A 115,343-nucleotide genomic window follows, 5' to 3' on the forward strand; every position below is an offset into this window, starting at 1 on the left:
TCAAAATCAAATTTCAAACTTCTGTACTTCAGATGTCCAAATTTATAATCAAAATAGTAATCAACTTGTCCAGTATATATTAAAGTATTATAATTTATATTATTTATCACATCTTTATAATCAGTATTTAAAAGTATATGTATATTGGAATTAATCATATTTGAACATAATTTAGTATATCCATGCTTAGGCATTCCCTGATATTTATCTGTAAAATATCTAGTATCTCTATTATATCTTACAGGTATTCGGGATATAACTGATTTATCTAATTCATTAGGATATACATCCCACTGTTTTTTTGTATAATTTTTAAAAAACTTTTCATAAATCTCTTTTCCTGCTTTACTAAGAACTACGTCCTCTGAATTTTTTATATTTTTAATATCTATAGATCTATCTTTTAAAAATTTTTCTATTTCATTATTTGAAAGATTCAAATTACACAATTGATTTATAGTTTCCGTTGTAATAGGCATTGGAATATAATTCCCATCTATATATGTCAAAACCCTGTGTTGATAGTAATTCCACTTTGTAAATTTGCTTAAATAATCCCATACTTCTTTATGGTTAGTATGAAATATATGAGGACCATATTTATGTATTAGCATTCCATCGTTATTATAGCAATCATAACAATTGCCACCTATATGATCTCTTTTCTCTATTACAAGTACCTTCTCATTTAACTCATTAGATATACGTTCAGCTACTGTAAGGCCCGAAATTCCTGCACCTATAATTACATATCTAAAATTCATGATTAATCACACCTTTTAAAGATATTTAATAAATCTTTCTGAAACTTATTTTTTTCACCTAATATCATTTCTCTGTATTCTTGAAAATCCTTAATTGAATTATCATATTCGTATAAACATAAATTTATCGTATCTATAATTTTATCAATGTTCTTTATATCATCATCAAATTTATATTTGTCATCAATAGGAATATCTTGATAAAATCTAGCAGCTCCTCGTTTTCCCGTTATTATACAACAACCTGATATCGCCGCTTCCCTAGGAAACCTATCTTTTCCAGGATGATTTCCAAAATCAATATAAACTTTACCTTTTCTTAGAAGCTTTTTTATTTCATTAACATTCATATTTTTTAAAGGGATCCAATTTATGGTATTTCTAGTCTTGTCTATTATATGTTTTGTAAATTCGTAGCCTTTTTTAGGATTGTAAAAACAAATGTCACTTCTATCTTTAGATAGGTAAGAAATATTATTACTTATGTAATCATCATTTATATAATCAGACAAAAACTGAATTTTTTTTATTCCTTTATTATTAAGGAAATCATATGCATAATATGATTGAACTAAATGTTTAACTTTATTATCAGGATTTTTTAAAGAATAATATTGCAAAATTCCAAGCAACATTTTTATTTTGGTTTTTATACCTTTTAATCTTCCATAATAATTATCAATACTTAACCACCATATTATTTTCCTTATGTTATTAAATTTTTGTAAAACATTAGTATATACTTCTGGAACTATTAGAACATTTTCTTTATTATCAACTATATCTGTTACATACTCAACATTATACTTTTGAAATCTCTGTGCTATTGGATTAGAAGTGTTATTAGGAAGATAGTACATTTTTACATTATAACCCAATTTAGTTAATCCATTACACAATTGATGTAAAAGTTCAGTACCTCCCGTTGGAGCATTAGCTGTACAAACTATATATACAATAGATTTTTCCTGTAAATTAATCATAAAATTCACCCTCTAGAATAAATACACTATCCTTGAGCATAACTCTAAGGATTTAATTTTTTTAGCCAAATTACGAATATTTTTTCTATTACCAAAATTCACTTACAATATTTTCTCAACTTTTATGAATCCTTAAAATATCTCACGATAAGAGTGCTACATAACAACAAAAAATCCTTATATAGATAAATATTTTTGTCTAAGTCATTAAATAAATCTCCTATTTTAAAACTATATCATATATTTCTTATAAATCTTGCCGGAACTCCTCCAACAACGCTATTACTCGGAATATCTTTATTAACTAAACTGTTAGCACCAATTATCGAATTATTTCCTATTTTTATTCCACTTAAAATTGTAACCTTAGCCCCAATCCATACATTATTGCCTATTATAGTTTTTTTAATTTTAAATCCTTGAGTGTTGTATTTTTTATTTTTTTGTTTAAACTCATGATCATTATCTCTTATAGATACACACTCACCAATCATACAATCATGTCCAATTATTATACATTTCCTACAATGTATAATAGAAAATGGTCCAATAAATGTATTTTTCCCTATATATAGCTTACCATATTTATAACATTTAATATTTACATAATTACTTACAAAAGCATTTTTAAGAATTACAACTTGAGCTTCATGTTCAATATATAAATCCACTTTACTACCGAAATTACCAAAATAAAATAATATCCTTTTACCATATATTAATTTTACTAATATATAAAATATAATTTTTTTAAACATAGAAATTATTTTTAATAAATACATAAATCACCTCTCGACTAAAGATTTCTTATCTTATTAAAAATGAATGCAATCCAGTTAGGTATATATTTTTTTAATTTATTTTTTAAATTTTTATTGCCATATGTTAGATTGATGTTTTTTTTGAATTTTTTATAAAAAAGTTGTTCAATTATATCTTTATCATTCTCTACAATTCTTTTTTTAAAATTATATTCATTTTTTCTTTTCATACAAAAGTCTTTATAATTTATAGTTTTTAAATTGCTATAATTTCCAGAAAGATTATTCGTATGTATTCTATATTTGACAAGAGTTTCATGTATGTATCCTATATTTCCAAACATAGATAAAAATAATGCAATATAAAAATCATGTTGCATTATTTTTATATCTATGGGGAAAATTTTATTTATATAATATTCATTTCTAAAACACATAGTATTAGAAGAAAATCTTGCATTATAATTATTCAAACTTTTAAAAGTTGCAAATGATTTTTTAAAACCTATAAAACTAAATTCCGAATTTAAAAATGTTATATCTTCCTCATTAATGAGACACCTATCTGTAAAACAACATACCATATTAGGATTATGTTTTAAAAATTGAATTTGTTTTTGAATTTTTTTTTCTTCCCATATATCATCATGATCAGCTAATGCAATATATTTTCCATCTGCTAAAGAAACTCCATAATTTATATTATATGTTAATCCTCTATTAGTACGATTTTTAACAAATTTCACTAGTATTTGATTATTTTCCAATTTGTCAATCCAATTTTCTATAATAATTTCAGTATTATCAGTAGAATAATCATCTATAATTATTAATTGTATTGGTTTATAAGACTGCGTACATATAGATTCCAACATTTTTAAAATATATTTTTCACCATTATATGTAGGTAGTATGACAGTAACTAATTCATTATTCACTTAGCTCATTCCTTTTAATTTCCTTATACCAATCAATAAATTTCTTTATTCCATTTTCAAAACTAATATTAGGTTTATATCCTAACATTTGATTTGATTTTTTTATATCTGCACAAGTCCTATTAACATCACCTGGTTGCATTGGTAATATATTTAATTTTGCTTTTTTATTCAACCCATTTTCTATAGTTGAGACCATTTTGCTTAATGATATTGTATGATCCCCTCCAATATTAAATATCTCATAGCAATTATTATTATATATATAATCAATTGATGCCAATATTCCATGTATTATATCACTGATATAAGTGTAATCTCGTTCGGTACTTCCATTGCCATAAAACGGAATCATTTTTTCTTCTAAAATTAACTTTGTAAATTTATGTATAGCCAAATCAGGTCTCTGTCTTGGACCATATACTGTAAAAAACCTTAAACATGCTATATTTATATTATATAAATGATGATATGTATGAAGTAAAAGTTCACAAGACTTCTTAGTAGAAGCATATGGTGATATCGGAAAATCTACATTGTCAGTTTCTGAAAACGGAACTTTCTTGTTATTACCATACACTGATGAACTAGATGCAAAAATAAATTTGTTAATACAATTTTCCTTACATTGTTCTAATAAATTCAATGTACCCATTACATTAACATCATAATATAATTGTGGATTTTTTATTGATGGCCTAACGCCTGCCATTGCAGCCAAATGTACCACTACATCTACATTTTCTTTAAATACATTGTTTAAATCTTCTCTATCTCTTATATCTCCTTGAACTACTTTAAAATTTTTATTTGGTATTTCATTATTGTTAATAAATTTTTGTATTTCTTTTATGTTATTTCGTTTTATTATAGGATCATAGTAATTATTAAAATTATCTATAACTATTACCCTATTTTCTCCACTCAATAATGATTCACATAAGTGTGAACCTATAAAACCTGCCCCGCCTGTTACTAATATATTCTTCATAAATACACCTGCCTAAAATATTTTACCTTCCTATAGATACATATTTAAAACCCAGTTTTTTCATTTTTTCTGAATTGTATATATTCCTAAAATCAAAAAAATACTTATCTTTCATTAAATTCTTTATTTTAGATAAATCTAAATTTCTAAATTGATTCCATTCTGTTAAAATCATAAATGCATCTGATCCCTCTACGGCAGAATATTCATCACTACAATATTGAATTTTATCTTCTATATCCTTAAATCTCCATTTAGCTTCTTTATAGGCTTGAGGATCATAAGCTTTTATGTTTATTCCATATTTTACCAATTCTCTTATAATTACAAGTGATGGAGACTCTCTCATATCATCCGTTTCAGGTTTAAAAGATAATCCTAAAATTGCAATTGTTTTATTATTTATGATCTTCATTGCATCTAAAACTTTATTTACCATTCTCAATTTTTGACTTTCATTTGCTTCTATAGTAGCTTTAACTATCGAACAATTACATCCATAGTGTTCTCCTATTTTAACAAGAGCACGAGTATCTTTTGGAAAACAACTTCCACCATACCCGGGACCTGAATGTAAAAACTTTGGTCCTATTCTCTTATCCATACCCATAGCCTTAGATACATGTTGTATATCCGCTCCAATTTTTTCACAAAGTCCTGTTAGCTCATTTATAAACGATATTTTAGTCGCTAAAAATGCATTAGAAGCATATTTTATAAGTTCTGCAGTTTCTATATTAGTAATCAAGAATGGAGTTTCATTAATATACAAAACTCTATAAACTTCCTTCATAATATTTATAGCCTTTTCAGATTCGGCACCTACAACAACTCTATCTGGATGCGTAAAATCACGTATTGCTGCTCCCTCTCTCAGAAATTCTGGATTGGATACAACATCAAAATCATAATTTTGTCCTCTTTTATTTAGTTCTTTCTTTATAATTTGTTTTACCTTTTGTCCAGTTCCAACAGGTACTGTAGACTTGTCAACTATAATTTTATAGTCATTCATATATTTTGCTATATCTTTTGCAACATCTGATACATAATGCAAATCAGCACTACCGTCCTCTGAAGGCGGAGTTCCTACAGCAATAAATATGACCTCATTTTCTTCAACTGCTTCTTTTATGTCAGTTGTAAACTTTAATCTTTTATAATATGAATTTCTCTCAACAAGTTCAGCCAGGCCAGGTTCATATATAGGAACTTGTCTATTATTTAAATTGTTTATTTTGTTTTTATTATTATCTACACATGTAACTTCCATACCAAAGTCGGCTAAACATGTACCGCTAACTAATCCTACATATCCAGTACCAATTATTGCAATTTTATTCACCTATAATTCCCCTTTCTAATTACTGTTAATCACATTATTAAAACAGCCAATTAGCCTTTCATAATATTTATCAATGTTATTATTATAAATTGCGTACTTCTTAGCATTACTCACAATATTCTTATACTGTATGATATTCATATTATAACTTTTTTCCAAAGCATCAATAATATCTTGAGTGTTTAAAATATCAAATATAATTCCTTTATCATCTTTTAACATATCAGGTATTCCACCTCTATTACTACCTAAGACCAGAGATTCCGTGCACATCGCTTCTAAGACTGTATTAGGATAATTCTCCATCCAAAGTGATGGTACTATTACACTATAAATTTTCTTCAATATTTCAATTATTTTATCATAATTTAAAAATCCCAAGTACTTTATTTTGTTACTACTCTGTAAATATGTATTTAATTTTCTAAAGTTATATTTATCTACACTACCAGCAATAAAAAGCTGTACATTCTTATCTCTTGAAAATATATTAAACGCTTCTAATAATTTAAATATTCCTTTTTCTTCATTTACAGCTCCATAATACATATATGTTTTTATATTATAATTAAGTGTTTTATTAAATCCAATTAATTTTGTAAAATCAAATGGATTATTTATGCATTCAATATTATATTCATGATCTCTACAATATTCTGTCAGCTTTTCACTAGGACATATAAATTTATTAATGTATTTTTTCCTCAACTTGTATGTTGTGTTATACATATATTTTTTCATGAAAATTTTATATTTTTTACATCTTAATATACAATTATTATACTTTACACCATTACAAATATTATAATCTTCATATATACATGTACTTAAGGGACATACAGCTGAATAATCTCTTATAGTTTGTACCGTTTTAAAACCACTTAGAGATTTATACTGAGTAATTGGAGCTAAATAAAAATTATTTATATGTATAATGTCTGGATTAATTTTATTTAAAATACTTGTTACTTTATAAAATAAATCCTTATCCAAAAATAGTTTTCTTTTAATTTTTTTAACTCCTCTATTAATAATAGGTATATTAATAAAACCATTATCTTCATTATAAAAAGAATCTCCTATGGGAAAATTATTATCAAATGTTAATAAATAAACCTTATGTCCCTGGGATTCCAATATCATCTTTTCTCGTCTACTTTGAATTTCCGCTCCACCACATATTAACAAATCATTAATTATTAAAATTTTCATAATATACTCCCTAATATTACAATTAATTATTAGCATAACAACAATCAGATATATACCCACACATAGCTAAAATCAAAGCAAAATAAGTTCCTGAAATCGCCTCAAATATTACATGTCCACCTAATGTCGATATAATAAATCCAATAATCGATGATAGTAATAAAGTACTTTTTAATAATGTTAATATCTTTGTATTATTAAATAATAATTTAATAATATTTTTTAATAATACATATAAAATCATAATTGTACTAATTATACCGGAATAATATATTAGCCCATATATATCCATTTCTATCGTTTCAAAAAAACTATTACTTTTGAGTAGCAAATCGTTACCGTATGAATAACCAAATCCAAATAATATAATAAAAATTTTACTATACTTAGAGTTACTTATAGTCTTTTTCGCATAATCTATTTCTTGATTTCTATTACTTAATATATAACTCCATATATTTTCAGACTTGTTAAATAAATATGATTGATCAATATAAAATTTGTTTATAATTTTAGATAAAAGTAATAATAAGCCCGCCATAAAAATTATTATAACAAAATAAAACATTAGTTTTTTATATGTTAATTTAAAAATTTTATTATATATAAATATACAAATAATAGTTATAGCTATTCCCCCTATTAATGCAACCTTGGTCCCAATAATAGCTGATGAAATTAAGTTAAATATAAATATAAACTTATATTTAACTTTCTTGAAATTTATTAAACAATAAAAACATATTGGTAATGTCATAATTATAACAGCTGATATAGCATTCTGTGCAACAAAAAAGCCTTTATTGCCACCTCTTCCTAAAGTTCCATATGTTTGTAATCCTATCTTAAATACATATGAACCTAGAATTGATATACTTATAAATACAGTTGATATTGATATGGTTTTACATATATCATCAATGCTAATTATTCCATTTTTTAAATATTTTATAAAATCAAAGAGTACAACAATTAAAAATTCTATCTTTAATATATATGACAAATTGTCAACCATACTAATACCAAAATTATTTAAATAAAAGTATAGTCCACCAACTAATAGGAAAAATGTTAAGAAAATTATATAAATTATATGATTCAATTCCTTTATATCATTTATAAAATATATAATAAATATTACTCTAATTAATTGATTGATATGTAAATTAGTATCACATATAACATTAGTTAATGTATAAATTATATCTATCAATGGAGTTATAAATATAAAAAACAATAGTATAGTTCTTTTATTAAGAAACGTCATTAATTATCACCTTTTAAATAATTATTATAAACTTCTTCATATACAGATATTGTATTAGTTGCAGTATCAATAAACCTAAACTCTTTAGCTCTAATCTCAGATAAATATCTAATTTTATCATAAAACAATTTATTTTTTTCATATTTAAATATCGCATTTTTAATACTTTCCGCATCATATGGATTAATTAATATACCAATGTGATTAACAACTTCTGGAATTGAAGATACATTGGAAGAAATTATTGGTATTCCTTGAGACATAGCTTCTAAATTTGGTAAACCAAATCCTTCATAATACGAAGGATAAATAAACAAATAGGCATGTTTATACACAGCTGGTAAATCATCATCATCTACATAGCCAGTTAAAACAATATCCTTTTTAAATAGATTTTGATCTATACATTTAAGAATTGGTGAATAGAGCCACTTTTTGCTTCCAACAATAACCAGTTTCTTATTTCCCCCATCTTTTTTATATAATTCATAAGATTTTAATAATGTATTTATATTTTTCCCGGGTTCTAAATTTCCCACATATAACAAGTATTTTTCGTTTGGTAAATCATACTTTTTTATAACATTGTGTTCAGATTCATTGCAAAAAAATTTATCATCAACACCTAAATATATATTTTTAAACTTGCAATTCAATCTAGGCCAATATTTTTTTATATCGTTTTTTGTACTATTTGAAACAGTTATTACATATCTTATATTATATCTAATTCCTACAGGCATTAGATATTTTCTATAAAATACTCTTAATTTATCATACTTCCATTTGATATTATATTCTATTAAATCATGAACCGTTAGAATTAATGGAATATGTGTATACAAAATTAGAGTAGGATCTAAAATATGAATCATATCCAATTTAAATTTATTTGGTTTAAAATATAGTCTATTTTGATAAACTATTCTTTTATAAAATTTATACTTTCCTTTCATATATAGTACCTTTTGAAAATTGTGTTTTTTTATTTTTATTAAGTTATAACTCTCTGAATTCAAGAATACAATATATGTATTCTCTGAATCAACATTTTGTAAATTTTCTATCAAATTAATTGCATATCTTCCTCTTCCATCTAATTTTTTTCTTAAAAATAATAAATCTAAACCTATGATCATATTATCAATCCATTCAAAATTAATCTTTATACTTTTTATACTTTAAAAATAATTTTACAATTTTCATATCATCAATAAAATACCTTTTAAACATCCTTCGTGGCTCTTTTAAAAATCTATAAAACCACTCTAGACCACACCTTTGCATCCAAATAGGAGCTCTTTTTACATTTCCAGCTTCAAAATCAATAGAAGCTCCTATAGCTAAAGATATTGGTACCTTTAAAATATCCTTATATTTATATATAAATTTTTCCTGCTTAGGTGCACCAAATCCTACTGCTAAAATATCAGGCTTGCAACTATTTATTATATTAACTATTTCTTTTATTTGTTGTGGATCTTCCTCAAATCCATAATCTGGTGAAAAAGTTCCCACTATATTTAAACCTTTGTACTTATTGATTAAATTTCTTGACGCTTTATAAGCAACACCCTTGGATGCACCTAATAAAAAAATTGTATACTTCTTTTGGGCCGCTAGATCACAAACTTTAGGGAATAAATCTGATCCTGATACTTTTTCTTTTATCGGTGTCTTTAGCATTTTAGCAATCCAAATAAGTGGTTTTCCATCAGTCAAAATCAAATCTGCATTTTCATATACTTTCTTAAATTCACTATCATGTTCAAGTTTTACTATATGATCAACATTTGGAGTAACAACATAGTGATATCCATCACTATTGATAATCTTGTCTATCTCTTTTAATGCTTCGTCCATAGTAACATTATCTATACTTGTATTAAGAAACTTCATTCTAAATTTATTCATAAGCTAATCCACTCAATCTGTAACATTCTTCTTAATATCTTTTATCTTCTCAATATCTCTCTTTTTTCCCACAAAAATTATATCATCGCTTTCAACAACAAACACATCCTCCATTCCAACAACCACAATTGGTTTTTCCTTGGAATATACAATATTATTGCTGCTTCCAACACTTTTTATATCACCTATGTACACATTATTGTCTTTGTCTTTTTCCCTATATCTCTCAACAGCATACCACGTTCCTATATCATCCCATCCGAAATCCGCCGGAACTACATATATATCCTCCGCTTTTTCCATTATCCCATAATCTACAGAAATGTTGTCCACAGTCTGGTATCTTTTTTCAAGTTCATTTTCAAATGAAGATGTATTAGAATTGAATATATCGTTCAGAATATTGTATGTATTTTCGAGATATTTTTTAGTAAGCTCTATTACACTACTGCACTTCCATATGAATACACCGCAGTTCCACAGATAATTTCCTTTTGAAATATACTCTGCGGCCTTTTTTTTATCAGGCTTCTCAACAAATCTCTCAACCTTATACACATTCAATTCGTCTTTTTTGTTTTCAAGTGAAAGTGCAACTTCACGAAGTCCATTCTCCCACAGGATGGAATCACTGTTGTACTTTATATATCCATAGCCTGTTTCAGGTCTGTCAGGCCTTATTCCAATTGTAACAACAGCATTTTTAAGTGCTTTGTTTACATACTCATATCCAAACTTGACAACATCCCTAAATGTCCCTGGATTTACAACAAGATGATCCGATGGAAGGACAACAATTGATGCATCCTTGTATTTTTTTTCTATGTAAAAAGCAGAAAGTGCAATGCAGGGTGCAGTATTTCTTCCAACAGGTTCAACAATTATATTTTCCTCGGGGAGCCCTGGAAGCTGTTCCTTTATAAGGGAAACATATCTCTTTGCAGTAACGATAAATATCTTCTCTATTTCCAAAAGAGGCAGAAGCCTCTCCACTGTCATCTGTATCATGGTCTTTTTTCCAAGAAGTTTTAAAAATTGCTTTGGTTTTTCATCCGTAGAAAGAGGCCAGAATCTCTCTCCCTTTCCTCCTGCCATTACAAGCGCACACAACATAAATACTCCTCCTATCTCGCACCATCATCACCAAAAAAAACCGATAAAGTTTTGAATATAAGCTTCAAGTCCGTCAAAGTACTTCTCTCCTTTATGTACTTTATGTCAAGTTCCATCCACCTTTCAAAATCAACATTACTCCTGCCCATTACCTGCCAGTAGCATGTCAGCCCAGGCTTCACAAGAAGCTTTCTTCTTTGATTGGAATTGAACTTTGTAACCTCCATCGGAAGATTTGGTCTCGGGCCTACAAGTGACATTTCACCCTTTAAAACATTGAAAAGCTGAGGCAGCTCGTCAATGCTTGTCCTTCTTATAAACTTTCCAACCTTTGTAACCCGTGGATCTTCCTTCATCTTAAACATGGGACCTGTCATTTCATTTTTGTTTTTAAGCTTTTCCAGAAGATCTTCCGCATTTACTATCATTGATCTGAACTTATACATTCTAAATAATTTCCCGTCAAGTCCCACTCTTTCCTGAGAAAATATAACTTTGCCCCGAGAATCAAGCCTTATGGCAATCGAAACTAAAATCATAACCGGAGAAAGAACAACTATCCCAAGAATAGAACATACTATATCCATACTTCTCTTAAAAAAATTATAAAATAATCCTTTTTTGTACTTATACTTGAAATCTTCATAGACATCTTCCTGAAGTTCAATATCCTTTGGATATATTTCTCGCGCATCCAAATACTCTTCGTCTTGAAGTTGGTTGTTTTCCACCTCAGTCAAAATAATTCCCCCTATTTCAACTCTTTTTCCCATTATAATGCTAATTTCCATAATATGCAATGTAATTCATACATAATATTGATGCTTTGTTAACTGAAATGTAACAATATTATTAAATTGTACATACTTTCATAATATTTATTACTTTTTTCTGTGTTTTTTATGCTTGCTTCCACCATCATCATAGTAATAATAATAGCCGTAATACCCTTTTTCCTTTACCTCCAGCTTGTTTAGAACCGTACCTAAAATGTTTGCATTCACCTTTTCAAGCAGCTGCTTTGCCTTCATTGCAGCCTCCCTGTCTACCTGAGATGATGCAAGTACAAGCAGACATCCATCTGCATATCTTGACAAAAGCTGTGCATCTGTAACTGCAATTACAGGCGGAGTATCTATTATTATGTATTCAAATCTTTCCTTGAGTTCTTCTATAAATTTTCCCATCTTCCTTGAAGCCATAAGCTCCGCAGGATTCGGAGGCCTTGTTCCCGATGTAAGGAGAGTTAAATTTGGAACTCCAACATCCTTTACTGCATCTTCAAATTTTTCTTTTCCTGCAAGTACATCTGAAAGGCCTGTCTGGTTTGATGTCAGAAAAACTTTGTGCAGCCTTGGCTTTCTCTGGTCACAATCTATTATTATCGTATTTGCACCTGATTCTGCCATTACAACTGCAAGATTTGATGCCGTAGTTGATTTTCCTTCTCCCGGTCCCGAACTTGTCAGCATTATTGTCTGTATCTTTTTATCGAAAGAAGAAAACTGTATATTAGTCCTAAGTGTTCTATAAGCCTCTGAAATAGGCGCCTTAGGGTCTTTTATAGTAATAAGATCTGCTTTCTGCATTACATTCACTCCATTATCCTATGTTATTTTCTGAAAAAGCTAAATAATTTCTTCTTTGCCTGTATTCTTTCACTGCATGGTTCAATGGTGCCATTTTCAAGAAGTATTCGTCCGTTTTCCTCAAGCCTTTTTGAAACTGAAGCATCTATTTTGGAAACCGCTTCCATGGCTTCTGAAAGTCCTGGCGGCCTCTTTTCAGTCGAATGTGCATCAGAACCTATAAAACTGCACACCCCATTTTTCACAAGAAGCTGCGCAGTCCTTTTTACACTGCTGCCGAATCTTCCCAAAATGCTCCCTGAATTTATCTGCAGAAAACATCCCTCATCGAGAAACCTGTTTGCAAGGTCGGGTTTTTCAATTATGTATCTGTACCTCTCAGGATGAGCCATAATAGGTTTTACACCCTTTATCTTAAGTTCATATATGATTTCAAAACCATCTTTTGGAAGTGTCGTCATTGGAAATTCAACAAGCATGTAGTCCGTACCTGCAAGTGTTCCTATATTTCCACTCTCATACTCCTCAAGTGTTTTGTTGTCTATGAATATCTCCTGTCCCGAATGCAGCTTTATGTGGCTTTTCCTTTTTTTTAAAAGGTTATTGACTTCTTCCACAAGCTTGTCAATTTCGCATCTGGTCTTCTGATAATAACCTCTGTAAAAGTGCGGCGTGGCTATTACATCACGAATGCCATCCTTTTCAATAATGTCAAGCATTCTTTCGGTTTCCTCCATGGACTTTGATCCGTCATCAACTCCCGGAAGAAGATGAATATGCATGTCAATCATGGAAAAGCCTCCTTATCTCTGGCTATCTGTCATCTTAGGTATTACCCCTATTACAGGAAGTCCAAGATATTTTGAAACATCATCTTCGGTCTTTATTGTATTGTCCGAATACTCAAGTAAGAATGCAAATCCCACAGAAACAAGAAGTCCAAGGAAAAATGCAATTGCAACATTAAGCGCTTTTTTTGGTTTTACAGGTTTGTCCGGATACTGTGCCCTGTCTACAATCTGTATATCGCCGCCTGTAGGATAAACCCTTTTGCTCTCATTTATAAAAGATTCAGCCATAGTATCTACGATTTTTACAGCTTGCGCCGGACTTTTGTTGTCGGCTTTTATAGTAAGTATCTGTGTTCCACTTTCAGCTTCAACCGAAACCATTTTTTCAAGTTTGTCCAAGGTTATATCCCCGCCAAGTTTTTTAATTGTGCTCTCAGCAACTGAATTGGACTCTGCAATCTGTGTATATGTTTTTACAAGATTCTGGTACATCATTACATCATTGTTGTCCGTCTTCTGGTTTCCATTTGGCTTTCCAACTATTATTGTAGAGGACGCTTCATAGGTTGGTTTTATCACAAAAAAGCTGACAACTCCTGAAACTATGGTGCATCCAAGTGTTATACAAAGTATAAGTTTCAATCTCTTTTTCAGTATGTAAAAAAAATCTCTTAAATCCAGTGTTGTTTCGTCTTCCATTTGTTACCCCCTGATTTGCTAATTACCGTATTTTTCTTGTATTTGTTTTAATTTTTCAGGACCAATCCCGGAAACTACAGCAGCTTTCACACGGGCTTTTCCCGCCTCGGACAGCTTATTGTACTCAGGCTGAAGAGCCTCAAGTCGAGATTTGTCTTTACTGTTTACAGCAGACACAATTTCAGAGGCTATAGTCTGCTCCGACTGTGAACTGCTGTCCTGACTTCCAGCACTTCCATTATCTTTTGCAGATTCTCCTGTACTTTCCTGACTAGCTGCATCCACTCCGGTGTTTTCTGATTCTCCGCCTGAAATCGAACCATTTATATATTTCTGAATCTTTTCAAAACCTGCCTTGTTAATTTTCACAACAAGTTTTCCCTGACTCACTTCAATATTATCTATATCCACCGGTAAAATACTCTTTGATATTACAAACTTCTCATCTTCAACTTTTACATTGTTCCCTAATTTTCCAGATAACTTTTCAATTACATAACTCTTTGGAAGATTTATCTTTCCAACCTTGAAATACTCAGGTGAATATACTATATTGCTTCCGTCAAGGTAGACCCTTCCAGAGGTGGATGCAAGCATATCAATTCCCTTGAAACTTATTGGAACATAAAAGTCCAGGGATTTCTGACCTATCTTGATATTTTCACCTTTTACAGTGATGCCTTTAAAGTTTCTGCTTTTTTGAAGAAACGGTGACAGAATTCCATTAAGTTCATTTTCATTCAGCTCGACAGTACCCGTACCTTTTTGTGCTTCTACTATTTTATCGAACAATTCGCCAAAAGATTTATACTGTTTAAGGCTATAGGAAGAATTCGAAAATAAAAGTGAACAAAATACCGCTGCTGCGGCTGCAACGAGGATAATTACAACAATCAACACTTTTTTAAATTTCTTTTTAGATTTCGTCATATTCTACTCCTAATCATATGTAATATACATTATTATAACATTTTTTCAATTATTATTAAATCAAAAGGGCTGCAAAAAGCTAAAACATTTTTAACCTCCTGCAGTCCCTGTTTATATATAATTATATTCAAATTCCGTAAAGTCCTTAGGTGTCTTTCAAATCCTGAAGCTCATTCATAAGTTCCGTATCACCCGAGATTTTATTGTAAATATCCACCTGCTCACTGTCTGAGAGATTTTCAAGAAGTTTTCCCATGGAATTCATATCTTCTTCAAAACTTGAATCAAGATTTTCTGATTGAACTGCCTTGTCTATTACAGACGACATTCCAAGAAGAAAATTCTTCTCATTTTCACTATTTACAGATGCTGCAATTGTCTTGAATTTTGAAGATACAGATGTAAGTTCTTCAATTTCTTTGTCTGATGCACTATCTGAGCTATTTGATACAACCTTCTGAACAGAACTCAAAAGTGCATCCGATACGGCCACTCTTCCACCTATCCCGATTACATACGCACTACTAGGTACATTTGCCTTTATAAAACCTTCAGTAACCGATGGCAGGGTATTGTATACAAGCATTACAGGTGATGCAGTTTTTGACGCAAGCGCCGAAGCTGAAAGTGCATCTGCATATTCGTTTCCATCCGGGCCGTTGCCTTTTACCACATAAATTTTATTGAAATTCATGCTTATTTTAAAGTAGGACATTATTTTAACGTTGGTTTCATATCTGTCTTTTCCGCCAAGTCTTACAGGCGACGGCATGGATGAGGCTGCATTTTCCGATATGACACCTTCTCCACCTATGACATATGTACTCTTTATTGAAGTTTTATTGTCATCAACATATTTTTTTACAGGATCCGGCAGAGAATTTTTAGATGTCAGGAGTATTGGTATTCCCTGGCTTGCAGCAGGTGATGCAACTGAAAGAGCGTCTGCATACCCTTCACCGGATGCAAGTACAACCTTTCCGGAATATGTCCCCATCTGTTTTGCAACAGCGATTGAAGTTTCATACCTGTCTTTTCCAGAGACACGGCTTACCGAGATTCCCATGTCTTTTAGAGATTTTTCAACTTTTTCGGAAACTGCTCCTGTTCCACCAACAATTACAGCATTTTTGGCACCCAGTTTCTTTATCTCAGAAGCAATAGAACTGTTCAAGCTTGCACTTTCCGTAAGAAGTATCGGGGCATCATCTTTTTTTGCAAGAGGTGCTGCACAAAGAGCATCTGCATAGCTTTCCCCGCTTGCAATTACAACATAGTCCGAAGTTCCCCAACCTCCTTCCGAAACAGCAGATGAAGTTTCATATCTATTATTGCCGCCGAATCTCACCATGGATGCAGATGCATTTCTTGGCAAAACCGTCATGGAAAAAGACAGAAACAACGCACTTAACACTGCAACCGAAATTGTTCTTCTTCTTTTCATATTTTCACCTCAAATTAAATATCAAACTTTTCCTTCAACTTGATCATCTCGGAAATACTCATTTTAGACGAGTTGACAAGTTTGTCCTTAAGCTGATTCTGCTTATCATTGGAAAGTAAATTATATTCACTTTTTACTTTGTTGACATCATCTTTATAATTATAGCTTGTATCACTGGTATATTTGTCTATAGTTGATGTCATATCTGAAATTATCTGTTTTTGTTTAGCATCAAGTCCAGATAAATCCATGGCTTTGATTTTTGAAGATGCTGATTTAAGGGCATCTATATCACTTGAAGATGAACTTCCGCCACTTGAAGAACCGCCGGATATCTTTCCTTGTGCCGCATTTTGGGCTTCAGTCAAAAGAGAATTCGAAACAGAGGCCGTACCACCAACTGCAACTATTTTGGAATCTGAAGACAAATTTGACTTCATGAATTCAGCAGTATTTTTATTAAGCGTTTTATATGCAAGAAATACTGGAGAAGATGTTTTAGCTGCTATTGAAGAAGATGCAAGGGCATCTGCAAATCCATTTCCATACGCCAGATATACTTTGTCAAATTTCATGTCATTTTTAAAATAGTCAATTACACTTACATTTGTTTCGTACCTGTCACTGCCGTATATTCTCGTACTGGAACCAATGCCAGCTACGGACTTTCCGGATATTACACCTTCACCTCCTATTATATAGGATTTTTCTATGGAAGCCTTGTTTTTGTCTATGTAGTTTTGCACGGATTTCGGTACCGAATTTTTTGAAGTCAGAAGTATTGGATATCCTTTTGCTGCAGCTACCGGTGCAATAGAAAGTGCATCTGCATATCCCTCTCCTGATGCAATTACTACATCCTTTATACTTCCAAGCTTCTCTGCTGCATATATTGAGGTTTGATACCTGTCACTTCCGCCTATTCTTTCAACTTTTACAGACATGCCTTTCAGCTGATTTTCAACTGAGGAGGATATAACCCCTGTTCCACCCATTTCTATAACATCAGTCGCCTTGAGTCTCGCAATTTCCGACTTGACACTGGAATCCAGCGTATTTTTCGGTGTAAGAAGTATCGGTGCATCCAACTTTTTTGCAAGGGGTGCTGCGCAAAGGGCATCTGCATAGCTCTCACCGTTTGCAAGTATTACATATTTAGAACTTGTCCATCCACTTTTGGATACGGCAACGGAAGTTTCATATCTGTTTGCTCCTCCAAGCCTTGCAGTTTCCGCCGAAGCTCTTTCAGGTGCCACGAATATGGAAGACGACGCAAGTACAAGAGCAAGTGCGACATTTGTTATCAATTTTTTTCTGTTCATGTTTTTACCTCCCTGTAAAAATTCTTCTGAAATTAAAATTATACTTATAGAATACTACATAAACTATTTTTAGTCAGTAAAAAACCCGGGAAATAATTCCCGGGTGGGTTTTGTTAAGTTTATTTTACTGTAACAACTACATATTCATCTGATGTTCCATCATATACCTTATAAGATCCACCAATTGTAGAAAGTTCTAACAATCTATCAATATTAGTAAGTCTAGAATCATCGGAATTATATAAATCACCGGTACCTTTACCTATTCTAACTATTGTTGCAATAAGTTTATTACCAGTCTTACTATCAGTATAAGTATACCTTATCTTAGGAGAATTACTCTTTTCTGTAATATTTGCCTTAATACCATCAGTTAAACTTTCTACAAACTTATCATACTCATTATTATCTATAGCCTTGTTAATTATGTCTTCAGCAAGCTTAGTAGTATCTATCTTATATTTGCCATCTTCTGTAGTAATATATTCTTTATACTTATCCTTCAAATCTGTATTGGAAGGATCCTTAAGATCACCTAAAACTTCCTCAAAATTCTTACCGCTTCCAGTAGTTATATCATCAATGTGCTTTTCTGCCAGATTATAAGAATTGTCTAATTTAGTAGTAGCCTTATCAATAGCTACCTGTTTTTCTTTCTCTGTAGAATCTTTACTTAAATTATAGTCGTTAACTATTTCATCAAATACTCCTTTAGGGGTTTCTACATCTTTTTTATTTTTCAAATTAATAGAATCACTATTCACTGATACATCAAAATAATCACCTAAAGCATCTGTCAATTCTTTTTCAATTTTATCTTTTCCTATTTTATTTATAGCTTCCTGAGTTTCATTATTTGGATCAGTTGTATATGATCCACCGCTTGAACTTGATCCGCCGCTTGATCCAGACTTGCTTATCGAATCTTCAAGATTTGACAATATTGAGTCTGAAAGTACTGCTGATCCACCAAGAGCTGTTATCTTCGTATTCTTGTTCAAAAGATTTTTGAATATGCTCTTTGTATACTCGCTTGCAGAACCTGTTGCAGTTATAACAAGAGCACTCTTGTTCTTTGCAGCAAGAGAACCACCTGTAAGAGAATCAGGGAAATCATCTCCACGTGCTACATATACCTTGTCGAAATTCAAGCTTCCCTTGAAAGCCTCTATAACATCTTTATTTGTCTCATATCTGTCCGATCCTCCGTATCTCTCAGCTCCTGGAAGGCTGTTGAATACAGAATCTGTTACAACTCCTGTTCCGCCTACAAGATATGATTTTGTTATCTTTGAATTTCCCTTTATATAACTTGATACAGAATCTGGAAGTGCAGTTGATCTTGTAAGTATTATAGGTTGTCCCTTTATTGCAGCTACTGGTGCTGCTGAAAGAGCATCCGGGAAATTAAGTCCGTTTGCAACAAATACACCTGTTGCAGAACTGAGCTGACTTGCAACCTTTACCGAAGTTTCAAACCTGTCTGCTCCACCATATCTCTCCACATTTGAAGTTACTTTCGATTTTATCGAATTTGCAACTCCTTCTGTAACTGCTCCTGTTCCACCTACTATAATTACATGCTTTGCATTCAATCTTTTAAGTTCTGAAAGCGTAGTGGAATTAAGTGAATTTCCCTGTGTCAAAAGTATAGGAGCATTCTTTGATTTTGCAAGAGGAACAGCACATAGGGAATCTGAATAACTGTCTCCATTTGCAATTACTACATAATCTGAACTAGTCCAACCTGATTTTGAAACGGCAGCTGCTGTCTCATATCTGTCTGAACCGCCTAATCTGTCTACACTTGCAGCCTTTGCAGCCGTTGCTGGAACTACAGTTGAAGCAACCAGTGTTGCAACTCCACATGCTGACAGAAATTTTTTGTTGTTTTTCTTCATGATCATACCTCCAATTATTTTACAAATACGCTAAAAATGGTTTATGTTATTATCGTCAAATACTATAATATCTTTAATTACCGATAACTCCAATTTTAGCCTGTAAATATTACACTTATCTTTATACTTCTACAATAACTATAATTTTCCTTCTAAAAATGTTAACAAATTAATATTTTTTGTCAAAAATACTTCTGAGCCTGGAAAGTGCCTTCTTCTTTATATAACCTGCATTTCTGTAGCTCATGCCTTTCTTCTTAGAATACTCTTTAAGGCTCATTTCATGAAAAAAACATTCCACTATAAGGTCTCTTTCTTTTTCAGGCAGCATTAAAACAGCTTCCTTCAAAAATTCTATTTTCTCCGAATGTACAAAATCTTCTTCAATACAGCAGTTCTTATCCTCTATTTCAAAAGCATCAAAAAAATCCTCTCCATTATCATGGCCTGCATATATGCTGCAGCAGCTTGGTTTGCTCATAGTGCTTCTTATTCTATAATAAAGCTCCCGCCTCATGGCAGATGCTGCATAAGATGGAAAGCTTGTCCCACAATTTTTATACATCTTCACCGCCTTTATAAGTGCCATACTCACAGTCTGCATAAGGTCATTCATTTCCCAGCCCCTTATGTATGTCCTCCTGCACAGTTTTATCGCCAGACACTCAAAACGTCTGCATATCTCCTCCATAGCATCCATATTTTCATCTTTTGCCAGATCAATCAGGTCACAAAGCAAATATTCCCTATACAAATTATCTCCCCCTAACCCTATTTTAATAATCCCTCTCAATCTTTCGTCTGGCCTTTATTCTTATTCTATACAGCATCTGCTTGGCAGCATTGTAGCTAAGTTTGTTCACTTCGCAGCAGTCTCTTATATTTCCGTATATTCTGAAACATTCAAAGAGCTGTCTCTCCTTTCTCGAGAGCTTGAGTTCCTCAATGAACTTTTCAAGATAAATTTTATCCACAAGGGCGTTTTCAATTGTACACGTTTTCTCAAACTTGTTTTCAAGATATTCAATTACATATTCGTCTCCCGAGGTCATAAAATTCAATTTATCAAGTTTTATAAAATTTCTAACATATTCAGATACAACACTGTTTACAATCTTCCTTATATATAGCTTCAGCTGGGCGGGAGTGCTGCCTCTCAGCTTTTCTTCATAGACCATGAATTTTTCAATACATTCAAAGATCACATCTTCTTCATACATGCAGCCGCATCTCTCAAAAATATACTCTCTGTATACGTTTCTTGCTGTATTCAAAATATATTCTTCAATCATGTCACACATATCTTCCCGGCTGTCTATAATCTCTTTTATCAAATTACCCATCTCCAATCTGCACCTCCTTCCTTTTTACTAAAATATATATATACTTACATTTTATTACTTTATCACTATATAAAACCTTCTAGAACGGTTTTTAGTAACGGCTTTTTTGAAAAATCTTTTATTTATTTGGAAAAGTACGCAAAAAGGGTGCACAAAATGTACACCCCCTGTTTCCTATTTGATATTAAGCTCTATGGTTTCAATCTCTTCAATGTGTGCAGAATCAACTGTCTTCATGTCTCCGGACTTGTATTTGAATATGTTGAAGCCCAGTATTGCCTCCATGGAGGCTTTTACCTCATCTTCCTTAAGTCCTTCTTTCACATTGGACACCTTCACTGAAACCTTCTGCCCGCTTTCATTTAAAAAATTCATTACAAGCGATCTTTCCACTTAAAATCATCTCCCCATTCTTAAATTAACCAGTTATGCTGTTCTGGTCTATTTTTACAATTTCGTCCATGTCTTTTCCCGTGAGTTTTTGAACCTCAAGGGCGGTGCCATAAATCTGGTCGTCAGTTGCAGAAGTTTTCACATTGGAAAACTTTTGGGATTTTATAATATCCTTTCCTTCCCCATCTACACCATCCTTGTACTTTAAAACCAGTGCTGTCTGCATTTTTGTTGATTGAGCAGCCACTATATCATCTCCTTTCACATAATACATATGCAGCACCACAGCATATAGGAAAATTTTCGATTATATGATAATATATTTAATAAAAAGATTTTATACTTTGAGGAGGAATAATTAGATGCAATCAGAGCCAGACCCTGAATATGCCAATACACAAAAATTGAAATGGGGTAAAAACATATGAGCATTTTTATAAATACTACCATTGTGTTTTTACTTATTTTCATGAACGGTTTTTTTGTGGCCACAGAATTTGTAATGGTAAAGGTTAGAAAATCCAGGATAGAAACGCTTGCAGCAGAAGGAAACAAAAGCGCAAAGTATGTTTTGACAGTTATAGAAAATTTGAACCTATACTTGTCTGCCTGTCAGCTTGGAATAACACTTGCGTCCCTTGGACTTGGATGGATTGGAGAACCTACAGTCTCACGTATTTTAATACCGCTTTTCAAGTTTATAAACATACCCGAGGCTGTAATATACTCGATTTCATTTATAATAGCATTTTCAATCATAACAGCACTTCATATTGTTCTCGGTGAACTTGCACCAAAGTCTCTTGCAATTATAAGTGCGGAAAAAATAGCCATGCGTACGGCACTGCCGCTTATTACATTTTATAAGCTGACATATCCCGTAATGTGGGTTTTCAACCATAGTACAAATTTAGTATTGAAATTATTTGGTATTTCACAAACTGACGAACATGAAACTGCACATACAGACGAGGAAATAAAATTACTTGCCAAGAACAGTTACAACCAGGGTTTGATTGATAAGACCGAATTGACCTTTGTTGATAATATATTTGATTTTTCAGATAAAGATGTGAAAGAAATAATGATCCCTCGTACTGACATGACCTGTATATTTATAGAGGATTCTTTTGACGACATAATCTCCTTTACCTTGAAAAAGCACCTTACAAGATATCCAGTATGTAAAGACAGCAAGGACAATATTGTAGGATTCATACACATAAAGGATCTCTACAGACAGAAAATTGAAAGTGATGATAAAGATATCAAAAACATTATTCGTGAAATTAAGTTCATTCCGGAATTTACTCCCATAGGTGAACTGCTTAAAATATTCAAAATGGGTAAATCCCAAATGGCAATTGTAATAGATGAATTTGGGGGCACATCCGGTCTTGTAACAATTGAAGATGTCCTAGAAGAAATCGTCGGTGAAATCCAGGATGAATTTGACAAGGACGAATTCGAGATCAGAAAAACTACAGATAATAACTATGTTGTAAACGGCAAAGTTTCCATAGAAGACATAAACAAACTTATAGGCATAGAAATTGATCCTGAAAATATTGAAACAATAGGCGGATGGGTTTATTCCAAATTGAAGTCATACCCAAAGGCGGAGGACTCAGTTGCATATGAGAATTTCAATTTTGTAATACTTGAATGCAGTGAAAAAAGAATTAGCAAGATACTCATCAAGAAAATAAGTTAACCCGATTAATACCATGATTTTTTATGTATAATCATGGTATTAATTATTTATGAAATAGTTCCTATTGAATTTTTGAAAAATATGGTATATGCTAGAAGTATAAACATGTCATATCTGGATTATTAATATACAAAAGTCAATATTTTATTCTTATCTAATGAAAAATATCCATAAGTAAGTACGTTATCTATTCAAAATATTTCTTTTTACAGGTTGAGAATTTAATTAAATTCCTGGCTTAATTACCTTAGAAGGAGGTCTTTTTAATGTTTTCTTACTTAAGCGTTATTTTCCTATCAATATTAATCGCTGTGTGTGTTATAGCTTTTCTAATCAGGTTCATATTTTCACAAGAAAAAGGCTCAAAAGACATGCAGGAAATATCAAATGCAATCAAAGAAGGTGCTATGGCGTTTATAAAAAGGCAGTACAAAACTATATTTTCTCTTGCAATTTTAGCTGTCATTATAATTTTTGCAGCGAACTATTTTGGAAATTTATCTAAAAATTCAGCTTACGCAGGCAGCCGTGCCCTGCACATTTCAATTGCATTTGTCATAGGCGCCCTATGTTCAGGTGCATCCGGATTCATAGGAATGTATATGGCGGTTAACTCCAATATACGTGCTGCCGCCGGTGCAAAAAAAGGACTTAATTCTGCACTTACCATAGCACTTAGAGGCGGTTCAGTTACAGGTCTTGCAGTTACTTCTCTATCTCTTTTAGGTGTAACCATACTTTTCTTGCTTTATGGCGGCCTTTCAAATAATGCAGCTTTAATAAAGGAAGCTCCTTCCTTAATAGTAGGTTTTGGCTTCGGTGCATCTTTTGTCGCCCTTTTTGCACAGCTTGGAGGCGGCATTTACACTAAAGCTGCCGATGTCGGAGCTGATCTTGTTGGAAAAGTTGAAGCTGGAATTCCAGAGGATGATCCAAGGAACCCTGCAGTTGTAGCTGATCTTGTTGGGGACAACGTTGGTGACTGTGCCGGAAGAGGTGCCGATCTCTTTGAATCGACTGCAGCAGAAAATATAGGTGCCATGATACTTGGAGTTGCATTATATCCTGTCTTTGGATGGAAAGGAATTTTATTTCCACTAGTTACAGCAGCTGTTGGAATATTATCTTCAATAGTCGGCATATTCTTTGTAAAAGCCGATGACAACACCGATAATCCAATGACTGCATTATATAGAGGATATATAGTCACAACTATTTTGAATGTAATACTACTCTTCTTTGTCATAAAATCAATGCTGTCCGGTACACTTCCAGATGGTTCGAATATAAGGTACTCCATGCTTTACTTATGTGCCATATGTGGAGTTGCCTTAAGCTACGTGTTTGTACTGATTACGGATTACTATACCTCCTACAAATACAGACCGGTTAAATCAATAGCTGAATCCTCAAAAACAGGTGCTGCAACAAATATAATCACAGGAATATCCGTTGGAATGGAATCAACCGCGCTGCCGGTACTTGCTGTTTCTCTGACTATATTTTTCTCATACAAGCTAGGAGGATTTGCACTTCCCAATATAGCAAACGGCGGATTTTATGGAATTGCAGTAGCTACTGTTGGAATGCTGTCAAGCTGTGCTTATATACTTGCAATGGACACCTTCGGACCTATAACAGACAATGCCGGCGGCATCGTTGAAATGTCCGGTGCTCCAGAGAAAATAAGACTTGTAACAGATAAGCTGGATGCTTGCGGAAATACTACCAAGGCTTTGACTAAGGGATATGCCGTAGGATCTGCCGCTCTTGCCACCTTTCTATTATTCTTTGCATATCTAGAACAGGTCAAAACTATACTTGGCATACCACTCAATTCTGTATTTGCAGTAGATATAGGCAAAAGTACTGTATTTATAGGTGCATTTCTAGGTGCCATGGTTGTTTTCATCTTTTCATCATCAGCTATACGTTCCGTAGGCAAAGCTGCACAATATGTAATAATGGAAGTTAGGAGACAGTTCAAAGAAATAGAAGGGATAATGGAGGGAAAATCAAAACCTGATTATGCTACATGCGTTGATATAGTTACAAAAGGAGCTTTAAAAGAAATGATACTTCCTGGAATTATACCTATATGCGCTCCGATTATAGTAGGTGTACTCCTTGGCAAGGAAGCTGCTGCAGGTTTTCTCATGGTAGTTACTATAACCGGCGTTGTAATGGCACTTTTCCTGAACAATGGCGGCGGTGCCTGGGATAATGCTAAAAAATATATCGAACTTGGAAATTTAGGCGGCAAGAATTCAGAACCACACAAAGGTGCCGTTGTCGGCGACACTGTTGGTGATCCATTTAAAGATACTGCCGGTCCATCAATCCACGTTTTGATCAAGCTTGTAAGTACACTTACCTTGGTATTTGTTTCTTTATTCAGCTAACTTATCCACCATAAAAAAGCAGCAGTTAGGTAGTCCTCAGTAAAAAAGTATTTGAATGAATTAAGGCGCAGCGTAAAAAGCTGCGCCTTAATTCATTCAAAATTGAATATTTTATGCTGAAATACGATAAGGAGAAAATACATTACCATAAAGGCGATTAAGGTTATTTTTTCCTGTGTCATAAAAATGTTGGACGACATCAATGCTATAAACCATGCTATGTTGATACCTAATAGTGTCATAGAGGATCCCATATATCCTGGCATTAACACGAATAACACAAGCGTTAAATATCCAACAAGCTGTGACTTCATTGTGAAAAAGTCCTCCGGGCAAGTATGCGCAAGTTCAACATTCACGGCATAGATATCAATAGCCAGCTTGCGAATAAATGCACTTTTATTTTGGCTGTTTACTTCTATGACCCGGAAGTTGCATCACTTATTATAAATTCTGTAGTAGACGACATTTCTCTTTATAAAAGTTCAATCGACAGAAATCGTATTTTAGATGAAACTGTTAAAGCCCTGTGCAGATATTTGAAAATAAAACCTATAAATAACTAGATGATTTGTCATTGTTCTATTTTAAACACTCTGAGTCTGTAAGCATTCATAGCTGTACTGCACAGCTTTTCCATAAGCCTGTAATTTGCATATGCCCCAACTACCGCACCAAGTCCCGGAACAAGCTGAAGTGTTTTTGCAATGTCTATGTAATCTCTGTATTCCTGCTGAAATGTCCTCCAGTCAAAGCTGTCCTTATCCTCCGGAAGACTTTTGCAATATTCTTCCCAGTTTGAAATTATTTTATAAACTTCATTTCTTCTTTTTTGACTTGAAAAAGCTATTTGAAATACATAAAGTATATAAAGCCTTTCCTTGTAGCTCTTGGCGTCAAATCCATATATACCTGCCGTATCAAATAAAAATTTCATCTTTATAGTTAATAGTATTGGAAAATCCGCCATGCCGATTAACAACCCGGAAGCTCCAGTACCAGCCCCGCTTGCCGATGCAATATTTCTGTGGACCTTCATTTTTTCTACAACAAGCTCTTCTCTTTTTTGCAGATTCATGTTATAAGTGGGCTTAACCGAGGAGCTGTATTTGTATCCGTCAATAACTACTTTTATCATGTTTTCCACAGCTTTTGATATTAAAGACTGAACCTTCTCGGGAATAAAGCTGTTCATTTTGTCCTCTATGTTTTTTGCAAATTTATTTGTGGAACCCGGCTCAGCCTGCATTTCCCTTTTCCATTTTACAAGCTCTTTTAATGCTTTATCTTCATACAAACTCATATAATCTTCTTTCATATCATATATAATATTAGAAATAATTATACCAAAAATATATTTATTAACAAGCTGAATAACGCCTCCAATTTAAAGGCGTTATTTTTACATCCTATATATTTTTCCAACTTTTGAATCGTGAAATATCTTCGCTCTTTGATTCCATATAACCTTCACAAATAAAGCCTGTAACTCTCGACCCGTCTTCAAGTTCCACTTTTCCAAGCCCCAGAGGCTCGGGTATCATCTCTAAAAATTTACCAAGCTGTCTTCTCGGCATATCCCATATTTCAAGTTTTATGCTCTCTCCATTTTTGCAAACTTTTATCAATCCGGGTTTTATTGGATTTGTTGGAAGCTTTATAAGTTTATAATTTTTAGAAGTCTGCCTCTCTTCCCTAAACCTTGCGCCTAAATCCTTCATCTGTTTTTCCAGGCTGAAACCCCTCATATGCAGGCCGCAGACGGCAATCGGGACTATTTTGTCCTTCAAATACATGTTCTGCCACATTTTTGCAAATCCAATATTTACCCCGTCTTCTCCGCTAAGCGCAAAGCTCGTAACCCCAAATGGAACTTTTTCATCCACAAAACCTGTTTGAAACGCCAGAGCGGAAAGTTCAAGCAAATTGCAGTGATTCGTGTAAAGCCCCATATTGCTGTTTGTTTTAACAGGATCCAAGTCCACCTGTTTTCTTGTATACGTACCTCCGCAAGTTGGAAGCAGTAAAATACTTTCCTTCAATATCTCCCTTACCCTGCATTTTATCTCTGCCAGACGGTGCATTGCCTTGAATACGGAATCGGCTTTCAATTCCTCTTTGTTTCCACTTCTCAATATACTCTCTGTAACAGGAACCATGTCGGATCCATCACTTCTCATGACAAACTCTCCAAGATCCGCCCATCTCTCGGCAATCCACGGACCGTCATATAATATGGACGCCGCTTCTGAAAACATTGAATAATCTATATATTCAACAGGAATGTTCATTTGCTCTACAGTTCTTACAAACCTTTCCCATCCCTGTCTGTATTCATCTGCATAGTCACCATAGAATGTAAGCTTTCTATCCGGCAGACATATCTTTCCTGGAAGCTTCTCTTCTATTGAATTAATATCTTTTGACCAGGGACATTTTTCATCGTACTTCCACATGGCCTTCCCTGCAAGGGAGGCATCCTCCAGATTGTTTGCAAAAACTGCAATGCAGTCAAGGGAGGCACAAGCCGGCACAACTCCCCTGGTAGACACTGCGCCAAGGCTTGGCTTGAATCCTACAATATTGTTGAGTGCTGCAGGAACTCTACCAGAACCTGCAGTGTCTGTACCAAGCGAAAAAGATGCCTGTCCAATGGCTACGCTGACTGCTGAACCCGAGCTTGAGCCTCCGCTTATAAGTTCAGGCTTCAGGTAATTTTTAGTTTCACCAAACAAACTTCTTGTTCCAACAAGTCCTGTGGCAAACTGGTCCAGATTGGTTTTGCCAACAGGAACAGCTCCCTGACTTATTAAAAGTTCTACAACAGTAGAATTCTCCTCCGGTACATAGGAGAAACTGCTGCACCCTGCAGTTGTAGGAATATTCTCCATATCAATATTATCTTTAATGGCAAATGGAATTCCCCAAAGCATAGCTTTTTCCCTGTCGAGATGCTTTAAATTCTCCAGATATCCCTGAATAAAATCCATGGAAGGTGGAACTATCCAAATATTCATATTTGAGGTTTCTTCCGCCCTCCTTACAATTTCACGGCATATGTCCTCAGGAGTAAAGTCACCTGTCTTATACCCTTCTCTGAGATATGAAACTGTCAATTCACTGTTTATCATAGAAACTCTCCTCCTTAACCTATAGTAACCAATATTTGTCCACTGGATACATTCTGCGTCTCTTTAACATAAATCTTCTGTATCACTCCGTCACAAGGTGCATCTTGTGGGAACTCCATTTTCATACTTTCTTCTATGACTATAGGATCCCCCTTCTTTACACTGTCTCCTTCATGTACAAGTATTTTCCACACACTTCCAGGCATATTTGAATAAACAGGTACGACTCCTTCAGGTATTTCCTGTTCTTTCACACCGCCTTCGTCATGCTGGGAAATAAATTTGTCAAGACCCTTGTCTTTCCACATTTGTTTTTCCCTGTTGAAATACTCAACTTGATGTTTCTTGAATTGTTTTTCTTCTTCTTCAACGGATTCAAGATATTTCAGGTATTCTCCATAGTCAAAAATTATATCTTCAATTTCCACCTCATACCTGCCTCTTAAAAAATCTTCCCTGATCTTTAAAAGTTCTTCAGGAGATACAGGATAGAATTGTATCTGGTCAAAGAAATTCAAGAGCCACGGTTTTCCTTCCTTAAAACTTTTTGTGGGTCTAAGAGGATTCCATGTCTGTATGGTTCTTCCCACAAGCTGGTATCCTCCAGGCCCTTCCATACCATAGATTCCCATGTATGCACCACCGATTCCAACAGCATTTTCCGGAGTCCATGTTCTTGCAGGATTGTATTTTGTTGTAACTAAGCGCTGTCTTGGATCAAGCGGAATGCAAACCGGAGCGCCGAGATAAACATCTCCAAGTCCCATGACAAGGTATGTTGCATCATATAATATTTCTTTGACTTTTTTTATGGAATCCAATCCGTTTATTCTTCTTATAAATTCAATATTGCTTGGACACCAAGGCGCATCAGGCCTTACATTCTGATAGTACCTGTCAACTGCCTTCTGAGCACCCGGATCATTCCATGAGAGAGGCATCTTTATTTTTCGCGATTTAATTTTAAAGCTGCTAAGGTCTCCAATTTTATCGTCCAGCTTAAAAACTTCTTCCGCCAAATCACGAATGGACATTCTTGTTGAATCAATATGAATCTGAAGTGAACGAATACCCGGCGTTGCATCTATAAGTGGAATATCTTTATTTTGTTTTACAAGTTCCATAAGTGCATGTACCCTTATACGCAGTTTCATTTCAATTTTCATTTCACCATACTCAACCAATACATATTCATCCCCGGCAGCCCTTATGCAAAGCGAAGTTTCACCATCTTTAGAAACTTTCTTCAAAATTGGATAGCTGCAATCAAGAACCTCTGTGCTGTCAAGTTCTGGAAGCCTAAGTTTTCTCCCGAAAGTAATATTCTCCAAATACTGTTCCTGATCTTTCCTAATCTTTTCCGCCCCTTCAATTGAAATAAGGCAAAATCTAACCTTGTTTCCCGGTGCAAGCTGACCTATTTTCCAGAGCTCACCTGAGGGAATTGTTACAGGACACACAAACCCACCAAGACTTGGTCCGTCTGGTCCGAGTATAATGGGCATGTCTCCGGTCAAGTCAATAGTACCAACTGCATATGCAGTATCATGAACATTGGATGGATGGAGCCCCGCCTCGCCTCCATCTTCCCTTGACCACAAAGGAGCAGGTCCAACAAGTCTTACTCCAGTCCTGTCACTATTGAAATGCACTTCCCATTCCGTACTCGTAAGCTGATCCAGGTATTCCTTTTTCAAAAACTCTGTTGTACAGTGAGGCCCTGGAATTACACCTATATCCCAGGTTTTATCGTATCTATACAATTGCGTTTTGTCTATTTTGCAGTACTTTGCTTTATTTTCCCTCTTTACGTGAATCAAGTCACCTGTTTTAAGTGTTCTTCCACCGTGTCCTCCAAAACCTCCAAGTGCAAAAGTGGATGCACTTCCAAGTATTGATGGAACATCAAGTCCGCCCTTTACAAGTATGTAGGTTCTCATACCGTTCAGCACCTTTTCAAGCTTCAGCACCTGACCTGCATTTACTGAAACCGGCTCATACATTGGCACACAGTTTCCATCCAGCGAAGCATTCATATCCGCACCAGTTAGGCAAATAGTCATATCATCCCTGAATTTATAGCCGCCGCCTCTTAAAGTGCATTCAATTCCCGGAGCATTCAACTCGTTTCCAAGTATCCTGTTTCCAATTCTAAAGGAAAAGTTGTCCATGGCTCCGCTTGGAGGAACACCGACATCCCAATAACCAAGCCTTGCAGGATAATCTTGAATTGTGGTCTGTACACCTCCGTCAATGACTTCAATTTTTCTTTCCTTATAGGTAAAACCATCCAGCATGTGGGTGTTCAATTTACCTTTTTTGTAATCTTCCGTGCCTATAAAAGAATCCAGGTAATCTATGTTTGTAGTTACACCGTATATTTTGGTTTCTTTTAAAACCGAGTCCATTTTTTCTATTGCACTTTCACGGCTGCCCGCCTTTACAATAATCTTTGCAAGCATTGGATCATAGTTTGGAGTAACTACAACACTGTCCTGAATCCAGGTCTCGATACGCGCATTTTTAGAAAACTCAACCTTGTCTAGTTTTCCGGCGCTGGGTGTAAAGTTTCTCATGGGATCTTCTGCATAAATTCTGGCTTCAATGCTGAATCCTTCCGGTTCACAAACCATGTTCTCCAAATTTTTGAGCTCCCCTGCGGCTTCTTTTACCATCCATTCTACAAGATCAATACCAAGCGTCTCTTCTGTAACACCATGTTCAACCTGCAGCCTTGTATTCACTTCCAGAAAGTAAAACTTTTCCTCCAGGGAATCATACAGGAATTCAACTGTGCCGGCACTTCTATACCCAACCTGCAGTGCAATATTTTTTGCAGCTTTGTGCATATTCTCTCTTGTGACTTTTGAAATTCCAAAGGCAGGACTCTCCTCAAGCACCTTTTGATTACGTCTCTGCACGGAGCAGTCCCTTTCTGAAAGTGCGGCAACTTCGCCATATTCATTTCCAAATATCTGAACTTCCACATGCCTTGCCTTCTGCAGATATTTTTCCATGAAAAGTCCTGCATTGTTGAAATTTGTTTTTGCAAGGTGGCTGCAGGATTCATATGCAGATTTTAACTCTTCCACGCTAAAACATGTTCTCATGCCTATTCCACCACCGCCGGCAGTGCTTTTCAAGATAACCGGATACCCAAGCTGCTTTGCAGTACCTACTGCTTCCTCCACACTTTTCAAAAGTCCGGTTCCTTCAAGCATTGGTACTCCTGCTTCTTTCGCAATGCGGCGTGCCGAGTGCTTCAGACCAAATAGTTCCATCTGCTGCGGAAGCGGCCCTATAAACTTTATCCCATTTTTTTCACATTCTCGTGCAAAATCACTGTTTTCGCTCAGAAAACCATATCCTGGATGGATTGCTTCGGCGCCTGAGCTCTTCGCAATTTCAATGATTTTGTCCCCTCTCAAGTATGTTTCCGATACTGTTCCATCTCCAAGACAGTACGACTCGTCGGCACAATCCACATGCAAGCTGTCCTGATCCGCTTTTGTGTACACCGCCACAGACTTTATATTCATCTTTTTTAATGTTCTTTCAATTCTGGCTGCTATTGCTCCACGATTGGCAATAAGTACTTTTTTAAACATAAACCATCACTCCAATCCGCATTATACTGTATCCTTGCTTTCACCACTGTGCAAAATCCCAGTAACCTTTTTTCTGAGCTCTATAAACTCCCTTGTATCTTTCAAATCTATATCTCTGTCATATGGAAGATATACAGGAACTTCCGATATAATTCTTCCTGGATTTGTCCCCATGACATATACTCTCGTTGACAAAAACACTGCTTCTTCTATATCGTGGGTAATAAATATAATTGTTGTTTTCTCTTTCTGCCATATCTGTCTCATGAGAAGCTGCATTTTTGATTTGGTTTGAGGGTCCAAAGCTCCGAAAGGCTCATCCATAAGCAGAATTTCAGGACTGTTTGCAAGAGCCCTTGCAATTGCAACCCTCTGTTTCATTCCACCGGACAATTCCTTTGGCAGAGATTTTCTAAACTGAGCAAGTCCGATAAGCTCAAGATACCTGTCTACAATTTCCGAGACTTTGTCTTTTGGAAGCTTTTTAAGCTTTAATCCAAATCTTATATTCTCCTCTACAGTCATCCATGGAAAGAGTGAATAGGACTGGAATACTACTCCCCTGTCGGCTCCGGGGCCTAAAAGTTCCCTGCCGTCCAGGAAAATAGATCCTTCTGATACCTCGTCAAGTCCTGCTATCATTTTAAGTAAAGTGGATTTTCCACATCCTGATGGTCCTACAATGCAAACAAACTCATTTTCCAGTATTTCGAAACTGGTTTTTTCAATAGCCAGTGTATCTTTTTTCTTTCCTTTATATATCTTGGTTACATCTTTTCCCAAAAGTTTGCTGTTTGCAAGAGTCGCCTCGATTCTCCCTCCATCTTGAACCATGCTTTTTTCCTTGATACTTTTTTTGAACAACATTATTGATTGCCTCCTTCCGCCCATGCAAACACATGCTTGCTGACAAATCCAAAAGTTCTATCAATAACAAGTCCCAGAAGTCCTATGATCAGGATATTTGCAAACATTACATCAGTTCTTAGATATCTCTGTGCCTTCAATATGCTGTATCCAAGACCGGAACTTGCCGCAACCAATTCTGCAACAACCAAATATGTCCACGCCCATCCCATCATCATTCTCAAGGTATCCATCATCTTTGGAAGTACAGCAGGAATGATTACTTTCCACAAAACTTCCCATCTTGAAGCGCCAAGAGTATAGGCTGCATTTATAAAATCTTCCGGTACTGCCTTTACGTCATCTGCTACCATTGGTATCAGCTGGAACAGCGTTCCCAAAAATATAACCGCAATTTTGGCCTCTTCCCCTATCCCAAACCACACCATTATAAGTGGCACAAATGCCGGTACAGGTAGATATCTTATAAATTCAGTAAGTGGCTGTATGAATGCTTCAACTCCTGAAAAACATCCAACAAGTATTCCAATTACCACCCCTACAATTACTGCATACAAAAATCCCATAAATATTCTATAGCAGCTTATATAAAGGTCCCCCCATATATTTCCCGATGTAATACTTTCAACAATTGTCTTTACAACTTTTTGGGGTGTTGGTAAAAACACCGGATTTACAATTCCCGAAATACTTGCAAAATTCCACACTAGAATAAGCAGTACAAAGGATATACCCGCAATAAGCATATACAATTTTTTATCGATAGTTTTTCGTATTCTAAACATTTTTCTCATAGTATACCTCCATACACCTGTTATAAACTTGCTCAGAGTTATTTTGTAGTATCCGGAACAGGCTTAGACTCTCTGGTTTTCAATACATCCTTCAGGTAAGTGCTGTTATACATTTTTTTAGTATCATCCGGCATACTGTCAATCATTTTCACTTTTTTCAAAAATTCCGCAATCTTCTGGGTTGTATAAGGTAAATATGCATAACTGTCCTGCTTTTTATCCATTGCATCTATTGAATCCTTCATCGTAAACAATTTAGAGCCGCTCATTGCAACCTTCATCTCATCATTTGAAATTCCTGCTCCCTTTGCCAAGTCCGCTATGGCTTTGTCTTTGTTCTTAGCATAAAATTCCATGGAATCGTAATAGGCATTTATAACTTTTTCAATATCTTCTTTTCCATTTTCGACCATATCCTTGTTGACAACAAGTACATCAGGAATTAATCCCGGAGTATCCTTTGAACTTATAAGAAGCTTGCTGCCTTCCTTTCCAAGTGCTTTGCTGAGAGACGGCTCCCACAGGCATGCTGCATCAACTTTGCCAGACAGGAAAGCAGGAGCTGCATCCGATATGGATAGATTTACAAATTTTACGTCCTTTTCCGTCATACCAGCAGTTTTAAGTGCATTCAGAAGAAAGAAGTGTTCTATTGTCCCATACTCGGTGGCAATGGATTTTCCTTTCAAATCCTTTATGCTGTTTATCCCTTTTCGTGCCACAAGACCATCTGCTCCGTTGGAGTTATCCAAAAGCAGTACTGTCTCAAGTCCAATGCCGTTTACATATGGAGCAATAATATCCGGCACCGCTGCAGAGAGCATATCAACTTTTCCTGTATTGAAAGCCTGCACACTATCGCTGTATACCGGGAAATAAACAAGTTTTACATTTACCCCTCTTGCTTTGAAAAATCCTTCCGCCTGGGTAATATACCATGTGTAAAATGCGGGATATGCTGAAATTCCAAGTTTATACACCTTTTTGCTGTCCGTCTTGCTGCTGCTTTCTTTTTTGCTCTGACATCCGGCAAATGCAAACATAAGTACCATGAGCATAATTGATATGGATATTAATTTTCTCTTTGATTTTTTCATATTTTTGTGCCCCCTTATTTTATCTATCCAGACTTTTTATATAATTACATCAATGAATTCACGCCATTTTCACCGGTTCTTATTCTTGTACCGTCTTCCACGTCAATCACAAATATCTTTCCATCACCGGAATTTCCCGTTTGATTTATATCTTTCACTATTTGAATCAAAGCTTCCACATCCTCATCCCTGCAAAATATCTCCATCATCTTCTTGGCAACGAAGAACTGCTTAGAAACCTTATCTCCGTCTTTTGTAACATAATCCACACCGCTTTTTCCTCTTCCAAGAACATCTTTGCTGCTTAAAGAAAAGAAATTGTTTTTTACAAGTGCTTCTTTCGTTTTGTAGTATCTGTTCGGGCGTAAAATAATATATACTTGTTTCATAAATACCTCTCCTCCTGTCTTGAGATACTGTTTATTCTTCTTTACCTGAACTTATAGTTACAGTTTTTTCAACAGGAATCACAAAAATTTTACCATCGCCAAAAGATCCATCTCTATCCGTTCTTGCACTTTGAATAATGATCTTTTTTATCTCCTCCACAGCTTTGTCCTGGACAACCATCATGATCATTTCCTTTGGAATTTCATCATAGGAAACATCTCCCACCTTAAGTCCTCTCTGTTTTCCTCTTCCAAGTATGCTTATCCTTGTTGCCGATGCGTAACCTTTGTCACAAAGCTCATTTAGAACTTCACCTGCTTTTTCTGGCCTTACTATAGCTTTTATCATCTTCACTTTTTTATCCCCCTTCGTTTTACATTTTATTTTTACCCTTATTTGTCCCAAATATAAACTGCATTTGGAGTTGGTTCATATCCACTACAGGGATTATTTATCTGGGGACAGTTGCTTATCAATATCATGGTATCTGTAAGGGCCTCGAATTCTACATAGGAACCCGGCTTTGAAATGCCATCTAAAAATTCAAATCCTCCGTTTTCCAATTTGAGTATCTGGGCAAACAAATTTACATTCGGTACCAAATCAGCTTTACAATACTTGTCTGCATGCTCTGAAATCTTCATGAGGAATGTATCCCTGCAGGTTTTCATATGAAGTGTATGATGTCCGTATCTTACTGTATTGCTTTCGGTTGCACATGCTCCTCCCATTGTGTCGTGGCACGTACATGTATCTGCTGTCATTTCAAGAAGCCCTTTCCCGGATTCTGTTACAAGTACAGTTCCGGCATTTATATAAAGTTTCTTTTGCCTGACAATTGTCTGTGCCGCACTGTAGTGGTCTTCCGGATTGTGAAGATCATAGCACAAAAAATCAAGTCCCTGGTTTCCCTTCAAATCCACAATTCTTAAAGTCTGACCTTTAAAAAGGGGATGCATCCATCCATCTCCTGCCGGTATAATCTTTTGGTATACTGCATCTTTTATATTCCTGTCACTGAATTTCTTTTCAAATTCAATCATGTGTATCACCTCTTTCCTCTAAATTCCAAGCAGTGTATTGTATTCCCATGTATTTTCAAAAGCGCGTCTTGTATATTTCGAATAATTTACACAATAATCCAATCCATCTGTCGGAGGAGCCTCCATTACTTCAATTTTAACTGGAACTGAAGGGTATTTGCTTCTGCCGTCCAAAGGATTTGGCGTATTTGAAAGAGCAATGTACACATCCATTTCCGTTCGGATTGTTACAGATGATTCCTTTTTACAATAATCATCCATAAATATTAGATTTCCTTTATTGTCTGCATCAACTTTTGAAAAAAAGTTGATTGGCGGCATAAGATCCCTTTTGCTCATACCGTTTTTCGTAAGTTCGTTTATAAAATTTTCCTGACCGGATTTCAAATATTCATTTCCATTTTTCTGATAACTTGTTTCACCATATTTTTTGTCTGTCATAGCTCTTGTGGTATAACCCGTTACCGTATCATGTCCATTTAAATCATCTTCTACAATACTTGCAAGCGCCCTTCCACAATCACTTATAATTGCATGTCCTTTTTTTAGGAAAAATGAATGCTGTGCCTTTATGGAATCGGGAGCGTTGTAATGCTCAGATAAATTTTTGAAATTATACATTAAAACTGCCAGGTTTGCCCCCTCTGATAGGGCAGTAAATTTTATAAGCCTTTGTCTGCAAATATTGCCGGACCAGCGATCCCCCGGCGCAAGGATTTTATTCCATATTATATTCATTTGATTTATCCTCCTTGATTTTCCTAGTCCCATACAATCAGTCTGACCGGTGTAGGATTATATGCATTGCAGGGGTTGTTAAGCTGTGGACAATTGCTTATAAGCACCATAACATCACAAAGAGCTTCCATTTCCACATAGCATCCCGGTGCGGAAACCCCGTCGTCAAATTTGAGTCCACCTTCTTTTGTAACTGGAACATTCATAAAGAAATTCACATTTGGAGCAAGGTCCCTCTTCATATAAAAATCATCTTTCTTGGCAATCTGGAGCATAAAACTGTCACGACAGCTGTGCATATAATCTTTCTCTCTTGCATATCTCACTGTATTGCTCTGTGAGGAACACGCCCCTCCCAAAGTATCATGCCTTCCACAGACATCTGCAACAATCTCAAGTATTGGTTTTCCAGACTCCGTTCTTAAAATACTGCCTGTCGTCAAATATATGTTTTCCTGCCTCGTTATAGTTGCTATTGCTCCATAATGATCCTGAGGGTTGTGAAGATCATAAAAAGTTGTATCCACCGCCTGATTTCCGCCGAGATCCACAATTCTAAATTTCTGCCCCCGTTTAAGTTCATGCATCCATCCATCTCCGGCAAGTACTGTTTCATCATATACTGCATCTTCTATTTTCAAATCACTTTCTTTTCTTATAAAACCGTTCATATTTATCTCCTTTCCTTTAATATCCCATTAAATTGTAATATTCCCATGTATTTTGAAATGCACGGTAATTTTCCGGTCTGTAATTTACACATTCATCATTCAAATCCACAGGAGGTGCATCATATATTTCAACAAACACAGGAACAGCTGGATATTCGCTACGCTTGTCTAATGGATTAGGTGTATTTGACAAAATAAGTATGATGTCCATTTCCGTGCGAAGAGTGACAGTTGAACCTTCCCTGCAGTGTTTCTCATCATAATGCATGCTTCCATCATCCTCACAATAAACCTTTGAAAAAAGATTCACACACGGTACCAGGTCCCTGACATTCATATTGTTTCTCACAAGCTCCACTTCAAAATTTTCCTCTCCAGTCCTGAACCACTCATTTCTGGCATCCTGATACCTGCTTTTGCCATACCTTTCATCCGCCATTTTTCTTGTATTATAGCCTGATATACTGTCATGCCATCCAAGACTGTCCTCGGTTATACTTGCAAGCACCCTGCCATTGTCACTCATTAAAACATTTCCCCTGGTGAGATGAGATGTAAATTGTGCTTTCAAAGTATCCGGCATGTTGTATCTCTCCGAGGTATCCCTCATGTTATACATAAGCATCGATACATTGGCACCTTGTTTCAACGCCTTGAAATGTATGTATCTCCCTCTTCCAATATTCCCCGACCATTTCTCCCCGGGTCTTAAAGTCTTGGACCATATTCTTTGCATATTCCGGTTCCACCTTCCTATATTATTTTTAAAATTATTTATATTTTATTGATAATTTTTATATTTTAAGTGTGTTTTTTTAACACTTTAATATTTATGTTAATAGAATTTTAGCATAAAGAAAATCCAGCATCAATTATCCCAAGTACTGATTTTTATGAAATAAAAATAGAACTTTTAGTACTATAGTTCTACTTACAGTACCAAAGTTCTACTATTTTTTTATCATTTTGACTTTTACATTCATATGTGTTAACATTTAAAACAAATTTATTTGTTCAATTCCATTTCATGGAGGTAAAACAATGTCCAGTATCAGCGAACACGATTGGCATATAATTAACAGCATACTTTTAGAAATATATTCACTGGATAATATAAAAGATATTGCAACTCAATTTTTGAGCTTGATTCGTGCCATCATTCCATACTCCAGGGCATATTTTATTTTATTCAATGAGGACCAGTCCATCGACCGCGACAAATCTTCTTTTTACAATGTAACAGAAGAAAATATAAACAGATACATCAATTATTTTTACAATATAGATTACGTAAGTTATATATTTAATTTTACACAGTCCATTACTTTTAAGGATACGGATATTATTGAAGACAACCTAAGGGAGAAAACTGAATTTTACCAGGGGTTTCTTCTTCCACAAAACATACCCTACGGAGGTGGCATTTTATTTGTAAAGGAAAATAAACTGCTGGGACTTCTAAATCTTTTCCGTTCAAAAGAACTTGGAGATATCACACAGCGTGAACTCAGCATTCTCGAAATACTAAAGGATCATCTAAACAATATTTTATCTTCCACAAGATTAAACAGTAAAACCAATGACGGACGCAAAAGCCTAAAATCAACCGATTTTGAAAAGTATAATTTGTCAAACCGGGAAAAACAGATATTGAAGCTTCTAATAGAAGGTTCAAGCAACAGTGACATAGGCAGAATGTTATGCATCAGTATTTCTACTGTAAAAAAACATGTCTACAACATATTTACCAAAATAGGTGTCAACAGCCGAATGCAGCTGATCAGATTCATTGAAAACAACTACAACTCATAACTTTATGTATACCTGAATAGTTTCTTATATAATCAGCCTTATGAATATGCGGCCATAAATTTTGGGCATCCTTCAACACAGCATACATCCCTGTTTTTTTCAAGGACTCCATCTTGCCATTTTCCCGGCTGTCGCGCTGCCAACTACACCAGCACCTACAATAATTGCATAAACCTCGATATTATGTTACTATATTGATTAAAGTTTTAAATATATTAATTTCCGGTTGAACAAATGAACCATTATTTGATTCGAGATTTTGACTTTTAGGGTGGGAAGTCTTTACAGACTCTCCGCCTTTTTTGGCTTTAAAAAAAACTGCGAATCACAACCATTGGAGGTATATCATGGAAAAAACACTTTTTGACATAGTCCTAATACTCATATTTACAAAACTCGGAGGATCAATAAGCAAAAAATTTAAAATGCCCGAAGTTCTCGGAGCTCTCACAGCCGGGGTAATACTGGGACCTGTAATATTAAATCTTGTTCAGTATGATGAGAATATAAAACTTCTATCAAACCTCGGCGTAATAACTTTGATGTTTTCCGCCGGACTTGAAACAGATCTTGAAAAACTTAAAAAAGCGGGTGCAACCTCATCAATCATCGCAATATGCGGTATAATAATTCCTCTTATCCTTGGAACATTGTGCGCCTACATGTTTTTTGACAATTTAACCGAAAATATATTTATAGGTGTGATATTAACTGCTACAAGCGTCAGTATAACAGTTGAAACTTTAAAGGAAATTGGAAAATTAAACACAAAATCAGGCGTAAACATCCTTGGTGCGGCTATAATAGATGACGTACTTGGTCTTATACTTATTTCCGTAGTTCTAGTAGTTGCCCAGTCATCTGGAACAAATGCCTCCTCTGCAGCTTCCTCTCTCGCGCCGGTATTCATAAAAGCAGCTTCATTTTGTACAGCTTCCCTGCTTGGAATAATTTATTTGCCCAAATATATAAACAAGTTCACAAAAAAAATCAAGGCAGGACGAGGAATACTTACGTTTTCACTGGCTTTTGCCTTTTTTATGTCATTTACAGCTGAAAGCCTCGGAATAGCAGCAATTACAGGAGCATATATAGCAGGACTTATAATATCATCAATTTCATATAAAAAATACCTTGAGAGAAACATGGGCTCAATATCTACGGGATTTCTGTCACCCATATTTTTTGCAAGCGTTGGAATTGAGGCAAACTTAAAAGGACTAAACAGGGAGGTAATATTTATAACCCTGGTCATGTTTGCAGTTGCAGTGATTGGAAAACTTTTAGGCTGCGGCGGAGCTGCAAGGCTTCTTAAAATGAAGAAAAGTGAAGCACTGCAGATTGGTACCGGCATGATTTCAAGAGGTGAAGTTGCAATAATTACTGCAAATATAGGTCTTCAGAAAAATATAATATCCGAGGAAATCTTCCTTCCAACACTGATTGTAGTAATACTTACAACGATTGTAACTCCTGTTCTTTTGAAAATGACATTTTCACACAAAAATGAAGAACTCGTTTAGATTGTTTAAATTTAGTTAATTATTATAACACCATATTGTAACAATGCAATTATATAATAAGTCCATATTAGGAAATGGAGTTTTATTATATGATTATGAAAGCCAGTACACAAAATACACACAGAACCTTTTATTTTGATAATATAAAATTTATTCTGATTACCCTCGTAGTTATAGGCCACAGCATCGAGGGATCAATTGGACTATCTTCAAATATAAAGCTCGTATACAATATTATATACTCATTTCACATGCCCCTTTTTGTTTTTATTTCAGGTTATTTTTCGAAAAACATAAAAAATGACGAAAAACTTTTATCACGTGTAACAAAAACTTTCATATACTATATAGTTTTGCAATTTTTATACTGTATATTCAATATATACATACTCGGAGACAAAAGCTTCCAAATTACTTTTGTAAATCCATATTGGCTTACTTGGTATCTCTTATCATTTGGTACATGGCTTCTCATAATGCCTTATATTCCCAGACCAAAGTACTCAATTCCTGCAGCTTTTATCATATCAATATTAACCGGATATGACAGCAACGTTGGATATTATCTAAGTCTTTCACGTACTATAACATTTTTCCCATATTTTCTTATGGGATACTTCTGTAAAAAAGAGCATATACTGTCAGTTAAAAATAAAATAAAAAAACAACATGCCCTGCTCGGCTTGCTTGTTATATTTTTAATCATATACATAACAAACAACAAAGTAGATTACAGATGGCTGTATGGAAGCTACCCATATTCCCAATTGAGCTCCCCGGGCTATCCAAAGTTTATTATCCGCCTGTTGCTGTACATTGTATCTACAGCAGAATCATTCTTTGTTATGATTTTAGTGCCAAAAAAAAGTTTTATTTTTACAAAAATCGGATCCCAAACCATTTGGATATACGGACTTCATGGCTTTATAATAAAACTTATGGGCAAATATACTTTGCCTGACTATATCAATTCTTTTTGGGGTGAAATACTTATCGCAGTAATCCCAATGAGCATTATACTTTTTCTTTCATCTAAATTAATAAATAAAATTGCTGCGGAAGTACATCAAATAAAATTTAAAAATGAATGGGGAACAAAATGAATAAAAAAAATATCATATGCACCATATCAATACTTCTAAACATATTCTTTATATCATACGGCGCAAAAAACTTATATAAAAAGCATACATTAAAGTCTTTACAAAACATCTCTGTAAATACTCCCTACCATATGTCAAAGCAAAGCCAATTCAAAAATTTAAATATTAAAACAAATGACATAGTTTTTTTGGGAGACAGCATTACAGACAGATGTGAATGGTCCGAACTTTTCCAAAACTCCGGTATAAAAAACAGGGGAATTGACGGAGACACGACTTCCGAAATTCTTGATAGGTTATCTACAATAACCTCGGGACACCCAAAAAAAATATTTCTTATGATAGGAATAAATGATCTTCTGCATGGTAAAAATGCATCATATGTACTTAAAAACTATAAGAAGATCCTTGAAAACATAAGGTCAAACTCTCCGAATACAACAATTTACGTACAAAGCATACTTCCAAACAACAAATTAAAATCCAAAAACGACATAAAAACTATAAACAAGAATCTAAAAAAACTTTCAAATGACAAAAATATTATATATTTAAATCTCTTCGACAGCTTTTCAGATGGCAACGGATTGTCAAAACAATATACCTACGACGGAACACATCTAAATGGCAAAGCATACCTCATCTGGAAAACTGCAATAGAAAAATATGTAAATTGAAAGGAGTTATAATGAAAATAAAAAAATTTGTTATATGTGTCTCCATAATACTTATAATATTTGCAGCAATTTTATATACTGAAAAACACTTCAACATCATAGACAAATTAACCCTTAAACATAATATAAGCATTATAAAAAACAAATCAATGGGTTCAAATATATTGAGTGTGAAAAATAAAAGTGATACTTCAAACTGGAATATAGATTACCAGAAAACCGTAGATGGCAAAATAAAAGATCTTCTTAAGAACAACTATACACTGGATAATCCCCTTTTGATATACAATCCCTTTGGCACAAATACTTGTTCTGTAAATGTATATTTCAATACTGAACAATCAGTAAAAATACAATACACTGTATCTGTCGAGAATAAAAATATCAATGATTTTACGAAAACCCTCTATACAGGTACGAAATACAAAACCACCAAAACCCACGCATATCAGCTTATAGGTCTTGTTCCCGGAAGTGAAAATACAGTAACTTTAAAAGCACTGGACAAAAACAACAAATTCATAGGCACAAAAACTTTTAAAATAAAAGTTGGAAACTTGAAATCAAAGGATGCACCAAAGGTGTCCTCCAAGGCAGGTACAAGCAAGCAGAAATTATCCGATGGACTATATACAATGCTGTGTCACGATTATTTTCTTAATCCATATATTTTTATAATAGACAACCAAGGCACTATAAGATCTGAAATTCCAATTCAGTATTCAGCTTACAGAATAGTATATTCTGGAGACAACATGATTTTCAGTCTTTCAAAAGACAAATTTGTTTCTGTAAACAGGCTTGGACAGGTGGAGAAAATATATAATCTTGGAAATGACTGGTCAACACACCATGACTATTTCTACGATGAGAAAAATAATTGTCTTGATATTCTTGCGACAAAGAACAATACAAAAACAGTGGAAGATTACATAATAAAGCTGGACTTGAAATCTGGAAAAGTAACTGAACTCATGGACTTTAAAAATTATATGGGTGACATAGAGAAACGGGCCTCTCTCTCCACATCAGATAAAGTAAAAAAGGAAACAGATGGTCTGGACTGGATTCATTTCAACACTATAAATGTAGTAGATGGCAAAGATTTGATTCTAAGCTCCCGTGAATTAAGTACCATAATAAGAGTTAATAACATATATACAAAACCCGAGCTTAAATATTTCATAGCAGACAGAACTGTATGGGATGGAACAAAGTATCAAAAACTTAATCTCGAAAAGATAGGAAACTTTACATCAAATGCAGGGCAGCACAGTGTAACCTATATTAAAGATCCATCACTAAGTAAAGGTCAGTATTATCTTATTATGTTCAACAACAACTACAATGGTGCAAAATCACGTCCTGATTTTGACTGGAGTGCCTACAAAGGCACTGGAACCATTACAAAAGGCACAAATTCCATGTTGTATAAATATCTCGTAGATGAAAAATCAGGTACCTACAAGCTTGTACAATCCATTGACCTTCCGTATTCTCCAATTGTAAGCAGTGTTCAAGAATATGGTGGAAACTATGTAGTAAATTCAGGCTATTTAAACCATGTCTACGGTGAATATGACAAGCAGGGAAAACCAATAGTCCAATTTGAGTATTCAGCTAAAAACATGGGTTATCGAGTATACAAATATTCTTATAAAAACTTCTGGTTTCAATAAAAGAAATGTATAGCTTCATGATAAGGAAAGCTGTACATCTCTTTTTATTTAGTGACTTTACTTTGCAAGTTCAAGTATATTTACAACATCCTGTTTTCCAAGTTTCACAAACTGTCCCACCGTAATATTTCCACCAATAGTACACTTGTCTGCCATTTCTTCAAATTTGTCATACCCGATGCCAGCATCTTCAAGTGAAACAGGAAGCCCCATTTCACTGAAGAACTTCTTAAGTCTCTTTATGCCTTCAAGCGCTATTTCATCTTGATTTTCAAATGGAAGATCCACATTCCACACTCTTACTGCAAATTGTACAAACCTCTTCATATCATGTTTATACACATATTTCATCCATGCAGGCATAACTATTGAAAGTCCGGCACCATGTGCTATATCATACATTGCACTTAACTCGTGTTCTATCCTGTGTGAACCCCAGTCCCCTATTCTTCCTGTACTCAAGATGTCATTGTGTGCAATCGTGCCAGCCCACATAATTTCTGCTCTTGCATTGTAGTCATCGGGTTTCTCAAGAACAATTCCTGCATTGTTTATAACAGTTTTCAAAGTTGCCTCGCACAACCTGTCTGTCAAATCCACATGATCAACATTTGTAAAATATCTTTCTATAACATGAGCCATTATATCGGCTGCACCACAGGCAGTCTGATATTTTGGTAGAGTATAGGTGAGTTCAGGATCCATTATTGAAAAAGCAGGCCTTATATACTCGGAATGCATTCCCTTCTTTAACAATCCTTCTTCCTTTGTAATGACAGAACTGTTGCTTGCCTCGCTTCCCGTTGCCGGAATTGTTATTATAACTCCCACTGGAAGAGCCTCTCTTGCTATGGCCTTTCCAATATAAAAGTTCCATACATCCTTTCCATAAGGAACTCCAACAGATATTGCCTTCGCCGTGTCAACTACACTTCCACCACCTACGGCAAGCACAAATTTTATATCATTTTCCCTGCAAAGTTTTATGCCTTCACGTACGTGGGTAAGTCGTGGATTGGGTTTGATCCCTGAAAGTTCTACAAATTTCACACCATTTTTCTCAAGGGAATCTACAACCTTTTCATACAGTCCCGACCTTTTTATGCTTCCACCACCATAACAGAAAAGAACTTTGTCTGCATATTTCCCGACTCTTTCACCTATGGATTCCTCTGTACCTTTTCCAAAAATAATTTCCGTTGGATTTTTAAATACAAAATTGTTCAACTCAATACCTCCCAAAAGTTATTTAACCATGTTTGCAAGTACTCCTATATTTTCAATCTCGCATTCCACCCTGTCACCTTTTTTCAAAAATCTCGGCGGCGTAAAACCCATTCCCACTCCTGAAGGCGTACCTGTTGCTATGACATCTCCCGCCTTTATAGTCATTCCAAGAGAAAGCTCGTGAATTACATCTGCAATACCGAATATAAAATTCCGTGTATTTGAACTCTGCCTTGTTTCACCATTCACCCTACTGCACAAATCAAGTTCCACAGGAAATTTTATTTCATTTTTGTACACTATGCAGGGTCCAAAAGAAGTAAATGTATCCATGCTTTTCCCCATGTACCACTGAACATGTCTCTGCTGCACATCCCTTGCACTCACATCATTCATTATTGTATATCCAAATATATAGTCCTCAGCCTTTTCCCGTGGTATGTTCACTCCATCTTTTCCTATTACGACAGCAAGTTCAACTTCATAGTCAAGCTGATCTGTAACATCACTATGGCTGTCTATAAAGTCTTCATGTCCTATCGGGCATGAGGCTCTCTTTGAAAAGTATACCGGATACTCAGGAATCTTTATGGAACTGTCCTTGAAACTCTTTGACGTCTCCTCCACATGTTCCCTGTAGTTTAAGCCCAGGCATATTATATCATTTTCAAACTTGTTTATTGGCGTACATATCTTTATATTGGATACATCATAATACGCTGCACCTTCAATATTCTCACGACTTCGGCATATGCCATCCAGCCTTCTGGCATCACTTTCTGCGAGGTTCTTTATAAGATCTGTCATATCATTATAATGCCCGTCGAGATTTCTGAGGCTTGAAATTTCAATTACCTTTTTCATATTTTTATCATACATGCCAAGCTTCTTCTCATCATCTAAACTAAAAGTTACAAATTTCACTTTACTGTCCTCCTCCAGATTTTAATCGATTCTATACATAATTACACAATCTGCTTATTGCAATATCATTAAATCCAAACGCTTCAGCTTTTACAACTTTTCCATTTGCAACAGCCATTATCTCCTCCAGCAATTCTTCCCCCATTTTTTCTATGGATTTTGTTCCAGAAATAACCGGACTTGCGTCAAAATCCATATTTTCCTTCATCTTTTTAAAGGTTATTTTATTTGCTGTCATTTTAAAAACAGGTACAAGGGCATTTCCGCTTGGCGTACCCCTTCCGGTAGTAACTACATCCAAGGGATTTTTCTTACTTCAGGCGAAGCTGCCCTGTCTGCAAGAATATGTTCGGCTCCTATAAATTCTGTTGTTTCACAAAGTATCGATGTCGAACCGAGATCAACCAACCTGTCGGATGCATTTCCAAGCACTGGATTTGAGGCAAGACCAGAAGTAGGATCCGAACCTCCACAATTAGTTGCCACAACAAGCTCTGATATTGGAACTTCCTTTTTTTCTGCATCGAAGCTTCCATAAACCTTTAGATTGGCTGCAAGTCCAGAAAGTATGTCCATTGTGATTTTCAAATCACCTTTCACCTGCGCACATCCATTTTGATTTATTACATTAACAGTTCCTAAAACCTGACTTGAAATTATTCTCGCAGTCTCGCTTGAACAGGCACACGTAGGAAGTATCAATACGTGATTTCTAATTCCAGCATTTCCATTCGGCCTTTCATATCCTAAAAAATTCATAATAAATCTCCCTCCTTAAACTTTATATGAATTCACGTATACTTACTAAATTTTGAGAATGTACATGCTGGCCTTTTTTTATATTCTGTATCGCCCTTCCAATTACCTGCCCATATTTATAAATAAGTTCCCCTTTTTTTATATCTTTTATGGAAAACTTATGGTATATGGAAATCTGCCCCAATACATTCAGACTCATAATTTTGATTTATCACAAGCGAATTTATTTTATTCTTCATTTCCTTTAAAATCAATCCTCCTTTCTTTATCAAGAATAGTAATCATCGGTGAAAACATACCTTTCAGCATTTTAGACAACCTCCCAATATAATTTTATTTTGTCGCATATATTTAAAAGCAATCCTTATGCCAAACATTTTAAATACAGTATATTCTGCTATAACCCCTTGTAAACGCTATGGCTTCAGTTATTCTTAAATTTCATCGTTTTTTCATGAATAAAATATACGCAAAATTTTAATTTCATTATTGAAATACTATAAAAATAAATAATTTTACAGTCTGAAGGGAAAAATAAAATTATCCTACTCCTTGAAGGGAATGAAAAATACATGGGAAATATTTTCGCAGTATTTAAAAGAGATATGAAAAATATAGCAACGAACTGGGTTGCACTCATCGTTGTGATAGCACTTTCAATTCTCCCGGCACTTTACGCCTGGTTTAATATAAAAGCAATGTGGGATCCTTATGGAAACACCTCCGGAATACTTGTTGCAGTAGTAAATGAAGACAAGGGTGCACATATCGGAAAAACAGACATAAACATCGGTTCCGAACTTGTAAATAAGCTCAAAGAAAACAGGCAAATAGGCTGGAGATTTGTAAATAAAAAAGATGCAGATAAAGGAATAAAATACGGAGACTACTATGCAGAAATACTAATACCAAATGATTTCTCCACAGACATAACATCTCTCCTTAAATCCAATCCCAAAAGAGCTAGTCTCATATATTCTGTAAATGAAAAACTCAACCCTGTAGCCCCTAAAATAACTGAAGGCGGTGTAAGCAAGGTTCAGCAGGAGATAAATTCAACTTTCGTAAAAATAGTCGATGGAATTATATTCAAACTTTTTAACACGCTTGGAGATGAACTTTCAAAAGGAAAACCCTTTCTGCAGCAATTTGCCGATATGATAATAGACGTAGACAACAAAATACCCGAAATAAACAAAGCAGTAGACTCGGTGTACAGTCAGACTGAAGGTTTGAATAACTTCATAGCAAGCGTAAAAGGACAAATTCCTCTTATGCAAAATACTCTAGATAACGCATCTGAAATTGCAGAAAACAGTTCACAATTTTTATCAAAGGCCAAGACCACCTTGAATGAGCTTTCCCCTTTCATAAAATCCGAGCTTGTATTTCTTGATGAAACAGCAAAAGGATCGGAAGATTTTGTAAACAACATAATATCACTCATAGATAAAAACCCAAAAGAAGCCAGAAATCTTCTTTCAAGTTTGAGAAACCGGCTTTCAGACAGCCGGATGAAGCTTGATACAATAATTGACCTTGTAAACTCATTCAACAAAATAGACAACAAGGCGGTATCTGATTTCTCAGAGCAATTATCTAGCCTCAAAGAAAGAATTCAGTCAGAAACATCATATACAAATTCACTTATAGACTCTATAGACAAAGGGGAAAATATATCCAGAAAATCCCTCGAAAATTTAAGTCAAAATGCTTCCCTTACAACTAAAATACTTGATTCAATTATAAAAATATATGATACCTATACAGCACCTTCCATAAACAGCATCATGCAGAATTCAATAAATGCTGCAAATGACTCGCTTGAGCTTTTAAAAAGCATAGAAAACAGCATGCCTGCAGCACAGGATGTACTTGACAATGCTTCCGGAGATACACAAATTGCGATGGACAGTATAAAAAATATAAAAACCGCCCTTCCAAAAGTGGAGAGTACCATCCACAGCATAGCTTCAAAACTTAAATCACTCGACAATGACGCCCAAATAAATGAACTTATAAGACTCCTTGGATTGAATGCTCAAAAAGAAAGCAACTTTATTGCAAATCCTGTAAACATCAAAGTTAACAAAGTATATCACGTTCCAAACTATGGTTCTGCAATGAACCCATTTTTCACCACACTGTCCCTGTGGGTTGGCGGTCTCATACTGGTATCCCTACTATCTACCGAAGTTCTTCCCATTCATGGCGTTAAACTCAAACTTCATCAGGCATTTTTGGGAAGATACATCACATTCCTGTCAATATCAATACTGCAAGCAATCATAGTAACCATTGGTAACCTGTTCATGCTCCATACGTACGCTTCAAATCCCATAGCATTCATACTTGTATCTATCTTTACAAGTACAGTATTTACTATGATAATATACACATTCGTGTCAGCCTTTGAAAATATAGGCAAGGCGATTTCCATGATACTGCTTGTTCTCCAGATATCAGCATCTGGAGGTACTTTTCCAATACAGGTAACCCCCTTGTTTTTTCAAATTATAAATCCACTACTTCCGTTTACCTACGCTATAGGTGCAATGAGAGAGACTGTAGGAGGAATATTATACCCTGTATTCATAAAAGACATAGCCATACTTTCAGTATACTTTGCAGTATTTCTACTGGCAGGAATATTCCTGAAACGTATTTTCAGAAAACTTATATCGAAATTTTCTGAAAAATTCGGGGAAAGTGGCCTGGAAGGTTAGAAATACCCTCCATACTACTCTTCCTTTTCTTTTTTGACCTTTTTTCCCTTGTAAAATTTTTGAAGTATTCCAGGTACAAGTTCTATAAGTTTGTCAATTCCACCCTCTTTGCCGTTTATGGGAATCATCTGAACCATTTCCCCCCTTATTACAAGAACAGCATCTGGAGTTATCCTGGCTCCCGCACCAAGTCCACCTCCCTGTCCTCCTCTTTTTTCTTTAGAAGACTCTCCATCCTGTCCGAGTCCCGTTCCACATCCAAAAGTAACCGTTATAAATGGTATAATAGTTGTATCCTCTATTTTTATAGGCTTTCCTACAACAGTTTCAGTTTTAAAAAAATTTTCCAATTGTGAAAAAAGTTCTTCAGAGTTTTCTTTTATATTCATGTCAAACCTCCTGGTTTATTTTTTAATATTCATCCGTATTCAACTTTCTGTTCCTTCTATGTTCCCTTTTATTTGAATTTTTATTTCTAACACGTCTGCATAATCCTTTGAATCTGGCATCAAAACCTGTTTTTATAAAAACAACTACCATCTTAAGAATCTCGCCTAGAATAAACACTGGTACTATTCTACCACAAATATCCATTTTGACATATACATCTTCACATAAAAAATCCGGTTTGACAATAATATCAACATTTCTAAAAAATGCCTTTACAACATACAAAAATCCTGAAACAATTCCTGTATTGGAAGGATCACCTGCCGCATATTGAATTGCCACCTCAAGATTTTTTCGGCATAGTTTGTCCAAAATATTTTTAAAATGTGGTTTCATCTTGCCAAACATGTTCTCAGAAGGTTTTTCATTTTTGAAAAAAACCTCACCGAGGTACTCTATTCCAAAACTGCCCAAATTTCTATCAAACTTGAAAAACAAAATTGAAATTCTAAACTTTAAATTTACACTTCCTTCTTTTATAAATACATGGCCTGTATACCTTACCGGCATAATCATTATAACAATCAACAAAATCAGAAATACCGCAGCCACTCCCAAAAATACATAAAAAAACATAAGTTTCCCCCCATATTAATTCAATTATATCCTTTACTATTATTTGTTTCAAAAAATTTTTTCACTTGAATGTACCATTATAACGATTTTTCTGATAAAATTTAAATATTGATAGTAAAAAAATGGAAAAGGAGGAAAATTAAATGCTTTTTTTCTTATATTTGTCCGGTATCGCAGCAGTGCTTATCGGATTACGGCTTTTTCATATACAGTCTGGAAAAGTATCACAAAAAAGGCTTTCTGGAAAAGAATCTGCAAATTATTATGCAAAAGCCATGATAGTAGATATAGTTGTAATGTGCCTTTGCGTGATTTTAGGAGGTATAACAACCCCTTTTTTAATATGGAGTTTTGGCCCTAAAGAATACGGTACAGTTGAAAGAATTATAGAAACAAAATCTCTTGGACAAATTCCCCAAAATAATACAGACAAATATATAAAAAAAATTATCTCTAAAAATTCCAAAAATATATTGATAAATACCGGTACCAAAGGCGAACCAATTATAGAGGCCATAAACTTGAATGCTACAGAAATAACGAAATCAGAAAGCGGAAAAGCACAATATCAGAAGGTTGCAGAATATAAAATGAAAAAACTAAAAGGAAACAATTTTATATCGAATGCAGTGAACGATATCTATGCCAATGGATATATAGCTTATGACCAGGGCATATTTATAAAAAATAAAATAAAATTAACAATACCATGAAGGTAATACATGATAAAATAAGAAATAACTATACTTTTAATTGGAGAAAATATTATTATGAAAGAATATATAACATACTTCCTTCACAGCACATATTACAGGAATATATCACAATTTTGCAATGAGATTCTTCCAACGATCACTGTGAACTCACAAAATACAATAGATGATTTCATGAAATTTATTAAAATTAATTCTACTCAAGAATTACGCAGCAGGCACGAATATGAGTTAGAGTTTCTTATAATAGGTGTACTTTGGAACACATACAAACCTCAGGATGCTGAATGCACTTCAGATTTTTTTAAAAAGCTTCTGATATTTTTGGACAAGTCCAATGAATTTCCCTACGAAGTACAGAGACTGATCACCTGGAAGTTATTTTTCAAAAAAAATGATGAAAATTACAGCTCTTGTGCACTTAAAACAGCTGCCGACCTTGGATTATGGTTTGAGAAAAAAGCAAAACAATCTCTTGGAATATACACCGAAAATGTAAAAAACTTTTTGAATACATCATATCTTGACTATGGATCACGGGATGACAATTTCTTCTGTGGACGCAGGGAAGTTGAATATCACCTCAACATGCTCGGTGCAGAAATTTTGAACAACTGCTTCAAATCCGATTTTAAAAAGGCAGAACATAAAAAAGTTTTTCTTCCTTCCTGCATGTGCCTGAATTCTAAAGATGTCTGCCAGAAAAGAAGAATCAAAAACGGATTTTTATGCACAGGCTGTTCTCCTAGATGTGAAGTAAATAAAATCACAAAGCTTGGAGCGGATTCCGGATTTGAAGTACTTGTAATATCACACAATACAGACGTTTTCTCAGGACAAGAAAATATAAAATACGGAACTGTAGGCATAATAGGCATAGCCTGCATTTTGAATCTTATAGAAGGTGGATTGAAGGCAAGAAGCTTGAATCTTATGCCTCAATGTGTAATACTTGATTACTGCGGATGTAAAAGACACTGGGACCGTCATGGTATACCAACCAGCATAAGTTTCAGTAAATTATTTGAAATTTTACAAATAAAATAAATCCGCCGCCGTGTAAAAAAATACATATTAAATGATATAATAATATTATAATCAATAAGGAGAAGTATTTATATGACAAATTATTATGGAATTATAATGGGAATCTCAACTATAATTCTTACAGGACTGGGCCACATAGTTGTTATAAAAGGTGAATATTACTTTGGAACAAAAATATGGACAGTTTTTCTTGCTGCTGGAATTGCAGCCGCATTAACTTCTCTTTTTGTAAAGAGCAGTATTTTATCGGGATTCCTTGGAATACTTTCTTTTACTCTTTTTTGGAGCATACTTGAAATATTCAAACAGAAAAAAAGAGTTGAGAAAGGATGGTTTCCAAAAAAGAAATAATATATTATAAGGTGTTCACATGAAAAAATATAAGTTTGTAAAAATATTGATTTTAGTTCTTCTACTGATAGGAGTGTATTCAGGATTTAAAATATACTCTGCCAAAAACAACTTCGATACTATAGACAGTTACGACCAAATACAGGTCAACATGAACTCGCAAATTATATGGGACAATACTTCAAAAAACAGTATATCCATAGAAAGCAGCGACAACCAGCCTGTTGAAGCATATGTTTTTTTATCACCGGACAAAAAAAGCATATTTATAAATCCTCCAATACATGGATTTCTAGACAATGATCGATATTACATCACGATTTCAAAAAAAATACATTTGAAAGGTGAACAACTTAAAAAGGATAAGACTGAGAAATTTAAAATAAGTAAAGATGAAACCATGAAAATCCCAAAAAAGGTTAAAAGAGAACCTAAATATGGAGATATAATAGGCACTTCAGATGAATTCATGGGATATAAATATGAGCATTATGCAGTATATATAGGTAACAGCCGAATAATACACTACTGCAGTAAAAACGGAAAAGTTGAGGATACAAAAATACAGGAGACGGATATGTATCCATATTTTAAACCCGGAAAATTTTTTGTACTGGATTTTGGAAACTCTTCAAAATTCAACTCTTTTCAAACTGTAAAAAGAGCTGCTTCGAGACTCGGTGAAAAAAGCTACAACCTTCTTCAAAACAACTGCGAACATTTTGCAGTATGGACAAAAACCGGCGATTCAAGATCTTATCAACTCGAAAAGCTGTCAGATCAGGATATTACCAAAGTTAAGCTTTTCATATCGATGGGAATAAATCTTCAATGAAATAAAGATACGTAATTTTATACATTTGTATAATAAAATTACGTATCTTTAACTCATTTTTTGTTATTGTACGTTATACATGCCTTTGCTCTGCATATATTTGAATATTGACTCACCATGCTTTTGCTCTTCCTTCTGTATATGGTTGAGCATATCCCTTGCAGCAGTATCCTGAAATTCAAAAATACTGGTATCATATGCTCCTGATACAAATTTTTCTGTCATAAGCATATCCGTACAAAGATCCGAATCAGATGCACAATTCATTCCAGCCTGATTTTGCATTTGACTGCCTGCAGTACTCTGTGAAGCCTGCTGTGACGACTGCTGATTCATAGCCGGAACCTGGCCGTTCAACATTGAGTTTATAGTATTCAAATGTTCCTTCTCCTGAGCTGCATTTGTCTGAAAAATTTGTTTGAGCTGTGTATCCTTAGCCTGATTTGAATAATTTGTATATTTTTCTATGCACATCTGCTCATGGGTTTTTTGATCTTCCAAAAGTAATTTTTCCTTATTGCTTAACGTAATTGTTGACATTAAAAGCACCTCCGGAGTTATTATTTACCGAAAAATCATAATTTATTCAAATCAAAATGCTCCAAACAAAAAATGTCTGGAGCATCTCAACCATTTCAATCGTATAATATATATAAGAAAGATTTATGCAAACTCCCATTTCAAAAGTATATAATTGGAGGGTACACAAATTATATATGTCATAGGGGAGTTTACATAAATTCAACCGCAAATATTAAAATTCACTAATTAATACGTTGATATAATTATACCATTAAATGAACATATATTAAACCCTAATAAAAAATTTACATTAACATTTCACCAAGGCATGAATATATTATGAATGTAAACAACTATTAGAGGTGAAAACATTGTATCCAAAATTCATTCCTTATATGGGAGCCGGCATGAGAAAAAATCATCGCGCAAATGCCATGCCAAACATGATGCCTGGCATGATGCCAAATAACATGCCTCCTAAAAACATGCCTCATATGTTTCCCAAACTCCAGCTTGCAAGAGCCTATATAGTACCCCAGCCGTATATAGGCCTTCTGCCCATAAACGAGGCTCTTAAACAGGGAAGTATATTCCCCAATCTCATAATGCCATACAAAAACAAAAAAAAATAATTCAGGAGGGGGAAACATGAAAAACAACAATATGAATTCAAACAATACAAAGGGCAGCACACAAGGAAGTAGCAAAGGAAAAAATCAGAGCAAACGTGCCCTTCTAAACAGAATTAGGCAACTTGAATTTGCAGCAATAGACCTTAACTTGTATCTGGACAACTTTCCAAACAATAGTGAGGCATTAAACGCCTACAATAATTTCTCAAGACAGCTTATCTCCTCCATACAGGAATATGAAAAATATTATGGCCCGCTTGTAAACTTCGGTTTCAGTCAGGGAAGCAGTCCATGGAACTGGATAGATGAGCCCTGGCCCTGGGAACCCGAGAAATAATAGGAGGATAAATTATGTGGTTGTATGAAAAAAAGCTGGAGTATCCAGTAAATTTAAAAAATAAAAATCCTAAATTCGCAAAGGTACTAATTACTCAATTCGGCGGACCCGATGGAGAACTTGGCGCTTCCATGAGATATCTTACACAACGCTACACCATGCCTACAGGGGGTACAAAGGGACTTCTTACAGACATAGGCACCGAAGAACTTGCACATATTGAAATAATAAGTGCAATGTTTTACCAGCTAATACGCGGAGTAAGTCCAAAAGAACTTGAAGCTGCCGGCCTTGGAGGCCAATATGCACAACACGGTTATTCGCCTTTTCTTGTAGATGCAAACGGCGTACCGTGGTCGGCTTCCTATATCCAGTCAACCAGTGACCCTGTAACATGTCTTCATGAAGACCTTGCAGCAGAAGAAAAAGCAAGGACAACTTACGAACATCTTATGAATCTTACAGATGACGTAGACATACTGGATATATTAAAATTTTTAAGACAGAGAGAAGTTACCCACTTTCAGCGTTTTGGAGAAGCTTTGATGAATGTTCAGGGTGGATTTGGAATGAAGAAAAATTTCCATATGAATCCGAACATGATGAATCCAAATATGTCAAAGTCTAAGATGATGCCAGGCATGATGCCTGACATGATGAACAAAAAAATGATGGACTGTGACGACTATGACGACGATTGTGACTGTGACTGACAAATAAAACTGCAAAGGTTGTTATATAAAGAGATGCTAAAAATCAAACGATTTTTAGCATCTCTTATTTATTTCAAACTTCTAAATTTACTATTAAATTTTAAACCTTGATATTTTTTGTTCAAGTTCGTTTACAACCTTCTTTAAATCACCGGAGAATTCCGCAACATTTTCAGAAGATGAAAGCATCTCCTCCGATGATGCAGCTATTTCCTCGGATGATGCAGATGTTTCCTCGGATACTGCGGTCACCGATTCGATTTTTTCAGAAACGGCATCTTTTGATTCATTAGTCACTTTTATAGATCTATATGCATCGTCAACAAGAGGTCCTATCTTATCTACGTGCTCTGACATTTCCTCAAAAGATTTCATTGTACTGTCAACTATTGACGACTGTCCCTTAACTACACCTTTAACCTTATTTGAAGTTGAAATTACATCTTTAGTCTCGTTGCTTATAGATTGAATAAGCTCTTGTATCTGTGATGTAGACTGCTTAGACTGTTCTGCCAAAGTTCTAACCTCTTCAGCTACAACCGAAAAGCCTCTTCCGGCTTCTCCTGCCCTCGATGCCTCTATAGCAGCATTTAATGCAAGGAGATTTGTTTGCTCCGATATATCATTTATTACCTCGGTAATTCCTCCGACTTTTGAAACACTTCGATCAAGATTATTTATCCTCTTGACCATTTCCTCAAACGAGTCCTTAACATCAGTGATTGATTTTAACAAAACATTTATCTCTTTCTTGCCGTTATCCGCTTTATCCTTTGTCATCTTAGATGTTTTTTCTACATATGAAAGTTTATCAAATATATTTTGAATTTCCCCTCCAAGTTTCTCCATACTTTCTGATATTGAAACCAAATCTTCAGACTGACTCGTAGTTCCCTTTGCAACTTCCTGTACTGCCCCTGAAACTTCATTTGCAGCACTTGTCATATGCTCCGCATTGATGTTCAAATCATTTGACATAGCCTGGACCCTTACGGAATTATCCTTTATAGAAGCTATGGTATCCTTTAAGCCATTGCTCATGCTCTTAAAACTGCGTGCCAGAACACCAATTTCGTCTTCACTTTTTATCTCTATTTCATTATTTAAATCTCCATCCTCTATTTTCCTAGCTTCAATAACTAATTTTCTTAGAGGAGAAGTTATACTTTTTGACACCTTTATGAGTATGAATACAGCTATAATAAATGCTATAAGTGCTAAAACAATGATAGTTATAATAATCGTACGTATTGTCTTCTTGACATTTTCCATAGACATACCAATATCAACTGCACCTATAGTTTTGCCATTTTTATTGACAGGAATTAAAATATCATACACTGATATCTTATTTTTATATTCATATTCAGAAGAATACTGCTTTCCCTCGACAGCCGCAGTTTTACTGCCAGTATCATTAACGGAAATTCCAACTCTGCTTTTATCACTGTGAGCTTTTACTTTTAAATCATTGCCTATAAACAATGCATATACAATGTTTTTATCCTTAACCAAAGACTGCATCAACTTTTGAGTTTCTAAACTAGACGTCAACTTTTGTACAGAATTTGCTAGAATTCCTATTTGAACTGCACCACCATTATCAAGCCGCATGCTTCCATATTTATAATAATTTTTTGACTCTTTACTTTTTCTTATTTCCTCCATGGAGAAACTCTTTTCTCCCTTTAGAACTTTAGACACATCCATTTTACTATCATACACAAATCCAATATTCTTCGGCAAATTTGACTTTATAATTTTTCCAGATTTATCAACAATATTTATTTCATCCACTTCAAATTGTTTTGAAAGTGTGGTCAAATAATCATCATTTACCTTATCCAAATTAGCATTTAAAAATTTACTTAAAGTCTTTACCCTAGTGTCTATAGACCCATTTAATTCATCTATAGACGTATTATTTCTCTCTATTTCATTTGATATTTGCTCTGCTATAAACAGTCCATCTGTCTTCATCTGAATCAATATTTTACTTTTTGCTTCATATTCAGATATACAAGCTATTAATACCACTACAACAAAAATTATAACTATTGGCACTCCTAAAATTTTAAACTTCACAGACTTCTTTAATGGTGCATTGTTTTTCACATAAACTCCTCCTCAAGTTAGCTAATAAATTTGTGCTGTTTTATTATAAAATTTCGATTAAATACTACAATAAAGACTAAGATAATACAATTCAGTTATCGTAATTAACACCTCCTCTATATAGCTACTATAGCCTTGAGCCTAACTCTAAAGCATTGATTTCTATAGCCGGATTAGTACTATTTTTTCTATCACTAAAATTTATATCTTAGGATTTGCTCAAATTACTGATCTTAAGTGTTTTTTATAAAATACTTTAATTATTTCTCATCTCTATAATTAATATATCTATAAATCTAATGCATGTAAAAACTAGACAAAATATTTATTTTGTCCAATTATAAATCCTGCAGCAATGTAAATTATACCCGACACTTTCAAAATACCGGGTACACATAAATCGAGGCTGACCCTCAAACTTTCGAGTCAGCCTTTTATACTATTCTATATTCGCATCTTTTACATCGTTAACCTTCAGAATATCTATCATTAACTTGTTTATATCGTTTTGATTCCTGCTGTACAGCCTAAAAGTAAGTCCCACTTCAGAGTCACCCTCTGATTTGCTGCGGCGCCTGTTTATCTGAATCCTTGATATTTTCATTTTGGAATCCCTTAAAACATCCAGTACAGGATTGACCGCATCCGGATACATTGTAGCCTTGCCTATAAAATACATGGCACTCATTTGAAGTTTGTTGAATATCTCAAGCCCTATGAGTATCAATACAGTGCTGCTTACTGCAGGTATATACATGCCGGCTCCAGCGGCTATTCCTATACCTGCAGTAGCCCAAAGCCCTGCAGCTGTGGTAAGTCCCCTGACATTCTGGTGTTCTACAATTATAGTACCTGCGCCAAGAAATCCTATTCCACTTACAACCTGCGCCGCAACACGGCTTGGATCAAGTGATACATATTTCATTCCCATAAGATCATAAAATCCATACTTAGAAACCATCATTATGAGGGCACTTCCAAGTGCCACTACAAAATGAGTTCTCATTCCTGCCTCTTTAAAGTGGCTTCTTCTCTCAAAGCCTATCATGGCACCAAGTACACCTGCAAGAACAAGTCTTAATATCATTTCCCACTGTGTCACTTACACTCCCCCTTATTTATTTTTCAAAACACTCTGTTTTATATCCTTCCATATATCCTCTGTACTCTTTTTTTCAAATACATTATACTGACTGCCTTCTATAAGATTATCAAACTGGCATATCGAGGAGTAGCTGCAAAAATCACACCCGCTCTTATCATTTTCCTTGTATGGTGAAATTTCTATATCGCCCTCAAGTATTCTCTCGCACAAACCCGACATTGTAATCTTTACATACCTTCTAAGGAGATCAAACTGCTCCTTTTTTGCAACAGATGAACGTGAAGAAATACTCTTATCCTTTTTCAATGAAACCGGAACTATATCCGACGCGCCTTGCATTTCAGCATCCATTCCATTTATGACGTCCATATTGTCCAATATGAGTCCGTTCATTTTCAAGCTCTTGTTGATTCTTTTCTCTATTTCATCAAGACTCATTCCTTCTTCTCCCTTTATTATGGGATCATCAAGCTTGAAATACAGTATCCCTCCCGGAAGCACTTCTCCATCCGATCTTTTTTCCAGTTCTTCAAGCATAGCATCCAAATATACAAGAAGTTGAAGTTGAAGTCCATGATACAATTTTGATATGTCGAATTCTTTTGTTCCAGACTTGTAATCCACTACCCTTACATAACTTATACCGTCTTTTTCCATGAGATCCACCCTGTCTACTCTTCCTGAAAGACTTGCTTCCTCACCCGAATGCAAACTTACCGATATAGGCGGATAGTCTCCCTGCTTTTCAAAAGATACTTCGAATCCTCCCGGAGTAAAGCTTCCCCTTTTTATGTGCTCACTTATGAGGAAAGATGCTCTTGAAAGAATTTTTTCGATTCTTGAAGCCGCGTGCCTGTATCTTTTCGACCTGTTCAATATGGAATTCGGCTTCTTTTCAAGTGCCTCCCTTACTGCTATATTCACATTTTCACTGCACCAGTTCTTATCTACATCCCTAAAGGTACGCCCTTCCTCCGAAAGTTTATCTGAAATTCTCTTAAGTATATCGTGCATAAATGTTCCAATATCAGGAGGAGTCAAATTGTATATTTTTCTCTCTTCTGCCATAAGACCATATTTTACAAAGTATGAGAAAGGACATCTCGTGAAATTTTCCAGTTTGGATACACTTACATTAAGGTGTCTTCCATACAGCTTTCGCACCTTTTTTGTATCTGCAATTTCCACGTTGTTTGTATATCTTAACCCTTCCGCCGATTTATTTAATTTTTCACTCCAGTTTTCACTGTTTGCATACCATCTGTACACATCAAGCCACATGGCACTTTCACTTGTAAAATTTTCGCTGGAAATATTTTTCAGGTTCGTTACAAGCTTATTGAATGTAGCTCCCGGAACACTTATGTCTTCAATTTCTCTCCTTGAAGCTGACGCTGAAGTGTCACTGTATTCCACAAATTTCGGAAAAATTTTTTTGATCCTTGATACTACAATTGATGGTCTCATAGTTTTTCCATTTTCGTCTCCCATAGGATAACTTATCATAAGATAGGTATCTGCAAGCGTCAATGTTGTATATATTAAAAACTGCTCTTCAAAAGCCCTGTATCTTGTACCCTCTCTGAGTTCCACACCATGCTCCATGAGCTCTTCCCTGTCTCCGTCTGTAAATATTCCGTCATAACTCTCGCATGGAGGAAATACCCCGTCACTTGCACCTACAATATAAAGCGCCTTTACATCATGGCTCCTTATCCTCGAAATATCACCTACAGTAACCTGATCCAGAGATGCCGGTATAACTCCTATTTCATATTCACTAAAACCCGATACCAGTACTTTTCCAAAGGTACTGACGCTAAATACTTCGTCTCCTACGGTATTGACTATCTGATCCATTATATAGACTACAAGATCCCATATCTTGGTGTATTCATTTGCCTTGTCTATTCTGGATTCTTCCTTGAAACTTTTTATGATGTTTTCTACTTTTTGTGGTATTTCTATACTGCAGAGAAAATTGTACAATCCAAGGCACTTTTCTCTTCCATTCCTGCGTCCTTTTATATCCGACAACAGTTTCAATATAGGCCCTCGCACCTTGTCCCTTGTATGATTTATTCTGTCAAGAAGTTCAGATCTTTCTTTCTCCTGATCCTCATTCATGTTTTTCAAGTCATCTCTCGGGCTATAACTTGTACTTAAATCCCATCTCTCATCCAGGACCCACTGCTTTCCCTTTATTCCATTTTCAAGTACGTAGTTTTCAAGAAGATCTATATCTTCAGTTTCAATATCCAGAAGCCCCGTTTTCAAATATCTGAATACAGACTCATAGGACCAGTTTTTGGCGATTATTTCAATCACTGAAACAATAAGAACTATTATCGGATTGTCATAAATCGACCTTTTCTTGTCAATAAAATACGGTATCTCATACTGATCAAATATGGATCTCACTATGTTCTCATAGTTATCCAAACTTCCGCTTACAACTGCAATATCTTTAAACCTGAACCCCTTGTCCCTACAAAGTTTTATTATATCCGATGCCGTATTTTCAACTTCAGTGTACCGGTTCAATGATTTGAATACATTTATATTATGCACTTCACCACTGTATTGACAGTAAGGATATGAAAAGATATTTCTCTCGAGATGCTGCATTTCAGGATTGCTTTTAAACTTGAAACATGGATTATCTTTTAGAAATAATGGCTTCTCATAGGATATTCCAATATTTTGTGCAATCTCAAGCAATTTTTTTTCTGTAATCTTTGTCGGGAAAAAAAGGTCTGTGCTTTCCCCCCCTCTATTCTTGTCTTCAGGAGACATACAGAGGTTAATGTTCATCCTATCGGCCCTGTTCATTATTTTTTGAAGGATTCTGTATTCCTGAGGTGTAAATGATGAAAATTCATCTACCCATACCTCTGCAGAGTTGAATACAGAAGATGCATCAATTTTGTCAATAAGTATGCCAAGCACATCCTCATCATCAATATAGTTTTTACAGAGTTCTTCCTGAAACTTTGAAAATACAAGTATGACATCCTGAAGTTTGCTTCTAAAAGTAACATTTTCTATATTTTCCACGCTCTCCTTAAGGCTTTCCATATCCACATCATATTTTTTAAATTCTTTTATAGTATTTAACATGTTGGATATGAGCCCCTGTTTTATGGCTCCCTTTCCAAATACTTTGAGCTCTTTTCTATTCTCATCAATTATCTTGTATAAAAGCACATTTTTACCAGGATCATCTATATGTTCATTAACAGCGCCTCCTACCTCTTCTATTACATAGTTTGCAAGTCTCTTGAAACTAAACACTTTCGCGTACAGAAGTGCCTGATGTCCCACTTTTTCTATTATGTTTTTTTCCATCTGAAAAGAAAATTGCTCTGGTACTATAATTATATAGGGACCTGTGCCACCCTTTTCAATCTTCTTTTTTATACTGTCCAGACAATGGAAGCTCTTTCCACTTCCGGATCTGCCGTATACGAACTTTATACTCAAAAGTGAACACCTCCAAATGTAAAAAGAATATATATGTCTTATATAATAATTAAAGCCCTGCATATTTGCAAGGCTTATTTATCTAATTTTTAAAATTTTACCAAATTCTGCGGAGTTCCATCTATCCACTTGGTTATATTCTCAAAAGTAATATGTGCTCTTCTTACCATAGCTTCTTTTGTAGCAAATCCTATGTGTGGCGTAAGTACGGTATTCGGTGCCTTTAAAAGTGAATATGCTTCAGGAAGCGGTGGTTCACCATCAAATACATCCACGCCGGCTCCAGCAAGCTTGCCTTCATAAAGCGCTTCTGCAAGAGCCTTATTGTCCACAATAGGTCCCCTTGCTGCATTCACCAAAATCGCGGTACTCTTCATGAGAGCAATTTTTTCCCTGCTCATGAGTCCTATGGTGCTCTCATTCTGTGGAAGATGAATTGAAACAACATCAGACTTTTGAAGAAGAGTATCAAGATCAACATATTTGACGCCTATTTTCTCAAGGTCTTCTTTCTCGCTTCTGTTGTACGCAAGTACATTGCATCCAAATGCCGAAGCAAGACGACATACCTCTGATCCTATTTCTCCCGTTCCTACAACTCCGAAAGTTTTGCCACTCAAATCCTGCTGACTGAAGCCATCTTTCGTTCCACCCTGCCTAACCTTTGTGTCAAGTGGAATTACATTTCTCAAAAGAGAAAGTGTAAAAAGTATTGACAGCTCCGCTACAGAACTTGTACTGTAACCTGCTGCATTTGAAACAATTACATCCCTGCTGCAGGATTTTAAATCTACATGATCTACTCCGGTAAATGCAATGGATATCATTTTGAGTTTTTTATCAGAAATTATAATCTCTCCGGCAAGAGGCATATTGGCAACTACAATTACCTCACTGTCACAAACTCTTTTTTTAAGTTTCTCTATATCTGAAGTCTTATCATTATAAATTACAAGCTCATGTCCCATGTCTACAAGAGGTTTTGCAATTTCTCTAAGTTCTTTTTCAGAAAGTCCCAGTGGTTCAATAACAGAAATCTTCATAAACAACATCCCTCCATAATATAGTAAATATCTCTAATTTTAATAATATTACTTACATCAAGGGATTACAAGAAAAATTTTTCTACTTCAACACATTGTAACTTTCCTCTGTAATAGGCCTGAATTGATATCCGTTGTCCTTCAATATTTGTATTATTTCAGGAAGTGCTTCCGCTGTCGTTTCTTTTGTTGCAGCGTCATGCATGAGAACTACAACTTTTTTCTGTCCCAAAAATGTTTCCCTGAACCTTGCCACTAGCCTGTCCTTCGATGAATGCTGAACTTCCGCATCTCCATTTAAAACATTCCAGTCTATATAATGATAGCCTTCATTTTCTGCTGCCTGCTGGAAGGTTGTTCTTCCAAAAGACCCTCCTGGAAATCTTATCAATTTACTGTCATGATGGCTTATTTTAGAGCTTATAACACTCTCGTTTCTTTTAAGATCGTTTAAAAAATTATCCACACTTGAGTATATATATTCATAGTCATGAGTATAAGTATGATTTCCTATAGTATGTCCCTCTTTTTCCTCACGCCTTAAAATATCTGGATTTTCTTTTACACTGCTCCCGATTACAAAAAAAGTAGCCTTTATATTATTCTGCTTTAAAATATCCAATATTCTTGGAGTAACGTTCGAGCTCGGCCCATCGTCAAAAGTAAGGTATGCAACTTTTGCATCCTTTGGAAGACTCGGTAGTTTGCCTAAAGCTTCACTTGAACTTGAATTGACCTTTTTTTTGGCAGCCTTGATTTTGGCAGGTGTTGTTTTCTTATCCGCACTTTTATTGTTACTTGCAGCTATTTTTTTCTCTTGAATATCATTGCTTTTCTCAGCAATCTTAAATCCAGCCATGGATGACAGAAAAAATAGAAAAATCACCAAAAATGCAAAACCAACTCTTCTGTTTCTTCTATACCGTTTCTTATTTCTTCTCTGCTTCATATATAAGTCCAATCCCCCTTGAAATCTGTACAAACTAACAACTTTATTTTATCACAATAACTTACATTAATTTGTACAAATCTACAACAAAAGGTTACAAAATGGTTACAGTTTAATCCACGGCTGATTTAATATTTTATTTTTACTTTTTATACTGCAGTGCAGATTTTCCTTCATCACCGGTACTTATGCGTATTACATTTTCTACATTGTATACAAATATCTTTCCGTCGCCCATCTGTCCTGTCTGAAGAACCTTCTTTGCAGTTTCAACTACAGTTTCAACAGGTATTTCGCAAACTATTACCTCAACCTTTATTTTAGGCAGAAGGTTAATATCCATGGTAACACCGCGGTAATATTCCTTATGTCCCTTCTGCATACCACAGCCGAGAACATTTGTAACCGTCATTCCTGCTATTCCTATATCACCCAGTGCATTTTTAAGTTCTTCAAACTTTCCCTGAGATGTTATTATATCCACCTTTGTAAGTTTATCAGACATCTTTTACATACCTCCCTCAAAACATATTCATATTAAAATTCATTCAAATAATATAATTCTATTCCAATTTATATCAACCAGTCAACACTCAAGTCAGCTGTTTAAGCCTCCGTAAGCTTCTTCACCGTGTTCTGTAACATCAAGACCTGTTGACTCTATACTTTCACTGACTCTGATTCCACCTGCAACCTTTATTATCTTAACTATTATAAATGTAACAACTGCAGAATAAACTATTGTTGCAACTATTCCTACAAGCTGAATCAACACAAGCTTTGGATTTCCATGTATAAGTCCATTTGCCCCTGCGGAATTTATAGCCTGCCATGCAAATATTCCTGTAGCTATTCCACCCCACATACCGCCTACTCCGTGACATCCAAAAGCATCAAGTGCATCATCATATCCAAATTTCGCTTTTGCGAAAGTTACTGAACAATAACATATAGCTCCTCCTATAAGGCCTATAAGTATTGAAGCCATCGGGCTTACAAAACCTGCCCCAGGTGTTATTGCAACAAGTCCTGCTACTATACCGCTTGCAACTCCAAGGGAAGTTATCTTTTTTCTGTATGCAAGTTCACACAGACTCCAACTTATTGCAGATGCTGCAGCTGCCGTATTAGTAGTTATAAATGCATTTACTGCAACTTCATTCACCCCAAGTGCACTTCCTGCATTGAAGCCATACCATCCAAACCATAGAAGTGCCGCTCCTATACATGTCATAGGCAGATTGCTTGGTTTTCCTATATTTTTTCTTCTTCCAAGCATTATGGCAAGCACAAGTGCCGAAACTCCGGAACTTATATGAACAACATCTCCTCCTGCAAAGTCAAGTGCTCCAAGTTGTTTAAGCCATCCACCGTCTCCCCATACCCAGTGAGCAACCGGATCATATACAAGAGTTGTCCAAAGTATTAAAAAAGCTACCCATGGTAAAAATTTCATTCTTTCTGCTATTGCACCAGATATAAGTGCCGGAGTTATTATTGCAAACATCATCTGGAAAAGCATATACATCTGCTGTGGTATTGTAGATGAATAAGCCGGATTTGCTGCAAATCCCACTCCCTTGAGTCCTGCAAAATTAAATCCACCTATAAATCCGCCTATATTTGTCCCAAAACTAAGCGTATATCCAATAAGTATCCATTGTATGGATACTACCGCAAGTGCAGTGTAACTATGAAGAGTAGTATTCAAGCTGTTTTTTCCTCTCACCATTCCACAGTAAAACAATGCCAGTCCCGGAGTCATTATCATTACCAACACCGTACACACAAATACAAATGTAGTATCAACTCCACTTATTCCATTCATAAAGATTCCTCCCCGTCAAATTATTAAATAATATATTTATATAAGTCATTTAAAAAACTTACTTATATAATACTAATTTTTCGAGAAATTATCAATAGTTATACGTAAATTTTATTAATTTATTATCAAACATCTGCATTTATAAATTATTTTAATAATAGCATACAAACGCAAATCCTGTGTCTGTATGCTATATTCCATTTACTTATTATTTTAATTTATCTTTGAACACATTGTTCCAGCTATCCACATACTTTCCCATTGCCCACTGCGACATTACCACTTTTTCATTCTTTTTAATTGGAAAACTCAAAAGCATTTTTCCTATTCCATGGGTATTCAAACTATAAACAAAAAGTTCGCTGTCTGTAAGTATAACTACAAAATCACGGTTCGGCGACGTATATGCATCTACAGCAGAAGGTATATCTTCTTTTATCACAGCAAAGGATGGATAGAGATCATCATAGGACGTAAGTATTGTTTTCTGTGCAGGATAAATTATATCAAAATCGCCCTGCTTTATTCTTCCTCTCAAAATCCATCTTCCACTTCTCCTTGACACTGACCAGTTGGTACTCAAGCTTTCAACTTTAAAGTTTTTTTCGGGTTTTCCTATTTTTCTAAGATAGTTTTCCGCACTGGTTTGAAACATCTTCGATGCATTGTTGCTAAAAATCTGAGAGAAATCCACACTTTTCCCATTGAGTTTGTCCATTGGAAGTACGCTGAAATATCTCTTTCCAGTACCACAATTATCCGTTGATATGAACTCATTTCCAACAAAAAGTATTTCACTTGTAGTATCTTTTATGTTTTCTTCAACAGGCAAAACACTCTTTATTTTGGGACTGTTTTTCATAATTGGAGAACCCCATACGATGTCTCTTTCACCAAAATCACCATACTTTTTATGTACACCTATTTCCCAAAATCCATTTTTCCTCGGTACAATAATATTTTGTTTCACATTAACCGGACTCATACGTCCATAGGAGTAACGTATCCAAATTGTTCTATAGTCATATCCTCCATTTTCAATATCGTAACTTTTAAGCCCAAGAATAACACCCGACTTGGAAGTCAGATCCCTTTGATCCTTTGGAATTGTAATTTTTGATTCTAATCTTTTGGCGTTATTCGTCACAAGCTCATCCTGTTTAACTCCCTGTCTTGCAAAAAATACTACAAGACCATCGTTGTATGTAATTATGACATTATCATTTATTTGTACAAAATCGTCAAAAAAATTATCCTTTGAAAATACAGTAATTACTTTAACCTGCTTTTCTTTTATTCCAAGGCTTTCAGGTCGTATCTTCAAATTGTTCTGAAAATAGCTTTTGCTGTTAACAACTTTCACTTTGAAAGAAGGTTCTGTACATACAGAATTGTTTACTTTAACCTGACTACCTTTAAAAACAGCTTTCTTTCCTATTAATGACTGTGCCTCTTTTTCCGATATTCCTGAATCATTTATAAACACATACCTTGTTGCAGACCATTCTCCTTCTATAGGCATATTTATAGTTTTTCTAAGACTTATTCGAGGATTTATGGATGAATTTATGTTTTTGTAAACAACTAGAATAAGAAGTGCAAAAAGAAGTATAACCAAAACATTTATCTTTTTCAATAAAACCACCTTTTCAACCATTGTCTATTGGTATTAAAACACTTACACGTGTTCCTTCCCCATATACACTCTCTATATTTAATTTACCATTGTGAAGTTCTGCTATTTCATTGCATATTGAAAGTCCTATCCCATTACTCGACTTTTCAGTGCTTCCCTTGAAAAATTTTTCTGTAACACGGGGAAGTTCATCCTCGTGTATCCCTATACCAGTATCACTTACTACAATTATAAGAAACTTTCCGTCATTATCCACATGAAGACACACTTTTCCTCCTTCTTTTGTAAACTTGAAGGAATTGTCCAGTAAATTGGTAAGCAACTGCTTTATTCTATTTAAATCAAGCAATACAGGTTGAATATTATCTGCTATATCAACCCTAAAATCAATCTTCTGCCTTTCAGCTCTTAAAGACATCTGCTTTCTCATGTAATTTATTTCAGCTCTTATGTCAACATAATCCCTCTTTAAAGTTACTTTTCCAGATATCAATTTAGAAAAATCAAGAAGTTCCTCCACCATGAATGTAAGTCTGTCACTTTCTTTTTCTATTATCTCAAGCCCATCCATTATCTCATCCCTGTCTTCAAGATCCCCTGTTCTCATCGTAGCTGCCCATCCTTTTATAGATGTAAGAGGAGTTCTAAGTTCATGAGATATAGACGCTATGAACTCATTTTTGAGACGATCATTTTTGAGTATCTCATCCGCCATAAAATTAAGCGTGTCTTGAAGCTCCCCTATCTCATCATCCCTATCTTTTTTTATTCTCTCATTAAATCTTCCCCTAGCCATTTTTCTTGCCATATCCGTAAGATCATTTAGCGGTTTTATTATAGTATTGGACATAGAAATACTTATAAGACATCCTATGAGTATTACGATAATACCTATTATTATAAGCATCACAGCTATTTTTCTTATCATCGTGTCAACATATGAAAGAGAAGTTACAAATCTTAGTACCCCCTCTACTTTTCCATTTGATTTCAAAGGACTTGAGACATAAAGAAAATTCTCGCCTGTATTTTTATCCACGCTTATTTGGGAGCCCACTTCTCCTGAAAGTGCTATATTTATATCTCCTCCCTGCATATTTCCAGAGATATAATTTCCAATTGAATCCATAAGCATCTTCCTTGAAGTACTTATTACCTGAACCTCGGCAGATGTGTTCTTCCAGAATATATCCGCATTGTCTTCTATATTTTTCTCAAGTGTTGAGGACGAAAGATAACTATTGTAAAAGTCTACCGAAACTTCTATCTGGTTTGTAACCATATTTTCCATGTTTTTATAATAATATCTTCTCATTGAAAGTATAAGGAAAATCTCTAGTATAAAAACCGTTGTAATTATTATTACAATATAACTTACAGTCATCCTCTTCTTTATTCCACTTATCATATTAATTTTCTCTCCACCTGTATCCAACTCCCCACACAGTTTCAATTACTTTCGGTTTTGAAGAGTCCTCTTCCACTTTCTCTCTTAAACGTCTTATATTCACATCAACTATCTTTGTGTCTCCAATATAACTATATCCCCAAACAAGATTAAGAAGCTCATTTCGGCTAAGGGCTTTTCCCTTGTTCTCCATAAATATTTTCATAAGCATGTACTCTTTCGGAGTGAGGTCTATTTTCCCGCCTCTGCGATAAACTTTCATGGCAGAAGTATCAATTTTATATTCTCCAGAAACAATTACAGATTTTTCACTGTTTTTCTCACTTGTTCCTATCCTTCTTAAAAGCGAATTTACTCTGGCTATGAGTTCAAGAGGATTGAAGGGTTTTATCATGTAATCATCTGCACCAAATTCAAGTCCCATTATCTTATCCATGTCCTGACTCCTTGCAGTAAGCATTATTATACCCATCCTCGGGAATTCCTTTCTCAATATTTCACAGGTTTTAAAACCGTCAATTCCCGGAAGCATTATATCAAGAATAGTAACCTCTGGATTTTCAACCTTGGTTTTTTCTATTGCCGCCTCCCCGCTTTCCGCCTCTATCACCGTAAAATTATTTCTTCTAAAATTTATTTTAAGAAACCCTCTGATTGAGTTTTCATCTTCCACTATAAGAACTTTTTTCATTCAAAAACATCTCCCTATACCATGTTCCTGTGGTAATTATAACACAATTTACATTGACGAATAAGTAGGTATATTTTTGCTAAAAATATAATATATACAAACTATATACTAGGAGGACTCTATGGATACAAAAAATATTCAATTAATCGAAATGGAAAGGATTTATGGAAAAGTAAGTCCATTTGAGCTCAAAAACAATCTTCTCAAACTTGCAGAAAATGAAAGCAGGAAAAGTTCACACATTCTCCTGGATGCAGGCCGTGGAAATCCCAACTGGACAGCCGTCTCGGCAAGAGAGGCATTTTTTGCACTTGGACAATTTTCCGCACACATTGCGAGAAATTCATGGAAGAATGTTGACGAAACACTATGCGGACTTGGAGGAATGCCAGAAATGGATGGAATACATGAGAAGTTCAATGCATATTTCGCAAAACACATGGATATGCCTGGAGCTGATCTTCTTGTAAAAATAGTAAACTACGGTATATCCTCCATGGGATTTGATCCACAATCCTGGATTCATGAACTTGCAGATGGAATCATGGGTGATAATTATCCCCTGCCTGTAAGAATGCTTCCTCATGTGGAAGCTGTTGTAAAAAAGTATCTCGGCACGGAAATATACATGAACGGCGCACCTCAAGATTTCGATCTCTTCGGAGTTGAAGGTGCAACTGCCGGAATGTGCTACATTTTCGACTCTCTTATTGCAAACAATCTACTTCTGCAAGGTGATACAATTGCGATAATGACACCGATATTCACACCATATCTTGAAATTCCCCTTATACCAAGATACAATTTCAACATAATAAACATAAATGCCTCTGAGGAAGACTGGCAGTATCCTGATTCTGAAATTGAAAAAATCGGAGATAAAAAAATAAAGGCGTTGTTCCTTGTAAATCCAAGCAATCCACCTTCTGTAGCCATGAACCAGCATGTAATAAACAAACTCTGCGACACTGTAAAAAAGCGCAATCCAAATCTTATGATAATATCTGACGATGTATATGGAACTTTCACCGACAACTTTAAATCGGCAGCATCAGCTCTCCCATCAAATACAATAGGAGTATATTCCTTTTCAAAATATTTTGGTGTTACAGGCTGGCGTCTTGGAACAATACGTATTTGCAAAGAAAACGTGTTTGACCGTCTCCTTAAAAATCTGCCTGTCAAACTTTCAGCTTCAGCTAAAAAACGCTATGAAGCTCTGTCTACAAATCCTGAAAACATAAAATTCATAGACAGATTGGCTGCAGATAGCCGTCAGGTAGCTCTGAACCATACTGCCGGTCTTTCAACACCACAGCAAGTCCAAATGGCAATATTTTCTATATTTTCACTTATAGATTCCACAAATTTCTACAAAAATCTTGTTAAACAAATATGCAGAAGAAGAAAAGCACTTTTATACAAAAGCCTTGAAATAGCTCCTGACGTAAATCCTTTAAGTGCATCCTACTATACCGAATTCAACATTCTGCATCTTGCAGAAAAATTTTATGGAGCGGAATTTGCAAAATACATGAAAAACAATTCCAAACCTATAGACATTTTGTTTTCCCTTGCCAATAAATCATCAATAGTCCTGCTTTCAGGGGCAGGATTCAAAGGTCCACTTTGGTCCATCAGAATATCCCTTGCAAATCTTGATGATGAAAGCTATACAAAAATAGGAAAAACAATTCGCGACATACTTGATCAATATGCCGAAAAGTGGAAAAATCATCAGAAGGCTCTTCTATAACATCATAAAAAGTACCGGACATAAAATCCGGTACTTCAACTGATTTATGCAACTTCAAACTGGCTGTTGTATAGTTCCGCGTATCTGCCGCACCTTTTTATAAGTTCTTCATGTGTACCTTGTTCCACTATATCTCCATGGTCCATTACAAGTATAAGATCAGCATCCCTTATAGTCGAAAGCCTGTGTGCTATTATAAAACTTGTTCGTCCTTTCATGAGATTGTTCATGGCTTTTTGAATCTGAACCTCTGTACGTGTATCTACAGAACTTGTTGCTTCATCAAATATAAGTATACTTGGATCAGCAAGTATTGCCCGTGCAATAGTCAAAAGCTGTTTCTGACCCTGGGATATGTTGGAGGCTTCTTCATTGAGCACCATATTATATCCATCCGGAAGGGTATGGACAAAACTGTCTACATGAGCCGCCTTTGCAGCTTTAATCACATCGCTGTCCTCCGCATCCAGTCTTCCATACCTTATGTTTTCCATTATACTTCCGTTATAGAGCCAAGTATCCTGAAGAACCATGCCAAATATGGACCTTAAGTCACCTCTTGTAAAATCTTTTATATTATGTCCGTCTACAAATATTTCTCCTCTGCTTATATCGTAAAAGCGCATCAAAAGTTTTATAATTGTCGTCTTGCCGGCTCCTGTAGGTCCCACAATGGCAACTCTTTGTCCTGGTTTCACAGAACAGGAAAAATTATTTATTATAATTTTATCAGGTTTGTATCCGAAATGAACATTTCTGAAGTCAACCTCTCCCTTTATATCCTCCGATTTTACAGGACTTGAAGTTTCCAGAGTTTCATCTTCCTCTTCCAGGAATTCAAATATACGTTCTGCTGAAGCCGCCGTCTGCTGAAGTATATTGGATATATTTGCTATCTGAGAAATAGGCTGTGTAAAAGAACGTACATACTGCACAAAAGCCTGTATGTCTCCAACTTCTATAGCCTTCTTTGCAGCAAGCCATCCTCCAAGAATACATATAAAAACATATCCCAGGTTTCCAACAAAATTCATCATCGGCATCATTATTCCCGAGAAAAACTGTGATTTCCACGCCGAACTAAAAAGTTTCATATTGAACAAATCAAATTTCCTGATACTTTTTTCCTCTCCATTGAAAGCTTTCATCACAACATGTGAACCGTACATCTCCTCCACATGACCATTTAAATTTCCAATATAGTCCTGCTGCTCTTTGAAATACTTCTGAGAATGCCTCACTATAAAAGATATTATAATCATGGATACTGGAATTACACATAGAGCAGCAAGAGTCATCTGCCAGCTTATTGTAAACATCATAACAAGTACACCGAGCATTGTAGTAACCGACGTAATTATCTGTCCAAGACTTTGGTTAAGCGTTTGACTCAGAGTATCAACATCATTTGTAACACGTGACAATACCTCACCCTGACTGGTTTTGTCAAAATATCCAAGTGGAAGTGAATTTATCTTCTTTGAGATATCTTTTCTGAAATTATAACTTACCTTCATCGATATTCCAGACATTATCCAACCCTGGATATATGAAAATACAGCACTTATTATATATAAAACCGAAAGCGTAACAACTATTCTTCCTATATAATCAAAATCCACATTGCCGCTTCCCGATATTTTAGCCATTACACCCTCAAATAACTTTGTAGTTGCTTTCCCAAGTACCTTAGGCCCAACTATCGAAAATACAGTACTTGCAATTGCAAAAACAGCAACTACAACCATGGAAACTCTATAAGAGGCAAGAGCGGCAAGAAGCTTTTTCATTGTATCTTTGAAGTTGTTTGCTTTTTCACCACCAAGTGCAGGATTTCTGCCAGGGCCTCTGCCCATATTCTTTCGTCTGCTCATGCCAATTCCTCCTTAGATAATTGTGATAGTGCAATTTCCCTATAGGTAGAACAGCTTTTCATGAGCTCCACATGAGTTCCACTTCCAACTATCCTTCCTTCATCAAGAACTATTATCTGATCTGCATCTTTGATTGTCGATATACGTTGTGCCACAATAAGAACCGTACTTGCCGACGTTTCACTCTTTAGAGCATGCCTGAGCGCTGAATCCGTCTTGAAATCAAGAGCGGAAAAGCTGTCATCAAATACATATATTCTTGGATTTTTAACAAGTGCCCTTGCAATGGAAAGTCTTTGCTTCTGACCTCCCGATACATTTGCACCTCCCTGGGAAATTTCAGCTTTAAAGCCCTCAGGCTTTTCTTTTATAAAATCCTGTGCCTGGGCAATTTGAGCCGCCTTTTCAATCTGATCTCTTGTTGCATTCTCATTTGCATACTTTAGATTATATTCTATGGTTCCCTTGAAGAGCATGCCCTTCTGAGGCACATATCCTATAAGGCTTCTCAGTTCATGCTGGCCTACGTTTCGTATATCTACACCGTCAATTTTTATACATCCGGAGGTAACATCATAAAAACGAGGCAGTAACTTTACAAGAGTGCTCTTTCCAGAACCAGTTGAACCTATAAAAGCAGTAGTACACCCGGGATACGCCTTGAAGCTTATACCTTCGAGCGCAGGTCCCTCCGCTCCCTCATACTTGAAACATACATTTTCAAATTCAACAACACCTTTTGTATCATCTGGAAAATGCTCGGGCATTTCCGGATCAACAATAGATGGAGATACTTCAAGAACTTCATTTATTCTCTGTGCCGATACTGATGCCCTAGGTATCATAATAAACATGAAAGACATCATGAGAAAAGCAAATATTATCTGCATGGCATACTGCATAAATGCCATCATATCACCAACCTGCATGCTCGAGTTTGCAATTTGATGAGCTCCAACCCATACTATAAGTATAGTAATTATATTCATAATAAACATCATGGCTGGAAACATAAATGCCATTGTACGATTTACAAATAAATTTACATCTGTAAGATTTTTGTTTGTTCCATCAAATTTCTTCTCCTCAAAGCTCTGGTTATTGAATGCCCTAATTACCATCATACCCGATAAATTTTCACGAGTTATCAAATTCAACCTATCTACAAGTTTCTGTATGATCTTGAATCTTGGAAACGCAATCAAAAAAATACATCCGATAACCCCAAGAAGTACTATGACGGCAAGTACAATTATCCATGACATGGAGCTGCTTTTTCCAATTGCTCTCATAATCCCTCCAACTCCGAGAATAGGTGCATATATGACCATTCTTATCGCAAGAAAAACTACAATCTGTATCTGAGTTATATCATTGGTGGTTCTTGTTATAAGGGATGCTGTTGAAAACTTATTAAACTCACTGCTTGAAAAATTTTCAATCTTGGTAAAAAGATTTCTTCTGAGATTTTTAGAAAGTCCGGCAGAAGTCCTTGCAGCAAGAAGTCCCACCATAACAGTACAGACAACACTCAAAAGTGAAACAAAGAGCATCATAGCGCCTGTATGCATAATGTAATTTCTCTGAATTCGATCAGTATCCATGCCAAGGCGTTTATATTCGGATTTTATTAAAGGTGATGCTACCTGGTCTATCATCCCACTTCCAAGTGAAGCAAACTTTTTATTTATCTCACCGCCTATTTCCCCACGCTTTGTTTCTGAAAGTTTTGAGACAGCAATAAATGACCTTCCCATAGCATCATTTATTTCATTAATTTCAGTTCTATCTATATTTTTAAGTACATAAACCGGTTCTTCCTGAAGTTTAGGATATTTTTTCAAATATTTCGAGTAGCTGCCGTCTTTCTTGTCTACAAGTTTGTAATCTCCAAGCACTTTTCCTCTTGTATTTTTATCCATAAAAAGAACAAGCTTATCCATTTTTCCCTTTCCCACGGCTTCAGGAACACTGTTTTCAATACCTCCCTGCTGTATACCGGTATTCACTATATCCGACATATAATCCGGAAGTGCAAGATCGCACATTGCTTGAGCAAATAGCAAAAATACTGCACTCACAACAAGAAGGATAAAAGGCTTTAAATATTTTATAATCTTAATCACTATATTTTTCACTTCCAATCAAAGTTCTCTTCGTATATAAACAGTACGTATGCGAATATTTTAATTCTTTATTGCAAAATAGTCAACTATTTTTTTAATTAGCATATGTAAAAATAAACCAGCTTATATTAAGCCGGTTTAAAATAACTATACAATTCTTACTTCTCACTGTTCTTTCCAAGCATATCCGCTATTGCTGCAAGATTTCCAAGAGAAGATATTGACTCATTTGGTAGTATAAGCTTGTTTGAAGGATTCTTGGCCATCTCCTTCAATGCATCCACCTGCTTAATCGCAATAACCCTCTCGTCGGTTCCTGAATCTATTATAGACCTGTTTATAAGTTCAATAGCCTTTGATTCCGCCTTTGCAACTTCCTCTATGGCATTGGCCTTTCCTTCAGCTTCAAGTACTTGAGACTGTCTCAATCCCTCAGCCCTTCTTATATTTGCTTCCTTTTCCGCTTCCGCCTGAAGTATCTTGGCCTGTTTTTCACCTTCCGCCCTTGCAATATCACTCTGTTTTTGCCCTTCCGCCTGAAGTATTACCGCTCTTTTGTCTCTTTCGGCCCTCATCTGCTTTTCCATAGCCTGTTGTATCTCCGATGGAGGTATTATATTTTTTATTTCAACCGAAAGTATTTTTATTCCGTAAGCATCTGTTATATCATCAACGACCTTCAAAAGTTCAGCATTTATTTTATCTCTTCCGGAAAGCACTTCATCAAGTGTCATATCGCCCACAATATTTCTCATATTTGTTATCGTAGAAAAGATTATACCGGACTTGTAATCTTCTATGTTGTATATAGCATCTTTGGCATTCAGTATCTTGTAAAAAATTACATTGTCTATGGATATTTTTACATTATCTTTAGTTATTACCGCCTGAGGTTCTATATCTAGTATCTGCTGTTTTGCAGAAACTTTTGCTCTCAAGAAATCTGCAAATGGAATTATAAAATGCCATCCAGGCTCAAGCATTCTGTGAAATTGACCAAATCTTTCAACTACACTTATATAGCCCGTATTTACCACCTTTACAGATGAAACAGCTGCGTATAAGACAATTGCAAGTATTATAAGAATTATAATCACTTTAATCACTTCAAATCATCTCCTTTTGTATCAATATTTTATTTCCATTAATTCCTATTACTTTGACTCTGTCACCTTTTTTTAATATGATATCATCATTGTCAATATTCCACAACACACCATCTATTCTAACTGCATTGCTTTTCTCCATTTCTCCATCTATTACTATTAATCTGCCCTTGTACGTATCTTCTCTCAAAGGTGTCGGTTTAATTCTATTTTTTATATTCTTTTTTATAATAGGATAGCATACCAATATCAGAATCATGCTTACTGCAATAAATACTATAAATTGAATGAGCACGGAATATCCAAGAGCATATGCAACAAGTGCACCTACAGCTCCTGCTGTAAACCAAACGAACAAGAATGCACTTGTAGCTATATCTACAATCATTGCGACAGCCCCTATTACAATCCACAAAACAAAAACAGGCAAAGTCATCCACTCCCTAAAAATTTTTATAAATTCGCATCTTCCATCCATAATTTAAAGTTTGCATCTGAAGGCATTCTCCAGTCACCTCTCGGAGATAGACTTACCGTTCCAACTTTAGGTCCATCTGGAATAGCTGACCTCTTAAACTGCTGTGTAAAGAATCTCCTTATAAAAAGCTTAAGCCATTTTTTTATGGTATCCTCGTCGTAGATACCATGAAACGCAGTTTTTGCAATAAAAAATATTTTACAAGGTTCAAAGTTATCCCTTATGAAATAGTAAAGGAAAAAATCATGAAGCTCATAAGGGCCCACTATATCTTCCGTCTTCTGTGATATCATTCCATCGCTGTCCTTGGGAAGAAGTTCCGGACTTACTGGAGTATCAAGTATATCTGCAAGTATTTTAGATATTTCACCTGTCATCTCATACGTTGCCGCATAATTTACAAGATACCTTACAAGTGTTTTTGGAACCGAACAGTTAACACCGTACATGGACATATGATCTCCATTATATGTAGACCATCCAAGTGCAACTTCTGAAAGATCTCCTGTACCAACTACAAGTCCACCCTCTTTGTTTGCAATATCCATAAGTATCTGTGTCCTCTCCCTTGCCTGAACATTTTCATATGTCACATCATGAATATCCCTGTCATGGCCTATATCATTAAAATGCTGCAGGCAGGCATCCACTATGTTTATTTCCCTAAAATCGGTGCCAAGGTCCCTGCAAAGCCTGACTGCATTGTTGTATGTCCTGTCAGTCGTACCAAATCCAGGAAGAGTTACCGTTATAATATTTTCTCTAGAAATTCCAAGGAGGTCAAAAGTCTTTACCGCAACAACAAGTGCAAGGGTAGAATCAAGTCCCCCGGATATTCCTATGACAGCTCTTTCAAGTCCCGTATGCTCTATTCTCTTTGCAAATGCCGATGTCTGTATGCTGAATATCTCCCGGCATCTCTCCTCCATCTGTTCCCTGCCAGATGGAACAAAAGGATGTTTTGATATCATTCTATCATAACTTCCATAATTCATGTCTTTGAACTCAAAGCCGACATCTCTTATTTTCCATGGTACAACTTTTCCAGCATCCCTGAAGCTTATGTTTTTTAGTCTATGGTTGTTAAGTCTCTGAACATCTACAATGGAAGTTATAACTTCATTTTTTCTTTGAAACTTATTGTTTTTTCCAAGAAGGCTTCCATTCTCAGATATGAGAAGCTCCCCACCAAACACCAAATCCGTCGACGATTCAAAAACACCTGAAGATGAATATACATAAGAACATATACTTCCTCCACTCTGTGACATGACAAGCTGTTTTCTATATTTGGATTTACTTACTATATCGTTTGATGCCGAAAGATTTCCTATTATGTTAGCACCCTTGAGGCAAAGATAACTGCTCGGGGGAACAACACTCCAGAGATCTTCACATATTTCGAATCCAAATTTATACTCCCCACAGGAGAACATGATGTTAACACCAAAGGGTATACTTTTCTGAAACTTCAAATCAACATTTTCATCTATAAGATTGAGTCCTGATGCAAACCACCTCCGCTCGTAAAATTCCTCGTAGTTTGGTATATAACTTTTTGGAACAATACCAAGAACTTTTCCATTGTGTATTATATATGCACAATTGTAAATACAGCTATTATATTCAAGAGGTGCACCCACTGCAATTAGTATGTCTTTTTGTCTAGAATATCTGCAGATTTCAAATATTCCTTTCTCTGCACCGCACAAAAGTGTCCTCTGAAGAAACAAATCGGCACAAGTATACGATGTTATACTGAGTTCTGGAAATACCACAAGTTTCGCATGTCCCCGAACCGCTTCATCAATACATTTCTCTATGTTTGCCACATTAAAATCTATATTTGCCACATCAGTTATCGGACATGCTGCCGATACCCGGATGAATCCCATGGAATTCATAAAAACTCCTCCTATCAAATCTTTCTCTTTACCTGAGTAATTTCGTTAAGTCTCTCCCTAAGCTTAAAAACTTTCTTCTCTTCTGTAAGAATCGTAAGATAATCACCTGCATATACAATGGTATCACCATCAGGAATTATTTCAGAGTCACCCCTTTTTATATTCAAAACAAGGCAGTTTTTAGGAAAATCAACCTCTTTTATTCTTCTTCCCTCTACATAGCATCCAACACATATTGGGACTTCAACTGTTACCTGATCTCCAAAATCTTCATCCTCCTCCTCATTTGTATTACTTCTTAAAAACCTATCGAGAAGGTCCTGATATATTGGCCTTGAACGAAGAAGATCAGATATAATATATGCTGTAATCGAAATTACAGCAGCCGGAAGAAGATTCGTAAATGATCCTGTCATTTCAACCACAAGAACACAGCCTGTAATCGGAGCCTTTACAACAGCTGAAAAATATCCTGCCATGGCAAGTATCACAAAGGTTGCCACATACATTTGGTCAAATCCCCAGAAATAATTCAAAGCATTTGCATATATACATCCTATAATTGCACCCACTGCAAAAAGTGGAAGAAATATTCCTCCAGGTGTTCCTGATCCTACACATATCATTGTAAATATAAATTTTACAATCAATATCAAAAAAAGAAGCTTGAAGGTCCAGTCTCCATGGGTAAGTGCAGTTATGAGAACATTTCCCTCTCCAAGTGCCTTTGGGACAAACATTGCAACCAAAAATGAAAGCAAAAATGGAACAATCGGTCTAAACTCAACTTTCATTTTGCTTTTCGCATAAATAGACTGTGACTTCAAAATTCCCTTGCTGAATCCTACACCTGCCACTCCTATAATCAGCCCAAGAATAATCATAAAGGGATAATTTCTAAGTGGAAGCACCGCTGTGCTTCTAAAATCGAAAACCGGTCTCATTCCAAAGAATTCACGTGATACAAAATCTGAAGAAAGAGCGGAAGAAAGAGCAGATACAAGAACAAGCGGCGACAAATTTTTATGCACTTCCTCAACCGCAAACAGTGTCCCTGCAAGCGGCGCATTAAATGCTGTTGAAATTCCCGCACTTACTCCTCCCGTTACAAGATACTTCACTTCTACCTTGGTCTTTTTTAGTATCGTGCCTATGCCTTGTCCTATAGCTGCCCCTATTTGAACGGAAGGCCCCTCTATTCCCATAGAAAGTCCCGATCCTATTGATACAAGGCTTCCTACAAACTTTTCTACAACAACCCCAAACCAGTTCATATGAAGTTTTCTAAGTATGACTCCCTCAACCTGCGGTATTCCACTGCCACTTACCATTGGATTCAGTCTTACAAGAACTCCCATGGCCAGGCCAAGCAATACAAGGGCTGCAATACACACAACTATAAACACGGGTCTTCCAAAAACATATTCATATATTTGTGGAAGATATATACCGCATTTATCAACAAAAAATCTAAAAAGAGAAATTACAAGTCCTACAAATATACCTACTATGATTCCTTCAAATATCAATTTCATTTTAAAACTTTTCCAGTTTAAGAACCCTTCATATTTCATTTTCTAAGCAGTCTCTCCTCAAAATTAAAGTTAAATATCTTTTAATATCATAGACACATTATATCATAATATATTTTTGTTCTCCTTCTTTTTCTTCATATCATACAGAGCAAACGCAAAAAGCGGCAAAATAAAAAATACCCCAATACATATATATACATATATATTAATCAGTTTAAAAAGATTTATAAGTTTCTGAGCCGATAAATAACACAAAACATAAATGACTCCACTTAAAACAATCTCAATTTTTCCGTTTGTAATTATACTATCAAGCTTGAATTCCCTAATTAAAAGAAGTATTGAAAAAAATGTTGCTATATATTTTGCAAACCATGAAGATATAATCTGAAATACCACATAAAATTCTCCACTTGCAACAAACCCAAAAAATGATATGAGCTGTGTCTGGGTGAGCTTTGGATATACAAAAACATTTGCAAGATCAACGTTAAAGGTTGCAAGGAGTCCAATTGTAGATATCAATATCATTTGCACTACAAACAAATTGGACATAAAAGCATATTTCCTCGAATTCTTGTCTGATGTAAGTCTTGACAACCATGGAAATACTATTGCAACCGACGAATACATTCCAATTGTCTTCACTACTGATATAAAAAAATTAGTGTCAAATCCATTGGCAAGAATAGGCAGCAACCTTCTATAATCTTTGAAATGTGCAGTCAATATGGCAAGATTTATTCCATTTATTACCGATATAACTATACATGCCATAATTACTATCATTACAGAATATCCACCGTTTTTTACAACATAAAACCCCGGAATTATAACAAAAAGTGCTATATACCATATTGGACTTTCTATAAAAAAATTTGTATGCATTACACTTGATTCCACAGCGGATGATTCTACAAGAGAAAGAAACACTCCAAATGTAAACAATCCAAGAAAAATTTTTCCAAAGCCTTTCCCGAAAGCCACCTCAAATACCTCAAGCAGACTTCTGCACCCATTTTTGAGATATACTTTTATTATATAGTCAAAATACCAGACCATTATTACAAAAGCAATGGCATTGGCTATCCAGCTGTCCCTTCCTGATATTCTTAAAAATACTTCAGGATATGTTTTTAGAGAGGCTATTCCAACAGCACATATCAAAAAAAATATATGTCCAAAACTAAACTTACCCATAAAATTTCTCCATTCCAAATCATATGTAATATTTACAATATTATTATTGTCTAAAAAAATGAATGTTATCCACTATAACTGCAGACAATACAAGCAGGTGATTATTTATGAACAATTATTTGGATTTTATAAATGAAAAATTAAATGGAAATTCTGATTTTAAAAGCCGTATTATAAGATCTGTTTCCGGAAATATATATATCCTTTTCATAGACAACATGTGTGATTCTAAATTTATAAGCCATTATATAATAGAACCTCTTGTAAACATGGATAAAAAAACCATCAATACAAACATAATAAAAGAAAAGGTGTTATATGGAAACTCCGTCGGTGATGTCAAATCAAAAGAAGATGCTGTAATACACATACTGTCAGGTGATGTAGTTATGGTATTTGAAGAAATGCAGAATGTTATATTCTGCGAAGCAAAAGGATTTTCCAAAAGAGGCATAGAAATGCCTATAACCGAAGCTGTAATAAAAGGTCCAAGAGAAGGCTTCAATGAATCAATAATGGATAATATCTCCCTTATAAGACGAAAAGTAAAGAATCCAAATCTCAAAGTTGAATTTTTCCAAATTGGGAAAGATTCAAACACAACTACATCACTGATTTATATTAAAAACACAGCTCCGGAAGATCTTATACACCGAATAAAAAAAACCATAGAAGACATGGATACAAACTTTATACTTGATACCAACTATATACAAGAACAAATAAAGACAACAAAGACCAGTACCTTCGAAATACTGAACTATAGTGAAAAACCCGATATAATAGCCTCAAGGCTTTTTCAGGGAAGGGTTGCAATACTTGTAGACGGAAGTCCGTTTTGCGCCACTGCACCACACTTTTTCATAGAAAACTTCCAGACTCCGGACGACTATTATTTAAACAAAGTATACGCGAATATATTAAGAATAATAAGGTTCGTTGCCTTTATAATATGCGGGTTTCTTCCCGGACTTTATGTTGCTCTCACTACCTATCACTTTTCATTTATACCCATAGAATTCATATTGAGACTTTCTGCATCAAGGGCTTATGTACCTTTTCCAACAACTATCGAGGTACTTATAATGCTTTTTTTCTTTCTGCTTTTAAGAGAGGCCGGAATCCGTCTTCCACAACCCATAGGCCAATCAATGAGTATAGTCGGTGCGTTAATTCTCGGCCAGTCCGCCGTAAGTGCAGGACTTGCATCACAATCCACCATAATAATAATCGCACTTGCATCTATATGCTCCTTTCTTGTACCAAAGCTATACCCTACTTTGATTGTATGGGGCATAACGATACTTATAACTTCATCACTGATAGGAATAATGGGATTTTTCATGGGAATGTACATGATGATCTCAAACATAGCTTCAATAGACAGCTGTGGCTACCATTTCATACTACCGCTTGGAACTGCGAAAAAATTAAAGTACAAGGATATGTTATACAGATCTAATCTTGGCAAAATATCTAAAAATAATCTACATAAGGATGATAAAGAATGAAAAAGATTATGTGTTTGATTCTCATATTGTCAACCTGCTTTTTGGGAGGCTGTTTTAACTATAATGATATAGACAAAGTAATATTCGCAACATGTGTGATCGTAGACATAGATCAATCCGGGAACCCCATAATATATGTAGAAGGATTCAAGTCTGACAGAGAAGTTTCACCTGATGCCGGCTCAAATCAAAAGCTTCTTTTTAAAGTTTCCGGCAAAACTATACTGGAAATTCTTCGTGATATTGATATGTCTTCAAATTATAAGATAAATTACACAAATACAAAATCAATATTATTCACTGAAAAAGCAGCGTCAAAAAATCTGTATGACTTGATTGATTTTTTTAGTAGGGATCAGGAATTTTTAATAAGAAGTTACATCTCAATTCTTCACGGAGATCCTCAGAAATTCATAAGTACAAATTTTAAATCTCAGGAATTCATAGGCCTGTATATATACAACCTTGCAAATAACTTCTCGCCTTCTTCAAGAACTATAATAACCGAGGTCTATGACTTATTAAATGCAATATACTCAAAAGGCAAAACCTGCGTGCTTACAATGGTTCAATTAAAAAATGAAAACAAAGAACCTAAAATCGAACTAGCAAACGGAGCAATAATAAAAGGCTCAAAAATGATAGACATACTAAGCGATCAGGACGGACTTGGATACAATTTTCTCATAGACAATATAAAAGGAGGGTCTCTCGAAGTTACAAACCCAAACTCCCCCGACAAATATGCGGCTCTTGAAATATTAAAGAGCAGAACAACAACACATATAGACTACAGCGGCAAAAATATAAAATTAAAGAAAATAATAAATATAAAATTATCTCTCGCCGAAGCTCAAAATTGTATTAATTTGAACAGAAAGACAATTGAAGTCCTGCAAAATGAAGCAGAAAACAATATAAAATTTTACTGCATGGATCTATTTAATAAATATAAAATAAAAAACATTGACATATTCAATATAAAAAATGATATCTACAAAAAATATCCTAAAATAAATATCCAGGACCCAATCAAGCAAACCTCTCTTGACATAGAAGTGAATGCAAAAATCGAAGGTTCCTCGATACAGACTAATTTCAGATAATAGTATGTCAATACCTTTCTTTTTGTTATATAATTAGAATATATTGCAAAATACAAATAAAAAGGAGATTTCAATTGATAAAGGTAGGAGAATTCAATAATTTAAAAATAGTACGAAAAGCTGATTTCGGCTATTATCTGGATGCAGAAACAGGAAATACTGATGACGATATATTGCTTCCGAACGGAAGCGTTTCAATTGACAATATAGAAATCGGAGATGAAATACATTCTTTCATATATAGAGATTCAAAAGACAGATTGATAGCTACAATGAAAATTCCTCTTGCAAAAGCGGGAGACATCGCCTATTTAAGGGTTATTTCAAACACAAGCTTCGGAAGTTTTATAAATATAGGACTTGAAAGAGATGTTTTCGTACCAATGGTGGAACAAAAATTTAAATTAATCCAAGAAGCAAAATATCTGTTCTACATATACGTAGACAAGACCGATAGACTGGCAGCTACTACAAATATAGACAAATATCTTGAAAACATCAACCTGGAAGACAGTGAAAACCTAATTCAAAATAAATACAGGATTGGCGACGAAGTCTGTGGAACAGTTTATGGTTTCCAGAAAAACGGTACAATAATGGTAGCAATAGATAAAAAATATCGTGGAATAATTCCAAGGAATGAATGTTTCTTCGATATTTCACCTGGCAGTGAAATAAATCTGAGAATTAAAAAGTTTTACGAAGACGGCAAAATTGTACTTACACCAAGACAGCGTCCTTCACGTGAAAGAATTTCTCTCGAAGATACAATATTAAAGTACCTTAAGGAACATGACGGATTTATGAAATACAATGATAAAAGCTCCCCCGATGAAATTCGCAATACCTTTCACGAAAGTAAAAACTACTTCAAAAATGCATTGGGAGGTCTTATGAAGAAAAATCTCATAAAACAAGATAAGACTGGTACATATCTCATAAAATAAATTGAATATTAAATCCCGCAATACAGAAAATATAAACGAACTATATATTTATATATTGCGGGAGGAAATATTTTATGAAAAAAAGAATTGTATTGTTCTTTACAATAATATTTGTAATATGTACGGAAAGCATCACATCTGCAATGTTTGAAAGTACACAAGTTCATTTCATAGATACAGGTCAAAGTGACTGCACGCTCATAAAATCAGGCAGTACACACATCTTGATAGATACAGGTCAGGCTTATTACACAAACAGAATACTAAAATACTTGAGATTTAACAAAATAAACAGCCTCGATGGAATAATAATTACACATTACCATGATGATCACTATGACGGCCTGTTAAAGATAGCCCAGACTCTCAAAGTAAACAAGGTATATCTGCCAAACAACAAAAACAATATAAAGCACAATCTTTCAAAAGCTCTTTCAAAATTTGACACACAGGTTAGGTATATAGACAATGGCTGGAAAATAAAATATCCAAAATTAAACCTTACTGCAATTGGACCTGTAAACAAAGATATAAACCACATTAACAGCAATTCCCGTGAAAACAACAATTCAATAGTGCTTCAAGGTAAAATCGGCAGTCACACTTACCTTTTTGCAGGAGACTGCGAAAAAAGTGAAGAGGATGACATGATAAAATCAGGCAAGCTCAAGAAATGCGACATAATGAAAGTCCCCCATCATGGAATAAATACAAGCACAGGAATTCAATTTCTAAAGAAAACAAAACCAAAGATTGCTGTTATAACAAGCAATTCTAAAACGCCAAACAGCAAAGTTGTAAGCAGGCTTTTAAAGAAAAAGATTACTGTCCTCAAAACAAATGATCAGGGGACTGTTACAGTCAGTGAAAATACAATCTTCTGCAGTAAAAACAACATAAAGATAAAAGTCAAATAACACTTTTGTCTTTTCTAAAAATCTTGAATATCTCATTTAAGACAAGAGGAAGAAGTGAGATTAAAGTCACAAATATCCAGTCTCTCGCTGTCAGTCTGTATACCTTGAAAAGCGACGAGAGAGCTGGAATCGTTATTATTATATTCTGAAGCAATATCCCGACAATTATTGCAAATACAAGATATTTATTTGTAAAAATTCCTATTTTAAATATGGATTTCTTGTGATGTCTTACACTCAATGTATAAAAAAGCTGAGATACACTCAATACCACAAAAGCCATAGTCTGTGCATGCATTATGGAATCAGGATAAAAATGTGTTCCTGCATAAAACGCAAAAAGCGTTGTAAATCCTATTATAACTCCGTTTAAAAGCAGAGAATATCCATTCCCATTCGAAAACAATCCCTCTTTGGGATCTCTCGGTTTTTCTTTTATTATGTCAGGATCACCCGGATCAACACCAAGCGCAAGTGCCGGCAAACTATCAGTTATTAAATTTATCCAGAGAAGATGTATTGGTCTTAAAATTGCAGGCCAGCCAATTACTATGGCTATAAAAAGAGCTGCTATTTCTCCTATATTACAGGAAAGAAGAAAATTTATAGATTTTTTTATATTGTTGTATATATTTCTTCCTTCTTTTACTGCTGAAACTATAGTTGAAAAATTATCATCTACAAGTATCATATCTGCAGCACCCTTTGCAACATCCGTTCCCGTTATTCCCATGGCTACACCTATATCTGCAGCTTTAAGAGAAGGTGCGTCATTTACTCCATCGCCTGTCATCGAAACAATATTTCCGTTTTCTCTCAATGCTTTCACTATCTTGACCTTGTGCTCGGGAGAAACTCGTGCAAACACTCTCAAATTGTCTATTCTCTCCTTTATTTCCTCCTCGGTCATGTTGTCAAGTTCCGCACCAAGTACGGCCTGTGATTCATCATCGGCAATTCCAAGTTCTTTTGCAATTGCAAAAGCAGTATTTTTATGGTCTCCCGTTATCATTACAGTTCTTATACCGGATTCTCTACACTCTGCAATAGATTTTTCTGCATTTTCCCTCGGTGGATCTATCATTCCATATAGTCCCACAAATACCAGATCTTTCTCAAGGTTTTCCATTTTATCACGAGTGTCAATTTCTTTATATGCCATTCCAAGAACTCTCAGTGCATCATCAGACATTTTATTTGATGCTGAAAGTATCTTTGACCTTATCATATCATCCATGGATGATATCTCACCATTTAAGTAGACCTTTGTTGATATATTGACAAGGTTATCCACAGCACCCTTTGTTATTACTCTTAATTTTTCTCCGTACCTGTTTACGGTTGTCATAAGTTTCCTTTCTGAATCGAAAGGTACTTCGTCTACTCTTGGATGCTCCTTTTCAGTTGAAGACTTTGATATTCCAAATTTTGAACCTGCTTCAAGAAGTGCAATTTCAGTTGAATCTCCTGCTTTTGAATTTGCTGAATATACGGCATCATTACACAAAACCATTCCTTCGGCAAGAATCCTTTGTCCGGTTTCCTCAATATCCAGTTTGGATACGTCATTTACTTCCGTTCCAGAATAAAATTTTGTTACGGTCATCTTATTTTGTGTTAGCGTCCCTGTCTTGTCGGAACAGATTATATTCACGGCTCCAAGAGTTTCAACTGCTGGAAGCTTTCTTACAACTGCATTTTCCTTTATCATTTTCTGGACACCTATTGCAAGAACTATTGTAACTATGGCGGGCAGTCCTTCAGGTATTGCTGCAACTGCAAGACTTATAGCCGTCAAAAACATTTCAAAAATATCCCTACCCTGTAAAAGCCCTATAACAAAAATAAGTGCACATACAAAGAGTGCCATTATTCCAAGCAGTTTTCCAAGACTTGCAAGCTTTTTCTGAAGCGGAGTGAGGTTTTTACCGCTTTCATCCAGCATCTTTGCTATTTTTCCCATCTCCGTATTCATTCCAGATGCAACTGCAATTCCAGTACCTCGCCCATAAGTTACAAGTGTCGACATAAACGCCATATTTTTCTGATCACCAGGTGATATATTTTGATCCTCACAAATCACATCAGAGCTTTTTTCAGAAGGCAGTGACTCACCTGTAAGTGCCGATTCTTCTATTTTAAGGCCGGCGCATTCAATAATTCTAATATCACATGGAACATATCTTCCTGCATCCAAAAGTATTATGTCTCCCGGTACAATATTCTCGGAAGGTATTTCCTGAACCTCCCCATTACGTCTCACAACAGCTTTGGGGGTTGTCAGCTTCTTTAAAGATTCAAGTGCTTTTTCAGCCTTGGACTCCTGAATCACACCTATGACAGCATTTAAAATTATTACAACAGCTATAATAACAGCATCACTTATCTCATTTAAAAATATGGAAACTGCCGCAGCTGCAACAAGAACATATATGAGAGGGTCATTTATCTGTTCAAACATAAGACGCAGCATTGATTGCCTTGTTCCATCCTTAAGCTTGTTTGGTCCAAATTTTTCAAGTCTACTTGAAGCCTCCTGATCTGTCAGACCATCTTTGAAATCTGATTCCAGATTCTGAACGATATCCTCGCTCTTTTCATTAAACCACATGCAATCACCCTGCCTTATCAATCAATTTTAAAGTACATATAAAATTATTTTTTGAATATAACTAATAATTATACTAAAAATTTGTCTATGTATATATTTTTACGCTAATATTAGTTATAATAATAAGTAAATCGTATATTACACAAAAGAAATATGGAGGTATGTCATGGAGATTTCTAGAATAGGCCGTTCCTCTACCACGTCTTCAAAGAACAAAAATATAAAGGTAAAAAAGGATTTTTCACAAAGTTTCAATTCACACATGGAAAAAAGATCCCAAGAACAGTTAAATGAAATGTTCAACAACATAAAGAAAAAAGGGAACAGACTTGCTATAACAAAATGCTATTCGGATGTAAAAGCTTATAAAAACATGATACGTGAATACCTTGAATCGGTAATGAGTTATATGTACAGTATAAAAAAGGACATAAGTTTCTGGCAGACTCAGTATTTCATAACTGTGGAAACAGTGGACAAAAAACTTGAGGAACTTACAAATATGCTTATGGGTGAACAAAAGGAAAATCTAAATGTTGCATCTACAATAGATGATATAACAGGACTTCTTGTGGATATATACAAATGACACTACTTGAAACGGCAGTGTCATTTTTTTATTGCATTTTCATACTGGAGACACTATATCATACTATGAAACATACAGCCTGCATGTGAAAATTTATCTTACATTTTCCTTCTCAAGGCAATCTCTGCATATTCCATAAAAAGTGAGGTCCAATCCTTCCAGTTTGAAATTATACTTATCTTCTATCTCACTGAATTTATTCTCAACAACAACTTTGTCTATATCAAATATGGAATTACACCTGACGCACATAAAATGGCATTTTTTATCTTTGTGTACGCTGTCCAGATACTCATACCTGATATATTTGTCTCCAACATCAAGTTTGTCTATTATTCCGACCTCATCCAGCAGATTGATTGTTCTGTATATTGTTGCAAATCCTATTTTACTATCTTTCTTCCGAACAAGCTCGTATATGTCTTGCACTCTCAAATGCTTACCTTTGTTTTCTTTTAAGACATCGACTATCATCTTTCTCTGGGCAGTGTACTTGTAGCCTTTATCTTCAATTATTTTTTTAAATGTATCTTCTTTTTCCGACATAAATCACCTCTTGAGATAAAACAAATTTTATTTATTTATATTATATTCACTATATTTTTTAGATTCGCAAGCATAGTGTTCAGCAGATTCTTTTATATTTTCAATTTCATCTTTTGTAAGTTTTCTAACTACTCTTGCCGGTGAACCCATACAAAGAACCCCGGAAGGTATATTTTTATTTTCAGTTACAAGACTTCCTGCACCAATTATAGTATTATTCCCTATAACTGCTCCATTCATGATTGTTGACCCCATACCTATGAGGGACGAGTCCCCTATCTCGCATCCATGTATTATGCAACTGTGACCTAAAGTTACATGATTTCCTATTTTTACTTCATTTGTTTCTTCACAGTGAATCACACAATTGTCCTGAACATTCGTCTTTTCTCCTATGTTTATGGAATTCGAATCTCCTCTAACAACCGAGTGAAACCATACATTTACATCCTTTTCGAGCTTTACCCTTCCAATGACATCTGCATTATCTGCAACAAAACATGTGCTGTCTATATTCGGAATATTTGATTCAAATTTTCTTATCATAATTCCACACCTCTTTAAAATAGGTTAAATCCTTATAAAAAGTATAACATAAAAATAGGAAAAACAAATTACTTTAATTTGTTTTTCCTATTTGAATTAATCTTACTTTTCCTGTATTCATCAGGAGTTATACCTGTATCTTCCTTGAATTGTTTATAAAAATAACTTAAATTCGAATATCCAACCTTTAAAACAATATTTAATATAGATGTATCAGATTTTTCAAGTAAATATTTTGCGCGTTCTATTTTCATATGTCTTTGAAGTTCCTTGAATGTTTTTCCTGTAACTTTCTTAACAAGCTTTCCCATATAATCGGTGTTATAATTAAAATGTTCTGCAAGATCTCTGAGATTCGCATTTCCATGATCCGAAGCCATGTATTCCATGATTTCAACATATATACTTGAATCTATTTTGTAAAGTACGCTGTTTGGCAAATATCTATTATAATACCTTAGAAGTTCATTGAACAACAACATTATATAAGCTTTTATTGCAGTTTTCATGCCATTTTTTTTCTCGTAATACTCCATTAAAATATCAATCATGAAATTCCATACTTTTTGGTTCTTAGAAGTCTTGAAATACAAAAACTGCTTGAATTTGTTTTTTTCGTACAGAGCTTTAACTATAAAATTGGACATTAAATCATTGTATGCTATCTGCTGCATAAAAATCCAATCAAAAAACTCCTTTTTTATAAGAACATTTATTGCTATATCGTCTTCACCTGATTCTTCAATGCTATGTTCCACATTCATGTCAAGAATTAAAATTTCACCCTTTTTTACTTCAATAAATTTGTTGTCAACATTTTGTCTTATAACTCCAGAGTAAACAAACACAAGCTCTATATAGTCATGCTTGTGTTTATTGAATTTAACAAATCTGTCATGTTTGTGAATAGCTATGTCTTCAGATGTTTCCATAAGTTTGGAATTATTTATAGTCCAGGTATTTTTCATAACTTTATTTGAAAAATACTTTTCCAGTTCCGCATTATATCTCTTGTTTTCTGTATATCGGGATATCTTATCCAATCTTTCCTCACTGGGATTCATCTCTCTGAGCTTTCTGTCCAAATCTCTGATATCCATATATATCACCTTTTATAAATATTTATTCAATTACTTTCTATTATCGGGAGCCCAATAACAAATGCACGCTACTCCATGAGTTTTTCCCTATTTAATTATATCATTGTAAATGGCCGCCCGACCATCCACCAAGGCTTCCAACCACTACTACATCTTCATAAGGCATTTTTCCCTTTCTATTGAATTTTAAATCACTTAAAATCACTTCCATATCTCTGCTTTTCTATTTCATGAACACTCATTCCCCTTGTTTCAGGAGTATATATAAGTCCAATTATCAATTGGGCAATTAAAACCATTACAAGAAACAATCCCGTTTTCTGAAAACCAAATTCAGTAAGCATCGTAGGAAAAATCAATGAAATTACACCTACTCCTGCGCGAACCAGGAAAAATATAATACCTTGTGCTTTTCCTCTATATTGAGTTTTAAACAACTCTACACTCCAAAGTGCAAAAAAGCACTGAGCACTAAATCCTGCCGATATTCCCCATAACACATCAAATATTATAAGAGAAATCCATCCCATCGGCGCAAGTACCAGAATAAGCCATGCCATAACTTCCATAACACACGCAACCGAAAACACTACTTTACGATTCCACACATCACCTTTTCTTATAAATACTAAATAAGTAAATAAAATTGTTAAAAACCATATAAGTATATTCAATGCATTTGATTGCAAATTATCCAAATTTCCTATTTTACTAAAAATAAATGGAAGAAAATATCCCTGTAATCCAGCAACCAAATTCCACAAGGTATAAGTACCTGCAGCAAGAATAAACGCATGTCTATTCGCCTTTATTGTAAATATTTCACTTGTATGTGCTTTGACAAAATTGTTGGACTTTTCTTTTTCCTTCTGTTCAACCCACAACCTTGATTCTTGAATTTGCTGCTGTAAAATCCACGTAATCAATGCAACTACAAACAATATTCCAAACATTATTCTATTTCCCAAAAGTCCATGCCTGTTTAAAAATATTGACAAAATAAATATAGTCATTGGTGCAAAACCCCATGAGAATTGACCCCATCCTATATTGGAACAGCGTTTTCCAGTGGGCGCCTGTTCACCCAAATAACTCCATGATGCAGGAACCACCGCTCCAACAGCTATTCCAGTTATAATATATCCAGCCAGCAGCATAGGGAAATTCATTGATAATGTTATTAGTGCAACTCCTATCATGTATACGATCAAATCATACCTGTAAATAAATTTGCGCCCATACTTGTCCGAAAGCGGCCCTCCTATAAGTGCTCCAACTGCAGCACCAAATCCATTCGCACTTACCGCTCCAAGCAGTCCCAGAGCCATATCATTCAAATGTAAAAAGTTTATCCACAATGTAAGTCCACTTGCTCCTGCTACAATAGCTCCTGCATCCAAAAAATTCGACATGGATACGGTTATTGTCTCTTTAAAATTAGTTTTATTAGTAGCCATCTATATTCCTCCAATCATTAATCCATATGGAATACTTCTTTCAAGTCAATTGTTACAGGACTATTATCAGGATTGGTATCCATTATATCCTTCATATAATCCCACCACTTCTGGCAAACTTCCGTTTCCGCACTTTTATTCCATTTTTGCTCATCTTCTATTTCAAGATATCCAAATAAAATATTTGTTTTTTTATCTAAATAAATTGAATAGTTACTTCCTCCATATTCATGTATCATGTTAACCATTTCAGGCCAGATCTGACTATGCCTTTTTTGATATTCCTCATGAAACCCTTCATAAACCTTCATCATAATTCCTTTTCTAATCATTTATACTTTCCTCCAATTTGCATTTGGACCGGCCTACGTTACTTTCGCGTAAGACCCAGTCCAAAGAATAAATTTATAAACTCTTAAGCAAAAGCTCTTTTATATATACAAAGAATGTCAGCTTCCGAAGTATCTCTTGGATTCCCCGGTGTACATACATCATTCAATGCAATTTCTGAAAGCTTCTCAAGGTCCTTCTTGTTTACACCAATTTCAGACAAGGTCTGTGGAATACCTATTTTTTTAGACAGTTTTCTAACGGAATCCACTGCGGCCTTTCTATATTCTTCCTGACTTAATGAATCTACATTAGGAACTCCCATTTGACGTGCTATTTCCCTATACTTTTCTCCAGTAGAAGGTGCATTATATTCCATTACATATGGAAGCAGCAAAGCATTTGCAAGTCCATGCGGTGTATCATAAAATGCACCGAGAGAATGTGCCATTGAATGAACTATTCCAAGTCCAACGTTGGAAAATCCCATACCTGCAATATACTGTGCAACTCCCATTTTCTCTCTTGCATCAATATTTTCAGGCTCGAAAACTGCAGTTTGAAGATTCTTAAATATAAGCTCTATTGCCTTCAATTCAAACATATTTGTTAATTCTCAGGCACCTTTTGTAATATACCCTTCTATAGCATGTGTAAGAGCATCCATACCTGTTGAAGCAGTAAGTCCTTTAGGCATAGAAGACATCATTTCCGGATCAATAACTGCTATTGCAGGAATGTCCTTTGGATCAACACACACCATTTTCTTTACAGCCTTCTCATCTGTAATAACATAGTTTATTGTAACCTCAGCCGCTGTACCTGCGGTTGTCGGAACTGCTATTACGGGTACAGACTTCCTAATTGTAGGCGCTTCCCCCTCAAGAGATTTTACATCGGCAAATTCTGGATTATTTGTTACAATCCCTATTGCCTTCGATGTATCAATGGAGGAGCCCCCTCCTATTCCAATAATAAAATCTGATTTTGAGTCTGCATAGCTTTTAACACCAGTTAATACATTTTCTATTGTAGGATTTGGCTTTACATTGTCATAAATTTCATATGGTATCCCTTCTTTGTCAAGCTTATCGGTTACCTTCTGTGCTACATTGAATTTTATTAAATCCTTGTCTGTAACAACAAATGCTTTTTTGAATCCTCTTTTTTTTACTTCTTCAGGAATTATGGATATAGAACCCTTTCCAAAATAAGAAGTTTCATTAAGAACTATACGATTTATCATATACAATCTCTCCTCACTAAGCTGACTACTAATACAAGAACTTTTCAGGCAAAGTTACTTTGAATTCTTCTGCAAGGTCTCTAAAATTATTTGCCGTTATAGTTTGTTTCTTTCCACCCATGGAGATAACTTTAACAAGAATTTCAGCTGATTTTTCCACAGTATCCATAAGTCCAAACGCAAGATCCAAACTTTCACCTGCAACAAACGTTCCATGATGCGCCCATACTACAACATCAAATTCTTCCATAAGCTTACTTGTTTCTTTTGCTATTGCCGCTCCGCCAGGAACCATCCACGGAACCACTCCGACTCCCGAAGGAAACACTACCGGACATTCCGTTGCCATTTCCCATAGTTCTCTTGTAAACACTTTGCTCTCAAGAGGCAATATAAATGTAAGTGCAATTATATTTGTTGTATGCGAATGATATATGACCTTGTTTTTCCCGCCTGTCACCCTTTTCTTCACCGAGTGACTCATGAGATGAGATGCAAACTCACTTGTAGGTTTTGCTCCATTTGATAGTCCCCATACTATTTTGTAATTCTCCCCCTTTGAGTCTATTTTTGCTATGCCTATGTTCGACTCGGGATCAAGTTTTATATTTCTCATGTATTTTCCGCTTCCGGTTACTAAAAAATATTCATCTGCCAAATTAGGCACGGATACTCCTATTGGAATGTACTCGGAATTTTCATCAAGCTGATCCTCTATATCCTTTATTTCATTTTTTTCTATTCTGTAGCTAAGGTTGCCTCCGTTTCGTTCATGCCATCCCTTAAGCCAGGCATCATATGTTATTTTTATATAGTCTTTCATAAACCTTGTGTCTTGGATTTTCACTTTTATCCCTACTTTCTTTTTGACAGTTCTTTTTTCTCGTAATCTTTAACCTCATCCAGCCATGCCTCTCTGACAGGAACATTATTTATCTGGCAGTAATAATCCCAGACAGCCCCCAATGGATAAGTTTTGAATTCCTCCATTATTGCAAGCCTGTCAGTGTAATTTTCCTGTTCTTGAAGTTCTTTTAATTTTTTATTTGGAAGAAGCATTGCATTCAAAAGCGCCTTTATCATATTTCTTGTTCCTATAGTCCATGCAGCAATCCTATTTATGCTTGCATCAAAGAAATCAAGTCCTATCATAACCCTGTCGAGTGCATCATTTCTTACTACTTCCTTTGCAAGTTCCTTGAGTTCATCGTCCAAAACTATTACATGGTCACTATCCCAGCGAACCGGTCTGCTTACATGCAAAGCAACTTTGTCCGAAAACAAAAGCATGGATGATATTTTGTCCGAAACCACTTCCGTTGGATGATAATGTCCTGTATCCATGAGACACAATACATCATTTTTTGCTGCAAAATTCATATAAAATTCACTTGAACCTACTGTATATGATTCAGCACCTATTCCAAAAACTTTTGATTCTACAGAATCCAGATTATATTTTTTATCTATTTTTTCCTTGAATATCTGCTCCAGAGAATCCTTGAGACGCCTTCTTGGTCCAAGTCTGTCACTTGGAATATCCTTGTATCCATCCGGTATCCACAGATTTGTCAAGCATGGTTGTCCAAGTTCTTTTCCAAAGTATTCCCCTATTTTTCTTGAAGCAATACAATGTCTTATCCAAAAATCACGAATTTCTTTGTTTGGATGGGAAAGCGTAAGTCCATCATCTGCCTTTTCATGTGAAAATATAGTAGGATTAAAATCAAGTCCCAATCCATTCTTTTGAGCCCATGAAACCCAATTTTTAAAATGTTCCGGCTTTATCTCATCCCTTTCTACAAATTTTCCATCAGTTTCAGCGTATATTGCATGAAGATTGATTTTATGCTTGCCAGGTATAAGGCTGAGCGCTTTTTCGAGATCTCTTCTAAGTTCCTGGGGATTTCTTGCTTTTCCTGGATAATTTCCTGTTGCTGCAATTCCTCCGGATAATTCTTTCTTGTCCAGTTCAAATCCTTCAATGTCATCTCCCTGCCAGCAGTGGATTGATATTTTTATTTTTTGCAATTTTTTTAAAACTTCATCAACATTTATTCCCCATTTTTCATATTCCTGTTTTGCCAATTGGTATTTTTCTTTAACATTCATTTAATTTACCTCACTTTGATTTATTTAAATTCTTTGATATTAAAAGACTTACCTATCAATTTTCTTGCCTCGGCCAAATCTTTGCACACTCCAAAACTTAATAGCTGAGCTGAAATATTTCCTATGGCTGTGGCTTCCGACGGACCTGCAAGTACTGTTTTTCCTGTAACCCTTGCAACCAACTCATTCAACAAATTGTTTTTACAACCGCCGCCAAAAATATTTATCTTCTTAAATTTCTTTTCAAATATTTCTTCAAGAGATTCTATGGACTTTTTGTAACTGCAGGCTAAACTATTAAAAACACAAAATGCAATTTCCCCTATATTGCCCGGAACCTTCTGATTCGTTTCAGAACAATAATTTTTTATCTCTTTAATCATGTCTACAGGTTTCATGAATCTGTCATCATCAACATCGATTATTGAATCAAAGTCGCTGCATTCTGAAGCCAGTTCTGCTATTTCAGAAAAGCTGTACTTTTCACCAATATTTCGTCTGACCTCCTGAATAATCCAAAGCCCCATTATATTCTTTAAAAATCTATATCTATAATCTATTCCACCTTCATTCGTAAAATTGCAATTCATAGCCTGTGGAACGCATATCGGAAAACGATTTTCAACACCTATAAGAGACCAAGTCCCAGAACTTAAAAATATGCTGTCTTCTGTATTACCACATACTGAAGATATAAAAGCTGACCCTGTATCATGTGAAGCTACCAGTATAACCTCTGAATCAAACCCAAACTCATCTACAAGTTCTTTTTTGAATCCACCAAGCCTTGTGCGTGGGGAATTTATTTCTGGAAAAATTCTTTTGTCTATATCAAAGGTATCCAAAATATTTTCATCCCAGGTTCTATCAAAAGAATTCAAAAGCTGTGTTGTTGAAGCATTGGTATATTCTGCAGTCTTTTTGCCTGTCAATAAAAAATTCAAATAATCTGGTATCATCAAAAATGTTTTAGCTCTTTTTAAATAATCTCCGTATTTTTCTTTTGTTGAAAGCAGCTGATACAGAGTGTTGAATCTCTGGAACTGTATCCCGGTATAAAAATATAACATATCCTTAGGTATCTTTTTAAAAGCCTTCTCCATAATGCCCTCGGTTCTATCATCTCTGTATGATACCGCTCTTCCTATCAATTCATCATTTCCATCGAGAAGAACATAATCCACTCCCCATGTATCTATTCCTATACTTTTTGGAATTTTTCCTATTTCTCTACACTTTTTTATGCCATTCTTTACTTCATCAAATAATCTTTCAATGTCCCAGCAGTATTCATCATCTACTTTACTTATTCCATTTTTAAATCTGTATATCTCTTCAATTTTTAATTTCCCGTTTTCTACATGTCCTAAAATATGTCTTCCACTGGAAGCTCCAATATCTATGCCCAAATAGTATTCCATAGCGCATAACTCCCTACCTTAAGTTTATTAATTGATTGATATGCTTGTCTTTACTACGATTATAAGGTGATTTAATCGTTATCACACTATCCAAAAAAGCCTTACTTATTATCAAAATCAGAGAACCTAATATTATCTTCTGCCTATTAGGACTTAACTTTGGATTGTTTATTTAACTACATTATGCAGAATGGAGCAAATCAGAATTTAGATATAATAATAAAAAGCAGTACCTCCCGTAGAAGATACTGCTTTTTATTTACTTATTGAAAGCCTTCAGATATTACATCTTCCCACAAATCTTTATGCTTTTCAAGCCACGTACTAGCATAAGGGCAAGTCGCCGAAGCTCTGAGTTTATTTTTTCTTAAAAACTTACATACAACTGTCATCATTTCTCCAGCCACTCCCCTGCCTCTTAGGACAGGGTTAACATAAGTATGGTTGATATCAATTTCTCCATTCTCCTTAATTGAAAACGTGGCTTCTGCCATAAGTTCATTACCTTTCCCCATGCTGTAAACTCTTCCTTTTTCATATTTCCATTCCATATTTATCTCTCCTTTAAACCAGGTAGCTAATTTGTATCATTATACTGTCTGAATTTAAATACTGTCAATAATACTATTTTCCCCTGATACACTAAAAGACATTTACTTAAATATTGGAAGCTTTGTATTGAGATGGAGAAATCCCTACATATTTCTTAAAGCATTTACTGAAATAAAAAATATCATTAAAACCAACCATGGAAGAAGCCTCTGAAACTGTATATCCATCATTTAATAAATCCTTTGATTTTCCAATTCTCACATCAATAAGATATGAAATCGGTGATTTTCCAGTTACATTTTTAAAAATACTCTCCAAATAGGAAGGACTGATATTTACAACCCTGGACAGCTCCTGTAAATTCAATTTATCTGTTAAATGCTCCGTCATATATGAAATTACCTTTTCAGTTTTACGTATATTCTCATAGTTAAAATTCCTGTCAATTTTTTTACGCAGTAATAGAGATAAAATTTCTGAGAAAATAGCCCTTCCCTGTATGACTCTATTATGCTTTTCATACAGCCAGGTTTTAGTAAACTTTGAAAACAATTCGAAAAGATGTGAAAATAAAAATTTGTCCTCAATTTTATCCACCGTAGGAAAAGGCAATTGTATGTCATGCAATTTCCATGTATTTCCTTCTAAATAAGGCAGGGTGTACAAAAAATCTATCGTGTAACATTTCATCAAATTATCTGCAAAAGTATAACCTTCCCTATAATCTCCTGGCTTATAATAAATAAGATTTCCCCTGCTCACTTTAAATTCTTCATTGTTGCATGTGAGCATTGCTTCTCCCTCATATACCAAGATAATGTTGTGCTTGTCATAAACAGACGGTCCTGCAAAAAACCAGTTGGCAGTACATTCCCTATTTGCTACATATGTAATTTGTGAAAAAATATTTTCAAAGTTATTGGTTTCAAATAAATTCATTTTCTATCTCCTTTGCCAATATTCAATTTTAACTTAATATATTAATGAGATATTACAAATACAAATATATTATACATGTTTTATAAAAGGAGGAAATGTTTGTGCAAATCTAAAAGTTAGAGGAGTTCACATTCATGGCGGATATCGTGAATATATTGCAGTACAAAGCTGTTCAAGAGCTGAACTTTGCAAAGAAGATACTCTTCTTATACTTGGATGCGGAGCCCTTGGAAGTAGTATACTCAAAATAGCAAGATTAACTGGCGCTACTATTATTGCCGTAGATGTAGTTGATGAAAAAATAGAGGAAGCAAAGAAAAATGGAGCTGCTTATGGAATTAATCTTCTAAAGGAAAACGTAGTTGCAAGAGCCAGAGAACTTACTGGTGGTTACGGTCCTACAGTTTCTATTGATGCTGCCTGCACAAAAGATTCCCTTGCTACGCTTCTAGAGGTAACTGGAAACGCCGGAAGAGTTATTACAATGGGATTTTCCATAGATCCAACAGTAGTTACACAGTTTAAAATCACTGCAAAAGGGCTGGACATCAGGGGTTCCAGACTTCAGAATAAAAAATTCCAGGCAGTTATTGACTTAATCAACAATGGAAAACTAGACTTAACAAACAGTATATCTCATAAATTCAATTATTTAGATGCACAAAAAGCTTTCGATTTTGTAGACAGCAAAGATCCAAGCATCAGAAAAATAGCATTAACTTTTGATGAGTAAAAGCCGGTGATACAAAATCTGCAGCTTGAATATGAAAATAACGCCTTTTTCTCAGGCGTTATTTTCATATTTATTAAATTACAAAGTCACTCCAGTTTTAAATATAGCAATTTCCCTGAAGTCATTTTTTTCATTGTTTACAAACTCTCCACTTGAAACCCTGACAACATAATCGATAAACCGCCCGAGTACCTCATCTTCTGTATTTTCATTAACAAGTACACCTGCATTAAAATCTATCCAGTTCGGTTTATTTTCAAAAAGAGCTGTATTTGTTGAAACCTTCATGGTAGGAACAAAACTCCCAAAGGGAGTTCCTCTCCCTGTAGTAAACAGAACAATCTGACACCCTGATGCGGCAAGCGCGGATGATGCAACCAGATCATTTCCAGGTGCACTTAGAAGATTCAGTCCATTTTTTCTAAGAGTTTCACCGTATTTCAATACATCGGTTACATTTGAAGTCCCAGACTTCTGCGTACATCCAAGTGATTTATCTTCAAGAGTAGTTATTCCTCCAGCCTTGTTTCCCGGAGATGGATTCTCGTATATAGGCTGATTGTATTTCATAAAATACTCCTTGAAATCATTTATAAGATGCACTGTCTTGTCAAAAATCTCTCTGTTTTCACATCTATTCATTAAAAGAGTTTCAGCTCCAAACATTTCCGGCACCTCTGTAAGAACAGTAGTTCCTCCCTGTGAAACGAGGAAATCTGAAAATTTCCCCAAAAGTGGATTTGCTGTAATTCCAGACAATCCGTCTGATCCTCCACACTTGAGCCCAACCTTGAGAGCAGAAAGCGGAACTTCCTCTCTACTGTCGTCCTTCATTTCCTTGTAAAGCCCGCAGAGAATATCCGCTCCTATTTCTATTTCATCGGATACTTCCTGACATACAAGAAATTTAGTTCTGTTCTCATCAAAATCACCAAGAGCCTTTTTAAAATCGTCCATCTTGTTGTTCTCGCATCCCAGTCCAAGTACAAGAACTCCTCCAGCATTAGGATGTTTTACAACATTGCATAGAACGGTTCTAGTGTTTACATGATCCTCTCCGAGCTGTGAACATCCATAATTGTGTTTTAAAACAAGAGTATTGTCTATAGACATCTCGCCAACTTTTTTCTTGAACCTGTCCATTATTCTGTCTGCTATTCCATTTACACATCCAACCGTCGGTACTATCCAGAGCTCGTTTCTTATACCCACGTCTCCATTTTTTCTTCTATACCCTTTAAAAGTCATATTTTCGCCTTTTTTAACACTTTCATTCAGGCTTTGATTGAAAGTGTAATCTTTAATACCACTTAAATTGGTTTTTGCATTGTGGGTATGAACCCAAGTTCCTTTTTCTATATCGGAAGTTGAATGCCCTATTGGAAATCCGTACTTTACTATGTTTTCTCCATTTAAAATCTTTTTTGCCGCTACCTTATGCCCTTTATCCACATTTTGCTTCAATATAATTTTCTCTCCGCCACACTCAATAACTTCACCAACTTTCAAGTTGGCAAGAGCCACAAATACATTGTCATTTTTATTGATTTTTATAAACTTTTTCACTATAACACATCCTATTTCAAACTATAATACTTCCTTGACCGCTTCTTTAATTCCAAGCCTCTCAATGTCGGACAAATACTTTGTGACAAGTTCATTCAAGCCGTCTATATCATTAAGATTCATCTTCCAGTTCTTTTCATATCCGAGTACTGAAGTTACAATATTTTTAAGTCCTGTTTCAGTTCCATCATAATTCGACCACAATGATTTATAAAGATCCAGTATATCTTGATTGTCTGCAAGCTTTATAATTTCGTCGCCTCTTTTTCCCTTGTAAAACTCTATTAATGCTGCAAGTGAAAATACAAGTTTTTCAGGAAGTTTTCCGCTTCTTTTTTTGTACTCGATCAATGAAGGAAGATCTCTCGTTTCAAATTTGGACATTGAATTTAAAGCTATGCTCATAAGATAATGTTTCACAAAAGGATTGACAAATCTCTCAAGTACAGCGCCTGCAAAATACTTGAGTTCATCTTCAGGCAAATCAAGCGTAGGTATTATCTCATCGTATATTACACCATTTAAAAATTTTCCAACAACGTCATGTTTAACTGACTCTGAAACTATGTCAAGACCATATAAATAAGCAACTGGAACAAGTGCTGTATGTGCACCATTTAAAATTCTAACTTTTCTTGTTCTGTACGGAGTCATGTCATCGACAAATTTCACATTAAGATTTGCTTTTTCAACCGGCAGTTCATTTTTTATCCAATCAGGTCCCTCAACAACCCACAGATGAAATTGTTCCCCGACATCAACAAGTCCATCTTCATATCCAATCTCTTTCGTAACTTCATCTATAGTGTCTCTAGGATATCCTGGTACTATTCTGTCAACAAGACTGCAGCAAAACGTATTTGCATTTTCAAGCCAATCTTTAAATCTGTCCCCAAGATTCCACAATTCTGTATATTTAGAAACAATTTTTTTAAGTTTTTCACCATTCCTGTCTATAAGTTCGCACGGAATTATTATAAATCCCTTACTTTTATCACCATCAAATTGTTTGAACCTATGATATAAAAATGCTGTAAGTTTGCCCGGATAACTGCTTTGAGGCCTGTCTGAAAGCTTATCCTTTTCAGCAAAGGCTATTCCTGCCTCCGTAGTGTTTGATATTATGAATCTAAGTTCAGGATTGTCCCCAATCTTTAAAAACTCATCATAATCACAATAAGGATTTACACCTCTGCTTACAGAATTTATTATGGTATGCTCTCTTACAGCCTTACCGTCTTTCATCCCCTGAAGATAAAGCGTATACAATCCATCCTGTTCATTTAACTTATTCACAAGTCCGTTTTCTATTGGCTGAACCACTACTACGCTTCCATTAAAACCTGCCTCTTTGTTCATTTTATCTATTTGCCAGTCTATAAATGCCCTCAAAAAATTGCCTTCTCCAAACTGCATTACCTTTTCCGGATAACTTTTATATTCCTTGAACAACTCTTTATTTAACTTCATTGCAAAACCCTCCTATTATTTTATTTAATATGTTTTCACATTATGATTTTCTGATTTCAATCAAAATTATATCATTTTTATGCACACGTTAACAATAGTTTCTATAAAATTTTAGTATTAAAATGATTTTTTCAATTGTATATTTATTCTAATTTGCAGACAGAATCTCTTATTACAAGCTCTGTGTTTATATACATTTTTCCACTTTCAAAAGACTTACCATCTATAAGCTGCAGCAATTTTTTCGCACCAAGTATACTTATCTTTTCCATGGGCCTTTTCACAGTAGTCAAAGCTGGAACTGAATATTCGCAGAATCCTATATTGTCAAATCCTATTACGGAAATATCACAAGGTACCTTAAATGACCTGTCATTTGCAGCTTTTATTGCTCCTACAGCCATATCATCATTTGAGCAGAATACTGCTGTAGGAACCTTGGCCATATCAAGTAATTTTTCCATAGCTTTATATCCACTTTCCATATCATAACTGCCTCTTACAATATAATTTTTATTTACCTGTATATTATACTCGATAAGTGCATCCATAAATCCAGTTCTTCTTTCATTTGACGACTTGAATCCTTCTTTTCCTTCTATTATCGCTATGTCTCTGTGACCGTTCTCTATAAGATATTCCACAGCCTTAAAAGAACCGTGCCTGTCATCAGACAATATGTTTATCACCCTCTCATCCTGCATGTCTCTATCAAGAACTACAAGTGGTATCTTATTGTCTATCAGATGATAAATAAAGGCATTGTCATCTTCACTCTGACTCATTATTATGATTCCGTCAAATCTTTTGTTGTCTACAAACTCAAATTTATTACAGTTGTCAATTCCTGTAACCACCAAATTGTAATTTTGATTTATAACACTGCTTACACCTCTCAGTATCTCAAATAGAAATGTAGGAGACGTACCTGCCCTTATGCTTGAAAAGAACAGGCCTATGTTGTTTGATTTGTGGAGTACAAGATTCTTGGCATTATAGTTTGGAACATACTTAAGTTGTTTTGCTATGCTTTTTATTTTATCTTTTGTCTCTTCATTTATCAAAGGGCTGTTGTTAAGTGCTCTTGATACCGTTGTATGAGATACATTTGCCAATTTTGCTATATCTTTTATAGTGACGCTCACATTATTTCACCTTTCCTTTAATGGATATTAATTTTCAATTATATTTTATAATATCACATTTTAAATACATAAACTACACTCATCGGAATATGAAATAATGCAAGCACTCTTTAATCTATAAAAATACGCCCTATTGCCTTATAAGGTCAGCCTCTGTTTTTCCTTCATGGAGATCCTTTACAATAGATTCATACTTTTTGTCTGATAATCCGTACAATACTCCTATTACCAAAGCCGCTACTATGAGAGCAACACATGGATAAAGAGTTTGAAGCGATTTTATTCCAAGCAAGGTTGCCGCACTCTGATGTACATTTGGAACATATCCTATGAGAGTAAGTCCAAATCCGGAAAGCCCTCCTGCAATGGACTGTGCAATCTTCCTCGAAAAATTAAAGGCTGAATACGTTATTCCTTCTCTTCTTACTCCAGTATGCCACTCGCCGTAATCTATTACATCGGATACAAATGCCCATGTAACACCATTTGGTATACTTATCCCTATAAATGAAATGCTTAACAGTATGGTAAACAATACAATATTGACAGGCAATATAAAATTCAATCCATCTGCAATAAAGCTCATTGCAAATCCCAACACTGCCGTTTTCTTTTTTCCAAATTTTTTTACAAGATACGGCATAGAAACTATACCTACTATAGAACAGCCTATACTTATAAAATTAACATATGGAAGCAGCAATACATTTCCAAGATAATACTGACAAAAATAAACTATCATTGCTGTCTTTATATTATATGCCGAGATTGAAAATATAGTCATGAGTATGAGTACAAGTAGTGGCTTGTTCGTAAATACTGCGGTGGCAAAACTTCTTGGAGTGATCTTTTGATTTTTTCTCTCTACTTTTACTGATTCCTTTGTATTCCTAAAGGTTATAAAAAACGACACGATACCTATTAACCCCATAATTGCTGCTGCAAATGGAAATCCAGCCTTTGGATTGTTAAATTTAATAACTATCGGCATAAATATTACCCCTGTTATTAAAAGTGCACCAACCGAACCCGCCTGTCTAAACGATGCCAATTGGCTTCTGTCTTGGACATCCTGTGTCATAACTGAACCCAGCGAACCATAAGGCACATTCGTAAACGAATATAGAAGGCCCCAAAGCATATAGGATATATAAGCATAAACAAGCTTTCCACTCATGGATATGTTCGGTGTAAAAAATGTACAGACAGTTAATATGGCCAATCCTATGCTTGAATAAAACATAACAGGCTTGAACCTTCCATTTTTTCCAATACTTTTTCTTGAATCTACTACAGAACCGGCTATAGGATCCATGAATGCATCGAATATTTTTGTAAACACAAATATTCCACCCGCAACAGCTCCTGGAAGTCCAACTACATCCGTATAAAATTTAAGAAGATATGCCTGTCCCAAGTCAAACATGAATCCATTGCCAAAGTCTCCAAATCCATAACTTATCTTTTCTTTTAAGCTTAATTTTCTCATATTCATACTCCTTTCGACAAAATATTCTATATATTTAGTTTATTATAAATAGTATGACATTTATATAGATATCCCTGCCAAATTGCAACAAATCATTGACAGTGCTATGATTTGTTGTATTTTGACAAAATATTTTTACAATACACTGCTACATGTTAAAATATGTTTTTGCATTCTTATAGCATATTCCTTCTACTATATTTCCAAGCATTTCCTCATCATCTGGATATTCTCCGTTTTCAACCCACTTTCCAATTAAATCGCAGAGTATCCTCCTGAAATATTCATGCCTTGTATACGAAAGAAAACTTCTCGAATCAGTAAGCATGCCGACGAATCTGCTAAGCAATCCAGTATTGGCCAAAGTAGTCATTTGATCGATCATTCCTGTTTTACTGTCATTGAACCACCAGGCTGATCCAAGCTGAATTTTGCCTGGTATGGAGGTTCCCTGGAAGCATCCCATTATAGTTCCAATTGTATAGCTATCTTTGGCATTTAATGAATACAATATCATCTTTGGAAGAGCCCCTTCCATTTCAAGTGAATCCATAAGGCGTGCAAGTGGTTCTGCTATTGTGAGATCATTCATGGAATCAAACCCTGTATCAGGTCCCATTTTCTTAAACATATTAGTGTTTAAATCCCTTAATGCTGCAATATGAAGCTGCATTACCCATCCAAATTTTGAATACAATTTTCCAAGAAATTTCATAATATAGGTTTTATATTTGGAAATTTCAGTTTTGGTTAAAGTTTCCCCTTTAAATCTCTTTACAAATATATCATTGACTTCCTCTTTGGATGCTTCAGCATAATCTACAACGTCCATAGCATGGTCTGAAACCCTGCATCCTACAGAATTAAAAAATTCAATTCTAGACTCAATGGAACTTAATAAATCATCAATATTCTCTATTTTTCTGCCGCATACTTCACTTAATTTATCAATCCACGGCATAAATGTGTCTTTGTCTATTTTTAAACCTTTATCAGGTCTGAATGCCGGCAAAACCTTTACATTAAAATTTTCTTCTTTTTTTAGCTTCAAATGATATTCCAAAGTATCCACCGGGTCATCTGTTGTGCAAACAATCTTTACATTTGACTTTTTTATAAGTTCCCTTGCTGAAAATTCATCTTTCTCTAAAAGTTCATTGGCTTTTTTCCATATGTCTGGGGCAGTTTTCTCATTTAAAGGTTCATATATTCCGAAAAATCTTTGAAGTTCCAAATGAGTCCAATGATACAATGGATTTCCTATAGCAATTGACAGAGTTTTTGTCCATGCCATAAATTTATCATAGTCACTGGAGTCTCCAGTTATATATTTTTCATCTATTCCGTTACTCCTCATCAAACGCCATTTGTAATGATCACCATATAGCCATGCATCCGCTATGTTTTTAAATTTCCTGTCCTCATAAATTTCTTTGGGACTTAAATGACAGTGGTAATCAATTATAGGCATGTCCTTAGCATAATTATTGTACAGCTTTACAGCTGTAGGAGTAGACAACAAAAAATTTTCATCCATGAATTTTTTCATAATTACAATCCACCTCAATTTTAATTTTTTAGATTATGTTAACGTGAACATAACTTATGTGTTAATTATAACTTATACATATTAAAAATACAATATTTCACTGTTAACGTGTCCGTATAAAAACCAGCATTAAAAACACATTCACAAGAACTGTTTTCAACGCTGGTTTTAACTTGATTGCTGATGACATTGAGTTTATTTTTTTCTATTTCCGGATTTTTGGCACCTTGCAGCAATTTCAACCATTTCATTACAGGATTGTTCTACACTGCAATTTTCAACAAATAATCCCGAAGATCCCCCAGTTAAAATATCCGCTCCTGCCTTTACAACCTGAGGGATTGTATATATGTTGATATTTCCATCCGCCTCTATTCCAGTATTCAATCCTGCTTCGTCAAGCATACATCTCATACTGGCTATATGTTCCACTGCCTGCCTTTGAATTTTTTGTCCTGAAAATCCAGGCTCCACGGTAAGCTTCAGTATCCACGAAACTTGCTCTGCAAGGGACGGAAAATCATTTTCTGGAGCTGTATTTGATTTATATGCAAGAACAGGCTTTGCTCCAAAGTCACGTATCATCTTAAATATTTTATACGGATCTTTCAGTGATTCATAATGCACCGCAATATAATCCGCTCCCAATTTTGCACAAGCTTCTATAAATTTTTCAGGTTCGTAAACTGCAAGATGAACTTCAATAGGGATACTTGCTTCTTCTCTCATGCTTTTTAACGTTGGTTCACCCAGCATAAAACAATTGTTGAACCTTCCATCGACTACATCAAAGTGATAAAACGACACTCTGGATTTTTCAACCTCCTGCATGTCCTTTTTTAGATTGCAGAGATTCATGCATGATACAGAAGCTGATACATTAATATTTTCCTTTTTTACAGTTTTCATAATAAACCTCTCAGAGATTAAAGATCACAAATTGAAGTCCCTTTTCCAAATACACCTTCCCAGTCAGATGTAAAATCATCTACAGCTCTTCCTATCAACGCCATGTTGAGAGAATCTTTGAGTATCTCAGGTGCTACAGTTGCAACCTGCGCTCCTGCTGAAAAAGAGTCCATTACCTGTCCTATGTTTTTAAAGCTTGCAGCAAGTATCTTTGTTGGATAATTATACCTGTCTATCATGTCTGCAACCATTTGTATTGTAGCACGAGGGTCAATATTCATATTTTCCATTCTATTAAAATATGGTGCAATAAAATCTGCTCCTGCTTCAAGTGATAGAAGTGACTGGACTTTTGTATAAACCGCAGTTGCCGTAATGCCAACACCTTTTGCTTTAAGTATATTCATAGCCTTTAATCCTTCTGCTGTAACAGGAATTTTGATATAAACCTTGTCGTCCACTTTTTCCCTTATTGTTTCTGCTTCTTTTACTATACCGTTGCATTCTTTTGATACAACTTGTATATGAATGCTTTTTTCCTGTCCAAGGATATTTCTGATTTCTTTGAAATGATTGAAGAAATCAATCTTTCCTTCTTTTTTTATAATGCTTGGATTGCTTGTAATTCCAGTTATAGGAAAAGTATCCTTATATTTTTTTATAACCTCAATATTAGCAGTATCAAACATAAATTCCATTTTTAATTATCTCCTCTTGTTTTAAATTTTTATTTTAATTTTTTACATTCCACCAATAACTACTTTTACTCCATCAAACCTTTTCTCAATCATTTTTTTTATGTCATTTGACTCTTTCTGTCCAAGTGGCTCGATGTCCTTCAGGCTGTATTCCTTGTGCAAATACTCATACTTTTCACTTCCATATTGATGAAATGGAAGTATATGAATTTCACGAAGACCGAGTTCTTTAGTAAATTCAATTATCTGCTCGATATTTTCTTTTGATATGGTATATCCTGGAATAAGTGGTATTCTCGGTATTACTTTCTTGTGATTTTCAACAAGCATCCTAATATTTGTTTTTACAAGTTCCATATCAATTCCTATAATATCTCTTGCCTTTACTTTATCCATTATTTTAAGATCAAACAATACAACATCAAGATATTTACTCATCTCAAGCAAATCGTTGGTACTTCCATTTCCAGATGTCTCAATAGCTGTATCCACACACAACTTTTTAAGTTTTTTCAACAGTTCAATGGAAAACTTGGACTGCGCGAGGACTTCACCACCTGATAAAGTAACACCGCCTCCAGAAGTGTTATAAAAAATCATATCCTTTTCAACCTCTGCTGTAACTTCATCAACTGTCATATACTTTCCAAAGATTCTAACGTCACCTGAAGAAAATCTTGAAGTACCTTCCGTTTTTCCAACCGTTTCTATATCAAAGGATTGAGACTCAGGATTACAACACCAGGGACAATGAAGCGGACATCCTTTTAAAAAAACCACTGTTCTTATTCCATTTCCATCATGAATTGAATATCTCTGTATGTTAAAAATCAATGCCTTCATAAATAAACCACATCCATTTATTATAATACGTGCTCGGTTCTTGCAATTATATCATCCTGTATTTTCTTATTGAGTTCTACAAAGAAAGCGCTGTATCCTGCAACCCTTACAACAAGTCCTTTATAGTTTTCAGGATTTTTTTGTGCATCCACAAGCATACGCCTTGACATTACATTAAATTGAATATGCTGTATTTTAAGTTTCATGAATGACATAAGGAAATCTCCAAATTTTTTAATTCCCTCGTCACCGGATAAAGTTTTTGGATTGAACTTAACGTTTAAAAGACTTCCATTTGTAGTCAGATAATTGTCAAGCTTACTCACACTCTTTAAAACTGCAGTTGGTCCGAGAAGGTCTCTCCCAACCATAGGTGAAAGTCCGCCATCAGCCAGCTGGCTGTGTGCCTTTCTACCATCAGGTGTCGCTCCAACCGCCTCTCCAAGTGGAATATGCGCTGAAACTGTATATGCACCAGGGATAAATCTCCCTCCTCTTGGATTAGAGTACTTCTCGAGTTCCTTTGCATAATACCTAAGTATGTCTGATGATATAAAATCAACCTCATCATTGTCATTTCCATACTTATCATAGTTGTTTATGAGCATCTGTCTCAAATCGGGATAATCTTTCCCTTCAAAGTCTGCGTCAAGTGCATTTACAATTTCTTCAAAAGATATCCTCTTTTCCTCGAATACTATTTTCTTCAATGCATATAGAGAATCGCTCAAATTAGCCTCTCCTATACCCTGTATTCCTGAAAAATTGTATTTTGCTCCGCCTTCAGTCACATCTTTTCCACTTTCAAGGCAATTATCTATTAAACAGGAAAGCATTGGAATCGGTGCAAATTTCCTATGTCCTATATCCACTATATTTGAACCATCACATACAAGTTTGACATAGTGTGTGATTTTCTTCTTTATATCCCCAATTATAAAATTAAAATCTATTTTTTTGTTATTCCTGTTTTCCTTGAGTGATATTTCCATAACCTTAAGCAAATTGAAAAGTGCTATATCATGAAGTCCATAGGTCTTGCCAGGTATTGAAAGCTCGACACATCCAACTATGCTGTAATCTCTTGCATCTTCAAGGCTTACTCCCCTATTTAGAAAACCAGGAACAATTACTTCATCATTGAATATCTGAGGAATGCCTGTTCCAATTTTTATAGTTTCAGCTGTCAGATTCAAAAACGACCTTGGAATAAGTTCGTTAAGCCTTACTGCCAAATTAGGCTGTGGAAGCCTTATATCATGATAACTTTCAAGGCACAAATGTGAAAGTTCATTTACAGCAGACCTGCTGTTTTCAGTAAGTCCTCCAAGAGCTATGGTATACCCTGTTGGAAATCCTGCAAAGTATTTTGCACTGTTTGCGCTTCTAATAAGCACAACATCATTTGTTTTTATCCAAAAACATTCAAGCAGCTCTTTTAAAAATTCTTTTTTACAGCCTTTCTCGAGATCATTTTTATAAAAGCTGTACATATACTGGTCAAATCTCCCCAGGGAAAGTGAACTTGCATTTGATTCATACTGTGCGCATACACTTACATACCAAACAAGCTGACATGCCTCCCAAAAACTTTCAGGCTTTTCTGTAGAGATTTTCTTGGAAACTTGGGCACACTTTAATAGTTCATTTTTCCTGTCGGGATCATTTTCCTTTGAAGCTTCCTGCAAAGCCAATTCATGATATCTCAAAATATGCCTCTGCATGGCCCTCATAGTTATGGATGCAGCTTTATAGAAAAGATTGTCCGGATTTTTATTCATCTTTGAATCAATTTTGTCAATTATGGAACTTATTCCGTTTTTGAGGACAAATGGGAAATCCATGATAATATGTCCCTGTCCTTTATCCGTCTGATTTAAAGATATAACATCGGACTCCACAGCTTCTTTTATCTCTTCACTTATCATCGAATTTATGAAATCCTTCATGGATTTGTCTTTCCAATACGGATATAACTTTTCCTTGTATACCCTCTTGTCTTCTTCACTTATATAAAAAGGATCCTGCGCCCTGGAACAAATAGTATCAAGCTCTTTATAAATCCAATAAGGGTCCATTTCCGGTGAAACAATACCGCTTCTTGGTTTTACAGTTCTGTTTCCAAGGATAAGCTCGCCTTCCCTTATAGATATCTCAACATTATCCATAATATGCGCTGAAGCTTTGGCTCTCCTTATCATAACGGGCTCTCCTACGGTTTTCTTATAGCTTTCCGTATACAAAAGTGCTCTTTCCAGAGAAACTTCCCTTTTTTCACTAAACAGTTGATTTTTCAGCCTATTGATTCTTTCATTCACTTATTCCACCCCATTTCTTAATATGTATTGTTTATTATTGTTTTATCTTTATAATTATTGTACTACCAAATAATATAAACTTCAATATTGTTTTTTGTGAATAAAATAGTATATAATAATAGTAAATTCGAACTTCAATATTCACAAAAGGATGATTGCTATGTTTATGGAAGAGCGGCATAATGAAATACTACACATTTTAGAAAACAGCGGTAAAGTCATAGTAAATGATTTAAGTAAAAAATTTAATGTTTCAAAAGACTGCATACGCAAAGACTTGAAAATACTAGAAAACAATAATATGCTGAGAAGAACCTACGGTGGTGCGGTATCAATAAGAAAACCCGCACATTATAAAAAAATAGAAGCGCGCAAAAAGTACAATACTGAATCTAAATCAAAGATTGCCGAAAAAGCCTTCAATCTTATTGAAAACGGTGAAACCATATTTCTGGACATATCAACAACTAATATTCTACTTGCAAAATTACTTTCAACATGCAGTAAAAAATTAACCGTTGTGACAAATATGGTGGATATAATGTCCACAATAAACAATGAAAAGAATGATATACAAATTATATGTCCCGGTGGCATAATGTGCAAAGACTTGAACGGCTTTACAGGATCACTGACAATTGAAAACCTGTCAAACTACAAATTTTCAAAATCATTTATAGGAAGCTGCGGAGTTGACATATCTGAGGAAAGTGTAACTACCTTTGATTTTGAAGACGGGAACACAAAAAAAACAATAATAAAGAATAGCAAATCCGTATACCTTGTAATGGAGAACAGGAAGTTTTATTTTGACGGAAGCTATAAATTTGCAGACCTAAGTCAAATAGACACTATAATAACCGAAAATACTCCAAATGAAAACATACTTGATTTATTAAACAGGACAAACATAAAAATCATCTAGAAACTATGTATGCACAACTCCAGTTATGCAAGTCATTATGCCGTCAGCCCACAAATCAATCCTACTGTTTTAAAATAAATTTACAATAATTACATGTCCCATACTGGAGGTTTTTATATGAATTCTAAAGACAATAAAAAACAAAATTTAATATTTATTCTTCTAAAAAACAGCACTCCAATTACAATAAAAGAAATTGCCATTAAACTCAATACCAGCCAAAAAACAATACGAAATTATTTAGACGAATTAAAATCTACTTTTGACAGGCTAGAAATAACTTTGATAAGAAAACCCGGTGTAGGAATATATATCGAAGCCGATCAAAATCAGAAGAAAAAACTAATTTATAATTTTACTTTCAAAAACAACAATACGTATTCAAAAGATTACAGACAAAAATACATATTGAAAACTCTTTTCAACAACAGATATACATATACCATTCAATTGCTTGCAGATGATCTCTATTGCAGTAAAAGCACTATAATAAACGACTTGAACTATGTTGAAAAGTGGCTTGAAATTCATGGGCTTCAACTAAAGAGAAAACAAAACAAAGGTTTGTGGATAGCAGGAAATGAAAATACATTCAGAAATTCAATGATGAGCTTGTTTTCCGAATTGAACAATGAAGCAGACTCATCTCAGAAGAACTGTGATGAAATGCACAAGGAACTCGACTACAGGATAGATTCTTCAAATTACAAAAAAATCATGCAATTTTTTCCAAGCCTTGATATATTTAAAGTTCAAAAAATAATCCAGAA

At 34.9% G+C, this 115,343-nt stretch carries 104 protein-coding genes, 2 pseudogenes and 1 other annotated feature (2 of these 107 cut by a window edge); of the genes and pseudogenes, 25 read left to right on the top strand and 81 right to left on the bottom strand.

All coding sequences use genetic code 11. The features are described from left to right. The 23 genes from glf to AC4CVH_RS05800 form a co-directional block, all read right to left on the bottom strand. Positions 1-764: the 5' portion of a UDP-galactopyranose mutase gene (gene glf / locus AC4CVH_RS05690; protein WP_490786781.1), read on the bottom strand. The gene continues 331 nt to the left of window position 1, outside the view; 764 of the gene's 1,095 nt are visible here — the first part of the coding sequence; its start codon is at positions 762-764; its stop codon lies off the left edge, out of view. A gap of 2 nt (positions 765-766) precedes the next feature. Further along, entirely contained in the window at positions 767-1,747 is a 981-nt protein-coding gene (locus tag AC4CVH_RS05695) for a hypothetical protein (protein WP_490786782.1), read from the bottom strand. 236 nt (positions 1,748-1,983) lie between these two features. Then, positions 1,984-2,529, bottom strand: a complete 546-nt coding sequence (locus AC4CVH_RS05700) for an acyltransferase (RefSeq protein ID WP_490786783.1) — start codon at positions 2,527-2,529, stop codon at positions 1,984-1,986. Positions 2,530-2,543: 14 nt separating this feature from the next. Continuing rightward, on the bottom strand, positions 2,544-3,446 hold the full coding sequence (locus AC4CVH_RS05705) for a glycosyltransferase (protein WP_490786784.1): 903 nt from the start codon (positions 3,444-3,446) through the stop codon (positions 2,544-2,546). Continuing rightward, positions 3,439-4,437: a GDP-mannose 4,6-dehydratase gene (locus AC4CVH_RS05710; protein ID WP_490786785.1), complete on the bottom strand. Its 999-nt coding sequence runs from the start codon at positions 4,435-4,437 to the stop codon at positions 3,439-3,441. Before AC4CVH_RS05710 ends, AC4CVH_RS05705 begins: the two co-directional genes overlap by 8 nt. Positions 4,438-4,459: 22 nt before the next feature. Next, positions 4,460-5,782 (bottom strand): UDP-glucose dehydrogenase family protein, encoded by a 1,323-nt coding sequence (locus AC4CVH_RS05715; protein WP_490786786.1) that lies wholly within the window; start codon positions 5,780-5,782, stop codon positions 4,460-4,462. Between the two features lie 15 nt (positions 5,783-5,797). Next, a complete protein-coding gene (locus tag AC4CVH_RS05720) occupies positions 5,798-6,994 on the bottom strand; it encodes a glycosyltransferase family 4 protein (RefSeq protein ID WP_490786787.1) in 1,197 nt (398 codons plus the stop codon). Between the two features lie 22 nt (positions 6,995-7,016). Continuing rightward, positions 7,017-8,261: an O-antigen ligase family protein gene (locus AC4CVH_RS05725; protein ID WP_490786788.1), complete on the bottom strand. Its 1,245-nt coding sequence runs from the start codon at positions 8,259-8,261 to the stop codon at positions 7,017-7,019. Then, positions 8,261-9,400, bottom strand: a complete 1,140-nt coding sequence (locus AC4CVH_RS05730) for a glycosyltransferase family 4 protein (RefSeq protein ID WP_490786789.1) — start codon at positions 9,398-9,400, stop codon at positions 8,261-8,263. Before AC4CVH_RS05730 ends, AC4CVH_RS05725 begins: the two co-directional genes overlap by 1 nt. A 19-nt stretch (positions 9,401-9,419) precedes the next feature. Next, a complete protein-coding gene (locus AC4CVH_RS05735; RefSeq protein ID WP_490786790.1) occupies positions 9,420-10,175 on the bottom strand; it encodes a WecB/TagA/CpsF family glycosyltransferase in 756 nt (251 codons plus the stop codon). Between the two features lie 12 nt (positions 10,176-10,187). Beyond that, a complete protein-coding gene (locus tag AC4CVH_RS05740) occupies positions 10,188-11,288 on the bottom strand; it encodes a mannose-1-phosphate guanylyltransferase (protein WP_490786791.1) in 1,101 nt (366 codons plus the stop codon). Positions 11,289-11,299: 11 nt separating this feature from the next. After that, a complete protein-coding gene (locus AC4CVH_RS05745) occupies positions 11,300-12,028 on the bottom strand; it encodes a sugar transferase (protein ID WP_490786792.1) in 729 nt (242 codons plus the stop codon). 141 nt (positions 12,029-12,169) lie between these two features. Continuing rightward, positions 12,170-12,877 carry a CpsD/CapB family tyrosine-protein kinase gene (locus AC4CVH_RS05750; RefSeq protein ID WP_490786793.1) on the bottom strand — a complete coding sequence of 236 codons (708 nt, stop codon included), beginning with the start codon at positions 12,875-12,877 and terminating at the stop codon, positions 12,170-12,172. Between the two features lie 23 nt (positions 12,878-12,900). Continuing rightward, positions 12,901-13,668, bottom strand: a complete 768-nt coding sequence (locus AC4CVH_RS05755; protein WP_490786794.1) for a tyrosine-protein phosphatase — start codon at positions 13,666-13,668, stop codon at positions 12,901-12,903. 12 nt (positions 13,669-13,680) lie between these two features. Continuing rightward, the gene (locus tag AC4CVH_RS05760; RefSeq protein WP_490786795.1) at positions 13,681-14,367 is read right to left on the bottom strand and encodes a YveK family protein; all 687 of its coding nucleotides are present in this window, start codon (positions 14,365-14,367) and stop codon (positions 13,681-13,683) included. 18 nt (positions 14,368-14,385) lie between these two features. After that, positions 14,386-15,297 carry a hypothetical protein gene (locus tag AC4CVH_RS05765; RefSeq protein ID WP_490786796.1) on the bottom strand — a complete coding sequence of 304 codons (912 nt, stop codon included), beginning with the start codon at positions 15,295-15,297 and terminating at the stop codon, positions 14,386-14,388. A gap of 145 nt (positions 15,298-15,442) precedes the next feature. Next, on the bottom strand, positions 15,443-16,741 hold the full coding sequence (locus AC4CVH_RS05770) for a cell wall-binding repeat-containing protein (RefSeq protein ID WP_490786797.1): 1,299 nt from the start codon (positions 16,739-16,741) through the stop codon (positions 15,443-15,445). Between the two features lie 14 nt (positions 16,742-16,755). Then, on the bottom strand, positions 16,756-18,063 hold the full coding sequence (locus AC4CVH_RS05775) for a cell wall-binding repeat-containing protein (RefSeq protein WP_490786798.1): 1,308 nt from the start codon (positions 18,061-18,063) through the stop codon (positions 16,756-16,758). 119 nt (positions 18,064-18,182) lie between these two features. Then, positions 18,183-19,964, bottom strand: a complete 1,782-nt coding sequence (locus AC4CVH_RS05780) for a cell wall-binding repeat-containing protein (RefSeq protein WP_490786799.1) — start codon at positions 19,962-19,964, stop codon at positions 18,183-18,185. 169 nt (positions 19,965-20,133) lie between these two features. Further along, positions 20,134-20,718, bottom strand: coding sequence for a sigma-70 family RNA polymerase sigma factor (locus AC4CVH_RS05785; protein ID WP_490786800.1), 585 nt, complete (start codon positions 20,716-20,718; stop codon positions 20,134-20,136). Positions 20,719-20,740: 22 nt separating this feature from the next. Continuing rightward, on the bottom strand, positions 20,741-21,307 hold the full coding sequence (locus AC4CVH_RS05790; RefSeq protein ID WP_490786801.1) for a hypothetical protein: 567 nt from the start codon (positions 21,305-21,307) through the stop codon (positions 20,741-20,743). Between the two features lie 174 nt (positions 21,308-21,481). Beyond that, positions 21,482-21,700, bottom strand: a complete 219-nt coding sequence (locus AC4CVH_RS05795; RefSeq protein WP_490786802.1) for a DUF2922 domain-containing protein — start codon at positions 21,698-21,700, stop codon at positions 21,482-21,484. A 25-nt stretch (positions 21,701-21,725) separates the two neighbouring features. Continuing rightward, a complete protein-coding gene (locus tag AC4CVH_RS05800; protein WP_490786803.1) occupies positions 21,726-21,974 on the bottom strand; it encodes a DUF1659 domain-containing protein in 249 nt (82 codons plus the stop codon). Between the two features lie 150 nt (positions 21,975-22,124). On the opposite strand from AC4CVH_RS05800, the gene AC4CVH_RS05805 reads away from it, so the two are divergent. The 3 genes from AC4CVH_RS05805 (at position 22,125) to AC4CVH_RS05815 (ending at position 26,382) form a co-directional block, all read left to right on the top strand. Then, on the top strand, positions 22,125-23,414 hold the full coding sequence (locus AC4CVH_RS05805) for a hemolysin family protein (protein WP_490786804.1): 1,290 nt from the start codon (positions 22,125-22,127) through the stop codon (positions 23,412-23,414). A gap of 266 nt (positions 23,415-23,680) precedes the next feature. Beyond that, positions 23,681-25,816 carry a sodium-translocating pyrophosphatase gene (locus tag AC4CVH_RS05810; RefSeq protein ID WP_490786805.1) on the top strand — a complete coding sequence of 712 codons (2,136 nt, stop codon included), beginning with the start codon at positions 23,681-23,683 and terminating at the stop codon, positions 25,814-25,816. 338 nt (positions 25,817-26,154) lie between these two features. Next, positions 26,155-26,382: a hypothetical protein gene (locus tag AC4CVH_RS05815; RefSeq protein WP_490786806.1), complete on the top strand. Its 228-nt coding sequence runs from the start codon at positions 26,155-26,157 to the stop codon at positions 26,380-26,382. An 8-nt stretch (positions 26,383-26,390) separates the two neighbouring features. Here the strand turns inward: AC4CVH_RS05815 and AC4CVH_RS05820 are convergent, their stop codons facing one another. The 12 genes from AC4CVH_RS05820 to AC4CVH_RS05875 all read right to left on the bottom strand — a co-directional run bounded on the left by AC4CVH_RS05820 (position 26,391) and on the right by AC4CVH_RS05875 (position 38,891). Continuing rightward, positions 26,391-27,119: an EcsC family protein gene (locus tag AC4CVH_RS05820; RefSeq protein WP_490786807.1), complete on the bottom strand. Its 729-nt coding sequence runs from the start codon at positions 27,117-27,119 to the stop codon at positions 26,391-26,393. Between the two features lie 106 nt (positions 27,120-27,225). Beyond that, entirely contained in the window at positions 27,226-28,947 is a 1,722-nt protein-coding gene (gene atzF / locus AC4CVH_RS05825) for an allophanate hydrolase (RefSeq protein ID WP_490786808.1), read from the bottom strand. A gap of 14 nt (positions 28,948-28,961) precedes the next feature. Beyond that, positions 28,962-32,555 carry an urea carboxylase gene (gene uca / locus AC4CVH_RS05830; RefSeq protein ID WP_490786809.1) on the bottom strand — a complete coding sequence of 1,198 codons (3,594 nt, stop codon included), beginning with the start codon at positions 32,553-32,555 and terminating at the stop codon, positions 28,962-28,964. 21 nt (positions 32,556-32,576) lie between these two features. Next, complete coding sequence (locus tag AC4CVH_RS05835; RefSeq protein WP_490786810.1) at positions 32,577-33,422, bottom strand: ABC transporter ATP-binding protein; 846 nt, start codon at positions 33,420-33,422, stop codon at positions 32,577-32,579. Next, positions 33,422-34,216 carry an ABC transporter permease gene (locus AC4CVH_RS05840; RefSeq protein WP_490786811.1) on the bottom strand — a complete coding sequence of 265 codons (795 nt, stop codon included), beginning with the start codon at positions 34,214-34,216 and terminating at the stop codon, positions 33,422-33,424. The genes AC4CVH_RS05835 and AC4CVH_RS05840 overlap by 1 nt, the downstream gene beginning before the upstream one ends. A 38-nt stretch (positions 34,217-34,254) precedes the next feature. Further along, positions 34,255-35,313 (bottom strand): ABC transporter substrate-binding protein, encoded by a 1,059-nt coding sequence (locus tag AC4CVH_RS05845; RefSeq protein WP_490786812.1) that lies wholly within the window; start codon positions 35,311-35,313, stop codon positions 34,255-34,257. A gap of 44 nt (positions 35,314-35,357) precedes the next feature. Beyond that, a complete protein-coding gene (locus tag AC4CVH_RS05850; RefSeq protein WP_490786813.1) occupies positions 35,358-35,702 on the bottom strand; it encodes a P-II family nitrogen regulator in 345 nt (114 codons plus the stop codon). Between the two features lie 31 nt (positions 35,703-35,733). Further along, positions 35,734-36,057, bottom strand: coding sequence for a P-II family nitrogen regulator (locus AC4CVH_RS05855; RefSeq protein ID WP_490786814.1), 324 nt, complete (start codon positions 36,055-36,057; stop codon positions 35,734-35,736). 38 nt (positions 36,058-36,095) lie between these two features. Continuing rightward, positions 36,096-36,746 carry a DUF1989 domain-containing protein gene (locus AC4CVH_RS05860; protein ID WP_490786815.1) on the bottom strand — a complete coding sequence of 217 codons (651 nt, stop codon included), beginning with the start codon at positions 36,744-36,746 and terminating at the stop codon, positions 36,096-36,098. An 18-nt stretch (positions 36,747-36,764) separates the two neighbouring features. Then, the gene (locus AC4CVH_RS05865; RefSeq protein WP_490786816.1) at positions 36,765-37,484 is read right to left on the bottom strand and encodes an urea amidolyase associated protein UAAP1; all 720 of its coding nucleotides are present in this window, start codon (positions 37,482-37,484) and stop codon (positions 36,765-36,767) included. A gap of 23 nt (positions 37,485-37,507) precedes the next feature. Further along, positions 37,508-38,155: an urea amidolyase associated protein UAAP2 gene (locus AC4CVH_RS05870; RefSeq protein WP_490786817.1), complete on the bottom strand. Its 648-nt coding sequence runs from the start codon at positions 38,153-38,155 to the stop codon at positions 37,508-37,510. A 16-nt stretch (positions 38,156-38,171) separates the two neighbouring features. Next, entirely contained in the window at positions 38,172-38,891 is a 720-nt protein-coding gene (locus tag AC4CVH_RS05875) for an urea amidolyase associated protein UAAP1 (protein WP_490786818.1), read from the bottom strand. Between the two features lie 305 nt (positions 38,892-39,196). Here AC4CVH_RS05875 and AC4CVH_RS05880 point away from each other — a divergent pair, with 305 nt between their 5' ends. From AC4CVH_RS05880 to AC4CVH_RS05900, 5 genes are all read left to right on the top strand, one after another. Then, on the top strand, positions 39,197-39,967 hold the full coding sequence (locus AC4CVH_RS05880) for a response regulator transcription factor (protein WP_490786819.1): 771 nt from the start codon (positions 39,197-39,199) through the stop codon (positions 39,965-39,967). Positions 39,968-40,191: 224 nt separating this feature from the next. Next, positions 40,192-40,248: a sequence feature (sodium ion sensor (DUF1646 type); this cis-regulatory element may regulate processes involved in with the transportation of sodium ions), on the top strand. A 66-nt stretch (positions 40,249-40,314) separates the two neighbouring features. Beyond that, positions 40,315-41,490: a cation:proton antiporter gene (locus tag AC4CVH_RS05885; protein WP_490786820.1), complete on the top strand. Its 1,176-nt coding sequence runs from the start codon at positions 40,315-40,317 to the stop codon at positions 41,488-41,490. An 89-nt stretch (positions 41,491-41,579) separates the two neighbouring features. Beyond that, complete coding sequence (locus AC4CVH_RS05890) at positions 41,580-42,593, top strand: acyltransferase family protein (RefSeq protein ID WP_490786821.1); 1,014 nt, start codon at positions 41,580-41,582, stop codon at positions 42,591-42,593. Beyond that, positions 42,590-43,270: a GDSL-type esterase/lipase family protein gene (locus tag AC4CVH_RS05895; RefSeq protein ID WP_490786822.1), complete on the top strand. Its 681-nt coding sequence runs from the start codon at positions 42,590-42,592 to the stop codon at positions 43,268-43,270. Before AC4CVH_RS05890 ends, AC4CVH_RS05895 begins: the two co-directional genes overlap by 4 nt. Positions 43,271-43,281: 11 nt before the next feature. Beyond that, entirely contained in the window at positions 43,282-44,949 is a 1,668-nt protein-coding gene (locus AC4CVH_RS05900) for an aryl-sulfate sulfotransferase (RefSeq protein WP_490786823.1), read from the top strand. A gap of 57 nt (positions 44,950-45,006) precedes the next feature. Here AC4CVH_RS05900 and AC4CVH_RS05905 read toward each other — a convergent pair whose 3' ends face one another. The 5 genes from AC4CVH_RS05905 to AC4CVH_RS05925 are packed head-to-tail and all read right to left on the bottom strand — an operon-like array spanning position 45,007 to position 48,058. Further along, complete coding sequence (locus tag AC4CVH_RS05905; RefSeq protein ID WP_490786824.1) at positions 45,007-46,176, bottom strand: iron-containing alcohol dehydrogenase; 1,170 nt, start codon at positions 46,174-46,176, stop codon at positions 45,007-45,009. Positions 46,177-46,194: 18 nt separating this feature from the next. Further along, positions 46,195-47,100 carry a fumarylacetoacetate hydrolase family protein gene (locus tag AC4CVH_RS05910; protein ID WP_490786825.1) on the bottom strand — a complete coding sequence of 302 codons (906 nt, stop codon included), beginning with the start codon at positions 47,098-47,100 and terminating at the stop codon, positions 46,195-46,197. Between the two features lie 31 nt (positions 47,101-47,131). Next, a complete protein-coding gene (locus AC4CVH_RS05915) occupies positions 47,132-47,401 on the bottom strand; it encodes a hypothetical protein (protein ID WP_490786826.1) in 270 nt (89 codons plus the stop codon). Continuing rightward, positions 47,392-47,859, bottom strand: a complete 468-nt coding sequence (locus tag AC4CVH_RS05920) for a UxaA family hydrolase (RefSeq protein WP_490786827.1) — start codon at positions 47,857-47,859, stop codon at positions 47,392-47,394. The genes AC4CVH_RS05915 and AC4CVH_RS05920 overlap by 10 nt, the downstream gene beginning before the upstream one ends. A 22-nt stretch (positions 47,860-47,881) precedes the next feature. Next, entirely contained in the window at positions 47,882-48,058 is a 177-nt protein-coding gene (locus AC4CVH_RS05925; protein ID WP_490786828.1) for a hypothetical protein, read from the bottom strand. Positions 48,059-48,431: 373 nt separating this feature from the next. On the opposite strand from AC4CVH_RS05925, the gene AC4CVH_RS05930 reads away from it, so the two are divergent. Further along, positions 48,432-50,585, top strand: a complete 2,154-nt coding sequence (locus AC4CVH_RS05930; protein ID WP_490786829.1) for a YhgE/Pip family protein — start codon at positions 48,432-48,434, stop codon at positions 50,583-50,585. A gap of 14 nt (positions 50,586-50,599) precedes the next feature. Here AC4CVH_RS05930 and AC4CVH_RS05935 read toward each other — a convergent pair whose 3' ends face one another. Next, positions 50,600-50,974, bottom strand: a complete 375-nt coding sequence (locus AC4CVH_RS05935; RefSeq protein ID WP_490786830.1) for a GerW family sporulation protein — start codon at positions 50,972-50,974, stop codon at positions 50,600-50,602. Positions 50,975-50,996: 22 nt separating this feature from the next. Further along, entirely contained in the window at positions 50,997-51,611 is a 615-nt protein-coding gene (locus AC4CVH_RS05940; protein WP_490786831.1) for a DUF2953 domain-containing protein, read from the bottom strand. A gap of 143 nt (positions 51,612-51,754) precedes the next feature. Here AC4CVH_RS05940 and AC4CVH_RS05945 point away from each other — a divergent pair, with 143 nt between their 5' ends. From AC4CVH_RS05945 to AC4CVH_RS05960, 4 genes are all read left to right on the top strand, one after another. Next, positions 51,755-52,324: a hypothetical protein gene (locus tag AC4CVH_RS05945; protein ID WP_490786832.1), complete on the top strand. Its 570-nt coding sequence runs from the start codon at positions 51,755-51,757 to the stop codon at positions 52,322-52,324. A 57-nt stretch (positions 52,325-52,381) separates the two neighbouring features. Continuing rightward, on the top strand, positions 52,382-53,371 hold the full coding sequence (locus AC4CVH_RS05950) for a DUF116 domain-containing protein (protein WP_490786833.1): 990 nt from the start codon (positions 52,382-52,384) through the stop codon (positions 53,369-53,371). Between the two features lie 72 nt (positions 53,372-53,443). Then, a complete protein-coding gene (locus AC4CVH_RS05955; RefSeq protein WP_490786834.1) occupies positions 53,444-53,722 on the top strand; it encodes a DUF4491 family protein in 279 nt (92 codons plus the stop codon). Between the two features lie 19 nt (positions 53,723-53,741). Further along, on the top strand, positions 53,742-54,557 hold the full coding sequence (locus AC4CVH_RS05960; RefSeq protein WP_490786835.1) for a lecithin retinol acyltransferase family protein: 816 nt from the start codon (positions 53,742-53,744) through the stop codon (positions 54,555-54,557). Between the two features lie 63 nt (positions 54,558-54,620). Here AC4CVH_RS05960 and AC4CVH_RS05965 read toward each other — a convergent pair whose 3' ends face one another. Further along, on the bottom strand, positions 54,621-55,097 hold the full coding sequence (locus AC4CVH_RS05965; protein WP_490786836.1) for a spore coat protein: 477 nt from the start codon (positions 55,095-55,097) through the stop codon (positions 54,621-54,623). Positions 55,098-55,450: 353 nt separating this feature from the next. On the opposite strand from AC4CVH_RS05965, the gene AC4CVH_RS05970 reads away from it, so the two are divergent. The 3 genes and pseudogenes from AC4CVH_RS05970 to AC4CVH_RS05980 all read left to right on the top strand — a co-directional run. After that, positions 55,451-55,711, top strand: coding sequence for a spore coat associated protein CotJA (locus tag AC4CVH_RS05970; RefSeq protein WP_490786837.1), 261 nt, complete (start codon positions 55,451-55,453; stop codon positions 55,709-55,711). 16 nt (positions 55,712-55,727) lie between these two features. Continuing rightward, complete coding sequence (locus AC4CVH_RS05975; RefSeq protein WP_490786838.1) at positions 55,728-56,048, top strand: spore coat protein CotJB; 321 nt, start codon at positions 55,728-55,730, stop codon at positions 56,046-56,048. Positions 56,049-56,062: 14 nt separating this feature from the next. Then, positions 56,063-56,623, top strand: a pseudogene (locus AC4CVH_RS05980) (manganese catalase family protein); the annotation flags it as partial. Positions 56,624-56,854: 231 nt separating this feature from the next. On the opposite strand, the gene AC4CVH_RS05985 reads toward AC4CVH_RS05980, so the two are convergent. The 10 genes from AC4CVH_RS05985 to AC4CVH_RS06030 all read right to left on the bottom strand — a co-directional run bounded on the left by AC4CVH_RS05985 (position 56,855) and on the right by AC4CVH_RS06030 (position 71,019). Further along, positions 56,855-58,876, bottom strand: coding sequence for a methyl-accepting chemotaxis protein (locus tag AC4CVH_RS05985; protein WP_490786839.1), 2,022 nt, complete (start codon positions 58,874-58,876; stop codon positions 56,855-56,857). A gap of 439 nt (positions 58,877-59,315) precedes the next feature. Continuing rightward, on the bottom strand, positions 59,316-59,978 hold the full coding sequence (locus AC4CVH_RS05990) for an MgtC/SapB family protein (protein WP_490786840.1): 663 nt from the start codon (positions 59,976-59,978) through the stop codon (positions 59,316-59,318). 12 nt (positions 59,979-59,990) lie between these two features. Continuing rightward, positions 59,991-63,464, bottom strand: coding sequence for a helicase-exonuclease AddAB subunit AddB (gene addB / locus AC4CVH_RS05995; RefSeq protein ID WP_490786841.1), 3,474 nt, complete (start codon positions 63,462-63,464; stop codon positions 59,991-59,993). 89 nt (positions 63,465-63,553) lie between these two features. Continuing rightward, positions 63,554-64,507, bottom strand: coding sequence for a 2-hydroxyacid dehydrogenase (locus AC4CVH_RS06000; RefSeq protein WP_490786842.1), 954 nt, complete (start codon positions 64,505-64,507; stop codon positions 63,554-63,556). A gap of 82 nt (positions 64,508-64,589) precedes the next feature. Then, the gene (locus tag AC4CVH_RS06005; protein WP_490786843.1) at positions 64,590-65,456 is read right to left on the bottom strand and encodes a polysaccharide deacetylase family protein; all 867 of its coding nucleotides are present in this window, start codon (positions 65,454-65,456) and stop codon (positions 64,590-64,592) included. 142 nt (positions 65,457-65,598) lie between these two features. Then, positions 65,599-65,961, bottom strand: coding sequence for a P-II family nitrogen regulator (locus tag AC4CVH_RS06010; RefSeq protein WP_490786844.1), 363 nt, complete (start codon positions 65,959-65,961; stop codon positions 65,599-65,601). A gap of 93 nt (positions 65,962-66,054) precedes the next feature. Further along, entirely contained in the window at positions 66,055-67,284 is a 1,230-nt protein-coding gene (locus AC4CVH_RS06015; RefSeq protein ID WP_490786845.1) for an ammonium transporter, read from the bottom strand. Positions 67,285-67,492: 208 nt separating this feature from the next. After that, the gene (locus AC4CVH_RS06020) at positions 67,493-68,929 is read right to left on the bottom strand and encodes a hypothetical protein (RefSeq protein ID WP_490786846.1); all 1,437 of its coding nucleotides are present in this window, start codon (positions 68,927-68,929) and stop codon (positions 67,493-67,495) included. A 4-nt stretch (positions 68,930-68,933) separates the two neighbouring features. Next, positions 68,934-70,328 (bottom strand): sensor histidine kinase, encoded by a 1,395-nt coding sequence (locus tag AC4CVH_RS06025; RefSeq protein ID WP_490786847.1) that lies wholly within the window; start codon positions 70,326-70,328, stop codon positions 68,934-68,936. A gap of 1 nt (position 70,329) precedes the next feature. Then, positions 70,330-71,019: a response regulator transcription factor gene (locus tag AC4CVH_RS06030; protein ID WP_490786848.1), complete on the bottom strand. Its 690-nt coding sequence runs from the start codon at positions 71,017-71,019 to the stop codon at positions 70,330-70,332. A 121-nt stretch (positions 71,020-71,140) separates the two neighbouring features. Between AC4CVH_RS06030 and AC4CVH_RS06035 the strand changes: the two genes are divergently transcribed. Then, the gene (locus tag AC4CVH_RS06035; RefSeq protein ID WP_490786849.1) at positions 71,141-72,775 is read left to right on the top strand and encodes a bifunctional aspartate transaminase/aspartate 4-decarboxylase; all 1,635 of its coding nucleotides are present in this window, start codon (positions 71,141-71,143) and stop codon (positions 72,773-72,775) included. Positions 72,776-72,819: 44 nt separating this feature from the next. Here AC4CVH_RS06035 and AC4CVH_RS06040 read toward each other — a convergent pair whose 3' ends face one another. The 7 genes from AC4CVH_RS06040 to AC4CVH_RS06070 form a co-directional block, all read right to left on the bottom strand. Further along, entirely contained in the window at positions 72,820-74,649 is a 1,830-nt protein-coding gene (locus AC4CVH_RS06040; protein ID WP_490786850.1) for an ABC transporter ATP-binding protein, read from the bottom strand. Next, positions 74,646-76,787: an ABC transporter ATP-binding protein gene (locus AC4CVH_RS06045; protein ID WP_490786928.1), complete on the bottom strand. Its 2,142-nt coding sequence runs from the start codon at positions 76,785-76,787 to the stop codon at positions 74,646-74,648. Before AC4CVH_RS06045 ends, AC4CVH_RS06040 begins: the two co-directional genes overlap by 4 nt. 146 nt (positions 76,788-76,933) lie before the next feature. Continuing rightward, a complete protein-coding gene (locus AC4CVH_RS06050) occupies positions 76,934-77,881 on the bottom strand; it encodes an SPFH domain-containing protein (protein WP_490786851.1) in 948 nt (315 codons plus the stop codon). Between the two features lies 1 nt (position 77,882). Next, positions 77,883-78,311, bottom strand: coding sequence for an NfeD family protein (locus AC4CVH_RS06055; RefSeq protein WP_490786852.1), 429 nt, complete (start codon positions 78,309-78,311; stop codon positions 77,883-77,885). 23 nt (positions 78,312-78,334) lie between these two features. Next, positions 78,335-80,263: an NAD(+) synthase gene (locus AC4CVH_RS06060; RefSeq protein ID WP_490786853.1), complete on the bottom strand. Its 1,929-nt coding sequence runs from the start codon at positions 80,261-80,263 to the stop codon at positions 78,335-78,337. Positions 80,264-80,277: 14 nt separating this feature from the next. Continuing rightward, positions 80,278-81,837 (bottom strand): ClC family H(+)/Cl(-) exchange transporter, encoded by a 1,560-nt coding sequence (locus AC4CVH_RS06065; RefSeq protein WP_490786854.1) that lies wholly within the window; start codon positions 81,835-81,837, stop codon positions 80,278-80,280. 63 nt (positions 81,838-81,900) lie between these two features. Beyond that, positions 81,901-82,998, bottom strand: a complete 1,098-nt coding sequence (locus tag AC4CVH_RS06070) for an endospore germination permease (RefSeq protein WP_490786855.1) — start codon at positions 82,996-82,998, stop codon at positions 81,901-81,903. Between the two features lie 107 nt (positions 82,999-83,105). Here AC4CVH_RS06070 and AC4CVH_RS06075 point away from each other — a divergent pair, with 107 nt between their 5' ends. The 4 genes from AC4CVH_RS06075 to AC4CVH_RS06090 all read left to right on the top strand — a co-directional run bounded on the left by AC4CVH_RS06075 (position 83,106) and on the right by AC4CVH_RS06090 (position 87,479). After that, the gene (locus AC4CVH_RS06075; protein WP_490786856.1) at positions 83,106-84,509 is read left to right on the top strand and encodes a spore germination protein; all 1,404 of its coding nucleotides are present in this window, start codon (positions 83,106-83,108) and stop codon (positions 84,507-84,509) included. Further along, a complete protein-coding gene (locus tag AC4CVH_RS06080) occupies positions 84,506-85,615 on the top strand; it encodes a Ger(x)C family spore germination protein (RefSeq protein ID WP_490786857.1) in 1,110 nt (369 codons plus the stop codon). The genes AC4CVH_RS06075 and AC4CVH_RS06080 overlap by 4 nt, the downstream gene beginning before the upstream one ends. Before the next feature lie 74 nt (positions 85,616-85,689). Then, positions 85,690-86,562, top strand: a complete 873-nt coding sequence (locus tag AC4CVH_RS06085) for a CvfB family protein (protein WP_490786858.1) — start codon at positions 85,690-85,692, stop codon at positions 86,560-86,562. Between the two features lie 74 nt (positions 86,563-86,636). Continuing rightward, positions 86,637-87,479: a ComEC/Rec2 family competence protein gene (locus AC4CVH_RS06090; protein ID WP_490786859.1), complete on the top strand. Its 843-nt coding sequence runs from the start codon at positions 86,637-86,639 to the stop codon at positions 87,477-87,479. Here AC4CVH_RS06090 and AC4CVH_RS06095 read toward each other — a convergent pair. Next, positions 87,472-90,090, bottom strand: a complete 2,619-nt coding sequence (locus tag AC4CVH_RS06095) for a calcium-translocating P-type ATPase, PMCA-type (RefSeq protein ID WP_490786860.1) — start codon at positions 90,088-90,090, stop codon at positions 87,472-87,474. The two genes, AC4CVH_RS06090 and AC4CVH_RS06095, sit on opposite strands and share 8 nt — an antisense overlap. 166 nt (positions 90,091-90,256) lie before the next feature. Between AC4CVH_RS06095 and AC4CVH_RS06100 the strand changes: the two genes are divergently transcribed. Beyond that, positions 90,257-90,679, top strand: a complete 423-nt coding sequence (locus tag AC4CVH_RS06100) for a YaaR family protein (RefSeq protein ID WP_490786861.1) — start codon at positions 90,257-90,259, stop codon at positions 90,677-90,679. Between the two features lie 93 nt (positions 90,680-90,772). Here AC4CVH_RS06100 and AC4CVH_RS06105 read toward each other — a convergent pair whose 3' ends face one another. The 11 genes and pseudogenes from AC4CVH_RS06105 to AC4CVH_RS06155 form a co-directional block, all read right to left on the bottom strand. Next, positions 90,773-91,225 carry a Fur family transcriptional regulator gene (locus tag AC4CVH_RS06105; RefSeq protein ID WP_490786862.1) on the bottom strand — a complete coding sequence of 151 codons (453 nt, stop codon included), beginning with the start codon at positions 91,223-91,225 and terminating at the stop codon, positions 90,773-90,775. A gap of 27 nt (positions 91,226-91,252) precedes the next feature. Next, positions 91,253-91,771, bottom strand: coding sequence for a gamma carbonic anhydrase family protein (locus AC4CVH_RS06110; RefSeq protein ID WP_490786863.1), 519 nt, complete (start codon positions 91,769-91,771; stop codon positions 91,253-91,255). Between the two features lie 68 nt (positions 91,772-91,839). Further along, positions 91,840-92,871, bottom strand: a complete 1,032-nt coding sequence (locus AC4CVH_RS06115; RefSeq protein ID WP_490786864.1) for an AraC family transcriptional regulator — start codon at positions 92,869-92,871, stop codon at positions 91,840-91,842. A 191-nt stretch (positions 92,872-93,062) separates the two neighbouring features. Then, on the bottom strand, positions 93,063-94,328 hold the full coding sequence (locus tag AC4CVH_RS06120) for an MFS transporter (protein ID WP_490786865.1): 1,266 nt from the start codon (positions 94,326-94,328) through the stop codon (positions 93,063-93,065). A 17-nt stretch (positions 94,329-94,345) separates the two neighbouring features. After that, on the bottom strand, positions 94,346-94,660 hold the full coding sequence (gene rhaM, locus AC4CVH_RS06125) for an L-rhamnose mutarotase (RefSeq protein WP_490786866.1): 315 nt from the start codon (positions 94,658-94,660) through the stop codon (positions 94,346-94,348). A gap of 83 nt (positions 94,661-94,743) precedes the next feature. Continuing rightward, positions 94,744-95,904 (bottom strand): annotated as a pseudogene (gene fucO, locus AC4CVH_RS06130) (lactaldehyde reductase). Positions 95,905-95,932: 28 nt separating this feature from the next. Continuing rightward, positions 95,933-96,751, bottom strand: a complete 819-nt coding sequence (rhaD, locus tag AC4CVH_RS06135; protein ID WP_490786867.1) for a rhamnulose-1-phosphate aldolase — start codon at positions 96,749-96,751, stop codon at positions 95,933-95,935. 8 nt (positions 96,752-96,759) lie between these two features. After that, positions 96,760-98,016, bottom strand: a complete 1,257-nt coding sequence (rhaA, locus tag AC4CVH_RS06140) for an L-rhamnose isomerase (RefSeq protein WP_490786868.1) — start codon at positions 98,014-98,016, stop codon at positions 96,760-96,762. A 20-nt stretch (positions 98,017-98,036) separates the two neighbouring features. Beyond that, positions 98,037-99,437, bottom strand: coding sequence for a rhamnulokinase (gene rhaB, locus AC4CVH_RS06145; RefSeq protein WP_490786869.1), 1,401 nt, complete (start codon positions 99,435-99,437; stop codon positions 98,037-98,039). A 263-nt stretch (positions 99,438-99,700) separates the two neighbouring features. Continuing rightward, positions 99,701-99,988, bottom strand: a complete 288-nt coding sequence (locus AC4CVH_RS06150) for a GNAT family N-acetyltransferase (RefSeq protein WP_490786870.1) — start codon at positions 99,986-99,988, stop codon at positions 99,701-99,703. A 106-nt stretch (positions 99,989-100,094) separates the two neighbouring features. Then, positions 100,095-100,928: an AraC family transcriptional regulator gene (locus AC4CVH_RS06155; protein WP_490786871.1), complete on the bottom strand. Its 834-nt coding sequence runs from the start codon at positions 100,926-100,928 to the stop codon at positions 100,095-100,097. Positions 100,929-101,136: 208 nt separating this feature from the next. Here AC4CVH_RS06155 and AC4CVH_RS06160 point away from each other — a divergent pair, with 208 nt between their 5' ends. Beyond that, positions 101,137-101,661, top strand: a complete 525-nt coding sequence (locus tag AC4CVH_RS06160) for a zinc-binding dehydrogenase (RefSeq protein WP_490786929.1) — start codon at positions 101,137-101,139, stop codon at positions 101,659-101,661. A 78-nt stretch (positions 101,662-101,739) separates the two neighbouring features. Here AC4CVH_RS06160 and AC4CVH_RS06165 read toward each other — a convergent pair whose 3' ends face one another. From AC4CVH_RS06165 to AC4CVH_RS06205, 9 genes are all read right to left on the bottom strand, one after another. Then, positions 101,740-103,227: a UxaA family hydrolase gene (locus tag AC4CVH_RS06165; protein ID WP_490786872.1), complete on the bottom strand. Its 1,488-nt coding sequence runs from the start codon at positions 103,225-103,227 to the stop codon at positions 101,740-101,742. 21 nt (positions 103,228-103,248) lie between these two features. Then, a complete protein-coding gene (locus AC4CVH_RS06170; RefSeq protein WP_490786873.1) occupies positions 103,249-104,697 on the bottom strand; it encodes a tagaturonate reductase in 1,449 nt (482 codons plus the stop codon). A gap of 143 nt (positions 104,698-104,840) precedes the next feature. Continuing rightward, entirely contained in the window at positions 104,841-105,842 is a 1,002-nt protein-coding gene (locus tag AC4CVH_RS06175) for a LacI family DNA-binding transcriptional regulator (protein WP_490786874.1), read from the bottom strand. 130 nt (positions 105,843-105,972) lie between these two features. Further along, positions 105,973-107,331, bottom strand: coding sequence for a glycoside-pentoside-hexuronide (GPH):cation symporter (locus tag AC4CVH_RS06180; RefSeq protein ID WP_490786875.1), 1,359 nt, complete (start codon positions 107,329-107,331; stop codon positions 105,973-105,975). Between the two features lie 148 nt (positions 107,332-107,479). Continuing rightward, positions 107,480-108,880 carry a glucuronate isomerase gene (uxaC, locus tag AC4CVH_RS06185; protein WP_490786876.1) on the bottom strand — a complete coding sequence of 467 codons (1,401 nt, stop codon included), beginning with the start codon at positions 108,878-108,880 and terminating at the stop codon, positions 107,480-107,482. Positions 108,881-109,075: 195 nt separating this feature from the next. Then, positions 109,076-109,789 carry a ribulose-phosphate 3-epimerase gene (locus AC4CVH_RS06190; RefSeq protein WP_490786877.1) on the bottom strand — a complete coding sequence of 238 codons (714 nt, stop codon included), beginning with the start codon at positions 109,787-109,789 and terminating at the stop codon, positions 109,076-109,078. Between the two features lie 17 nt (positions 109,790-109,806). Then, positions 109,807-110,487 carry a fructose-6-phosphate aldolase gene (locus AC4CVH_RS06195; RefSeq protein ID WP_490786878.1) on the bottom strand — a complete coding sequence of 227 codons (681 nt, stop codon included), beginning with the start codon at positions 110,485-110,487 and terminating at the stop codon, positions 109,807-109,809. Positions 110,488-110,529: 42 nt separating this feature from the next. Then, positions 110,530-111,330 (bottom strand): glycyl-radical enzyme activating protein, encoded by an 801-nt coding sequence (locus AC4CVH_RS06200; RefSeq protein WP_490786879.1) that lies wholly within the window; start codon positions 111,328-111,330, stop codon positions 110,530-110,532. A gap of 20 nt (positions 111,331-111,350) precedes the next feature. After that, positions 111,351-113,648 (bottom strand): formate C-acetyltransferase, encoded by a 2,298-nt coding sequence (locus tag AC4CVH_RS06205; RefSeq protein ID WP_490786880.1) that lies wholly within the window; start codon positions 113,646-113,648, stop codon positions 111,351-111,353. A gap of 160 nt (positions 113,649-113,808) precedes the next feature. Here AC4CVH_RS06205 and AC4CVH_RS06210 point away from each other — a divergent pair, with 160 nt between their 5' ends. Continuing rightward, positions 113,809-114,573, top strand: a complete 765-nt coding sequence (locus AC4CVH_RS06210) for a DeoR/GlpR family DNA-binding transcription regulator (RefSeq protein ID WP_490786881.1) — start codon at positions 113,809-113,811, stop codon at positions 114,571-114,573. 117 nt (positions 114,574-114,690) lie between these two features. Continuing rightward, a protein-coding gene (locus AC4CVH_RS06215; RefSeq protein ID WP_490786882.1) for a BglG family transcription antiterminator crosses the window boundary here: on the top strand, positions 114,691-115,343 show its 5' end (the start). 1,354 nt of this gene lie beyond the right edge of the window; 653 of the gene's 2,007 nt are visible here — the first part of the coding sequence; the start codon lies at positions 114,691-114,693; the stop codon falls past the right edge of the window.

Source organism: Clostridium pabulibutyricum, from assembly GCF_058242705.1.

Coding starts and splice junctions, on each gene's coding strand:
- AC4CVH_RS06080 (WP_490786857.1), top strand. CDS start 84,506: ATGAAAAAGATTATGTGTTTGATTCTCATATTGTCAACCTGCTTTTTG.
- AC4CVH_RS05720 (WP_490786787.1), bottom strand. CDS start 6,994: ATGAAAATTTTAATAATTAATGATTTGTTAATATGTGGTGGAGCGGAA.
- AC4CVH_RS05860 (WP_490786815.1), bottom strand. CDS start 36,746: ATGATTGAATTTGAAAAGAAATTCAGTGACAGGAATATAAAAGATGCA.
- uca (WP_490786809.1), bottom strand. CDS start 32,555: ATGTTTAAAAAAGTACTTATTGCCAATCGTGGAGCAATAGCAGCCAGA.
- AC4CVH_RS05775 (WP_490786798.1), bottom strand. CDS start 18,063: ATGAACAGAAAAAAATTGATAACAAATGTCGCACTTGCTCTTGTACTT.
- AC4CVH_RS05695 (WP_490786782.1), bottom strand. CDS start 1,747: ATGATTAATTTACAGGAAAAATCTATTGTATATATAGTTTGTACAGCT.
- AC4CVH_RS05950 (WP_490786833.1), top strand. CDS start 52,382: ATGAAAGAATATATAACATACTTCCTTCACAGCACATATTACAGGAAT.
- AC4CVH_RS06195 (WP_490786878.1), bottom strand. CDS start 110,487: ATGGAATTTATGTTTGATACTGCTAATATTGAGGTTATAAAAAAATAT.
- AC4CVH_RS06010 (WP_490786844.1), bottom strand. CDS start 65,961: ATGTCTGATAAACTTACAAAGGTGGATATAATAACATCTCAGGGAAAG.
- AC4CVH_RS05810 (WP_490786805.1), top strand. CDS start 23,681: ATGTTTTCTTACTTAAGCGTTATTTTCCTATCAATATTAATCGCTGTG.
- AC4CVH_RS06090 (WP_490786859.1), top strand. CDS start 86,637: ATGAAAAAAAGAATTGTATTGTTCTTTACAATAATATTTGTAATATGT.
- AC4CVH_RS06210 (WP_490786881.1), top strand. CDS start 113,809: ATGTTTATGGAAGAGCGGCATAATGAAATACTACACATTTTAGAAAAC.
- AC4CVH_RS06155 (WP_490786871.1), bottom strand. CDS start 100,928: ATGAATTTATTTGAAACCAATAACTTTGAAAATATTTTTTCACAAATT.
- AC4CVH_RS06110 (WP_490786863.1), bottom strand. CDS start 91,771: ATGATAAGAAAATTTGAATCAAATATTCCGAATATAGACAGCACATGT.
- AC4CVH_RS06000 (WP_490786842.1), bottom strand. CDS start 64,507: ATGAAGATTTCTGTTATTGAACCACTGGGACTTTCTGAAAAAGAACTT.
- AC4CVH_RS06005 (WP_490786843.1), bottom strand. CDS start 65,456: ATGAAGCAGAGAAGAAATAAGAAACGGTATAGAAGAAACAGAAGAGTT.
- AC4CVH_RS05845 (WP_490786812.1), bottom strand. CDS start 35,313: ATGAAAAAATCAAAGAGAAAATTAATATCCATATCAATTATGCTCATG.
- AC4CVH_RS05940 (WP_490786831.1), bottom strand. CDS start 51,611: ATGTTTTTTTATGTATTTTTGGGAGTGGCTGCGGTATTTCTGATTTTG.
- AC4CVH_RS06100 (WP_490786861.1), top strand. CDS start 90,257: ATGGAGATTTCTAGAATAGGCCGTTCCTCTACCACGTCTTCAAAGAAC.
- AC4CVH_RS06060 (WP_490786853.1), bottom strand. CDS start 80,263: ATGAATTCCATGGGATTCATCCGGGTATCGGCAGCATGTCCGATAACT.
- AC4CVH_RS05935 (WP_490786830.1), bottom strand. CDS start 50,974: ATGAATATAAAAGAAAACTCTGAAGAACTTTTTTCACAATTGGAAAAT.
- AC4CVH_RS05865 (WP_490786816.1), bottom strand. CDS start 37,484: ATGAATATAATATGGAATAAAATCCTTGCGCCGGGGGATCGCTGGTCC.
- AC4CVH_RS05840 (WP_490786811.1), bottom strand. CDS start 34,216: ATGAGAAAAATGTTTAGAATACGAAAAACTATCGATAAAAAATTGTAT.
- AC4CVH_RS05805 (WP_490786804.1), top strand. CDS start 22,125: ATGAGCATTTTTATAAATACTACCATTGTGTTTTTACTTATTTTCATG.
- AC4CVH_RS05815 (WP_490786806.1), top strand. CDS start 26,155: ATGCGCAAGTTCAACATTCACGGCATAGATATCAATAGCCAGCTTGCG.
- AC4CVH_RS05750 (WP_490786793.1), bottom strand. CDS start 12,877: ATGCAGAAAGCAGATCTTATTACTATAAAAGACCCTAAGGCGCCTATT.
- AC4CVH_RS05930 (WP_490786829.1), top strand. CDS start 48,432: ATGGGAAATATTTTCGCAGTATTTAAAAGAGATATGAAAAATATAGCA.
- AC4CVH_RS06150 (WP_490786870.1), bottom strand. CDS start 99,988: ATGGAATGGAAATATGAAAAAGGAAGAGTTTACAGCATGGGGAAAGGT.
- AC4CVH_RS05875 (WP_490786818.1), bottom strand. CDS start 38,891: ATGCAAAGAATATGGTCCAAGACTTTAAGACCCGGGGAGAAATGGTCG.
- AC4CVH_RS05790 (WP_490786801.1), bottom strand. CDS start 21,307: ATGGGTAATTTGATAAAAGAGATTATAGACAGCCGGGAAGATATGTGT.
- AC4CVH_RS05850 (WP_490786813.1), bottom strand. CDS start 35,702: ATGAAACAAGTATATATTATTTTACGCCCGAACAGATACTACAAAACG.
- AC4CVH_RS05780 (WP_490786799.1), bottom strand. CDS start 19,964: ATGAAGAAAAACAACAAAAAATTTCTGTCAGCATGTGGAGTTGCAACA.
- rhaB (WP_490786869.1), bottom strand. CDS start 99,437: ATGGAATACTATTTGGGCATAGATATTGGAGCTTCCAGTGGAAGACAT.
- AC4CVH_RS05820 (WP_490786807.1), bottom strand. CDS start 27,119: ATGAGTTTGTATGAAGATAAAGCATTAAAAGAGCTTGTAAAATGGAAA.
- AC4CVH_RS05955 (WP_490786834.1), top strand. CDS start 53,444: ATGACAAATTATTATGGAATTATAATGGGAATCTCAACTATAATTCTT.
- atzF (WP_490786808.1), bottom strand. CDS start 28,947: ATGATAAACAGTGAATTGACAGTTTCATATCTCAGAGAAGGGTATAAG.
- AC4CVH_RS05730 (WP_490786789.1), bottom strand. CDS start 9,400: ATGATCATAGGTTTAGATTTATTATTTTTAAGAAAAAAATTAGATGGA.
- AC4CVH_RS05895 (WP_490786822.1), top strand. CDS start 42,590: ATGAATAAAAAAAATATCATATGCACCATATCAATACTTCTAAACATA.
- AC4CVH_RS05880 (WP_490786819.1), top strand. CDS start 39,197: ATGTCCAGTATCAGCGAACACGATTGGCATATAATTAACAGCATACTT.
- AC4CVH_RS06040 (WP_490786850.1), bottom strand. CDS start 74,649: ATGAGCAGACGAAAGAATATGGGCAGAGGCCCTGGCAGAAATCCTGCA.
- AC4CVH_RS06200 (WP_490786879.1), bottom strand. CDS start 111,330: ATGAAGGCATTGATTTTTAACATACAGAGATATTCAATTCATGATGGA.
- AC4CVH_RS05835 (WP_490786810.1), bottom strand. CDS start 33,422: ATGTTGTTCAAAAAAAGTATCAAGGAAAAAAGCATGGTTCAAGATGGA.
- AC4CVH_RS06015 (WP_490786845.1), bottom strand. CDS start 67,284: ATGAATGGAATAAGTGGAGTTGATACTACATTTGTATTTGTGTGTACG.
- AC4CVH_RS06180 (WP_490786875.1), bottom strand. CDS start 107,331: ATGAGAAAATTAAGCTTAAAAGAAAAGATAAGTTATGGATTTGGAGAC.
- AC4CVH_RS05965 (WP_490786836.1), bottom strand. CDS start 55,097: ATGTCAACAATTACGTTAAGCAATAAGGAAAAATTACTTTTGGAAGAT.
- AC4CVH_RS05710 (WP_490786785.1), bottom strand. CDS start 4,437: ATGAAGAATATATTAGTAACAGGCGGGGCAGGTTTTATAGGTTCACAC.
- rhaA (WP_490786868.1), bottom strand. CDS start 98,016: ATGAATGTTAAAGAAAAATACCAATTGGCAAAACAGGAATATGAAAAA.
- AC4CVH_RS05945 (WP_490786832.1), top strand. CDS start 51,755: ATGCTTTTTTTCTTATATTTGTCCGGTATCGCAGCAGTGCTTATCGGA.
- AC4CVH_RS05890 (WP_490786821.1), top strand. CDS start 41,580: ATGATTATGAAAGCCAGTACACAAAATACACACAGAACCTTTTATTTT.
- AC4CVH_RS05800 (WP_490786803.1), bottom strand. CDS start 21,974: ATGTATTATGTGAAAGGAGATGATATAGTGGCTGCTCAATCAACAAAA.
- AC4CVH_RS05765 (WP_490786796.1), bottom strand. CDS start 15,297: ATGACGAAATCTAAAAAGAAATTTAAAAAAGTGTTGATTGTTGTAATT.
- AC4CVH_RS05735 (WP_490786790.1), bottom strand. CDS start 10,175: ATGAATAAATTTAGAATGAAGTTTCTTAATACAAGTATAGATAATGTT.
- AC4CVH_RS06025 (WP_490786847.1), bottom strand. CDS start 70,328: ATGATAAGTGGAATAAAGAAGAGGATGACTGTAAGTTATATTGTAATA.
- AC4CVH_RS06115 (WP_490786864.1), bottom strand. CDS start 92,871: ATGGATATCAGAGATTTGGACAGAAAGCTCAGAGAGATGAATCCCAGT.
- AC4CVH_RS05925 (WP_490786828.1), bottom strand. CDS start 48,058: ATGAGTCTGAATGTATTGGGGCAGATTTCCATATACCATAAGTTTTCC.
- AC4CVH_RS05740 (WP_490786791.1), bottom strand. CDS start 11,288: ATGTTGTGTGCGCTTGTAATGGCAGGAGGAAAGGGAGAGAGATTCTGG.
- AC4CVH_RS05725 (WP_490786788.1), bottom strand. CDS start 8,261: ATGACGTTTCTTAATAAAAGAACTATACTATTGTTTTTTATATTTATA.
- AC4CVH_RS06065 (WP_490786854.1), bottom strand. CDS start 81,837: ATGAAATATGAAGGGTTCTTAAACTGGAAAAGTTTTAAAATGAAATTG.
- AC4CVH_RS05900 (WP_490786823.1), top strand. CDS start 43,282: ATGAAAATAAAAAAATTTGTTATATGTGTCTCCATAATACTTATAATA.
- AC4CVH_RS06030 (WP_490786848.1), bottom strand. CDS start 71,019: ATGAAAAAAGTTCTTATAGTGGAAGATGAAAACTCAATCAGAGGGTTT.
- AC4CVH_RS05960 (WP_490786835.1), top strand. CDS start 53,742: ATGAAAAAATATAAGTTTGTAAAAATATTGATTTTAGTTCTTCTACTG.
- AC4CVH_RS05760 (WP_490786795.1), bottom strand. CDS start 14,367: ATGGAAGACGAAACAACACTGGATTTAAGAGATTTTTTTTACATACTG.
- AC4CVH_RS05700 (WP_490786783.1), bottom strand. CDS start 2,529: ATGTATTTATTAAAAATAATTTCTATGTTTAAAAAAATTATATTTTAT.
- AC4CVH_RS05870 (WP_490786817.1), bottom strand. CDS start 38,155: ATGAACGGTTTTATAAGAAAAGAAAGTGATTTGAAAATAGAAGATGCA.
- AC4CVH_RS06120 (WP_490786865.1), bottom strand. CDS start 94,328: ATGGCTACTAATAAAACTAATTTTAAAGAGACAATAACCGTATCCATG.
- AC4CVH_RS06035 (WP_490786849.1), top strand. CDS start 71,141: ATGGATACAAAAAATATTCAATTAATCGAAATGGAAAGGATTTATGGA.
- AC4CVH_RS06075 (WP_490786856.1), top strand. CDS start 83,106: ATGAACAATTATTTGGATTTTATAAATGAAAAATTAAATGGAAATTCT.
- AC4CVH_RS06190 (WP_490786877.1), bottom strand. CDS start 109,789: ATGAAAACTGTAAAAAAGGAAAATATTAATGTATCAGCTTCTGTATCA.
- AC4CVH_RS05755 (WP_490786794.1), bottom strand. CDS start 13,668: ATGATTGACATGCATATTCATCTTCTTCCGGGAGTTGATGACGGATCA.
- AC4CVH_RS05920 (WP_490786827.1), bottom strand. CDS start 47,859: ATGAATTTTTTAGGATATGAAAGGCCGAATGGAAATGCTGGAATTAGA.
- AC4CVH_RS06170 (WP_490786873.1), bottom strand. CDS start 104,697: ATGAAGTTAAATAAAGAGTTGTTCAAGGAATATAAAAGTTATCCGGAA.
- AC4CVH_RS06070 (WP_490786855.1), bottom strand. CDS start 82,998: ATGGGTAAGTTTAGTTTTGGACATATATTTTTTTTGATATGTGCTGTT.
- rhaM (WP_490786866.1), bottom strand. CDS start 94,660: ATGATTAGAAAAGGAATTATGATGAAGGTTTATGAAGGGTTTCATGAG.
- uxaC (WP_490786876.1), bottom strand. CDS start 108,880: ATGAAAAAATTCATGGATGAAAATTTTTTGTTGTCTACTCCTACAGCT.
- AC4CVH_RS06105 (WP_490786862.1), bottom strand. CDS start 91,225: ATGTCGGAAAAAGAAGATACATTTAAAAAAATAATTGAAGATAAAGGC.
- AC4CVH_RS06095 (WP_490786860.1), bottom strand. CDS start 90,090: ATGTGGTTTAATGAAAAGAGCGAGGATATCGTTCAGAATCTGGAATCA.
- AC4CVH_RS05770 (WP_490786797.1), bottom strand. CDS start 16,741: ATGAAAAGAAGAAGAACAATTTCGGTTGCAGTGTTAAGTGCGTTGTTT.
- AC4CVH_RS05975 (WP_490786838.1), top strand. CDS start 55,728: ATGAAAAACAACAATATGAATTCAAACAATACAAAGGGCAGCACACAA.
- AC4CVH_RS05885 (WP_490786820.1), top strand. CDS start 40,315: ATGGAAAAAACACTTTTTGACATAGTCCTAATACTCATATTTACAAAA.